Annotated in this window: 107 protein-coding genes and 2 tRNA genes; 64 read left to right on the top strand and 45 right to left on the bottom strand. The window is 46.7% G+C overall.

From position 1 onward, the window contains the following. Positions 1-26: 26 nt before the first annotated feature. Together MED92_RS12415 and MED92_RS12410 are read right to left on the bottom strand one after the other, a co-directional pair. A complete protein-coding gene (locus MED92_RS12415; protein ID WP_007021898.1) occupies positions 27-1,193 on the bottom strand; it encodes a PilT/PilU family type 4a pilus ATPase in 1,167 nt (388 codons plus the stop codon). 20 nt (positions 1,194-1,213) lie between these two features. Continuing rightward, positions 1,214-2,248 carry a type IV pilus twitching motility protein PilT gene (locus MED92_RS12410; protein WP_007021897.1) on the bottom strand — a complete coding sequence of 345 codons (1,035 nt, stop codon included), beginning with the start codon at positions 2,246-2,248 and terminating at the stop codon, positions 1,214-1,216. Between the two features lie 93 nt (positions 2,249-2,341). Here MED92_RS12410 and MED92_RS12405 point away from each other — a divergent pair, with 93 nt between their 5' ends. The 9 genes from MED92_RS12405 to MED92_RS12365 all read left to right on the top strand — a co-directional run bounded on the left by MED92_RS12405 (position 2,342) and on the right by MED92_RS12365 (position 10,872). Beyond that, positions 2,342-3,052, top strand: a complete 711-nt coding sequence (locus MED92_RS12405; RefSeq protein ID WP_007021896.1) for a YggS family pyridoxal phosphate-dependent enzyme — start codon at positions 2,342-2,344, stop codon at positions 3,050-3,052. A 10-nt stretch (positions 3,053-3,062) separates the two neighbouring features. Next, the gene (gene proC, locus MED92_RS12400) at positions 3,063-3,890 is read left to right on the top strand and encodes a pyrroline-5-carboxylate reductase (protein WP_007021895.1); all 828 of its coding nucleotides are present in this window, start codon (positions 3,063-3,065) and stop codon (positions 3,888-3,890) included. A gap of 99 nt (positions 3,891-3,989) precedes the next feature. Further along, a complete protein-coding gene (locus tag MED92_RS12395) occupies positions 3,990-4,535 on the top strand; it encodes a YggT family protein (protein WP_007021894.1) in 546 nt (181 codons plus the stop codon). A gap of 328 nt (positions 4,536-4,863) precedes the next feature. Continuing rightward, a complete protein-coding gene (gene metX, locus MED92_RS12390; protein ID WP_007021893.1) occupies positions 4,864-6,033 on the top strand; it encodes a homoserine O-succinyltransferase MetX in 1,170 nt (389 codons plus the stop codon). After that, positions 6,033-6,623, top strand: coding sequence for a methionine biosynthesis protein MetW (gene metW / locus MED92_RS12385; RefSeq protein ID WP_007021892.1), 591 nt, complete (start codon positions 6,033-6,035; stop codon positions 6,621-6,623). Before metX ends, metW begins: the two co-directional genes overlap by 1 nt. 12 nt (positions 6,624-6,635) lie before the next feature. Further along, positions 6,636-7,085: a DUF4426 domain-containing protein gene (locus MED92_RS12380; RefSeq protein ID WP_007021891.1), complete on the top strand. Its 450-nt coding sequence runs from the start codon at positions 6,636-6,638 to the stop codon at positions 7,083-7,085. A 62-nt stretch (positions 7,086-7,147) separates the two neighbouring features. After that, positions 7,148-7,750, top strand: a complete 603-nt coding sequence (gene rdgB / locus MED92_RS12375) for an RdgB/HAM1 family non-canonical purine NTP pyrophosphatase (RefSeq protein ID WP_007021890.1) — start codon at positions 7,148-7,150, stop codon at positions 7,748-7,750. Between the two features lie 4 nt (positions 7,751-7,754). Next, positions 7,755-8,897, top strand: a complete 1,143-nt coding sequence (gene hemW / locus MED92_RS12370) for a radical SAM family heme chaperone HemW (RefSeq protein ID WP_007021889.1) — start codon at positions 7,755-7,757, stop codon at positions 8,895-8,897. 109 nt (positions 8,898-9,006) lie between these two features. Next, entirely contained in the window at positions 9,007-10,872 is a 1,866-nt protein-coding gene (locus tag MED92_RS12365) for a methyl-accepting chemotaxis protein (protein ID WP_007021888.1), read from the top strand. 26 nt (positions 10,873-10,898) lie between these two features. On the opposite strand, the gene MED92_RS12360 is transcribed toward MED92_RS12365, so the two are convergent. From MED92_RS12360 to lptM, 6 genes are read right to left on the bottom strand one after another with little or no spacing between them, the layout of a single operon-like run. Then, complete coding sequence (locus tag MED92_RS12360; RefSeq protein WP_007021887.1) at positions 10,899-11,603, bottom strand: HAD family hydrolase; 705 nt, start codon at positions 11,601-11,603, stop codon at positions 10,899-10,901. Then, a complete protein-coding gene (gene xerC, locus MED92_RS12355) occupies positions 11,600-12,499 on the bottom strand; it encodes a tyrosine recombinase XerC (protein ID WP_007021886.1) in 900 nt (299 codons plus the stop codon). The genes MED92_RS12360 and xerC overlap by 4 nt, the downstream gene beginning before the upstream one ends. Before the next feature lie 15 nt (positions 12,500-12,514). Beyond that, a complete protein-coding gene (locus MED92_RS12350; protein ID WP_007021885.1) occupies positions 12,515-13,201 on the bottom strand; it encodes a DUF484 family protein in 687 nt (228 codons plus the stop codon). Beyond that, complete coding sequence (dapF, locus tag MED92_RS12345; protein ID WP_007021884.1) at positions 13,198-14,040, bottom strand: diaminopimelate epimerase; 843 nt, start codon at positions 14,038-14,040, stop codon at positions 13,198-13,200. Before dapF ends, MED92_RS12350 begins: the two co-directional genes overlap by 4 nt. Positions 14,041-14,049: 9 nt before the next feature. Then, on the bottom strand, positions 14,050-15,306 hold the full coding sequence (gene lysA / locus MED92_RS12340; RefSeq protein WP_007021883.1) for a diaminopimelate decarboxylase: 1,257 nt from the start codon (positions 15,304-15,306) through the stop codon (positions 14,050-14,052). A gap of 20 nt (positions 15,307-15,326) precedes the next feature. Further along, on the bottom strand, positions 15,327-15,455 hold the full coding sequence (gene lptM / locus MED92_RS18865) for an LPS translocon maturation chaperone LptM (protein WP_007021882.1): 129 nt from the start codon (positions 15,453-15,455) through the stop codon (positions 15,327-15,329). Positions 15,456-15,670: 215 nt separating this feature from the next. On the opposite strand from lptM, the gene cyaY reads away from it, so the two are divergent. Continuing rightward, positions 15,671-16,003 (top strand): iron donor protein CyaY, encoded by a 333-nt coding sequence (cyaY, locus tag MED92_RS12335; protein ID WP_007021881.1) that lies wholly within the window; start codon positions 15,671-15,673, stop codon positions 16,001-16,003. Between the two features lies 1 nt (position 16,004). Next, the gene (locus MED92_RS12330; protein ID WP_007021880.1) at positions 16,005-16,571 is read left to right on the top strand and encodes a D-sedoheptulose-7-phosphate isomerase; all 567 of its coding nucleotides are present in this window, start codon (positions 16,005-16,007) and stop codon (positions 16,569-16,571) included. Here the strand turns inward: MED92_RS12330 and waaA are convergent. Beyond that, positions 16,568-17,839 (bottom strand): lipid IV(A) 3-deoxy-D-manno-octulosonic acid transferase, encoded by a 1,272-nt coding sequence (gene waaA / locus MED92_RS12325; protein ID WP_007021879.1) that lies wholly within the window; start codon positions 17,837-17,839, stop codon positions 16,568-16,570. The two genes, MED92_RS12330 and waaA, sit on opposite strands and share 4 nt — an antisense overlap. Before the next feature lie 80 nt (positions 17,840-17,919). On the opposite strand from waaA, the gene MED92_RS12320 reads away from it, so the two are divergent. Together MED92_RS12320 and MED92_RS12315 are read left to right on the top strand one after the other, a co-directional pair. Further along, the gene (locus tag MED92_RS12320) at positions 17,920-19,098 is read left to right on the top strand and encodes an FAD-dependent oxidoreductase (protein WP_202899564.1); all 1,179 of its coding nucleotides are present in this window, start codon (positions 17,920-17,922) and stop codon (positions 19,096-19,098) included. Beyond that, entirely contained in the window at positions 19,091-19,888 is a 798-nt protein-coding gene (locus MED92_RS12315; protein WP_007021877.1) for an aldo/keto reductase, read from the top strand. Before MED92_RS12320 ends, MED92_RS12315 begins: the two co-directional genes overlap by 8 nt. Before the next feature lie 8 nt (positions 19,889-19,896). On the opposite strand, the gene MED92_RS12310 is transcribed toward MED92_RS12315, so the two are convergent. From MED92_RS12310 to msbA, 3 genes are read right to left on the bottom strand one after another with little or no spacing between them, the layout of a single operon-like run. Continuing rightward, positions 19,897-21,237: an MATE family efflux transporter gene (locus tag MED92_RS12310; RefSeq protein WP_007021876.1), complete on the bottom strand. Its 1,341-nt coding sequence runs from the start codon at positions 21,235-21,237 to the stop codon at positions 19,897-19,899. 57 nt (positions 21,238-21,294) lie between these two features. Further along, positions 21,295-22,725 (bottom strand): bifunctional D-glycero-beta-D-manno-heptose-7-phosphate kinase/D-glycero-beta-D-manno-heptose 1-phosphate adenylyltransferase HldE, encoded by a 1,431-nt coding sequence (gene hldE / locus MED92_RS12305; protein WP_007021875.1) that lies wholly within the window; start codon positions 22,723-22,725, stop codon positions 21,295-21,297. Further along, positions 22,722-24,515, bottom strand: coding sequence for a lipid A export permease/ATP-binding protein MsbA (msbA, locus tag MED92_RS12300; RefSeq protein ID WP_007021874.1), 1,794 nt, complete (start codon positions 24,513-24,515; stop codon positions 22,722-22,724). The genes hldE and msbA overlap by 4 nt, the downstream gene beginning before the upstream one ends. 137 nt (positions 24,516-24,652) lie before the next feature. Between msbA and lpxL the strand changes: the two genes are divergently transcribed. The 9 genes from lpxL (at position 24,653) to MED92_RS12250 (ending at position 34,130) form a co-directional block, all read left to right on the top strand. Next, positions 24,653-25,570: an LpxL/LpxP family Kdo(2)-lipid IV(A) lauroyl/palmitoleoyl acyltransferase gene (gene lpxL / locus MED92_RS12290; protein ID WP_007021873.1), complete on the top strand. Its 918-nt coding sequence runs from the start codon at positions 24,653-24,655 to the stop codon at positions 25,568-25,570. A 15-nt stretch (positions 25,571-25,585) separates the two neighbouring features. Beyond that, positions 25,586-26,470 carry a glycosyltransferase family protein gene (locus MED92_RS12285; protein ID WP_007021872.1) on the top strand — a complete coding sequence of 295 codons (885 nt, stop codon included), beginning with the start codon at positions 25,586-25,588 and terminating at the stop codon, positions 26,468-26,470. Further along, complete coding sequence (locus MED92_RS12280; protein ID WP_040662657.1) at positions 26,448-27,527, top strand: glycosyltransferase family 4 protein; 1,080 nt, start codon at positions 26,448-26,450, stop codon at positions 27,525-27,527. The genes MED92_RS12285 and MED92_RS12280 overlap by 23 nt, the downstream gene beginning before the upstream one ends. A 7-nt stretch (positions 27,528-27,534) precedes the next feature. Beyond that, positions 27,535-28,785 carry an O-antigen ligase family protein gene (locus MED92_RS12275; RefSeq protein WP_007021870.1) on the top strand — a complete coding sequence of 417 codons (1,251 nt, stop codon included), beginning with the start codon at positions 27,535-27,537 and terminating at the stop codon, positions 28,783-28,785. Then, positions 28,778-29,629, top strand: coding sequence for a hypothetical protein (locus tag MED92_RS12270; protein ID WP_007021869.1), 852 nt, complete (start codon positions 28,778-28,780; stop codon positions 29,627-29,629). The genes MED92_RS12275 and MED92_RS12270 overlap by 8 nt, the downstream gene beginning before the upstream one ends. After that, the gene (locus MED92_RS12265) at positions 29,626-30,351 is read left to right on the top strand and encodes a polysaccharide deacetylase family protein (protein WP_007021868.1); all 726 of its coding nucleotides are present in this window, start codon (positions 29,626-29,628) and stop codon (positions 30,349-30,351) included. The genes MED92_RS12270 and MED92_RS12265 overlap by 4 nt, the downstream gene beginning before the upstream one ends. A 17-nt stretch (positions 30,352-30,368) precedes the next feature. Next, the gene (locus tag MED92_RS12260) at positions 30,369-31,127 is read left to right on the top strand and encodes a glycosyltransferase family 2 protein (protein WP_007021867.1); all 759 of its coding nucleotides are present in this window, start codon (positions 30,369-30,371) and stop codon (positions 31,125-31,127) included. After that, positions 31,117-31,920 (top strand): glycosyltransferase family 2 protein, encoded by an 804-nt coding sequence (locus MED92_RS12255; RefSeq protein WP_007021866.1) that lies wholly within the window; start codon positions 31,117-31,119, stop codon positions 31,918-31,920. Before MED92_RS12260 ends, MED92_RS12255 begins: the two co-directional genes overlap by 11 nt. A gap of 71 nt (positions 31,921-31,991) precedes the next feature. Beyond that, entirely contained in the window at positions 31,992-34,130 is a 2,139-nt protein-coding gene (locus MED92_RS12250; RefSeq protein WP_007021865.1) for an FAD-dependent oxidoreductase, read from the top strand. On the opposite strand, the gene MED92_RS12245 is transcribed toward MED92_RS12250, so the two are convergent. The 4 genes from MED92_RS12245 to MED92_RS12230 are packed head-to-tail and all read right to left on the bottom strand — an operon-like array spanning position 34,121 to position 37,425. After that, positions 34,121-34,831: a glycosyltransferase gene (locus tag MED92_RS12245; protein ID WP_007021864.1), complete on the bottom strand. Its 711-nt coding sequence runs from the start codon at positions 34,829-34,831 to the stop codon at positions 34,121-34,123. The two genes, MED92_RS12250 and MED92_RS12245, sit on opposite strands and share 10 nt — an antisense overlap. Continuing rightward, entirely contained in the window at positions 34,824-35,675 is an 852-nt protein-coding gene (mtnP, locus tag MED92_RS12240) for an S-methyl-5'-thioadenosine phosphorylase (RefSeq protein WP_007021863.1), read from the bottom strand. The genes MED92_RS12245 and mtnP overlap by 8 nt, the downstream gene beginning before the upstream one ends. A gap of 47 nt (positions 35,676-35,722) precedes the next feature. Then, positions 35,723-36,634, bottom strand: coding sequence for a radical SAM protein (locus MED92_RS12235; RefSeq protein ID WP_007021862.1), 912 nt, complete (start codon positions 36,632-36,634; stop codon positions 35,723-35,725). Next, positions 36,634-37,425: a TIGR04282 family arsenosugar biosynthesis glycosyltransferase gene (locus tag MED92_RS12230; RefSeq protein WP_007021861.1), complete on the bottom strand. Its 792-nt coding sequence runs from the start codon at positions 37,423-37,425 to the stop codon at positions 36,634-36,636. The genes MED92_RS12235 and MED92_RS12230 overlap by 1 nt, the downstream gene beginning before the upstream one ends. Positions 37,426-37,518: 93 nt before the next feature. Here MED92_RS12230 and nfsA point away from each other — a divergent pair, with 93 nt between their 5' ends. The 3 genes from nfsA to MED92_RS19000 are packed head-to-tail and all read left to right on the top strand — an operon-like array spanning position 37,519 to position 40,266. After that, positions 37,519-38,256, top strand: coding sequence for an oxygen-insensitive NADPH nitroreductase (nfsA, locus tag MED92_RS12225; protein ID WP_007021860.1), 738 nt, complete (start codon positions 37,519-37,521; stop codon positions 38,254-38,256). A 33-nt stretch (positions 38,257-38,289) separates the two neighbouring features. Next, positions 38,290-39,519, top strand: coding sequence for an EAL and HDOD domain-containing protein (locus MED92_RS19005; RefSeq protein WP_007021859.1), 1,230 nt, complete (start codon positions 38,290-38,292; stop codon positions 39,517-39,519). Then, positions 39,520-40,266, top strand: coding sequence for a sulfite exporter TauE/SafE family protein (locus tag MED92_RS19000; protein WP_007021858.1), 747 nt, complete (start codon positions 39,520-39,522; stop codon positions 40,264-40,266). Between the two features lie 105 nt (positions 40,267-40,371). Here MED92_RS19000 and ilvD read toward each other — a convergent pair whose 3' ends face one another. Next, a complete protein-coding gene (ilvD, locus tag MED92_RS12210) occupies positions 40,372-42,213 on the bottom strand; it encodes a dihydroxy-acid dehydratase (protein WP_007021857.1) in 1,842 nt (613 codons plus the stop codon). 196 nt (positions 42,214-42,409) lie between these two features. Between ilvD and ald the strand changes: the two genes are divergently transcribed. The 7 genes from ald to MED92_RS12175 all read left to right on the top strand — a co-directional run bounded on the left by ald (position 42,410) and on the right by MED92_RS12175 (position 47,256). Beyond that, positions 42,410-43,519, top strand: coding sequence for an alanine dehydrogenase (gene ald, locus MED92_RS12205; RefSeq protein ID WP_007021856.1), 1,110 nt, complete (start codon positions 42,410-42,412; stop codon positions 43,517-43,519). A gap of 72 nt (positions 43,520-43,591) precedes the next feature. After that, positions 43,592-43,855, top strand: a complete 264-nt coding sequence (locus MED92_RS12200; protein ID WP_007021855.1) for a hypothetical protein — start codon at positions 43,592-43,594, stop codon at positions 43,853-43,855. Further along, positions 43,848-44,498 carry a Crp/Fnr family transcriptional regulator gene (locus MED92_RS12195; RefSeq protein ID WP_007021854.1) on the top strand — a complete coding sequence of 217 codons (651 nt, stop codon included), beginning with the start codon at positions 43,848-43,850 and terminating at the stop codon, positions 44,496-44,498. The genes MED92_RS12200 and MED92_RS12195 overlap by 8 nt, the downstream gene beginning before the upstream one ends. 64 nt (positions 44,499-44,562) lie before the next feature. Next, the gene (locus tag MED92_RS12190; protein ID WP_007021853.1) at positions 44,563-44,760 is read left to right on the top strand and encodes a YgaP family membrane protein; all 198 of its coding nucleotides are present in this window, start codon (positions 44,563-44,565) and stop codon (positions 44,758-44,760) included. Between the two features lie 154 nt (positions 44,761-44,914). Beyond that, on the top strand, positions 44,915-45,193 hold the full coding sequence (locus tag MED92_RS12185; RefSeq protein ID WP_007021852.1) for a PepSY domain-containing protein: 279 nt from the start codon (positions 44,915-44,917) through the stop codon (positions 45,191-45,193). 3 nt (positions 45,194-45,196) lie between these two features. Then, positions 45,197-45,886: a response regulator transcription factor gene (locus MED92_RS12180; RefSeq protein ID WP_007021851.1), complete on the top strand. Its 690-nt coding sequence runs from the start codon at positions 45,197-45,199 to the stop codon at positions 45,884-45,886. 8 nt (positions 45,887-45,894) lie between these two features. Further along, complete coding sequence (locus MED92_RS12175; RefSeq protein ID WP_007021850.1) at positions 45,895-47,256, top strand: ATP-binding protein; 1,362 nt, start codon at positions 45,895-45,897, stop codon at positions 47,254-47,256. Here MED92_RS12175 and argA read toward each other — a convergent pair. Further along, entirely contained in the window at positions 47,253-48,590 is a 1,338-nt protein-coding gene (gene argA / locus MED92_RS12170) for an amino-acid N-acetyltransferase (protein WP_040662656.1), read from the bottom strand. The two genes, MED92_RS12175 and argA, sit on opposite strands and share 4 nt — an antisense overlap. 341 nt (positions 48,591-48,931) lie before the next feature. Between argA and MED92_RS18650 the strand changes: the two genes are divergently transcribed. Both MED92_RS18650 and glnE read left to right on the top strand, forming a co-directional pair. After that, the gene (locus MED92_RS18650) at positions 48,932-50,050 is read left to right on the top strand and encodes a CYTH domain-containing protein (RefSeq protein ID WP_007021848.1); all 1,119 of its coding nucleotides are present in this window, start codon (positions 48,932-48,934) and stop codon (positions 50,048-50,050) included. 72 nt (positions 50,051-50,122) lie between these two features. Continuing rightward, complete coding sequence (gene glnE / locus MED92_RS12160) at positions 50,123-53,017, top strand: bifunctional [glutamate--ammonia ligase]-adenylyl-L-tyrosine phosphorylase/[glutamate--ammonia-ligase] adenylyltransferase (RefSeq protein ID WP_007021847.1); 2,895 nt, start codon at positions 50,123-50,125, stop codon at positions 53,015-53,017. A gap of 56 nt (positions 53,018-53,073) precedes the next feature. On the opposite strand, the gene MED92_RS12155 is transcribed toward glnE, so the two are convergent. Further along, positions 53,074-54,123 (bottom strand): branched-chain amino acid aminotransferase, encoded by a 1,050-nt coding sequence (locus tag MED92_RS12155; protein ID WP_272941716.1) that lies wholly within the window; start codon positions 54,121-54,123, stop codon positions 53,074-53,076. A 210-nt stretch (positions 54,124-54,333) separates the two neighbouring features. On the opposite strand from MED92_RS12155, the gene MED92_RS12150 reads away from it, so the two are divergent. From MED92_RS12150 to MED92_RS18635, 7 genes are all read left to right on the top strand, one after another. Next, a complete protein-coding gene (locus MED92_RS12150; RefSeq protein ID WP_007021845.1) occupies positions 54,334-56,127 on the top strand; it encodes a phosphoethanolamine transferase in 1,794 nt (597 codons plus the stop codon). Beyond that, positions 56,124-57,152 (top strand): lipopolysaccharide heptosyltransferase II, encoded by a 1,029-nt coding sequence (waaF, locus tag MED92_RS12145; protein ID WP_007021844.1) that lies wholly within the window; start codon positions 56,124-56,126, stop codon positions 57,150-57,152. Before MED92_RS12150 ends, waaF begins: the two co-directional genes overlap by 4 nt. Next, on the top strand, positions 57,145-58,155 hold the full coding sequence (gene rfaC / locus MED92_RS12140; RefSeq protein WP_007021843.1) for a lipopolysaccharide heptosyltransferase RfaC: 1,011 nt from the start codon (positions 57,145-57,147) through the stop codon (positions 58,153-58,155). Before waaF ends, rfaC begins: the two co-directional genes overlap by 8 nt. Positions 58,156-58,259: 104 nt before the next feature. Continuing rightward, entirely contained in the window at positions 58,260-59,252 is a 993-nt protein-coding gene (locus tag MED92_RS18645; protein ID WP_007021842.1) for a diguanylate cyclase, read from the top strand. 207 nt (positions 59,253-59,459) lie between these two features. Then, positions 59,460-62,438, top strand: coding sequence for a bifunctional diguanylate cyclase/phosphodiesterase (locus MED92_RS18640; protein WP_007021841.1), 2,979 nt, complete (start codon positions 59,460-59,462; stop codon positions 62,436-62,438). A gap of 173 nt (positions 62,439-62,611) precedes the next feature. Further along, positions 62,612-64,495, top strand: coding sequence for a methyl-accepting chemotaxis protein (locus tag MED92_RS12125; RefSeq protein WP_007021840.1), 1,884 nt, complete (start codon positions 62,612-62,614; stop codon positions 64,493-64,495). A 125-nt stretch (positions 64,496-64,620) separates the two neighbouring features. Then, a complete protein-coding gene (locus tag MED92_RS18635; RefSeq protein ID WP_007021839.1) occupies positions 64,621-65,031 on the top strand; it encodes an arsenate reductase/protein-tyrosine-phosphatase family protein in 411 nt (136 codons plus the stop codon). A 14-nt stretch (positions 65,032-65,045) separates the two neighbouring features. On the opposite strand, the gene MED92_RS12115 is transcribed toward MED92_RS18635, so the two are convergent. Further along, positions 65,046-65,121, bottom strand: a tRNA-Thr gene (locus MED92_RS12115). A 229-nt stretch (positions 65,122-65,350) separates the two neighbouring features. On the opposite strand from MED92_RS12115, the gene MED92_RS12110 reads away from it, so the two are divergent. Next, positions 65,351-67,558, top strand: coding sequence for a putative bifunctional diguanylate cyclase/phosphodiesterase (locus tag MED92_RS12110; protein WP_007021838.1), 2,208 nt, complete (start codon positions 65,351-65,353; stop codon positions 67,556-67,558). Positions 67,559-67,564: 6 nt separating this feature from the next. Here the strand turns inward: MED92_RS12110 and MED92_RS12105 are convergent, their stop codons facing one another. Together MED92_RS12105 and MED92_RS12100 are read right to left on the bottom strand one after the other, a co-directional pair. Further along, entirely contained in the window at positions 67,565-68,344 is a 780-nt protein-coding gene (locus MED92_RS12105) for an amidohydrolase (RefSeq protein WP_007021837.1), read from the bottom strand. Beyond that, positions 68,332-69,480, bottom strand: coding sequence for a methionine aminotransferase (locus tag MED92_RS12100; protein WP_007021836.1), 1,149 nt, complete (start codon positions 69,478-69,480; stop codon positions 68,332-68,334). Before MED92_RS12100 ends, MED92_RS12105 begins: the two co-directional genes overlap by 13 nt. 112 nt (positions 69,481-69,592) lie before the next feature. On the opposite strand from MED92_RS12100, the gene MED92_RS12095 reads away from it, so the two are divergent. Further along, a complete protein-coding gene (locus MED92_RS12095) occupies positions 69,593-69,961 on the top strand; it encodes a thiol-disulfide oxidoreductase DCC family protein (RefSeq protein ID WP_007021835.1) in 369 nt (122 codons plus the stop codon). A gap of 19 nt (positions 69,962-69,980) precedes the next feature. Here MED92_RS12095 and MED92_RS12090 read toward each other — a convergent pair whose 3' ends face one another. Continuing rightward, positions 69,981-70,703: an SDR family oxidoreductase gene (locus MED92_RS12090; protein ID WP_007021834.1), complete on the bottom strand. Its 723-nt coding sequence runs from the start codon at positions 70,701-70,703 to the stop codon at positions 69,981-69,983. A gap of 113 nt (positions 70,704-70,816) precedes the next feature. On the opposite strand from MED92_RS12090, the gene MED92_RS12085 reads away from it, so the two are divergent. From MED92_RS12085 to MED92_RS12070, 4 genes are all read left to right on the top strand, one after another. Next, positions 70,817-71,719: a LysR family transcriptional regulator gene (locus MED92_RS12085; RefSeq protein WP_007021833.1), complete on the top strand. Its 903-nt coding sequence runs from the start codon at positions 70,817-70,819 to the stop codon at positions 71,717-71,719. Positions 71,720-71,818: 99 nt separating this feature from the next. After that, positions 71,819-73,114, top strand: a complete 1,296-nt coding sequence (locus tag MED92_RS12080; protein WP_007021832.1) for an acetyl-CoA hydrolase/transferase family protein — start codon at positions 71,819-71,821, stop codon at positions 73,112-73,114. A gap of 80 nt (positions 73,115-73,194) precedes the next feature. After that, a complete protein-coding gene (locus MED92_RS12075; protein WP_007021831.1) occupies positions 73,195-73,692 on the top strand; it encodes an MOSC domain-containing protein in 498 nt (165 codons plus the stop codon). 87 nt (positions 73,693-73,779) lie between these two features. Then, positions 73,780-74,925 carry a PQQ-dependent sugar dehydrogenase gene (locus MED92_RS12070; RefSeq protein WP_007021830.1) on the top strand — a complete coding sequence of 382 codons (1,146 nt, stop codon included), beginning with the start codon at positions 73,780-73,782 and terminating at the stop codon, positions 74,923-74,925. Positions 74,926-74,995: 70 nt separating this feature from the next. Here the strand turns inward: MED92_RS12070 and MED92_RS12065 are convergent, their stop codons facing one another. Next, entirely contained in the window at positions 74,996-75,676 is a 681-nt protein-coding gene (locus MED92_RS12065; RefSeq protein WP_007021829.1) for a dienelactone hydrolase family protein, read from the bottom strand. A gap of 177 nt (positions 75,677-75,853) precedes the next feature. On the opposite strand from MED92_RS12065, the gene MED92_RS18995 reads away from it, so the two are divergent. After that, positions 75,854-76,018 carry a hypothetical protein gene (locus MED92_RS18995; RefSeq protein WP_154715217.1) on the top strand — a complete coding sequence of 55 codons (165 nt, stop codon included), beginning with the start codon at positions 75,854-75,856 and terminating at the stop codon, positions 76,016-76,018. A 125-nt stretch (positions 76,019-76,143) separates the two neighbouring features. Here the strand turns inward: MED92_RS18995 and MED92_RS12060 are convergent. Both MED92_RS12060 and MED92_RS12055 read right to left on the bottom strand, forming a co-directional pair. Then, positions 76,144-76,220, bottom strand: a tRNA-Arg gene (locus tag MED92_RS12060). Positions 76,221-76,286: 66 nt separating this feature from the next. Continuing rightward, a complete protein-coding gene (locus tag MED92_RS12055; protein ID WP_154715216.1) occupies positions 76,287-76,532 on the bottom strand; it encodes a hypothetical protein in 246 nt (81 codons plus the stop codon). A 327-nt stretch (positions 76,533-76,859) separates the two neighbouring features. Between MED92_RS12055 and MED92_RS12050 the strand changes: the two genes are divergently transcribed. After that, positions 76,860-77,279, top strand: coding sequence for a c-type cytochrome (locus MED92_RS12050; RefSeq protein ID WP_007021827.1), 420 nt, complete (start codon positions 76,860-76,862; stop codon positions 77,277-77,279). A gap of 60 nt (positions 77,280-77,339) precedes the next feature. On the opposite strand, the gene rep is transcribed toward MED92_RS12050, so the two are convergent. Further along, positions 77,340-79,349 carry a DNA helicase Rep gene (rep, locus tag MED92_RS12045; protein ID WP_007021826.1) on the bottom strand — a complete coding sequence of 670 codons (2,010 nt, stop codon included), beginning with the start codon at positions 79,347-79,349 and terminating at the stop codon, positions 77,340-77,342. 262 nt (positions 79,350-79,611) lie between these two features. On the opposite strand from rep, the gene MED92_RS12040 reads away from it, so the two are divergent. Then, on the top strand, positions 79,612-81,348 hold the full coding sequence (locus MED92_RS12040; RefSeq protein WP_007021825.1) for a GGDEF/EAL domain-containing response regulator: 1,737 nt from the start codon (positions 79,612-79,614) through the stop codon (positions 81,346-81,348). 12 nt (positions 81,349-81,360) lie between these two features. On the opposite strand, the gene MED92_RS12035 is transcribed toward MED92_RS12040, so the two are convergent. Further along, a complete protein-coding gene (locus MED92_RS12035; protein ID WP_083774938.1) occupies positions 81,361-82,245 on the bottom strand; it encodes a YifB family Mg chelatase-like AAA ATPase in 885 nt (294 codons plus the stop codon). A 46-nt stretch (positions 82,246-82,291) separates the two neighbouring features. Here MED92_RS12035 and MED92_RS18630 point away from each other — a divergent pair, with 46 nt between their 5' ends. Beyond that, positions 82,292-84,052: a recombinase family protein gene (locus MED92_RS18630; protein WP_162010866.1), complete on the top strand. Its 1,761-nt coding sequence runs from the start codon at positions 82,292-82,294 to the stop codon at positions 84,050-84,052. Between the two features lie 56 nt (positions 84,053-84,108). Here MED92_RS18630 and mobV read toward each other — a convergent pair whose 3' ends face one another. Continuing rightward, positions 84,109-85,185 carry a MobV family relaxase gene (gene mobV / locus MED92_RS12025; RefSeq protein WP_007021822.1) on the bottom strand — a complete coding sequence of 359 codons (1,077 nt, stop codon included), beginning with the start codon at positions 85,183-85,185 and terminating at the stop codon, positions 84,109-84,111. 131 nt (positions 85,186-85,316) lie between these two features. Beyond that, positions 85,317-85,499 carry a hypothetical protein gene (locus MED92_RS12020; RefSeq protein ID WP_007021821.1) on the bottom strand — a complete coding sequence of 61 codons (183 nt, stop codon included), beginning with the start codon at positions 85,497-85,499 and terminating at the stop codon, positions 85,317-85,319. A gap of 605 nt (positions 85,500-86,104) precedes the next feature. On the opposite strand from MED92_RS12020, the gene MED92_RS12015 reads away from it, so the two are divergent. Then, positions 86,105-87,373: a replication endonuclease gene (locus tag MED92_RS12015; RefSeq protein WP_162010865.1), complete on the top strand. Its 1,269-nt coding sequence runs from the start codon at positions 86,105-86,107 to the stop codon at positions 87,371-87,373. A 140-nt stretch (positions 87,374-87,513) separates the two neighbouring features. Here the strand turns inward: MED92_RS12015 and MED92_RS12010 are convergent, their stop codons facing one another. The 8 genes from MED92_RS12010 to MED92_RS11970 all read right to left on the bottom strand — a co-directional run bounded on the left by MED92_RS12010 (position 87,514) and on the right by MED92_RS11970 (position 94,802). Next, entirely contained in the window at positions 87,514-88,767 is a 1,254-nt protein-coding gene (locus MED92_RS12010; protein ID WP_007021819.1) for a hypothetical protein, read from the bottom strand. Between the two features lie 12 nt (positions 88,768-88,779). Beyond that, complete coding sequence (locus tag MED92_RS12005) at positions 88,780-89,757, bottom strand: DNA-processing protein DprA (protein ID WP_007021818.1); 978 nt, start codon at positions 89,755-89,757, stop codon at positions 88,780-88,782. A gap of 289 nt (positions 89,758-90,046) precedes the next feature. Further along, the gene (locus MED92_RS12000) at positions 90,047-90,853 is read right to left on the bottom strand and encodes a hypothetical protein (protein ID WP_007021817.1); all 807 of its coding nucleotides are present in this window, start codon (positions 90,851-90,853) and stop codon (positions 90,047-90,049) included. A 411-nt stretch (positions 90,854-91,264) separates the two neighbouring features. Beyond that, positions 91,265-91,837 carry a 2OG-Fe(II) oxygenase gene (locus MED92_RS18625; protein WP_007021816.1) on the bottom strand — a complete coding sequence of 191 codons (573 nt, stop codon included), beginning with the start codon at positions 91,835-91,837 and terminating at the stop codon, positions 91,265-91,267. Positions 91,838-91,840: 3 nt separating this feature from the next. Then, positions 91,841-92,035, bottom strand: coding sequence for a hypothetical protein (locus tag MED92_RS11985; RefSeq protein ID WP_007021815.1), 195 nt, complete (start codon positions 92,033-92,035; stop codon positions 91,841-91,843). Positions 92,036-92,164: 129 nt separating this feature from the next. Beyond that, on the bottom strand, positions 92,165-92,827 hold the full coding sequence (locus tag MED92_RS11980) for a magnesium chelatase domain-containing protein (RefSeq protein ID WP_007021814.1): 663 nt from the start codon (positions 92,825-92,827) through the stop codon (positions 92,165-92,167). 43 nt (positions 92,828-92,870) lie between these two features. Further along, complete coding sequence (locus tag MED92_RS11975) at positions 92,871-94,517, bottom strand: putative bifunctional diguanylate cyclase/phosphodiesterase (RefSeq protein WP_040662650.1); 1,647 nt, start codon at positions 94,515-94,517, stop codon at positions 92,871-92,873. A gap of 30 nt (positions 94,518-94,547) precedes the next feature. Next, on the bottom strand, positions 94,548-94,802 hold the full coding sequence (locus MED92_RS11970) for an accessory factor UbiK family protein (RefSeq protein ID WP_007021812.1): 255 nt from the start codon (positions 94,800-94,802) through the stop codon (positions 94,548-94,550). Positions 94,803-95,091: 289 nt separating this feature from the next. On the opposite strand from MED92_RS11970, the gene glnK (MED92_RS11965) reads away from it, so the two are divergent. The 12 genes from glnK (MED92_RS11965) (at position 95,092) to MED92_RS11910 (ending at position 108,854) form a co-directional block, all read left to right on the top strand. After that, the gene (gene glnK / locus MED92_RS11965; protein ID WP_007021811.1) at positions 95,092-95,430 is read left to right on the top strand and encodes a P-II family nitrogen regulator; all 339 of its coding nucleotides are present in this window, start codon (positions 95,092-95,094) and stop codon (positions 95,428-95,430) included. 37 nt (positions 95,431-95,467) lie between these two features. After that, a complete protein-coding gene (locus MED92_RS11960) occupies positions 95,468-96,724 on the top strand; it encodes an ammonium transporter (RefSeq protein WP_007021810.1) in 1,257 nt (418 codons plus the stop codon). A 188-nt stretch (positions 96,725-96,912) separates the two neighbouring features. Next, positions 96,913-97,251 carry a P-II family nitrogen regulator gene (gene glnK, locus MED92_RS11955; RefSeq protein ID WP_007021809.1) on the top strand — a complete coding sequence of 113 codons (339 nt, stop codon included), beginning with the start codon at positions 96,913-96,915 and terminating at the stop codon, positions 97,249-97,251. 161 nt (positions 97,252-97,412) lie between these two features. Next, complete coding sequence (locus tag MED92_RS11950; protein WP_007021808.1) at positions 97,413-98,489, top strand: alkene reductase; 1,077 nt, start codon at positions 97,413-97,415, stop codon at positions 98,487-98,489. Positions 98,490-98,498: 9 nt separating this feature from the next. Then, complete coding sequence (locus tag MED92_RS11945; RefSeq protein ID WP_007021807.1) at positions 98,499-99,221, top strand: glutathione S-transferase N-terminal domain-containing protein; 723 nt, start codon at positions 98,499-98,501, stop codon at positions 99,219-99,221. Between the two features lie 269 nt (positions 99,222-99,490). Next, positions 99,491-101,608 (top strand): putative bifunctional diguanylate cyclase/phosphodiesterase, encoded by a 2,118-nt coding sequence (locus MED92_RS11940; protein ID WP_083774937.1) that lies wholly within the window; start codon positions 99,491-99,493, stop codon positions 101,606-101,608. Positions 101,609-101,697: 89 nt separating this feature from the next. After that, a complete protein-coding gene (locus MED92_RS11935; RefSeq protein WP_007021805.1) occupies positions 101,698-102,912 on the top strand; it encodes an aspartate aminotransferase family protein in 1,215 nt (404 codons plus the stop codon). A 12-nt stretch (positions 102,913-102,924) separates the two neighbouring features. After that, positions 102,925-104,196, top strand: coding sequence for a hydrolase (locus MED92_RS11930; protein WP_007021804.1), 1,272 nt, complete (start codon positions 102,925-102,927; stop codon positions 104,194-104,196). Then, positions 104,190-104,996, top strand: coding sequence for a DUF1338 domain-containing protein (locus MED92_RS11925; RefSeq protein WP_007021803.1), 807 nt, complete (start codon positions 104,190-104,192; stop codon positions 104,994-104,996). Before MED92_RS11930 ends, MED92_RS11925 begins: the two co-directional genes overlap by 7 nt. 23 nt (positions 104,997-105,019) lie before the next feature. Next, on the top strand, positions 105,020-106,051 hold the full coding sequence (astA, locus tag MED92_RS11920) for an arginine N-succinyltransferase (RefSeq protein WP_007021802.1): 1,032 nt from the start codon (positions 105,020-105,022) through the stop codon (positions 106,049-106,051). 2 nt (positions 106,052-106,053) lie between these two features. After that, the gene (gene astD, locus MED92_RS11915) at positions 106,054-107,550 is read left to right on the top strand and encodes a succinylglutamate-semialdehyde dehydrogenase (protein WP_007021801.1); all 1,497 of its coding nucleotides are present in this window, start codon (positions 106,054-106,056) and stop codon (positions 107,548-107,550) included. Next, positions 107,547-108,854: an N-succinylarginine dihydrolase gene (locus MED92_RS11910; RefSeq protein ID WP_007021800.1), complete on the top strand. Its 1,308-nt coding sequence runs from the start codon at positions 107,547-107,549 to the stop codon at positions 108,852-108,854. Before astD ends, MED92_RS11910 begins: the two co-directional genes overlap by 4 nt. 15 nt (positions 108,855-108,869) lie before the next feature. On the opposite strand, the gene MED92_RS11905 is transcribed toward MED92_RS11910, so the two are convergent. The 7 genes from MED92_RS11905 to MED92_RS11875 all read right to left on the bottom strand — a co-directional run. Continuing rightward, positions 108,870-109,754, bottom strand: a complete 885-nt coding sequence (locus tag MED92_RS11905; protein WP_007021799.1) for a DMT family transporter — start codon at positions 109,752-109,754, stop codon at positions 108,870-108,872. Positions 109,755-109,814: 60 nt separating this feature from the next. After that, a complete protein-coding gene (locus MED92_RS11900) occupies positions 109,815-110,540 on the bottom strand; it encodes an amino acid ABC transporter ATP-binding protein (RefSeq protein WP_007021798.1) in 726 nt (241 codons plus the stop codon). Continuing rightward, positions 110,537-111,190: an amino acid ABC transporter permease gene (locus MED92_RS11895; protein ID WP_007021797.1), complete on the bottom strand. Its 654-nt coding sequence runs from the start codon at positions 111,188-111,190 to the stop codon at positions 110,537-110,539. Before MED92_RS11895 ends, MED92_RS11900 begins: the two co-directional genes overlap by 4 nt. Further along, entirely contained in the window at positions 111,190-111,855 is a 666-nt protein-coding gene (locus tag MED92_RS11890) for an amino acid ABC transporter permease (RefSeq protein WP_007021796.1), read from the bottom strand. The genes MED92_RS11895 and MED92_RS11890 overlap by 1 nt, the downstream gene beginning before the upstream one ends. 122 nt (positions 111,856-111,977) lie before the next feature. Continuing rightward, positions 111,978-112,805, bottom strand: coding sequence for a transporter substrate-binding domain-containing protein (locus MED92_RS11885; protein ID WP_007021795.1), 828 nt, complete (start codon positions 112,803-112,805; stop codon positions 111,978-111,980). Between the two features lie 452 nt (positions 112,806-113,257). After that, a complete protein-coding gene (locus tag MED92_RS18620) occupies positions 113,258-114,637 on the bottom strand; it encodes a sensor histidine kinase (protein ID WP_007021794.1) in 1,380 nt (459 codons plus the stop codon). Then, a partial coding sequence (locus MED92_RS11875) for a response regulator transcription factor (RefSeq protein WP_007021793.1) occupies positions 114,634-115,343 on the bottom strand: 710 nt, incomplete at its 5' end. The genes MED92_RS18620 and MED92_RS11875, both read right to left, overlap by 4 nt.

Here is a 115,343-nt window from a genome sequence, read left to right as displayed (position 1 = left end):
TTTTTTTATCTTCCAATAATCCAGACTTACATACCCGAAACGTTCGCATTCCCTTCGTTATGTAAATAGTCTTCTTCATCCTGCAGGTGGAATGACTGGGTATCCTCATCCATCGCTAACTCTGGGTTAGTATCAGCACTTAGCTTGATCATCAATCGCAGGTCATTCGGTGAATCCGCATGAGCCAGGGCCACATCATAAGTGATCACACCATCTTTATAGAGCCCGAACAGTGACTGGTCGAAGGTCTGCATTCCTAAGTTTGTCGATTTCTTGACCACGTCTTTAATCTCATGAACTTCACCTTTACGGATAAGATCCTGAATCAATGGAGTATTAATCAACACTTCAATCGCAGCACGACGCCCCTTACCATCTTTTGTCGGGAGTAACTGCTGGGCAATGATCGCTTTAAGGTTAAGCGAGAGATCCATCCATAGCTGATCATGGTGCTCAGGTGGGAAGAAACTAATAACACGATCCAACGCCTGGTTTGCGTTGTTTGCGTGCAAGGTCGCCAATGTAAGGTGTCCCGTTTCAGCAAACACGATACCGTGCTGCATAGTTTCACGGGTACGAATCTCACCCATTAGAATCACATCCGGCGCCTGACGCAGGGTGTTTTTCAATGCCACATCAAATGAATCAGTATCTAAACCCACTTCACGCTGGGTGATGATACTTTGCTTATGTTCGTGGATATACTCAATCGGGTCTTCAATCGTAATGATATGACCACGATGATTGCTGTTTCGGTAGTCGATCATCGACGCTAATGAAGTCGATTTACCTGTAGAGGTACCACCCACAAATAATATCAGCCCTCGTTTAGTCATCGACAGATCACGCAGGATCGGCGGAAGGTTCAGCTCTTCGAGGCTCGGAATATGGTTGTTAATCTTCCTCAACACCATACCCGCTGAGTTACGCTGAAAGAAAGCCGACACACGAAAACGACCTAAACCTGGCGCACTGATAGCAAAGTTACACTCATGGGTGCTTTCGAACTCTGCCAACTGTTTATCATTCATGGTGCTGTATACCAGAGCCCTAGCCTGGGATGGTTTCAGCGTATCTTTCGTCAACGGTTTTAAAGTACCGTCAACCTTAATTGTTGGTCGAGCACCAGCTGTTACGAACAGGTCTGATGCGTCCCTTTCAACCATAACTTTTAAAAGTTGCGTAAAATCCACGCTATTCTCCTAAACCCGGTTTAGAACTGCTGAGGGTTTGCAGCCCTTTCTCTTGCAGTTTCCCGAGAGATCAAGCCCTTATGAAGCAGTTCCTGGAGGGACTGATCCAACGTTTTCATACCAAATGAAGCACCTGTTTGAATCGCAGAATACATCTGTGCGACCTTATCTTCACGAATCAGGTTACGGATAGCCGGTGTACCTATCATGATTTCATGGGCTGCGACTCGACCACCTTTAGGTTTTTTCAAAAGTGTCTGAGAAATAACTCCCATGAGTGACTCGGATAGCATCGAACGGACCATATCCTTCTCAGCGGCTGGGAATACGTCTATAACACGGTCAATTGTTTTCGCGGCAGATGTGGTATGCAGAGTACCAAATACTAAGTGACCTGTTTCAGCGGCAGTCAGCGCCAGACGAATGGTTTCCAGATCTCGCATCTCGCCCACCAGAATAATATCCGGATCTTCACGAAGCGCTGAACGCAATGCATTCGCAAAGCTGTGGGTATCCCTGTGAACCTCACGCTGGTTCACCAGACACTTCTTACTTTCATGGACAAATTCGATTGGATCTTCAATGGTAAGGATATGATCAGAGCGGGTATCATTGATGTAATCGACCATCGCCGCAAGCGTGGTACTTTTACCTGAACCCGTAGGCCCCGTGACCAACACAAGACCTCGGGGCTTTTCAGAAAGGTCTCTGAATACTTTACCCATATCCAGATCATCAAGAGTCAGTACTTTACTCGGGATGGTACGAAAAACTGCACCAGCACCGCGGTTCTGATTGAATGCGTTAACACGAAAACGCGCGAGCCCCGGCACCTCAAATGAAAAGTCAGTTTCGAGCACATCCTCATACTCTTTACGCTGCTTGTCATTCATAATGTCATAAACAAGTGTGTGTACCTGTTTATGATCCAGTGACGGGAGTTTAATACGTCGTACGTCACCATCAACACGGATGATCGGCGGCATACCTGCAGAAATATGCAAATCAGACGCGCCTTGCTGTACGGTAAATGATAAAAGTTCGGTAATATCCATAGCGTTCCTGTAAACCGTCACTGCTTATATTAGAGTATAGGTAAGTTCTAGCAGAATACGGGTTACAATCCAATTGCTTAGGTCACAAAATATATGTCAAGCATAGCAAAGAATCTGGAAAAAGTGCGGCAGCAAATCGCAGACACCGCCGTTCAGAGCAATAGACAATCGAATGAGATAACCCTACTCGCGGTCAGCAAAACCCGACCTGCTGATGATCTTCGTAGCGCCTATGAAGAAGGCCAGCGCCATTTCGGTGAAAACTATCTTCAGGAAAGTCTTGAGAAGATTCAGTCACTTAGCGATCTAGATATATGCTGGCATTTTATCGGGCCTCTGCAATCCAACAAGACACGAACTGTCGCTGAGAACTTTGATTGGATGCATACAGTTGATCGGCTGAAAATAGCCCAACGTCTGTCTGCACAACGTCCTGAGCAACTGGCGCCGTTAAATATCTGCATTCAGGTAAATATCAGCAACGAAGACTCTAAGTCTGGTTGCTCCCCTGAGCAGGTAGCTGAACTTGCGGATCAGATCAGTCAACTTCCGAACATCAGCTTACGTGGTTTGATGGCGATCCCTAAAGCCAGCTCAGACCCAAAAGAGCAGGCCGAAGCATTTCAGAAAATGCGTTTACTGCAACTTGAATTACAGCAAAGCCACCCTCAGTTAGATACATTATCAATGGGAATGTCTGGTGATATGAATGAAGCCATTTCTGCCGGATCAACCATTGTTAGAGTGGGCACAGCCATATTTGGTCCTCGTCCCCCCAAAATAGCCTCTTCAGACAACCACTAAGGAATGACCTGTGGATAAACAACCTGTATTAGCATTTATCGGCGCGGGCAATATGGCTCGGGCAATCATTGGTGGTCTGATTAGCAACGGCTACCCTGCAAATAAGATCTGGGCCAGTGAACCCGATGCAGAACGTTTATCAGACTTAAAAGTTCAAGGTTTGCAGACCACAACGGATAATAACCAGGCAGTGATGGCCGCCGACGCGGTAATACTTGCGGTGAAACCGCAGGTTCTTAAACCGGTCACCGAAGCGATGAAAGATGCGGTCCAGGCAAAACAGCCCGTCATTATTTCAGTCGCTGCAGGCATTTTATCTACCAGTATCGATCGTTGGCTGGGAGGTAACACCGCTATCGTCCGCTGCATGCCAAATACACCGGCTCTGGTAGGCACAGGCGCGAGTGGTTTGTACGCAAACAGCCAGGTATCTGATGAACAACGTTCCGCTGCTGAAACTATCCTCAAGGCAACGGGAATTACCCTTTGGGTCGACGAGGAGTCACAACTAGACGCAGTGACTGCCGTATCCGGATCAGGCCCTGCTTACTATTTCCTGGTGATGGAATCTATGATCCAAGCGGGCAAAAAGCTGGGCTTATCCGAAGAGGTCGCCACTAAGCTAACATTGCAAACCGCTTTGGGGGCAGCTCAAATGGCATCATCCAGCGATGTTGACCCAGCAGAGTTGCGCCGTCGGGTAACCTCACCTAACGGAACAACAGAGCAGGCAATTAAGACATTTATGGATGAAGGTTTGCCAGCAACCTTTGAAAAAGCGCTGCAGGCTTGTAATGACCGCTCCGAAGAATTAGCAAAAGAACTAGGCGACGCTTAATCTCGTAACAGACTTAGGTTCAACTGCTTTGTTCAAGGCACTATACTGTTTTTAAAGTTGAACCTTTTTCACTATCAGTTCATTCACTTAGGAAATGTTATGGCACAGGATCCAATCATTCTGATTATCCGCACGTTGGGTGAGATGTACGCATTTATCGTTATTATGCGTTTCCTCCTGCAGATGGCCCATGCTGACTATTACAACCCTATATCTCAGGCAATTGCCAGAATCACTAACGTTCCGGTTGTTGCAATTAGCCGGGCGGTTCCCCGCATAGGGAAGTTGGATCTTTCAGCTTTGCTTTACGCTATCGTTATCAAGTTTGCAGTGATAATACTGCTCTTTCTCTTTGCCGGGCACGCGTTACCTAACTTACTAGCCGTTTTGCTCTACGCTGTCATTGGCGTTATCGATGCAATACTGACAATCTATTTTTGGGCAGTACTCGGCTCAGTGATTATCAGTTGGGTAGCCCCTGGCAGCTACCATCCTGGACCTCAGCTGATTCAGCAGATCACCGAACCGATTTTCGCTTTAGCCCGTAAGGTGATTCCACCGATTGGCGGACTAGACCTATCACCCATTCTTATCTTTATTGTGATACAAATCATCCAGTCACAATTGAAAGCCTTTGTAGTCTGACTCTTTCACTATCTGACAGCCAGAGCCTCTCTGAGCTGCCAGATAGTCATTCTCACTGGCTCGATTAGATAATTTTTCTCAGGAAACTATTTGGCGTAGCAGAAAATACGGTTACTATTGTCCTTTACAGGCTAACGGACCGAATGCCGTTGATATAGGCTGTGCGTTAATACATACCCTAAGCATTGATTATTGAGACCGCCCAACGTGACAGAACGTACATTACTCTCTCTTGGTTGCGTACTCATCTTTTACGAGATGTGAAGCTCGACTCTGTCTGCGCTTTGCGCACTTTATCTGTTTATTCTTTTTTGAGTCGAGACAAGCAATGCCTGATGTTATCCCTGACGATTCAGTCGGAATCGTAGAACCACAGAAAATAGAATTTTCCGAACCACTTAAGCTGCAGTGTGGGCGCACGCTTGAGCAATATCACCTGATGGTTGAAACCTATGGTGAGCTTAATGAGAACTGCTCTAACGCCGTACTGATCTGCCATGCATTATCTGGCAACCATCATGTTGCGGGCTACCACAGCATGGAAGACAAAAAGCCTGGCTGGTGGGATTCAGCAATTGGCCCGGGCAAAGCCATTGATACCAATAAATTCTTTGTTATTGGCCTGAACAACCTTGGTGGCTGTCATGGCTCTAGTGGTCCGAACCAGATAAATCCAGAAACGGGCAAACCCTACGGCCCCGATTTCCCTATTGTTACCGTTAATGACTGGGTAGAAAGCCAGGCACGCCTGGCAGATTATTTTGGCATTGAACAGTTCGCGGCGATCATTGGTGGCAGCTTAGGCGGCATGCAAGCCCTCCAGTGGTCAATTAACTACCCTGACCGCCTGCGTCATTGCATGGTTATCGCTGCGGCTCCGAAGCTTTCGGCGCAAAACATCGCCTTTAACGAGGTCGCCCGTCAGGCGATCAGCCAGGATTCCCAGTTCTACAATGGTCACTACTATGAAAAGGATGAAGTGCCCAAGGTAGGCCTGATGCTGGCCCGAATGCTGGGTCATATTACTTATCTATCAGATGATGGTATGCGCAACAAATTTGGCCGAGAGCTTCGTTCCGGACAGATCAGCTATGATTTTACGCCGCAATTCGAAATCGAATCTTATCTGCGCTACCAGGGTGAGCGTTTCTCCACTGCATTTGACGCAAACACCTATCTGCTGATGACCAAAGCTTTGGATTATTTTGATCCAGCTGCAGATGCCGATGGTAATCTGTCTGGCATATTGGAAAAAGCTAAAGCGAAATTCATGGTGATCTCTTTTACCACCGATTGGCGTTTTTCACCTGAACGATCACAAGAGATCGTCGATGCTTTGGTAGAAGCTGACCGACAGGTATCCTATGCAGAGATCGAAGCCGCTCACGGGCACGATGCATTCCTAATCCCCATTCCCCGCTACCTGGATGTATTTTCGGCGTATATGCAGCAAGTTGAAGCGGATACTAAAGCTGTATTCTTCGGAGGAAATGCATAATGCGTGCTGATCTGGAATTGATTAAAGACTGGGTAGAACCAGGAAAGCGTGTACTTGACCTCTGCTGTGGTGACGGCGAGCTGATGCATTACCTGCAAGCTGAGAAAAAAACCACCGGCTACGGACTGGAAATCGGCCCTGAGAATATCACTGAGTGTATCCGCAAAGGCGTCAATGTCATTGAGAAAGACATTGAAGAGGGCCTCGCATCGATAAAAGACAATACATTCGATACCGTCATCATGACCCAGGCCATCCAGATCATGATGCGCCCTGACGAAATTGTCGACGAGATGCTTAGAATAGGCAAAGAGTGCATCGTCACCTTCCCTAACTTCGGCCATTGGCGTGCCCGGGGTTATCTGGCGTTTCGCGGTAAGATGCCGGTATCCAAGTTCCTGCCCTATACTTGGTATAACACACCAAATACCCATTTCTGTACGTTTAAGGACTTTGAGCGACTTTGCGTAGAAAGGAATATCTACATTATGGAACGTACCGTTGTGGATAATGAGCACCAACACCGGTGGTGGATTCACCTGTGGCCCAACATGCTGGGTGAAATTGCTATCTACCGGATAACAAAATAAGTGAGGTTGACCATGAATAAAGTCTTCCGTTGGATGTCAGCCGCTGTTGTTTCATGCCTGGCTATGATCAGCCAGCCACTGCTTGCTGAGCAGTATGTGGCCTATGGCGATTACGAAATACACTACATCGCTTTTAACAGCACCTTTATCAAGCCCGATGTCGCCAAAAACGTTGGCGTTCAGCGCAGTAAGCGCCGTGCACTGGTGAATGTTTCCGTACTGAAAGTTGAAGGTGACACTAAAAAAGCGGTGACTGCGACAGTAAAAGGTAAAGCAACCAACCTGATCCAGCAATCTCAGGATATCAACTTCAAAAAGGTGGATGAGGGTACAGCGATCTACTATCTGGGCCAGTTTGGTTTTACAGATGATCAGGTGCTTCGCCTGGCACTGGATGTCCAGCCTGATCCTAATAAACCACCGTACACCATTAAGTTTGAGCAGAAGTTTTACGAAGAATAAAACTATTTCTCGACCACTAAGGCGCACTCGTGGTGCGCCTTTTTTGTTATTACGGAATAACGATGAGTAAAAAAATTGTTTTAGCCAGCGGTAATAAAGGCAAGCTTAAAGAGTTCAATGAAGTCTTAGCTGACCTAGGGGTGGAAGTATTACCTCAATCAGAGTTTCAGGTATCGGATGCCGATGAAACCGGCCTAAGTTTTGTCGAAAATGCAATTATTAAAGCGCGTCACGCAGCTGAAATAACAGGTCTTCCTGCATTGGCGGATGATTCTGGTCTTGAGGTTGACGCTCTCAAGGGCGCACCAGGCATCTACTCTGCCCGCTTTTCAGGTGAAGGAGCAACCGATGAGAAAAACAATACCCTGCTTCTTGAAAAGCTTAGCGGCCTGCCTGCTGAGCAACGTACAGCGCGATTCCGCTGTGTTCTTGTGTTTATGCGTCATGCCAATGATCCAACTCCGCTGATCTGTCAGGGGACCTGGGAAGGACGCATCGTTGAGGAAGCATCAGGGCAAAACGGCTTTGGTTACGACCCATTATTTTGGGTTCCGGAACTGAATATCACCTCTGCTGGATTATCACCTGAGCAGAAAAACCGTTTAAGTCACCGCGGCCAGGCCGTAGCTGAACTAAAACGTGCCATTGCCCCCTATTTAAAGTAAGACGATGAGCCTGCAACTACCGCCACTCTCACTCTACATTCATGTACCTTGGTGCATTCGTAAATGCCCATACTGTGATTTTAACTCCCATGCACAGCGTGGAGAGCTCCCAGAACAGGCCTACATTGAATGTCTGCTTGAAGATCTGCGAAGTGAACTTCACTTTGCTCAGGGCAGAACCATTCAGAGCATTTTTATCGGTGGCGGCACCCCCAGCCTGTTCCAGGCAGACAGTTTTAAAAGGCTCCTGCTGGGTATCAACGCAATCATTCCTATCGAGCGGGATGCAGAGATCACGCTTGAAGCCAACCCTGGGACCTTTGAGCAAGAAAAGTTCATAGGCTACAAAGATGCCGGGATTAACAGATTATCAATCGGTATTCAGAGCTTTAATAATAACCACCTACAAGCCCTGGGCCGTATTCATTCATCAGACGAGGCGGTTCGAGCAGCCACATTAGCTCGAGAGATTTTTCCCCGATTAAATCTCGATTTGATGCACGGGCTGCCTAGTCAGTCCGAAACCGACGCTATTGCTGACCTTCAACAAGCGATCGATTTAGACCCTGATCACCTCTCCTGGTATCAGCTGACGATCGAACCCAATACTGAGTTCTACTCTAAATCTCCGTCACTCCCTGTAGATGAAACCTTGTGGGGCATCCAGGAACAAGGTCAACAGCTCCTGGCGGACCACCTATTAGCGCAATATGAGATCTCCGCTTACGCTAAAGGCGAACAGTTTAAATCCCGCCACAATCTCAACTACTGGAGCTTCGGGGACTATATCGGCATCGGGGCGGGAGCACATGGCAAAATAACATTGCCCGATGAAGACCGTATCATCCGCCGCTGGAAGCAAAAACAACCCAAAGCCTATATGCAGTCAACCACGCGATTGACGGGCGATCAACCTATCACCAGGGAAGAGCGTGCATTTGAATTTATGATGAATGCCCTCAGACTTTATCACGGTGTTCCAGTTGAACTCTTCGCCGAGAGGACAGGCCTGCCGTTAACTGACGTTTCAGCATTACTTGATAATGCGCGCGGCAAAGGCTTACTTGAAAAAGGCACCGACAGACTGGCCCCCACTCAGCATGGAAGGCTTTTTTTAAACGACCTCCTATCACTTTTCCTACATTAACGTCAGATTCACTTTTAAGCTGCGATATTTGAACTAACTTATATAGAACAGGAAGTTAATTATCTAAGAACGGATGCTTAAAACCATATAGTTCAAAGGAAGCTTTCCAATGACGATAAAAGCGAAGCTGTCTGCGCTTATTCTGTTTATTCTGATTGCCATTGCCACTATGTATGGGCTTCTGCACTTTGCCCTGCAGAGTGTCAGCGCACTTAAAAACGCTGAAACAGAAGTCAGTAATCTTGAAAGTAGCATGTTACTTTTACGCCGCCATGAGAAGGACTTCCTAGCCAGAGATGATCTTAAATATCTACAAAAGTTTGATGCCACCGAAGCCAACTTTCAAAACCAGATAACCCGTTTAGAAGAGCTCCTTGCTGAAAGTAATATTCACAGCGAGAAAACCGCAGCTCTTCATGGCGTAATCAGTAATTATGCGGATAAATTTCACCAGTTAGTAAAACTCAAAGAAGAGATTGGTTTAACCCATGAAAAAGGCTTACGGGGCAATCTGCGAAAGGCTGTGCATGGAGCGGAATCAAAAGTAAAAGAACAGAAAAACTACCAATTACTCGCCGATATCCTGCAATTAAGACGCAACGAGAAAGACTTTCTGATTCGCAAAGATCTTAAATACCGGGAAAAATACGAAAAGAACTTCAGCAAACTGATTCAGGATGTCGATAACCTGATCTTTGATAGCTCAGTCGCGCAAGAAACCAAAGATCTCCTGAATGTATACCGGACTGGCTTCCTAACCTTGATCAGTAATTATGAAAAGCTTGGTTTGGATAGCAAAAAAGGCCTGCTAGGTGAGATGCGCAAGACTATTCATGAGTCAGAGACACTTTTGAAAGAGCAATCTGAAGAGATCGGTCAGATCCTGGATACGGAAATTACATCGATTTTACTCTTCGCTTCCATTAAAGCGCTCATTATTGCCGCGATCGTTTGTGCAATCGCTTTCTGGATTGCAAGAAATATCGTAACGCGCCTGAATAACCTAAAAAACGTTATGGGTGATGCAAAAGACAAGAAAGACCTGTCACTTCGCTATGAAGTCACCTCGAACGATGAGCTCAGTGCGATGGGGGACAGCTTTAACAGCATGATGGGTGAATTCCAGAAAATGTTGGACCAGGTTAATAAATCCTCTATCCAATTGAGCGCTGCTGCCGAACAGGTCTCTTCTATCGCAGTGGATACATCTCAGGGTCTAGAAGAGCAAAAAGCAGAGGTAATTCAGGTCTCCGCCGCAGTTCGTGAGATGGAAAGTGCCATGCACGAAATATCACACAACACTGACCTAACCGCACAAACAGCGAACAATTCACAATCCAGTGCAGGTGAAGGACAACGCATCATCGGTATGGCAATTAACAACATCAACAATCTGGCGAAAGATGCACAGGAAAGTGCCGGTGCAGTAAACCTTCTGGAAGAGAACAGCACCAAAATCGGCACCGTACTGGATGTGATTAAAGAGATCGCAGAACAAACTAACCTGCTGGCGTTGAATGCGTCGATAGAGGCTGCACGCGCCGGCGATCATGGCCGGGGGTTTTCAGTGGTAGCTGATGAAGTGCGAGGATTGGCTGGACGCAGCCAGGAGTCAGCCGCCGAAATTGAAGTAATGATCAACGACCTTCAGGATCAAACCGGCAAAGTCGCTCACCAGATGCATCGCAGCGTAGAACTGAGTAATAAAAGTGCTGAAGAAGCGTCCGGCAGTATTAGTGCACTAGATCAGATCATGCAGGATGCGACTCACATCGTGGATATGACCACGCAGGTAGCTGCTGCTGTAGAGGAACAAACAGCGGTTGCAGGTGAAATCAATCACAATGCTGAACGTATTCAGGGGATTGTTGAAACTGCGAGCGTACAGGTTGGGCAGAATGCTGAGGCCAGTGAAGAGGTCGCGAAACAAGCCGCTTACTTACAGCAGATTGTCAGCCAGTTCAAAGTGCACTGATGCACCAAAAGGTCAACTCAGGCCGGTTAGCCGGCCTGAGTATTTATCTCGGTTACAGCGTTTACTAACTGAGACAGACAAGTCACCGTTTTATCCGCAGGAACAACCTGATCATCTCCGTGGATGTTAACCCAGATTGTTCTAATCCCCAGAGCCGCGGCACCTTCGATATCATGTTCAGGGTTATCACCGACGTGTATCACTTGCTCTGGGGTCAGCCCTGTATGCTCCAGCATCTGCTGAAACATCAGTGGATGAGGTTTCATCTGGCCGACATCGTCTGCTTTAAACTGAAAATCTATCAAATCCGCCAAACCTACTTGGTGGATATCGGCATTTCCGTTGCTCAGCGCACCCAGTAGAAAACCTTTTTCTTTCAAGTCACTCAGCATCTCTCTGGCATGCTCGAAGAACACCACTTGTTGCCGGGCTCGAATAAAGACTTCGAATGCTTTTGCAGCCAATAACTCGGTATCTTCATCGGAGTACCCCACCTGCCTTAGCCCGTAAGTTAGCTGGGCCTGACGAATCAGGGTAACGCTATGGGAGATATCAGGAGCATCCTCAAGCACCTGTTTACGCAGGGTAACCAGATCACGTAGCTGGTAATTTTTGGTGAACGCAGGCGCATGCTCTGTTAACCAACTAAACATGGATTGGTTTGCATGACGAATCACAGGATCAACTGCCCAAAGCGTGTCATCAAGATCAAAGGTTATACAACGGATCATTTCTTACCTTTCTTATGTGCCCGGGGGTGCGCCCCTTCATAAACCTGCATCAGGTGCTGGAAGTCCAGATGTGTATAAATCTGGGTCGTGGAAATATCTTCATGACCCAACAACTCCTGAACCGCTCTAAGATCTCCGCTTGATTCAAGCATATGGCTCGCGAAGCTATGACGCAGGCGGTGTGGATGAACATGACCATTAACTTCCAGATATTTACCCCAATGGTACATCCGTTGCTGCACAGTACGAACAGAGATACGCTTACCTCTGCTACTGACAAACAAGGCATTTTCATCGAAGCTGGCCAGCTCATGGCGGTAATCCAACCAACGATCAATAGCCTGCAAAGCTTTTCGACCGATTGGCAGCTCGCGCTGTTTATTCCCTTTACCCAGCACTCTAAGGCTGTGATCTGCGAGATCCAGGCTATGTATATCGAGCCCAACCAGCTCAGAGATACGCAGCCCTGAAGAATATATCAGCTCCATGATCGCGGAATCCCTGGCCGAAACAGCGTCCTTTACCGGAATATCAAGCAAACGATCAATCTGGTCGACATCCAGCGTTTCCGGCAGCTTACGTTGAGATTTCGGGGCCTGAACGGCATCCGCTGGGTTCTGATCGACAACACCCTCACGGGAGAGAAAACGGAAGAAACTCCGTAACGCAGACAAGCTACGCTGGATACTTTTGCCAGCTAATCCCTGTCGATGGATCTGCGCTGCAAACTGACGAACCTGTTTAGCCGTAACCGAAGACCACGCGGGAATTCCTTGCTCTTCCGTAAAGTCAAAGAACCGATTGATATCGCGCGTGTAATTATCAAGCGTATGCGGGGAGAGCTGCCGCTCATTCGCCAAGTAGTGAATGAACTGCTCTAATTGAGCTTCTTTCAACTCTACCCCCGATTATTAGTGTTCCTGTTGACGAAGAATGCGGTAAGCCACGCGGCTTAAAACCTCACCCACATAGCTGAGCAGCACGGTTCCCTGACTACTGCTGAAGTAATTCGCATCAAAACTTCCGATCGCTAATAGCCCAAGCGTTTCACCCTGAACCAGGGGAATAACCGCTGCAGATTGAACCTTTACGGATTCATCCGCAAAAATGAACTGATTTTCCACTTCGCTTAGGCGACCACAGGTTGGCAGATTAGTACCAATAAGGTTGCTGATAGCCGTCGCATCATCACGCAACATTAAACGCAGGTTATTCACATCCAACGGTTTGCTGGTGAAGAGGATAAGCGCAGTGGAATCGCTGGCGAAGTCCTGGCAGAGGCTTTCATCAATCGCTACCGCAATATCATCCAAGGTCTCCGCTTCAAGTAACGCCAGCACCATGCGTTTGGTTTTTTCAAACTGCAGATCATTGTGTCTGGCAATATCAATCAGGTCCGACAGATGGGCAGTCAGATTCTGATTCTTCTCGCGCAAAACGGTCGTCTGACGTTCGATCAGAGATACAGCACGTCCCGTTTCATGAGGAACATGCAATTTCTCGAGCAATTTAACATTACGAGAAAAGAAGTCCGGATGTTGCGCCAGATATTCTGCTACCTGTGATTCGAGAATCTGCCCCTGATTGTTATCACTCATACAAAGATCTGCCCTTCATAAACTGTTGTCGCCGGTCCGGTCATAATAACCGGCTGCCCTTCACCGTGCCATTCGATCTCCAGATCACCACCCGGTAAATGAACCGTCACCGGCATATCCAGAACCCCACGCAGTTTGCCAGCTACCACTGCAGCACAAGCGCCTGTACCACACGCGATGGTTTCACCAACGCCGCGCTCAAATACCCTTAGATTAACTTCATTTCGCGAGATAACCTGCATAAAACCAATATTGGCTTTAGCCGGGAACCGCTCATGTGCTTCCAATGCGGGTCCCAGTGTTTCAACCGGTGCATTCTCTGTGCTGTCCACAATCAATACACCATGCGGATTACCCATGGAGATCGCACTCAGCTCTACCTGCTGATCACCTTGAGATAATGGAACATCGATGGCGTAGGTTGTCGCCTTCTGATCCGCCTGAAAAGGAACATCTACAGGCGCAAGGATAGGCGCTCCCATATTCACCTCGACTCGTTTGTCGGGATGAATCTTTAGCGTCATCTGCCCATTGGCGGTTTGCACTACGACTTCTGACTTACCCGTCAGACGCTTATCTCGAACAAACTTGGCAAAACAACGTGCGCCATTTCCGCAATTTTCTACTTCAGACCCATCCTGATTGAATATACGGTAACGGAAATCGATATCCGGCTCTGATGGTGGCTCAACAATCAGTAACTGATCAAAGCCCACCCCAAAGTTACGATCACCCAGTTTTTTAACCAGTTTAGGCGTCACTTTAACGCGCTGGGTCACCAGATCCAGCACCATAAAGTCATTCCCCAAACCATGCATTTTGGTAAAACGAACTAACATCAGTCCACCTTATCGATCTTTTGGCAGCAGCTGTTCGCCTTTAACCAGATCAGCCAAAGATTCGCGCTTACGAATCAGATAGGATTTATTGTCATCGATCATCACTTCAGCAGGACGGCCTCGGCTGTTGTAATTTGACGCCATCACAAAACCATATGCGCCTGCTGAGCAAACCGCCAACAGATCACCCGCTTCAAGATTCAAGCTACGATCTTTACCCAGGAAGTCACCGGTTTCACAAACAGGTCCTACCAGATCCCACTGCTGCTCTTCTCCCGTCTCACGCAACATCACTGGAACAATTTCCTGATACGCGCTGTAGAGAGAAGGACGGATTAGATCGTTCATTGCCCCATCAATAATGGCGAAATTCTTTTCGCCCGTGCATTTCAGGAATTCCACGCGTGTCAGCATGACACCAGCATTCGCAGCAATTGAGCGACCAGGCTCAAAGATCAGTTCAAGATCGCGACCTTCAACTTTCTTCAGGACCTCAGCGATGTACTCCTGAGGTGTTGGCGGTACTTCATCGGTATAGCAAACACCCAGTCCGCCACCCAGATCCAGATGCTTAATTTTGATGCCCTGTTCAGCGATTTTATCCACCAGCATCAGCACACGATCAAGCGCATCGAGGAACGGATCAACTTCCGTAAGCTGGCTACCGATATGGCAATCCATACCAACAACATCAACATGGTCCATGTCAGCTGCGCGGCTATAAATACGAACAGCATCATCGATATCAATACCGAATTTATTCTCTTTAAGACCGGTTGAAATGTAAGGATGTGTCCCCGCGTCAACATCTGGATTTACCCGGAACGAGATAGCAGCGACTTTACCTTCTGAACCCGCTACCTCATTTACTCTTTCCAACTCAGCTTCGGATTCGATGTTGAAACAACGGATGCCTACTTCTAGAGCACGTTGAATTTCATGAGGCTGTTTACCTACCCCTGAGAAAACTATTTTAGCGGCATCACCACCTGCGCGCAGTACACGCTCCAACTCACCCACAGATACGATATCAAAACCCGCACCCAATCGAGCCAGCACATTCAAAACTGCCAAATTAGAATTAGCTTTTACTGCATAACAAACCAGTGACTTATGCCCTTCCAACGCATCCGCATATGCAAGATAAGCACGCTCAAGCGCATCTCGGGAATAAACATAGGTTGGGGTGCCAAACTCTTCAGCCACACCCGCCAGAGCAACATCTTCACAGCAAAGCTGCCCATTACGGTACTCAAAATTATCCATTTACAATCTCTTAACTTGATTTACTTCTGCTGTGACTGCTTCTGATCCTTACCATCTGGCAGGTACAAAGGCCCTTTTTGACCGCAGCCTCCCAGCAATACCAGGCTAAAAATTACCGCTAGCCCTAAATATGTCGTTTGTTTTTTCACAGCATTTTCCCCGAATAACGGTCTAATGCGGTGATTATACCTGCAAGCGGGTATTTTGCTAAAAGCGTTTTTAATTTGTTGGGCCAAAGCATAGGTTATTGGGTATTTTTCTCATGGATGAAAAGCAATGAGAAGCATTCTTCGGCTTTTCACGATTGCTTGCTATAATCTAGCCCCTGTTAATTTAAGGATGAGGCGAAACGCCGGAGTAAGCCATGACTGAGACTGAATTTAATGATCTGGTTGATCTGACCCTTGATCAGATTGAAGAACGACTGGACGATGCAGAAACTGACATCGACGCTCAGTTAGGTGGGGGTATTCTTACGATCATCTGTGAGAACCGTACACAGTTGATCTTCACCCGCCAAACGCCGGTAAAGCAGCTTTGGCTCGCCACTAAAGGCGGTGGTTTTCATTTTAACTATGATCAAGCCGCGGAAAGCTGGGTATTAGATAGTGATGGCCAGCGCCTGGATCAGTTTCTCACTGCCGCATACCGTGAACAGGCTGGAGAAGAACTTACTTTTGATTTAACAGGTGCCTGAAATGTCATTTAATAACGCTCTGCAACGCCATTTTGAGACCTTTAATCAGTTACCTACAATAGAAACTGAAGTTATCAAGCTTGCTGAGCAGATCGATCAGTGTTTTGCCAATGGCGGCAAGCTGATCTTTATGGGGAACGGTGGAAGCGCAGCAGATAGCCAGCATTTAGCCGCAGAGTTTGTCGTACGCTACAAAGCGGAACGCAGCCCACTTGCAGCGATTGCTCTGACAGTTGACACATCCATTCTTACTGCCCACAGCAATGATTATAGCTTTGATACAGTATTCACCCGTCAGGTTGAGGCATTAGCTAAACCAGAGGATCTGATTATCGGTATATCTACCTCAGGGAACAGCAAAAATGTGATCGACGCGATCACTGCAGCAAAAAAGATCGGTTGTATTTGTTGGGCCTGGACTGGTTCCAGCGGCGGCCAGTTAAATGAGATTGCGGACCACCTGATCCGCGTACCTTCAGATGAAACCGCTCGCATTCAGGAAGCACACATCTTTATTGGACACTGGCTCTGCGAAGAGATGGATGCACGCAGTCAAAAAGAAACCTAAAGACAGGTTTTACTAATCAGGGTGTATAACTTTTCCAACGCACCCTGATTACTCTCAACAAAAAGCAGTCCTTTTTCTCCTTGAGATAAGGCCTCTTCATGGTTTGAAAGCAACCGAGCAAATTCAGCTTCCAGCTCTTTCTGGTTGTGTGCAACACTTAAACCGCCCGCCTCTGAAAGCGCATCACATATCTGCAGAAAATTGAAATAATGCGGTCCCATCACCACAGGCTTCTTCAATACAGCGGGCTCTAGCGGGTTATGTCCACCCCGCTCAATCAGACTCCCTCCGACAAAAGCAATATCGGCTGCTGCAATCAACTTCATCAGCTCACCCATTGTGTCACCCAGGTAAACATCCGTCTTGCCACTCGGCTGATCCCCTTTACTTCGCCGACTAAGATTCCAACCTTTGCCCTTAATCAGTTCCGCAACGTGATCAAACCGCTCAGGGTGTCTGGGAACAATAACGAGTAACAGCTCCGGGTGCGCTTCTCTTAAAACCTGAAAAGCCTCCAATAACTGAGCCTCTTCTCCCTCATGGGTACTGGCGGCAATCAACACGTTACGTTGGGTTCCCCACAACTCGCGCAGAGCATAGGCCAAGCGCTCCGCCCCTTCTGGAGCAGAAACATCAAACTTGATCGATCCTGTCACATTGAGTGCATCGCAGGGTAAGCCGAGATCTAAAAAGCGCTGACCATCGGTAGCGTTTTGCGCGGCGATCAGATTGATTTGTTGCAACATAGATCGAGACAGATTAGCAAAACGAGCATAACCTTTTGCAGAGCGTTCGGAGAGCCTGGCATTAGCTACAAGCACAGGAACCTTTCTGCTATGACAGGCGTTGACAAGGTTTGGCCACAGTTCAGTTTCAACGATAACACAGCCCCTAGGGTTAACCTTATTCAGAAAACGGTCCAAGGCATCGGGAAGATCATAAGGGCAGTAATAATGTGTCACTAAATCGCCGAAGCTGGCCTTAACCCTTTCGGCACCCGTAGGCGTCATCGTCGTCATCACAATCGGTAGTTCCGGATGGCGCGCCTGAATTAACTTAACCAAGGGCACGATAGCCAGGGTTTCACCCACAGATACCGCATGGATCCATAAAGGTTGCTGAGAACCTTTTTCTGACGGCTGCATAAAGCCCAGCCTTTCCAGCCAACGCTCTCTGTATGCAGGAGCTTTCTGCCCTCGCCACCACAAACGCAACAAAATGACAGGTAACGAAAGATAAAAGAATAAGGTGTAAAGCGTACGATTCATCGAGAATCCAGATCGATAGATAACAACGACCGCTAGTATAACACTGGTCGATATTCCCCCCCAGGCTTATAATGCCGACCATGAATATACTGAAAATTGATCTACTTATCGTTGGCGGCGGTGTCGCGGGCCTTTGGCTACTGAATAGAGCGGTTCAGGATGGCTACAACGCAATCCTGTTGGAGAAAACCACTTTAGGTGGAGGCCAGACTGTCCGAGCCCAAGGCATCATCCATGGCGGCACGAAATACGCTCTTAACGGCGTATTAACTCAAGCCTCAAATACGATTAAAGAGATGCCCCAACGCTGGAAGGACTGCCTGCAAGGTAATGGGGAACTCGACCTTCGAGAAGTAGAACAATTATCAGACGCTCACTACATGTGGTCCAAAGGCTCATTAGGCGCCAAGATGACCACGTTCTTCGCTAGAAAAGCGTTTCGGGGACGCGTTGAAGAGCTCACCAAAGAGGAAAGGCCCTCGGTATTCCAAAACCAAGCATTTAAGGGATCACTATACCGTCTAAACGAGATTGTGCTTAACGTCCCAAGCCTGATTGATGCTTTACGAAAGCCGGTAGAAGATCGAATCTGGCAAGCGGACATAACCCAGGCTGATATCGAATATGAAGGCTCGGACATCAGTTCCATTACTTTTGCCGAACAGTCTATCTGCTTCGAACCAAAGAAGTTAGTACTTACCTCTGGCGAAGGGTATGAACAGATCGTGTCACAACTCCAGATTGATCTCCCCGAAATGCAGCGCAGACCCTTGCATATGGTAATGGTTAAACACGATCATGATCTGCCTACCTTCGCCCATTGTATTGGTACCAGCAGCAAGCCTGTCGCAACGATTACCACCCATCCATGCAAGGATGGGAAGCAGGTTTGGTATCTGGGCGGAGACATTGCTGAAACGGGTGTTGAAAGGGACGAGAATAACCAGATAATTTTCGCTAAAAAAGCGATCAACGAGCTACTACCCTGGGTTGATCTTAGTAACGCCCAATGGAGTAGTTTCCGAGTCGACCGAGCAGAACCCAAGCAGTCATCACTCGTTCGCCCTGATTCTGCTTATGCGCAACAAACAGGCAATTGCATTGTTGCCTGGCCAACTAAGCTGGCTCTGTCCCCCGATCTAGCAGACCAGGTCTTACCGCTGTGCGAAAAGTCAGATGCTTCACCTGACCTTTCCCCTCTTAAGGCGTTTGCCAAACCCGCAACTGCCAGCCCTCTTTGGGAGACTCATTTTGATTAAACGTAAAGTCGCAGACACTGGATTGGAAATATCGGCACTTGGGCTTGGCACGGTTAAACTGGGACGGGATAAAGGGGTTAAATATCCACAAGGCTTCACTATCCCTGATGATAACGCCGCAACCAATCTTATCTCGCTGGCTAAAGACCTGGGGATTAATCTGATTGATACAGCCCCTGCCTATGGAATAAGCGAGCAACGCCTTGGCCCATTGCTACAGGGACAGCGCCATGATTGGGTGATCTGCTCTAAAGTAGGGGAAGAGTTCAACAACAAGACTGGCGATTCCAGTTATAACTTTACCCCTGAACATGTTCGATACAGCGTTGAACGCAGCCTAAAGCGTCTCGAAACAGACTATATCGATATGTTGCTGGTGCACTCCGATGGTAATGATGAAGCAATAATCAAAAAGTATGGCATTCTGGAACTGCTGACCGACCTAAAGGCTGAAGGTAAAATCCGCGCCAGTGGCATGTCGACCAAAACGGTATCCGGCGGTTTATTAGCCTTACAACAATCTGACTGTGCCATGGTGACTTATAACCTCAGCCACACTGAGGAGGAAGCTGTCATAGATTATGCAGCCGAGCACAACAAGTGCATTCTATTAAAAAAAGCGCTGGCTTCAGGGCATATTTGCCAACAAGATCAGAGTGATCCGGTACAACAGAGCTTCAATTTCATATTTAGCCACCCTGGCGTGACCTCTGCGATCATCGGCACAATTAACCCATCCCACTTGCAAGGGAATATCAGCGCCGCTAACAGGGCATTAAAGAACTGCTAACAAGTTAACTAAGCGATTATCACCGCGGCTGGCTTTTGTTCCCTGAAAAGTATGCATGCCAGAATGAATGTCAGTAGTTCAGTCACGGGGATAGCAATAAATACACCGGTATCACCCAGGAAGATGGGCAATGTCAGGAGGAGGATAACGGGAAGCACCAAACTTCGACTTATCGCCACCGCTGCTGAATGAAAGGGCTTATGCATAGCTGTAAAGTAAGCTGAGCAGACAATATTCAGGCCATTAAACAGAAATGCCGGCCAAAATAACGATATAAACAGGCGGGTAACTTCGATTGTTTTCCCATCTCCCTGATCAAGGAACAAGCCAATAATCCACTCTGGCTCAAATAACATCATCCAAATAATAGCTACAGCCAGAACAATTAAATGCAAAGTAGTTATAAGCAATATCTGCTCTATTCGTCGGCTCAGCTTTGCGCCAAGGTGAGTGCTAATAATAGGCTGCAATGCATCCCCTAACGCATAAGCCACCATCAAGCCAAAGAACACTATATAGTTAATAACCGCAAACGCAGCGACACCCTCACTTCCCAGGCGGCTAATCATTACCCAGTTGAACAGTAATGTCGTAAAGCCAACGGATAGTTCATTACTAAATTCAGAAACACCATTTAACGCGCAGCCTTTTAAATCAGACCAACGCTTCTGGAAAAGTTGATATTTAAAGAGCGGGGAATGCTTGATAAAAGCAGGAATTAAGGTAAAAAACATTAACGCATAAGAGATACCTGTCGCCCAGGCAGCCCCTTCAATTCCCCAGCCTAACTGCACAATGAACAACCAATCCAAAACAATATTGGCAATGGCACTGATCAGCAGAGATATCCCGGCGAGGTTCGGTTTGCCACCCACTCTAACAAAATATGACAGCGAAAATCCGGTCATAAAGAGAGGCTGAAAATATAGAAAAATACTAATATAAGTTTCAGTAAGTGGGTACAGCTCATCATTCGCGCCCAACAAACCGATCAGTGAGGGCAGGAACACTAAGAACAGTATTGTCAGGGACAAACTGATCCCGGCGATGGCTGTCATGGTTTTGCTAAAAATAGCATCTGCAGAAGCGTGATCCCCTGCACCCAGTGCTTTACCCGCTGTCACCATACCGCCCACTGAAAACATCAGTGTCAGCCCAAAAAACAGTGCATTAAGGGGCATGCTCAGATTAACTGCCGCCAACGCATGCGCACCGACATAATTACCTAAAAAAACACCATCAATAACACTGGCGGAGGCTACCGCCAGCATCCCGAGTACCGCCGGGATGCTAAAGCGATAAAACAGAGGGACGATACTATCAGTGAGTATTCGTTGGTTGTCGTTCATAACAGGCAACTGCCCGCGTCAAGATTGGAACAATCAGCATACAATGTGAGTCCGGCGTCACTCGGAATCACCCTGAATCTTTTCCACTATGGCTGTAGTTGAGCAATTATCCAGGAAGGAAAGCACTCTCACTTCTCCGCCATAGCTGCGAACAAATTCACCGCCAACAACACCTTCGATCCCATAGTCCCCCCCTTTAACCAAAACATCGGGGCGAACCTGTTCAAGCAGTCGCTCAGGCGTATCTTCTTTAAAATAGAGCACCCAATCCACAGCTTCCAGACCCGATAAAACAGCCATACGACGCTCTACTGGATTTATCGGTCGTCCAGGCCCTTTCAAGCGACTCACCGATTCATCACTGTTAATTGCCAGGACCAAGCGGTCACCTTGTGCTTTAGCCTGCTGAAGATAACCCACATGACCCGCATGTAAGATATCGAAACAACCATTGGTAAACACAATGCTTTCACCCGCCGCACGGGCATCTGCCAAGGCGATGAGCAGCTGTTCTTCAGTAACCACCCCCTGTTCAGCGCCTTGCTCTTTATTGACCTCTCGACGTAATTCCGGCGCACTGATTGCCGCAGTCCCGAGTTTACCCACGACAATACTGGCAGCGATATTGGACAGTGCGACGGCATTCGGCAGGCTTTCACCCGCAGCCAATGCAGATGCAAGGGTTGAGATCACAGTGTCACCTGCACCTGTGACATCAAAGACTTCTCGGGCTCGGGCTGGGAAATGCAATTCGTTCTGGGTCGCCTGAATAAGGGTCATTCCCTGCTCGCTACGGGTAACAAGCAACGCCTCTAGTTGAAGCTCTTCTAACAGGGCCTTCCCCTTACTAATCAACTCCTCTTCCGATCCACAAGGGCCTACCACCGCTTCGAATTCAGACAGATTAGGTGTGAGTAACGTAGCGCCTTGATAACGAGAGAAATCAGTTCCTTTAGGATCGACAAGCACAGGTACCTTATGTTCTTTAGCTTGTTCAATTAAAGCCTGGCAGTCAGATAATGTCCCTTTGCCATAATCGGAGAGCACCAACACACCAACATTGTCCAGTAAAGGCGTAACTGAAGCCGCGATCTGATCACCGTAATCGTTCGAAAACGGCTCTTCAAAATCCAATCGAATAAGCTGCTGATGACGACTGATAACCCTCAGTTTGGTGATCGTCGGCTCAGCTTTCGTCAATGAAAATTCGCAATTAACACGGGCAGAAGACAACTGCTTTTCTAAAGCCTGCCCCGCCTCATCATCACCCACAAGCCCGACTAAAGATACCCCGGAACCTAACGCAGTAATATTCAGCGCAACGTTTGCTGCACCTCCCGGGCGATCTTCATGCTGCTCGACTTTTACCACAGGAACAGGCGCTTCAGGAGAGATTCGCGACGTCGGACCATGCCAATAGCGATCCAGCATCAGGTCCCCAACAACTAAGACCTGTGCCTGATCAAATCGCGGCATATGAATTTTCATTCTGAAATCTCCTGTCTCTCTACAGCGCTGTTTGGCTGCTCTTTCTCTTCACTTAGTTGCATATTATGCAGGGCCGAATAAGCTCCATTGAGTGCCAACAACTGTGTATGGCTACCCTGTTCGACAATCTTACCCTGATCCATCACAACTATTTGATCGGCATTCTCAATAGTGGACAGCCTATGCGCAATAACCAGAGTCGTTCGGCCCTGCATGACATTTTCAAGCGCCGCCTGAATATGCCTTTCTGATTCGGTGTCCAATGCAGATGTTGCTTCATCTAAAATCAGGACTGGCGCATTTTTCAGGATTGCCCTGGCAATAGCAATACGCTGCCTCTGACCACCTGAAAGCTTGGTGCCTTTCTCGCCAATTTCAGTATCTAAACCTTGCGGAAGCCTGGATACAAACTCCATCACATGGGCTGCTTCAGCCGCCGCGATGACCTCTTCATCACTGGCTCCACTGGTAGCTCCGTACGCGATATTGTCACGAATCGATCCGGCAAAAAGCACCACATTCTGCGTAACAAGCGCAATTTTGTCCCTCAGATTCTTTAATTCGTACGCTGATAACGGCTTCCCATCAAGCAAAATGGCTCCGGAACTCGGTTCATAGAACCTGGGCAAAAGGTTTGCCATGGTCGACTTACCACTTCCTGACCGTCCGACCAGCGCCACTGTCTGGCCGGGCTCTACAACAAGATCCAGGCCTTTCAAAACCGGCTTATCCTGAATATAAGAGAAATGCAGGTCTTTCATTTCTATTCGGCCCTTACACTCCTGATTTTTAAAATCTCCGGCTTCAGGTTCAGACGTCTGATCGACCAATTCAAAAATACTTTGTGCCGCCGCTATGCCTCTCTGGATTGCCCCATTCACCTCAGTTAATGAGCGTAATGGTTTTGCAATCAGCCCCGCTGCAGTAATAAAAGCGATGAACTCCCCGGCACTCATTCCTGTATTCATAACAGGATGTAAGGCAAAGAAAATTAGTAATGCCAATGCTCCGGAAACTATTAACTGAACAACAGGAGTACTCAAGGCTTCGGTTACCGCCATTTTCATACTCTGTCGCAAATTTTGTTTACTCGCTGCAGAAAACCGGGATTTTTCGCTATCTGTGCCGCCAAAAACACGTACCACTTGGACAGCATCTACGTTTTCTGATGCTACGTGGGTCACATCACCCATTGAATCTTGTATTCGGTGACCTAAGCGCCGAAAACGCTTTGACGCAACGATAACAACGACAGCGATCACCGGTGAGACCGCTGCAAATATCAAAGTCAGTTTCCAATTGAGGAAAATCAAATAGCCCAAGAGGCCAATGACCGTCGCTCCTTCACGAATACTAATTTTTAATGAATCAGTTGCCGCTTCGGTAACCTGTTCAACGTTATAAGAAATCTTCGAAATAATGTGGCCAGAAGAATTATCATGAAAATACTGCATTGGAAGGACGAGTAACTTATCAAACATAACCAAACGCAATTGATGCACAACATTACGTGCCACATAAGAAGTAAAATAATTACCTGTAAAGGTTCCCACCCCTCGCGCTAAAGCGATTCCCATCAAGGCAAGTGGACCATAGATATAAGCATCTTTCTTCTCCTCGCCTATGGCATCGACGAGGTATTCCATCAACATGGCAAAACCTGTTTGGGTACTTGCATAAAGGATAAACCCTGCAATCCCAAGAAAAAAAGCGATTAGGTAGGGTCTTACATAGGTTAAGAGACGAAGATATATCTTCATGCCCGTTTCAGGTAATGTCGGTTCAGTCATTGACTAAATCTTCTTATGAAATCAAATAAAGTGGTTATTGTAACCTTCTATGCCCGCTCTCCCAACCTAATACCTAGCTGAGACTAACCAGCAACGGTATAATTCCCGGTTCGTATTCAATCCTGAAGATTCTGTTAGTGGATAAAACAAACTCATTTCTCTCACCGAAGTACTGGCCAACCTGGCTTGGCATCGGCTTATTGCGACTGATAGCACTATTGCCATTCAAGGCAGGCTTAGCCGTGGGCCGCATGATTGGCACTATCCTTTATTATCTTATCGCAAAGCGTCGCCGGGTAACTGAAGTTAATGCAGCCCTATGCTTCCCAGATCTATCAGATGAGCAACGAGAACATTTCGTTAAAGATGTATTCAAAAATAATGGCATAGGAATCATCGAAACCGCCTGGTCTTATTGGGGAAACCATAAATCTCTTGGCAAACGCACCCAGTTCATCGGTTTTGAAATACTTGAAGAAGCCTTAGCGAAAGGAAAAGGGGTGGTTCTATTAGGCGCACATTATTCACACCTTGATCTTGGAGGGATGCTTTTTTCTTTGTATGGAAAACCTCTGGTTAGTATGTACCGTCAGCATAATAACCCACTGATGGAAAAAGTAATCAGCCAAGGCAGAGCCCGCTTCAGTACCCCTGTAGAAAGAAAGAAATTACGAGAGATCGTTCGTTTACTAAGGAAAAATGAAATAGTGTGGTATGGCCCAGATCAGGACTTTGGCAGAAAGGGAGCAGTCTTCGTTCCTTTTTTCGGTCAAACCGCTGCAACTATTACCGCAACCAGTAAAATGGTTGGATTTAATGACTCTCCCATATTGTCGCTACAGCAACGCAGAGCAGAAGATGATAGTGGCTATATCATCGAAATAGCCCGAGTTGATGGTTTCCCAAGCGGTGATGAAACTGAAGATGCCCGGCTTATGAACCTGGCAATTGAAGAGGGCGTCAGAAAAGCCCCAAGCCAGTATATGTGGGTCCATAAACGATTCAAAACGCAGCCTGATGGCAACCAGGCACTTTACGAAGCAAACAATTGCTGACAACAGGAGCTAGACGTGAAAGTTAGTGGTTTTACTTTTATCAAAAATGGAGCAACGCTAGGTTACCCATTTGTGGAAAGCATTCGCTCTGCGCTTCCTATTTGCGATGAATTTATTATCGCGCTTGGCAACTGTGACGATAATACTGAAGAGCTCATTCAGCAGATTGATGACCCGAAAATCAGAGTTATCCACACTACCTGGAACGACAAAATGCAAGACCGAGGCTATGTATATGGCCAACAGAAAATGGTGGCTCATTTTAACTGTTCAGGCGATTGGGCTCTGTATATTGAAGGTGATGAAGTTCTACACGAGAACGAGCTTGAAACTATTAGAGGTAATATGGAACGTTACCTTGATGACCCAGAAGTTGAAGCATTCTACTTTGATTTCTTCCATTTTTATGGCCGTCCTGATCAGGTAGGTATTTCGGGCTATCGTCGAGCTCCACGGATTATTCGCAACTCAGTTCGTAGCATAGCTCCGGACGGGCTATTCTTTGTTGTTCTGGATAAGAATAAAGAGGGCCGCTACCCCAAAGCAGTACATGCAGGCGGCAATATTTACCACTATGGGCATGTCCGTAATGTGGAAAAAATGCAGGAAAAAATCAACCAGGTTTCACGCTACTGGGATCACAAACCAGAACCTTTTCCCGGCTACGGAAATATTGATCCGGCTGTACTACGACCTTTCGAAGGCTCCCACCCAGCAATCATGCAAGATTGGCTCGACAACGATGCAGAGTGGAATTTCGAACCTAATCCCGACTATAAACTGACTAAAAGGGATAAGAAGGTACGCCTTAAACTTAAAATTGAAGACATGTTTGATATTGAAATCAGTAAGAAACATTACAAAGACTTGAAAAAAAATGACAACGAACACAAGTCCTGATTATTCAGCTCAAACAACGGCCTCAATTCACATAGTTCGGCAATATGGTCGCACCGGCGGTATGGAACGCTACGTGTGGGAGCTTACCCATGCTCTGGCTAAAGCCAAACAACCTACAAAAATAATCTGTGAAAAAGCTCATGATGTTTTTTCAGCAGATTTAGACGTCATCGAACTGGGCACAATAAAGCCTAAACCTCGATGGCGATCTATGCAGAAATTTTCACAGAAAGTTAGTGATTACCTAGACAGCATCGATTCTTCCGGCTGGGTCGTGCATAGCCATGAACGCTGCGAAAAGCATCAGGTTACAACATTTCACGGCCCGTCAATTCTGGACCGAAAGAAACGGTTTTTTGACTGCTTATCGCCCCGAATTAAAGCCTGGGAATTCCTCGAGAAGCGCGAAATCCTATCACCGAATGTATCTGCGGTTCTGCCAAATTCAAAAATGGTCGCTGAAAACCTTATCCGCCTTTACCCACAGGTTAAAGAAAAAATCAGGCCCCCCGCTTACCCGGGGGTCAGTGAAGCCTTTTTCGCTCTCCCAAAGCTGAGTAGCGGAGCTTCGATTGGCTTCATTGGCAAAGAATGGCAGAGAAAAGGGCTGGAGTTTGCCTGCCAAGTTTTAAAGCCTCTAATCCTTGCTGATGAGGCATTAACTTTTTTCGTTGCAGGTCCACAGCCTGAAGAAGTGTTACACCTATTCAAAGACTGGCCTACGGAACAATACAAATTGCTCGGCTGGTCTTCAGCCGAGGAAGTTTTACCCCGTATTGATGTTCTGATCCATCCGGCAACCTCAGAACCTTTTGGGATGGTCGTTGCCGAAGCAAATGCAGCCGACAAACCCGTAATTGTCTCTGATCATTGTGGCATTGCTGAATTAATTGAGAACGAAGCGGGTTATGTTTTACCGCTCAAGAAATTAGACGCCTGGCAGAATGCTGTGCAAAAAACCCTGAAAATGGAACAGGTCGCGCCGCTAAATCTAACCTGGGAAACACTTGCAGATCAGCATAGCTGCCTGTATTACGAAATACTAAAGGGACAGTAAGACAACCATGACCACAATAAATCCAACTCTTGAAAAAGAACAGCCAGGTTTACTGTTTACCATTGGAGCCTGGATGACCGTGGCGGGGGCTTTTAGCATTCCCCTTCTGGGCAATGCGGCACACAATATCCTACTGGGCCTTCCAGTTATTTTCTTACTATTTACCAAGCAGATCCGTCAGTTTCCCACTTTACTAAGAGATAATAAAACAGCACTGATAGGCACACTGATTTTTCTTTTTATGGCGGTGAGCATCAGTTGGTCCGATGCAGAAGGAAAGTACAGTACCAAAATTCTCTCGAAATACAGAGAGTTCCTATTTATCCCTTTGTTCATGCTGTACTTTAGTTACGAAAAATATCGTAACTTTACCCTTGCAACACTTTACTCAGCACTCACTCTCTCATTGTTGTTCTCGTATCTAATTCACTACGACATCGTGAACTACTGGGAAAATAATCACAGCATAGGGAATCGTATTTTCCATGGTGTCACCATGTCATTTTATGGTTATATGTCACTTCAGGCTTCAGTCATTTTCAAAAAGTATAAATGGGTGTTTGCCACCCTATTTCTAATCACTCTTCATAACTTGTTCTTTATTGAAAATGGCAGAACAGGATATATTCTAATCATCTCTCTCAGCGCTCTATTCTTCTGGCAGAAACTGAACCTGAAGACACTTTGTATACTCTTAGCTCTATTCATCATAGCTTGTGGATTGATTTATTCTCTAGCGGATTTATCACACATTCGAATATTGGGAAACCTTAACGCACTTAGCAGCTCTGGACCTATATCGATGACCGCTATTCAACAAATAGATATACGTGCTGAGTACTATATTCTGTCCTTTCTGACATTTCTGCAGAATTGGTTTATCGGCTGTGGTCTTGGTTGCTTCCCAGAAGCTTATGCCGCAAAACATTCAGAAGTGGGAACGTTCTGGAGTCCCACCGTTAATGCACACAATGAGTTTCTCCAAATAGCGGTCCAAACAGGATTAATCGGTGCGACTTTATTTGTCGCATTTGTGCTTAGCATTCTACTAAAAAGTTCAGACTATCAATCAGAGCAAAAGCAGTTTTGCTCAGCGCTATTTTTATTAGTAACGATATCCTGCCTTTTTAACTCCTCATTCCTGGATCATGGTGACGGAATTTACTTTATGTTGCTCATCGCTTTGATAGCGGGGAAAAAATGGCAATCCCTTCCTTTCAGCGAAAGCTCGAGGGCTGAGGTAAAGCATCATGAGTGATCAACAGGTACTTCTGTATATCGTATATGGCGAAGATGAGGTTTATTACAACGGGGCGAAATTCAGCATCCTCTCGTTTCTGAATAGTTTAGCCTCTAGTGATACCCCACCTAAAATTATTGTTCTGACAGAAAAGCCTGATTTATTTGAGGGCTACCCTGTCGAGGCAGCACGCATAACAGAAGCGATGCAGAATGCCTGGTCAATGGATGGGAAGTACCACTTTCGCATCAAGAACCGAGGGATGCGTTACATTACAGAGAACTATGAGTTTGCTGAAAACAGCAAGCTACTGTTTATAGATGCCGATACCTATTTCACCCAAAATGCCAATCAACTCTTTGGGCTAATTAAGGACAATCAGGCACTGATGTTCTTAAATGAAGGTAACGTCAATAAGAAGAAAAAGTTTTCACTTCTGCAAGACGGCATGGCTAACAAAACGCTACAACTGCCAAATTTTGGCACCTACTCATTGTCCAGCACCTCCACGATGTGGGGGTCATTGATGATTGGTTTACGCCCATCAATGTTTAACATGCTGGACTATGCGGATGAGCTAATGCTGGCACTCATGCACGAGACCGACATACATACGATTGAGCAATTTGCTCTTGCCGAGGCATTACAAACTCAATACTCGCTGGTTGAGGGTAAAGAGTTTGTTTCGCACTACTCTACATCAGGGAAAAAGGCTCATGCTGAATCAGTTTTACGTTGTTTTTTCCGGGAAAATAGCGGCAAAACTTTTGCAGAACAACTCACCAATGCCTGCGCGGTCAAGCTGAAGCGGGGCCCTTTAACCATTATCAAACAGAAGCTAAACAAGCGGAAGAAAGCATGAGTCATAAAATTCCAATTTTGATGTACCACAGCATTACCAAGGTACCCAAAGATTCGGTCATGCGCTCTCTGCACGTGCCACCTAAACGCTTTGCTTTACAAATGAGAATGTTAAAGGTGCTTGGCTATAAAGGGCTAAGCATGAAGGATCTTCACCCATACCTTACTGGGGAAAAAGTAGGTAAGGTTGTAGGTCTCACCTTTGACGATGGCTATCGCAACAACCTAAACGATGCCCTTCCTGTTCTTACTAAGCTAGGTTTCTCCGCAACCTGCTACCTGATTAGTAATAAGCTCGGGCAGTATAATGATTGGGACGAAGATAAAGGGATTGCCCGAAATGAGCTGATGACTGAGAATGAAGTTTTCAGCTGGCTAAGTGCGGGTATGGATATCGGCGCTCATTCTGAACATCATGTTGACCTAACAACCTGCGCACCTGAAGAACTTACTCGCGAAATTATTGGCTCTAAGCAAACTCTGGAAACACTATTCGACTACCCTGTAGAGCATTTTTGCTATCCATATGGCAAATATAATAAAAGTGTTATTGAAGCCACTCGTGCAGCTGGGTTTACAACATCAACCACCATGAAACGTGGCAGGGTTATACCGATTGAAAGCCCATCACTTGAATTACCACGTATTCCCGTAGTTCATCACACATTACCACACCTTTTTCTATTGAAATGTTTATCTAATTATGAAGATAAGCGTGGCTAGCACCTGAGTCGAGAGATATGATTTCAGTCATCATTATTACCAAAAATGAAGCGAACAACATCCAGGACTGCCTCAATTCAGTTTCCTGGGCCGATGAAATCATCGTTGTAGACTCTGGAAGCAATGATGGTACGCAAGAGATCTGTCGAGGCTATGCTAACTGCAAACTGGTAGACACGGACTGGCCAGGCTTTGGCCCGCAGAAGAATCGTGCATTACAACAAGCATCGCATGACTGGGTATTTTCAATTGATGCGGATGAACGGGTTTCAGATGAATTGATGCGGGAAATTATAGAAACCGTCAAGAATGGTTCACATGATGGGTATTTGATCCCCAGACGATCCCAGTATTGTGGACGTTTCATTGACCATGCGGGTTGGTATCCAGACTATGTATTACGCCTGTTCAAAAAAGCTCAGAGCCGATTTACTGACGACAAAGTTCATGAAAAAGTAGTCGTAAAAGGCAGTGAGGGGAAGCTGTCTGAACCGCTTCTTCACTACTCTTTCAGCAATCTCGAACAAGTGCTTAGCAAAGTTGATCATTATTCCACGCTAGGTGCTCAGCAACTCTATGCTCGCGGCAAAAAAGCTACTGTCGGTAAAGCTATATACAAAGGGTTCTGGTCCTTCATTCGTACCTACCTTATTCGCAGAGGGTTTCTAGATGGCAAACATGGTTTAATGCTGGCAATCTCTAACGCTGAAGGAACCTATTATAAATACGCAAAGCTAGCTTTGTTATGCGAACAAGGGAAACAGAATGAACGCTGAAATATCCCTGATCATAACAACCTATAACTGGCCTGAAGCACTCGACGCTGTTTTACGCTCGGTTAGCAATCAGCAGCTTCTTCCATCTGAAGTTGTTATTGCCGATGATGGTTCACGCTCAGAAACTCGCGACCTTATCTCCAAATGGCAGCATAAAGCCCCCTTTGCTGTTAAGCACATATGGCAGGAAGATGATGGGTTTCAAGCGGCTCGTATCAGAAATAAAGCAGCCGCTGCAGCCAGTGGAGACTATCTGATCTTTCTGGATGGCGACTGCCTACTTCGTCCCGATTTCATCAAACGACACCAGAAACTAGCAACCCCTGGCTACTTTGTAGCAGGTAACAGGGCCTTATTGACCGAGTCATTTACCACAGAGTTACTTGCCGAACAAATTGAAGCTGAATGCTGGCCCGCAAAACGCTTCAAGGAAGATCAAATAAATAGAACATGGCCCCTTAGATACATTCCGCTAGGCCCACTTAGAAAAAGGAACAGTCAAAAATGGCAGGGAGTTAAGAGCTGCAACCTAGGGGTATGGAAAACTGACCTGATTAAAGCAAACGGGTTAGACGAAGCTTTCATTGGCTGGGGATATGAAGATTCTGATCTCGTCATAAGACTACTACGCAACAATGTTTGCAGGCTCAATGGGCGCCTGGCCACCACGGTTTTGCACTTGTGGCATAAAGAGCATGACCGCTCTCAGGAGCAGGAAAACTGGCAGAGATTACAGGATGTAATCAATAGCGATAAGAAAAAAGCTGTGCAGGGAATTGATCAGTATCTTTGAGAATAATTGAACTTAGTCGATACGCTTTGGACTAAGATCTCAACTCCGCTTTATCAACTGGCACTGATGGTATGAACAAAAAACTCGCTCTGATCTCCATTCTATTCCTTGCAGTCGTTTCTTTTTTTATGTTCGACCTGGGTCAGTTTTTTAGTCTGGAATATATTAAAGATAACCAGCAGGCTTTCGCGGATTATTACCAGGCTAATCCTGTATTAACCATTGCAATTTTCTTTGCCATTTATGTACTTGTGACAGGACTTTCACTGCCCGGCGCAACAATCATGACACTCGTGGGTGGCGCATTGTTTGGTCTATGGACCGGGTTAATCATTATTTCGTTTGCCAGCACCCTTGGAGCCACCTTAGCCTTCCTCTTTTCACGTTTCTTACTCAGAGATTCCATTCAACAGCGTTTTGGCAAACAACTTGAATCTATTAATGAAGGCGTAAAGCGCGAAGGTGCCTTCTATCTCTTCACGCTACGCCTGGTGCCCATTTTCCCATTCTTCGTTATCAACCTCGGCATGGGCTTAACCTCAATTAAGGTCTGGACATTCTACTGGGTGAGCCAGCTAGGCATGTTTGCCGGCACCATTGTTTACGTAAACGCCGGCACTCAACTTGGTCAACTCGAAAGCCTGTCAGGTATTTTATCTCCGGGAATTATATTGTCCTTTACCCTGCTGGGTATTTTCCCTCTGATAGCCAAGAAAGTGATCGAATTACTTAAAGCGCGAAAAGTCTATGCTGGCATAAAAAAGCCTGAAAAATTTGATACAAATATCGTTGTCATAGGCGCAGGTTCAGCCGGATTGGTTACCTCCTATATTGCCGCAGCTGTTAAAGCCAAAGTCAGCCTGATTGAAAAACACAAGATGGGGGGCGACTGTTTGAACACAGGATGCGTACCTTCCAAGGCGCTGATACGCTCTGCACGTTTTCTCGCCGAGAGCCGAAATAGCGAGAAGTACGGCATCGCTAAAAGCGAGGTCGAATTTAATTTTGCCGAGGTGATGGAGCGGGTTTCTAAGGTAGTTGAAACTGTTGAGCCACATGACTCTATCGAGCGTTATACAGGCTTAGGCGTTGACTGTGTTCAGGGCTCAGCTCAAATTCTTAACCCTTACGAGGTGGTGGTCAACGGCGAGATCATCACAACCAAGAACATCGTTATTGCCACTGGCGCCCGACCGCGAATTCCTGCGATTAAAAATATTGAAGCGATGTCCCCGCTGACTTCAGATAACCTCTGGAAGATACGCGAACGGCCAAAGCGTTTATTGGTACTGGGCGGTGGACCGATTGGCTGTGAGTTAAGTCAGAGTTTTGCCCGTTTCGGCTCTCAGGTATCCATCGTTCTTCGCGGCTCGCACATTATGCCTAAAGAGGACTCGGATGTATCTGAACTGGTCGCTGCTCGTTTCAAAGATGAAGGTATATCAATTTTACCTGAGAGAAAGATGCGGGAGTTTGTAGAACGTGACGGGGAAAAACTGCTGATATGCGAATATCAGGGGCAGACTGAAGAGATTGCTTTCGATGAACTGCTTATAGCGACAGGCCGGCAGGCTAATATTGAAGGTTTCGGTCTGGATAATCTGGGCATAACCAGCAAGGCTGACGGAACACTTGAAGTTAACGAGTACTTACAAACTAAATACCCAAATATATACGCCTGTGGTGATGTTGCAGGGCCTTATCAGTTTACCCATGCAGCAGCCCATCAGGCTTGGTATGCTGCGGTTAACGCCCTGTTTGGCAAGTTTAAGAAATTCAAAGTGGATTACTCCGTCATTCCAGCCGCCACCTTTACTGATCCAGAGGTCGCCCGAGTCGGACTAAATGAACTGGAAGCGAAAGAGCAAAACATTGCCTATGAGGTTACCCGGTTTGATCTGGAAGAACTCGATAGAGCGATAGCAGATAGTGACAACCATGGGTTTGTAAAAGTCCTCACGGTGCCAGGCAAAGACCGTATTCTAGGAGCCACGATTGTCGGACCACATTCGGGCGAACTAATCACAGAGTATGTTACTGCGATGAAGCATGGCCTGGGCTTGAATAAAATTCTTGGCACCATTCATATTTACCCAACTCTTAGTGAGGCAAACAAATACACAGCAGGCGAATGGAAACGCGCCAATGCGCCTCAAGGACTTCTAGGCTGGGTAGAAAAATACCATAACTGGATGAGAGGTCAGAAATAGCGCTTTTTTAACAGGCGAATAAATTCCGGCCAGGCCTGCTTTATCCATAATTTTTGGTACAAAAGCGTAAGCGGTAACCAACCTTTACGCTTATATTTGCGAGCACTGGTCAGTAGCCTGCTTCGGCAACATTTAAGCCTGATGCCATGCTGTCGAGCGTACCAGACGAACAGATGATCTTCACCATAGGGTGCGGTTTCCGGGTAACCTCCCACCTCAGCAAACAATTGCTTGCTAATAAGAAGCCCCTGATCACCAAATGGCACGCCCAGGCATAGAGAGCGTAAATTAGCACCTAAGCTATTCATCTCCATGCTAGAGGGACCATCATCCATAAATGCCAACAGGCAATAGTGCAAACGCTCAGGATAGCACCGTAAATTCCCCACAAGCGTATCGATCAGCTTTGGAGAGAAGCGGCTATCAATGTGCAGAAACCAAATGTACTGTCCAGCTGCCTGCTTAGCACCTGCATTCATCTGCTTTGCTCGCCCCGGCTCGGCATATGCCCATTGCACGGAATAAGCTTTAATTCGATCGGTGGTAGACCGCTTCAAACCCGCCTGAGACTTTTCGTCACAACCCACAAAGATAATTTCACTGTGCTGAGGCAGGAGGTGCAGATCATCGATCAAGCCCCGAGTAATTTCAGATTCCTCGGGGCCGACAGGGATAACTACAGATAGGAAGGGGTCAGGCACTTAGCAGTTCCAATAGTTCCAATTGCTCAGCATTCAGCACCTCTCTTGGTGTCAGCACCGCACTCGCCAAGCTCTTACGACAGCTGCAATCATCAGCACATGAATTCCCTTGTGTAATATAAGCCGTTAATACTTGCTTAGCTTTTTCCAGACTCGCGCCATAACGGGCGATAACCTGTTCAACGCTCACGTGCTGGGCGGGGTCATCCAGCCAGCAATCATAATCCGTAGCAATAGCTATAGTGCAGTAACAAAGCTGCGCTTCCCGTGCGAGGAATACTTCAGGAACGTTTGTCATACCAACCAGATCACAACCCGCAGCCCCGCGCAGGAAAAAACTCTCAGCACGGGTTCCAAGCCTCGGACCATCAACACAAGCATAGGTTTTGTTTCTATGAACTTTTTGCCCGACACTCTCAGCGGCCTTTTCTAGACCATCAGCCAGGCATTTGCTGGTAGGTTCCGCTGTAGAAACATGCGCTGCCAGCCCATTACCAAAAAACGTTTTCTCTCGATTACCTTTAACAAAATCAAAGTACTGATCCGGCAATGACAGATCTCCTGGGGCGATCTCTTCCTGCAGGCTTCCCACCGCAGATAGACCGATCACCTGCGTTGCACCGAGTTTCTTTAACGCCCAGATATTCGCCCGATAGTTAACCTCAGATGGCAACAACTCATGACGACGACCGTGGCGAGGTAGAAACAACAGGTCCTGATCAGCCATTTTACCCTGTGTAATAGCAGCCGATGGTGAACCGAAAGGTGTTTCAAGTTCATGCTCACCCATCACTTCAAGCCCCTCTAGCTGATAGATCCCGGTACCACCAATAATTGCTAACACAACTTTCTCCTTAAAATCTTTATCTCAAAACCCCGAGCCACCACAGCTTAACTTTCACTACAGGACGCACCGTAAGCGAAACAACTATAGCAGCGATGATGTTTCATACTAATCCTCTCTTCAAGGCTCTCTCTAAGACTCGCCCCCAGGTCATACTCTTCATCATCATCCACCAACGTACAGGCATAAACTCGCATACGGCCTTTATTCTTAACAACCATCTTACTGAAAGCGCACATGAAATCTTTCCGACTCTCTTCGGTCTGGTAGGTCGTCATACATGCCGTAGTGACCAGGGGAACCTGGGGCAAACTACCTGGGGTAGCAAAATCGGGGAAAGCGACAATATTAAGATCTGCAGGAAGGCCATGCTCGGTAAACAACGCCGAATATAAAGCATCGACTTCTGATCTGTTTTCATCTTTATCCATATGCCGAGCAACTGAGACATTAAACCCAGCATCATAAAGCATCTTCAGACCGGTTAACGCCTTGAGAAAGTTCCCTTCACCACGACCGGCATCATGCGCTTCGGCAGAAGGCTTATCGATGCTCACTCGAAAACTAATCTGATTGGGGCATTCCAAGAGGCTTTTTACCTCTTCCATTCTCTGCTGAAGCGCCTCTGTGCCATTGGTCAGTACCATGCATGGCTTATACTGTGCGGCATAAGCCAGTATTTTAACGAGCTGTTTAGCCAGAAAAGGCTCACCGCCGGTAAAAGAAAACTGTTCCACACCTAACTCAAGGGCTTCATCAATATAAGGTTTCACATCATCAAATTTGACCAGCTCAAGACGATTATCTCCGGGGCCTGACCCTTCCAGGCAAAATGGGCACTGTAAGTTACACGCCGTCCCCGTATGAAACCACAGTTCACGCAAAGAGAATGGATCAATATACCCACGACTTTCACCTTGTGGGGTGTTGTACCAGTTTTCTGTTCGTATCCTTTGCATTACTCAGCCCCTGCCTGCACTAGCTTTTGTCTATCATTTACTATCTCGAGCACACAATTAAGCAGTTTCTGCCTTGCCGGCCTTCGATCACTCTTAAGATCTGCCATTAACTTAACCAGATCGCCTTCAAGATCAATATCATAGCTAGGATCGATAAATTCCACGTTTAAACCTGCCTCAACACATAAATCGTTTAGAGACTGACCTAACCGGTCGGTGCTCCAGGGAAGATTTTTTATATCTGGCCAGGCCACGGACGAAGCCATCATAGTGACGCCTCCATCCTCAGCCGCACTAAGTACAATATCTGAATCTTTTAACCGGCTGAGCACTTGGGTATAAAAAAGGTTGTTAAGAATAGGCGCATCGGTACCAATCGTAACAATACCGTTATGTCCACGTTGTCGTAGCTCAAGGTCAATTGCATTAATCCGTTCACCCAGATTCCCCTCTGGCTGAGCAATAACAGTAACATCTGAATGTTTAAGTAAGCCTTGAGCCCATCCGATATCATCAACACTCGCTGGCGATAGTACGACTGGCCCAGGCCAATTCTGAGCATCTTCTAATGCACAAGCCAACAAGCGATCAGCAATATCATAAGCGGCCTTAGCCCCTAATGTTTCTGCGATACGTTGTTTTCCCTGATTCAGTTTTGGCCGCTTGCAAAAGATCAACAGTGCAACGTTCTCTGTTGCGGAGTCTGACATATTAGGCAAAGGAAATTTCTCATTAACCGATAACTCACTGATAGACCTAAGCTTATCCTGATAGTTCCCATCTGGACACATCTTAGTGCAAAGCCCATGACGAATTATTTATTCTTCAGCAATGCGTCAGGCTGTGTTACAACATCAGCAGAAACCCAAGTAAGCAGGAACTATATGAATCAGGTCATTGAGTTACTCAATTCTCATCGTTCGATACGCAAATTCACCGAACAGCCGGTCTCCCAGTCTCAAGTAAATAGTTTTGTTGCCGCAGGCCAGGCAGCTGCGACCTCAAGCTTTATTCAGGCCTGCACGGTTATTCAGGTCAATGACACCGGCAAACGCGAATCACTGTCAGAATGGGCCGGTAATCAGGCTTATGTAAAAGAAGCACCGGTTTTTCTGGTCTTCTGCGCTGATATGAACCGACATAAGATCAGTTGCGATATGCATGAAGCTGAGATGCTTTCCGGATTCACCGAGCAATTTATCACCGCCACTGTCGATTGCGGTCTGTTTGCGCAGAATGTTGCTATTGCAGCCGAGTCTGAAGGGCTTGGCTTGGTCTACATTGGCGGACTAAGGAATAAAATAGACCTAGTCGCAGAAGCACTTGAGCTTCCCGAACTTGTCTACCCTGTATTTGGTATGTGCCTGGGTTATCCTGATCAGAACCCAGAAGTAAAACCTCGCCTTCCGCTGGAAGTTGTTCTGAAACAGGACGCCTACGATGACAGTTCAGACAAAGACCTGATCGCTGAATATGACCATCAGGTAAGAGAATATTACGCAACACGCACCGGCGGACAGAAAGATATGAGCTGGAGTGAGCAGATCTCTGGCATGCTACAAAAAGAGGCTCGCCCACACATGCTTTCTTTCTTACAATCACGTGGATTCTTAAAGAAATAACCTAAGATACCTTCTGGAGGTTTGGAGAAAATAATGAGCGGCGAAATCGATACTGAAGATTCATTAGACCTGTTACTCGCGCGCCAGCCTGTCTTTAATAAAAGCCAGGATGTTATTGCTTACGCCTTACTTTACCGGGGTGATGAAGCAACTGAACGGAAATTCAGTGATCATCTGGCCACATCTTCGGTCATTCTGAACACTTACGCCAGCATCTGTCAGGAAGGGGAAGTTAGATCTTTACCCTGTTATATCAAGCTCACTGACAAAACAATCATGTCAGAACACTTTCCAGAGCTTCCAAAAGAACATTTTATTCTTGAAGTCTTAGGTCATTCAGATATCACCCCTGAGTTTATAGAAAGAGTCAAAGAACTCAATCAGTTAGGTTATAGGCTGGCTCTGTCAGACTACAAACCCGTTCCAAAATATGACCCACTTTTAAATCTGGTACATATTTTGAAAATGGATATTCAATCAATTCCTTTAGAATCGATTCCTGAATTGGTTAAAAAGCTTCGCCCATACCACCTTGAACTCCTGGCAGATAAAGTTGAAACACAGGAAGAGTTTAGAAAGTGTTACGAACTAGGCTTCTCCCTCTTCCAGGGTTATTTTTTAAGCAAGCCAGAACCAGTTAAAGGTAAAAAGCTGGGTAGCAGTAAAATGCTACTGTTACAGATGATGGTCGAACTGCAAAGCCCTACAGCGACAGCTCAGTCTGTAGAGCAACTTGTTATTAATGATCCGCTGCTAACCTACAGAATTTTAAGAGTAGTCAACTCAGCAGCTTTCAACCTGAATCGCGAAATTGAATCTCTGTCCCATGCCATTAGCCTCCTTGGATTCGAACAGATTCGTAAGTGGGTTAGTTTATTCCTGGTGACTGATACTCAAGACAAACCCGTAGAGCTAACTCGCAGCATGCTCATACGTGGGAGAATGTGTGAACTACTGGCTGAGATGCTTGGCCGGGATCAACCTATCAATAATTTTATAACCGGGTTGTTCTCTAAACTGGATGTCTTGTTGGATATGGAACTTCCAGAACTATTAGAACAAGTGCCTCTGCAAAATGACGTTAAAGCTGCGCTAATAAACTATGATGGGCAACTTGGCCAAATTTTAGAGCAAGTTAGTAAATACGAAGACGGTGACTTTGAGCAGATTGACCTGCTGTTGGATCAACAATTTTATGAGGTTGCATACCGACATAGTTTGAACTGGTCGCAACAAGTCATGAAATCGCTTAGCGACAAGTAGATGCCACTTCAAGATAATCTTGAGCTCGCTCTTTTTCTTATCTTCAGCGCTGCGGGAACCTCGTTTATAACCGCAGCGATGGGAATTGGCGGCGGAGTTCTGCTTTTGGCCATTCTTGCCTCGGTTTTACCACCAGCGGCCCTGATACCCGTGCACGGTCTGGTCCAGCTTGGTTCCAACGGTAATCGCGCCATTATGACCCGCCAACACATTGACTGGTGTATGGTAAAAAGCTTTACCGCTGGGGCTTTGATCGGCGCTTTTGTAGCGTCTTTCGTCGTTATTCAGCTTCCCCTTTATCTGATTCAGCTCTGTGTCGCTCTCTTTATTCTCTTTCTCGTCTGGGGACCAAAGCCGAAAAAGCATCAGATGAGCGAGAAAGGCCAGGTCGCCGCCGGAGCGGGCACAACATTTATATCGATGTTTGTCGGCGCTACAGGCCCGCTTGTCGCGGGTTTTGTCCATCGACAAAGTTATGAAAAGCTCACAACTACAGCAACCTTTGCCGCCTGCATGAGCTTCCAACACCTGCTAAAAATGCTGGTTTTTTCATTAGTCGGGTTTGCTTTCTGGCAATGGTTGCCACTGGTGATTTTGATGGTCTTAGGTGGGATGGCTGGCACCTGGCTGGGCCTTCGCATGCTCAACAAAATTCCCACGCAGCACTTCAGGATTATTTTCAAAACTGTCATCACCCTTATGGCTGTCCGCCTGTTATGGCAGGCTTCACAAGTTTTCTTTGCCTAAAAACGACTATGCAAAGTTAAGGTAACCTTAGCTAATTTCTATTGATACTTTAAACGCAAAAAGGCAGCCGAAGCTGCCTTTCAAAATCGAATTTACTCTAAATATTTAGAATAATTCTTCCAGTTTGGATAGGTCACGTACTGCACCTTTATCCGCAGAGGTTGCCAACATGCCAAATGCTTTCAGAGCTGCAGATACTTTACGTGGACGCTCTTCCACTGGTTTCCAGCCCAACTTATCCTGCTCTGCACGGCGTTCAGCAAGTTCCTCATCGGATAGCAGAACATCGATTGTACGGTTAGGAATATCGATACGAATAATATCGCCATTACGTACCAGACCGATTGCACCGCCCGCCGCTGCTTCAGGGGAAACGTGGCCAATTGAAAGACCAGAAGTACCACCAGAGAAACGACCATCAGTCAGCAAGGCACAAGCTTTACCCAGTCCTTTAGACTTAATGTAAGAGGTTGGGTACAACATCTCTTGCATACCCGGACCACCTTTAGGGCCTTCGTAACGAACGATAACAACTTCGCCCGCTACCACTTTGTCATCCAGAATATTTTGAACCGCTTCATCTTGTGACTCTGTGATATGTGCAGGGCCTTCGAAGACAAGAATAGATTCATCTACGCCAGCAGACTTAACCACGCAACCATCTAGCGCAATGTTACCTTTCAATACAGCCAAACCACCTTCTAAAGAGAACGCATTCTCTAATGAACGGATACAGCCGTTTTCACGGTCACCGTCCAGCGTTGGCCAACGCGTAGATTGGCTAAACGCGGTCTGAGTTGGAATACCTGCAGGACCTGCGCGATAAAACTCTAGCACCTCAGGCGAAGGGTTACGCATGATATCCCACTTATCCAATGCTTCCTTCATTGTCGGCGCATGTACGGTTGGAACATCAGTATGCAGTTTACCGGCGCGATCCAACTCACCAAGGATGCCCATGATGCCACCTGCGCGGTGTACATCTTCAATATGATATTCAGGTGTATTAGGTGCAACTTTACATAACTGCGGTACTACACGGGATAGGCGATCAATATCATCCATTGTGAAGTCAATTTCTGCTTCCTGAGCAATAGCCAACAAGTGCAGGATAGTGTTGGTAGAACCACCCATTGCGATATCAAGCGTTATGCAGTTTTCGAACGCTTTGAAACCTACGGAACGAGGCAGAACAGATTCATCATCCTGCTCGTAATAACGTTTCGCCAAATCAACAATGGTACGACCCGCTTCCAGGAACAAGTTTTCACGGTCAGCGTGAGTCGCAACGACAGTACCATTTCCAGGTAGAGCCAGGCCCAACGCTTCTGCCAAGCAGTTCATCGAGTTGGCTGTGAACATCCCCGAACAAGAACCACAAGTCGGGCAAGCAGAGCGCTCAACCGCATCAACTTCTTCATCAGAAGCAGTTGGGTCTGCTGCCAGTACCATCGCGTCAACCAGATCCAGCTTGTGCTCAGCCAGCTTGGTTTTACCCGCTTCCATTGGCCCGCCTGTAACAAAGATTACAGGGATGTTCAGTCGCATGGACGCCATCAGCATGCCCGGTGTAATCTTGTCACAGTTCGAGATACATACAATGGCATCTGCACAGTGTGCATTAACCATGTATTCAACGGAGTCGGCAATGATGTCACGAGAGGGCAGTGAGTAAAGCATGCCATCATGGCCCATTGCGATACCATCATCTACCGCGATCGTATTGAATTCTTTTGCTACACCACCTGCTTTTTCAATCTCACGCGCGACCAGCTGCCCCATATCTTTCAGGTGAACGTGACCTGGAACAAACTGCGTAAAAGAGTTAGCTACAGCGATAATTGGCTTGTGGAAATCTTCATCTTTCATTCCCGTTGCACGCCAAAGCGCACGTGCACCCGCCATATTACGACCCGCAGTCGATGTTTTAGAGCGATATTGCGGCATGATGTTGACCCTTGGAGTAATAGTTTTATTAGCGATCTCCGAGTATACCAGAACCCTAACCAATGGGTGCCCCACGGCATGTTGATTTGTTCGCAACAAAATATGCCATGAACTGGATCACTGAAAACTTGTCTACACTATCTAAGTAACCTCTTGAAAACAGTAGATTAGCGGCTGGCTGGTAAGGAGATCTGTTATGTTGATTGGCGTACCCACCGAGATAAAAACCAGAGAATACCGGGTAGGATTAACCCCTTCAGGGGTAAAAGAACTTTGCTCTCAGGGTCATGACGTCATCATCCAAAAAGGGGCAGGAGAAAAAATAGGTTTCTTCGATGCTGAGTATCAAACCTCAGGTGCTGAGATTGTCGAAACGGCGGGTGAGCTATGGTCCAGAGCGCAGATGATCATTAAGGTTAAGGAGCCGCAACCTGAAGAAACCGCCAGGCTTAAACCTGAACACCTCCTCTTCACATATCTGCACCTGGCTGCGGAGCGCCACTTAACCGAATCTCTGCAGAACTCTGGTTGTACCGCCATTGCTTATGAAACGATTACCGATCATCTCGGCCACCTCCCTCTGCTCGCACCAATGAGCGAAGTCGCTGGCAGAATGTCGGTGCAAGCCGGCGCGCATTGTCTTGAGATAGCCCAACAAGGTCGAGGGGTATTGCTAGGAGGTGTTCCTGGCGTTGCACCAGGCAAAGTGATTATTCTGGGTGGCGGTGTAGTTGGAACAAACGCAGCACAGATGGCGACGGGCCTGGGCGCTGAGGTCACTATCTTTGATAAATCCCCACAGAGACTGCGCGAACTGGATAGCCAATTTCATGGTCGTATAAAGACCTGTTACTCCACTACCGATAATGTTCAACAGGCGATTGCAGAGGCTGATTTGATTATTGGAGCTGTCTTAATCCCAGGTGCAGCCGCACCCAAGCTGGTCACCAAAGCTGATCTAGGTTCAATGCAGAAAGGTTCTGTCATTGTCGATGTCGCTATCGATCAGGGGGGCTGTTTCGAGACCAGTAGGCCAACGACTCATGACGATCCAACATTTATTGAGCAGGGGATTGTGCATTATTGTGTAGCGAATATGCCGGGGGCTGTGGCGCGGACTTCAACTCTGGCACTCACTAATGCCACACTTCCTTACATTTGCCGGCTGGCCAACGCCCCCTGGCAAACGATGCTGAAGCAGGACCCGCTCTTTGCCAAAGGATTGAACGTTCACAGGGGTGATATCTTCTGTGAAGGAGTCGCCAAAGCTTTCGACCTCGATTTCAGACCAATTGACAGTCTGTAATTACCGCTGGGCTCTTGATCAATCAGATGCAGCACTCTACTCTGTGCTGCAACAATCAGATTGAGTATTTTTATGTCCAGCATCGATAAGAAAGAGATTCGCTCAGATAAGTGGATGAGCCTGCTGATCAAAACAGGAATTCCAATTGCCATCATCAGTGTTATCGCTCTGTGGGTGGGGTGGTTCTTTAAAATCCCGGCTCTGGGCAACCTGTTCATTATCACTGCAGCAGTGGCCTTAGCCCTGGGCCTGATCTATAACGTGCGCTTTGTTATTTTGTCAGTGCGCCAGTTAAAACAGAAAGAGAAAAAAGCAGAAGACAACAGCGATGCCTGAAGCTTTACTGCAGCGTTATCCTGAGCTTTCGCAACTGGACCCTCAGGGACAACAGTTAATAGCTCAAGCACAACAGCTGCGAATCCCGGCTAACGCTGTCATTTTCCGCCAAGGCGATCTCTGTAATAACTTCATTTTGGTCACCTCAGGTACCGTCAAAGTTCTGGCCCGAGGTGCAAATGGTCGCGAGCTGGTACTCTACCGCATTGAAGATAAAGGCAGCTGCGTACTGACCACCTCTTGCCTCCTAGGCAGACAAATTTATCCTGCGGAAGGCATTGCTGAGACCGATGTTGAAGCATTTCTTTTGCCTGCAGACGCTTTTGAAAAAGCACTCGCTCAATCACCAATTCTTCGTCAATTTATTTTCTCCTCCTATGCACACCCCCTGTCAGACATGATCGAACTGGTACAGAGCATCGCCTTCGAGAGCATAGAAAGCCGATTGGTGGAATATCTGCTGGCACATACCGATGAGCGCATGGAAATCAACTGTTCTCACCAAACCATTGCTGATGAGCTAGGCACCGCACGCGAAGTGATCTCACGACAACTCAAAAAGCTTGAACAGCAACAACTGGTTCAACTCGAACGCGGGCGCATCCGCATTTGTGACCTGGAACAACTTAATTCTGTGACTTAATCACAGACCCGATAATTGCCAGATTCTACACTAGCCCCATAAGTTATTTATCGAGGACAGAATCATGGAAAAGAATATTGGTAATCTGGATAAGATGCTCCGTATCGTTATTGGACTCGTGCTAATCGCACTGGTGTTCGTAGGCCCGCAAACCATCTGGGGCTGGCTGGGCGTACCGGTCATTTTGATTGCGCTATTTGGCTGGTGCCCTTTATATAAAGTTCTGGGAATCAGCACCTGCGCTAAATGCTCTGAATCGTAACCTCCCTCTGGGTGGGTTACGCCCACCCAGCCGTTCACCCTTCATACAGTTTCCAACGCTTAAACTTCTTTCTACGTTCATTTCTATTTACTCTTTATCCTATGTTACGGATACTTATCTCTAGTAATAACGGGTCATCGTGAGGTTTAAGTACATGTTAAAACGGCAGTTACTCAATGCTGTGCTGACACTGAGTTTATCGACAGGCCTTGCGGCTCCGGTTGCTGCCGCTGCTGATCCCTCCCCTTTGTCTTTGAAACAAGCAATGCAGCTTGCTATTGAGACAACAGGCGGAGAAGTCATAAAAACGGAAACCGCTGAATTTAAGGGCCGTGCGGTCTATAAGATTCGTTTGGTAAATGAAGGCAGGGTCAAAGAAATTATGATCGATAGCCAAAACGGTCAAGTCATTACCCCTGACACGGAGAGATAAAGAATGAAATTATTGGTAGTTGAGGACGATCCGGATCTACGTCGCCAATTGGTCACTGCTCTGGAAAATAAAAACTACACCGTTGAAGAAACCGCTGACGGCGAAGAAGCACTCTATCTGGGGCAGGAGTACCCGTACGATCTAGCCATTGTTGATCTTGGGCTACCTAAGCTATCCGGTATTGAGGTGATCCGCCAATGGCGCGATGACGGCAAAGAGTTCCCGATCATCATCTTAACTGCCCGGGGCGACTGGCAGGATAAGGTAGAGGGCTTAGAAGCCGGCGCAGATGACTATCTTGTCAAACCTTTCCATATGGAAGAGCTTCAGGCTCGCCTGAATGCGCTGTTGCGACGCGCTGCAGGTCACTCTAAACCGGTGTTAGAGTTTGGTCCGATAAAAATGGATACCACAGGCCGGGTGGTTTATCGCCATAATGAGCCAGTGAAATTAACCAGCTATGAGTATCGAACCTTTGAATATCTGGTTCTGAATGCTGGCAAAACCATCTCTAAAAGCGAACTCACTGAGCACCTCTACCATCAGGACTTTGATCGCGACAGTAACGTATTGGAAGTCTTTATCCGTCGCCTTCGCCAAAAACTCGACCCTGATCAGGATCTCCAGCCGATCACAACTGTCCGAGGGCTCGGCTATCGTTTTGCCCTGACAGCTGATTCCAGTAGTGAGTAAACGTACGCGTGAATATTAAATCCCCCCTGCACTCCCTGCAGGGGCGACTTCTGATCGCCTCCACTGTCATTCTGCCCATTGTTTTACTGATCGCAGGCTTTGCCCTGAGCAATGCTTATCAGTACAGTCTGGAAAATTCAGTGAAAGATCGCCTGCAATTGCAGGTCTTCTTACTGCTCGGCGCAGTTGAATTAAAAGAAGACCATATCCAGTTTTCTGAACGGCTCCCGGAACCACGCTACGAAAAAATTGACTCTGGTCTATACGGAGCCATACATGACAATCAGGGCAATATTGTCTGGCGTTCCTTATCTTCGGTCCTGCTCGACGATCCTAAATTATCTGAAGCAATTAACTTAAGCGGCCTCAATACGGGCGAGCCCAAATTTGAGCATTTAACTGAGAATCAGTTGTTTAGCTTCCAGCTTCGTATCATCTGGGAAGCCCAGGGTCAGGAGAAGTCTTATCTGTTCACGGTGATGGAATCTGATGCTCTAGTCATCCGTGACATGAAGGCCTACAACAACCAACTCATTTTATGGATGGGGATCATTTTTCTGGTCGCCCTGCTCGCGCAAACCCTGATAATGCATTGGGGGCTCTTCCCATTACGCCGTTTGGCAAAAGATCTAAAAGCGATCGAGTCTGGCAAATCCGAAAAGCTACTCGGCAATTACCCCGATGAGGTCGAACCAGTTACCCACAACCTCAACGGACTAATTGAGAGCGAGCGAAAACAACAAGAACGTTATCGCAACACGCTGGGTGATCTGGCCCACAGTCTAAAAACACCACTTGCTGTGATGCGAGGTGCCGAGCTTGAAGAACACGAGCTACACACTTATCAATCGCTGGTCAGTGAGCAGGTCGAGCGAATGGATCAGATTGTCCAGTATCAATTGAGCCGGGCAGTGAAAAGCCAGAACAAACCATTAGGCAAAGCCGTACCTGTTACGCCGATTATCGAGCGTATGCTGGCAGCGTTAAGCAAGGTTTACCGCAATAAAGAAGTGCAATCAGAGGTAGAACTTGACCAGGACCTGACCTTCTTTGGTGACGAACGAGATCTGATGGAAGTGCTCGGAAACATCATGGAAAACGCTTTCAAATATGGAAACTGTCAGGTAAAAGTCACCGGCAAACAGCAAGGCGGTGAGCTTAAACTGACCATCTGTGATGATGGACCTGGTGTCACGCCAGAGATGCGTCAAGTGATTCTTCAGAGGGGCGCGAGGCTGGACACTTCAATACAGGGACAAGGTATCGGTCTATCAGTGGCAACCGATATTGTTAGCAGTTATCAGGGCCAGATCGAAGTAAAAGACTCCCCTCTAGGGGGAGCCTGTTTTGTATTGCACTTCCCTGACTAAAGGGACTTTACGAATACCTTTGAATTTCGTTGTAGGTTGAAAATCGCTTTCTTCTCGCTCGGCAATTGTTCCACCTTGTGTTCAGAGAACCCTCTCTCAACAAACCAATGAGCAGTTTTGGTGGTCAGGACAAACAACTGCTCTAGCCCTGCATCCGTTGCTTGTTTCTCAATCGCAGTCAGCAGTTTGTCGCCTCTGGAGCCACCCTTGTATTCCGCAGATACAACTACACAAGCCAGCTCGCCCATATTCTCTTCCGGGAAGGGATAAAGCGCAGCACATCCGATCACCACGCCATCTCGCTCAATCAGAGTAAAGCGTTCGATCTCATTTTCCAGCACTTCACGGGATCGACGAACCAGCGTACCATCCTGTTCAAGTGGTTGAATCAACTCCATTACCGCGCCAACATCTTCAATGCTAGCCTGGCGGAGCTTTTCATAGGACTCCTGCAAGACCATGGTGCCTTCACCATCACGGGTGAACAGTTCACCCAGCAGCGCGCCGTCCTCTTTATAACTGATCAGATGACAACGATTAACACCACTCCGGCATGCATTCACAGCGGCCTCAAGATGACGGGATAGTTCCGTGTGCGGCTTATCACTATCTTGTAATGATGACAGATACTGAGCCACCAGCCTTTCCGCCTTTCGGGTAAGCAGCTCACTGCGTAACTGACCGGAACTGTCCTTCACCCCCTGATCAGCGCCAAACAAAATGAGCTTTTCCGCCTGAACGGCCGCAGCAGTGCAGGTCGCAACATCTTCCGCTGCGATATTGAATAGCTCACCAGTCGGTGAATAACCCAGATTAGAGAGCAGAACAATATTGCCATCATCCAACTGCTGACGGATCGCATCACTGTCAAGTCGGCGTACCTGGCCAGTATGCGCCATATCGACACCATCCAGAACCCCAACAGGCTTGGCGGTCACAAAGTTTCCGGAAACGACTTTAATTCGCGATCCTGCCATGGGCGTATTAGGTAACCCAAGCGATAAGCGCGCCTCGACCTCAGCCCTGACAATAGCTGAAGCCTCAATAACACAGGTCAGGGTATCCTGATCAGTAACACGAAGGTGATGATGCAGACGAGTACCGATCTGCTTCTGCTGCAGGCGTTCTTCAATCTGTGGACGAGACCCATGCACAAGTACTAAGCGCACCCCCAGACTATTAAGCAGAGCAATATCGTGCACAATGTTAGCAAAATTCGGATCGGCAACCGCTTCTCCACTCAGCATCAGGACAAAAGTATGGCCCCGGTGCGCATTAATATAAGGGGAAGAGTGGCGGAACCAGTTGACGTATTGTTTGGTGTCGTCGTTCACAGCAGGTCTACAAGCAGTTCTGTTTAATCATTTTTGATATGGCTACTGTAGGCTTTATCTGCTCAAAAGCCAAATACTGATCTCGTTGCTTTAACTGATTAATAAAGGAAACCTTGTCAAGTGAGTAAAACAACGCAGAAGCAAAGTGTCAGGAGTAATAAAAATAGGCTGAGTAACTATCCGAGTAAAATTATCTAACTCAGTCACCCGTTTATGATTCCAGCTCCATTTTACCCAGGTGTAGTCTGATATAGACTAAGACAGATACAGAACAACCCTGGAAGCCATAAAGACCACTTAAAAGAGTCTGAGCTTCAAGCTAGAGTAGAGACAAGAAATAAATGGCATTGGAAGTCGAGCTTAAACTAACCCTCAGCCCTCATCATGTAGGCTCTTTAAAACAACAGCCCCTGTTCCGCTCTGAACAGATCCGGGAATTAGGGCAACAACAGTTAGGTAATACCTACTTCGACACGCCTGACCAGAAACTCACCGAACATCGCGTTGCCCTGCGTATCCGCCAAAAAGGTGATCAGCTGATTCAGACATTAAAAACCAGCGGTTCTAGTGAAGCGGGCATGCACAGCCGAAAAGAGTGGGAATGGCTACTCGATTCAGAAGAGCTGAATTATAACCTGCTATCAGAGGCTGAATGGCCAAAGGCGCTTGAAGACAGTGAACTACAAAAAAGGATTGCCCCTGTTTTCAGCACCAATTTTAACCGTACCCTTTGGATACTGGATACTCTGGATAGCCAGGGGAACCCTCTAAAGGCTGAGATCGCCCTTGATGAAGGCACAGTGACAGCAGCGGGGCTCGAAGATCCTCTTTGTGAACTGGAGCTTGAGTTACTGGAAGGGGAAGCCAGCGAGTTAGTAAAAGTTGCTTTGCAGCTCGCGCGACATGTTCCTCTCTATATCAGTGATATCAGCAAAGCCGAACGCGGTTACCGACTTCTTTCAACTGAGAAATATCAGGTTAAGCGCCCCGAAGCAGTTTTTGATGAAGAAACCACTTTAGAGCAAGCGTTTTGCCAGCTACTGGTCACTGAGTTGACGCTATGGCCACGTTACTTTGAAGCCTGGCGCTTCACAAAAAACTGGGACTATATTCCTCTGGCCCTGGATTCATTGCGAAATACAGGTGCGCTTTTTGAAACCTTCAGTGATGTGATTCCTGCTGAGCCCGATGGTGAGATAGAGCAACTTCTGACAAAGCTCATCCGCCAAATTCGCGATATTAATGCCTGGACCCGGGTTAAGACCCTCTCAGGCATTGAAGACAGCGAATGGCTGAAAAAGCATGAAAGTAAAGCTGCTGCAAGAATGGAAGTTCTGCTACAAACCGCTGAACCGGGGATTCTTGCATTGCTCATCTCTGATCAGTTAATCGAACAACCCTGGCGCGACCGCTGGAACGAGCAACACCAGGAAATTGCACTAAGCCCTATAAAGGAATAATGACAAGCATCAGGGTTCGCCCTGATCTCCATTGTTAAACTAGAAGGATTCGTTTCAGGAGAAGCCTCAACTATGCTGCAAGCCAACTTAAACAACCTGCCATCAGCGCTGCATCCAATACTAAAACATAACTGGGAACAAGTTAGCTCTGTACTGGAAACCTTAGACAATATCCCGGAACAGTTTGCTGAGGACCTAAGCCGCGTACTCACCGGTAGTAATTTTGTTGCAGAACAGTTTGGTCGCTCCCCTGAAATACTCCCTTCACTACTGAACAGTGGCGATCTCTACTCCAGTTACCATGACAATCAGTATCAGGAAAGCCTGAACAACCTTCTCTCCGTTGTTGAAACCGAAGAGCAGCTGCACCAGGCGGTACGTAAATTTCGCCAAAGGGAACAAACCCGCCTGATCTTTCGTGATCTGACCCGTGCCAGTGACATGCGCAACACAACGCGTGAATTATCTTGGCTTGCCGATGCCTGTGTAGAACAGACCATGAACTGGCTCTACGATCAGGCATGTGAACGCTGGGGCACACCTACCGGCCGCCACTCTCGCAAGCCGCAACGTATGGTTGTCCTGGGGATGGGTAAACTAGGCGCGAATGAGCTCAATCTATCGTCTGATATTGATCTGATCTTTGTTTATCCGGAAAACGGTGAAACAGAGGGCAGTAAAAAATGCCTGGATAACCAGGATTTCTTTATCCGCCTGGGTAAGAAACTCATCCAGGCACTGGATAACACCACCATCGACGGGTTTGTGTTCCGTGTCGATATGCGCCTGCGCCCCTTCGGCTCGGCTGGACCGCTGGTCATCAGTTTTGATGCAATGGAGGGTTACTACCAGGAGCATGGTCGCGAGTGGGAACGCTATGCCATGATCAAAGCTCGAGTCATGGCAGGTGATCAGGAAGCCGGCGCCGAGCTCATGCAGATCCTGCGCCCTTTCGTTTACCGTAAATATATCGACTTCAGCGCTTTTGACTCTCTTCGTGAGATGAAAGAGATGATCAACCGCGAAGTCCGTCGCAAGGGTTTAAACAATAACGTTAAGCTTGGCTCCGGCGGCATTCGGGAAGTCGAGTTTATCGCACAGGTTTTCCAGTTATTACGAGGTGGCCGTGACGCACGCTTGCAACAAAGAGAACTATGCAAAGTACTCCCTGTTCTACCTGAGGCCGTAGGGATGCCTCAACAGGCATCCGATGAACTAATGGAAGCTTATGAATTCTTGCGCAATGCAGAGCATGCTATCCAGGCGGTGGCTGATAAGCAGACTCAGGAGCTCCCGATAGACGAACAGGAACAACTTCGCCTTGCCTACAGTATGGGCTTTGATAGCTGGGAAGGCTTTACCGAGAGCCTGGAAAACTATCGTAATAATGTCCGTATCCATTTTGCTGACCTGATCGCACCTAGTGAGGAAAGCGAGCAAGATGAACAAGGCTGCGAAGATCAAACCTGGTTGTCGCTATGGAATGATGATCTGGAAGAAGAGCACGCGGTTGAGATTCTTAATGAACAGGGCTTTGACGATGCAGCTAAAGCATGGGAGCTCATCGATTCTTTACGTCAGTCCCGCACGGTTAAGATGTTGCAGCAAATCGCTCAGGAAAGACTTCTTGCGGTTCTGCCTATTCTATTGCGCGAGACATCTCAGGTTGAAAATTCGACGGAGACCCTTGGACGGGTCCTTCAGTTAATTCAAGCGATCCTGCGCCGTTCAGCCTATTTAGTGCTGCTGGCCGAGAACCCCGTTGCATCGCAACAGTTAGTGAAACTTTGCTCCGCTTCAAACTGGTTCTCGGAAAAGCTCACTAAGCAACCGATCTTGCTGGATGAACTGATTGATCCGAACTCGCTGTACTCACCACCCAATAAAGAGCAGTTAAATAGTGAACTCCGACAGCAGTTGCTGCGTATCCCGGAAGAAGATACCGAACAGTTGATGGACTGCTTGCGTTACTTTAAAAACGCCCATTCGCTAAAAGTTGCAGCCTCTGAAATAACAGGCGCTCTTCCTTTGATGAAAGTCAGCGATTACCTCACCTGGACAGCTGAGGTTATTCTCGAAGCAGTTGTGGATATCGCCTGGAAGATCATGACTGAGAAGCATGGATCTCCGCAGAAATCAGCAGGTGTGCCGTGCAATCCTGACTTTATCGTGTTGGGTTATGGCAAGATGGGGGGGATTGAGCTCTCTTATGGATCCGATTTAGATCTGGTATTTATCCATGATTCCGATCCTAACCTGTTTACCGATGGCGACAAGCAGATAGCTAATTCGGTTTTCTTTACCCGTCTTGGACAGAAGATCATCCATATCCTCAATACCTTCACAACCTCCGGGCAACTCTATGAAGTGGATATGCGCCTGCGCCCTTCCGGCAACTCCGGACTATTGGTAAGTTCATTGAAATCCTTCTCTGATTACCAGAACAAAGAGGCCTGGACATGGGAACACCAGGCATTGGTTCGTGCCCGCATGGTTGCTGGCGATACCCAACTGCAGCAACGCTTCGAAGAGGTACGCGCGCAGATCCTTTCTCTGCCGAGGGAAAAAGGAAAGCTACTGGAAGAAGTGGCAGAGATGCGCGAGAAGATGCGCTCGCATCTGGGCAGTAAAAACAGTAGTAACGAAGAGAATCCGGTTTTCCATCTCAAGCATGATCGCGGTGGAATTGTGGATATCGAGTTCCTGGTACAGTACTTAACGCTACTAAATGCTCAGCAGTACCCTGAGCTCTATGAGTTTACCGACAACATTCGAATTCTCGATGCGGCTGAACGAACTGAGCTCATTAGTTCTGAAGAAGCTGAAACACTGCGCGAAGCCTATAAAGCCTACCGGGCGGTAGGACACAGGCAAACCTTGCAGGAACGTTCAAATACAATTTCAGATTCTGAGATGAAAGATATGCGTCAGGCTGTTGCCTGCATCTGGGAAAAGACGATGCAGTAATATCCCAGGCATAAAAAAAGCAGGCCTAGGCCTGCTTTTTTTAAGGTTAAAGCCGATTAAACGTCAGTCAGCCAACCGTGCTTATCTTCCGCTTTACCCCACTGAATGTCATTCAGGGCTTTACGCAGCTTCAGGGTAGTTTCACCAATACCACCATCGCCAACGGTATACTCTTTATCGCCGTAAACCAATGTTCCTACAGGTGCCAGAACGGCCGCAGTACCGGACAGAGCCGCTTCACAACCAGGTTTTGCAGCACGTTCCAGAAGCTCTTCAACAGTCAGACGGCGCTCTGATACTTTCAACCCGTTGTCACGGGCAATCTGCAGAACAGAATCACGAGTCACACCGTGCAGGAAGCTTTCATCCAGATCGCGAGTGATTACTTCATCACCGTCAATAAGCAGGAAGTTTGCCGCACCTGTCTCCTGAACATCACCGTTCGGGCAGAACAGAACCTGATCTACGTTATATTTCTCTTTCGCACGCATCGTTGGCAGCAGCGCACTTGCATAGTTACCACCGCTTTTGATCATACCGTTGTGGGGTGCGCAACGCAGGCCCTGATCATCGACCAGCAAACGTAATGCACGATCACCACCAGCAAAATAGTCACCTACCGGGGATAGCAGTACATAGAAGCAAGCGGTTTCAGAAGGAGCCGCCGCTTTACCAATCGCCGGTTCAGTACCAAACAGTGTTGGACGAATATACATAGAACCCGGAGGCGCTGGAACGTCCGACTTAAAACGCGTCACCGTATCCAGAATCATTTTCGTCATGAACTCTTCATCCAGCTCTGGCAGTGCTAGCAAGCGAGCACTCTGTGCCATACGCGAAACGTTACGATCAATACGGAAAATCTTTACCGAACCATCTTCATGACGGAATGCTTTCAAACCTTCAAAGCAGGTGCTGGAATAGTGCAACACATGGGCACCCGGGTGCATACTAATGCTGTCACTAGGGACCATTTCGACCGCACTCCAGCTAGAACCGTCAAACCAGGTGATTGACATTTCAGGCATAAAAACGGAGCCGAATGCAGTAGCCATGATACCTTCCTTCTTCTGTGTGCCGACAAACCCAGAACCGGGCGTGGGCAAAAATGAATTGATTGAAAAAATACAAAGGCTGATATTCTAATCGCCACGCAGAAAAATTGGAATTCCCATTATACGAAGAACCGAGTTAATTGAGGCGAATCTGGCCCTTTTATAGTATGATTCCACCCTTTGCCTAAGCCCAGACAGACTTCTCCAGCTTCAGCAATTCATCGATGAGAAGTTAAGGGATAAGAGATTCATTCGGACGCAATGGAAAAAGTATTTGCTACCATGGTGCAGAAAGGAAAAGCTGCCCCAAAACTCACGTTTATTTTTATCTTTATCTGCCTGGCCCTGCTGGATCTGGTGCTGGTGAGGGATATTAGTTGGCTACTCGAGAATCTAGAGGGTAAGCGCTTTTGGGTGAATTATAGTTTCAGCCTGGGAGCACTGTTCCTGCTAATGCTGATTCTTGCTCCAACGAAGAGCGCGGTCATACGTTCCGTCTTTCTCTTTTTTATTCTTGGAACTCAGATTGCCCAGCAATCATACTTTGCCGTTTACGGCGGTTTTGTCTCTGTTTTCGATCTGCGCTTTGTCGCAGCTGACCCTTTGCTAACTCTGGAGCTTTGGCTGGACAATGCCATCATTCTCAAGCCCCTGATTTTATTGGCCATTGAGCTCCCCCTACTACTGTTGCTATTCCGTCTTGATCTCAAACCACGCTGGTGGCTCCGGCTCGGCAGTGGCATCCTGGCGACGTTGTTATTTTTACTCGTCACCTTCAGTTGGTACGGTATAAACAAATTCCAATTTAGTTCAGTCGCTTACGCCGGTGTTTTTCCCGGGCTGATCGAACGACATGCCTTTGAAGACAAACTGACTGAAAAACCCCAGGTTCCAGCACAAAAGCCTGCCCCTGATGCGCCAAATATTGTCTTTGTGGTGGGCGAATCACTGAATGTACAGAATCTCGGTATCTATGGTTACGAGCGCCAAACCACCCCGCGTCTACAGAAAATGCTGGACCGTGAAGAGATGCTGCTCTATCGCAACGCAGTGAGCATTGGCACCCGTACACTGAGCTCAGTCCCTTATATGCTCACAGGCCTTCAGGGTATTGACCCATATGGGGTTATCTATAGCAGCCCTACCATATTCAATTACGCAAAGGCAGCGGGCTATCAAACCGCCTTCATCACAGCCCAGGACTTCCAGTGGCGCAATATCGATCAGATGTTCGTCGATCAGGATCTGGATTTTTACCGAAGCGGACCAGACTTTAGCGCTTCAGTATCTGTTTCAGAGGGTGCTGATGACATGAAGGTATTAGAGAAAGGTATTTTCCCATATCTTGATCAAGCGTTAAGCCAGCCTCAATCCGCACCTATGATGCTCGTCGCGCAAATGAACGGGAGTCATTACCCGTATAACACCCACTCTCCGGATTACATCAAACAATTCCTACCGGAAACAGAGCCGAACGGAATCAATGCCTACGACAATACCGTACTCTATACCGACCTCTATCTTGAAGGGTTGGTGAACCATGTCAGAAACTTAGATCCCGAGGCCTGGATCTTTTATTCATCTGACCATGGTCAGGATATCTCGCAAACCAAAACCCACTTCAACCGTGGATATGGTTCAGGGGTTATCCATAACTCATTAATGGTTTTCCCACCTAAATCAGCACTAAACCGGTTAAAGGCAAACCTGCAAAGCCCGGTTAGTCAGGCGGATATCTTTGCCACCATTCTTGAACTGATGCAGATAAGCCCCGTATCTGAGATCAATGGCGCCAACCTTTTAGAACCCATTGAACAGGACCGATTACGCGTTGTATCGGCTTATATGAAAACACTGCACAATGAACCTAATGCTGTACTGATGTTCCCAGATATGAGTTATATCCACGTCGACTTTGATCGTCAGAGTGTTACCTTTCAGGACGGTAAAACCATCAAGCCCTATGCAGAGCTGCAACCCGAATACAGAGCTTTCTTTGAACGGCGGTTAAATCCGGATTCAGCGCAGTTGAAGTCTGAGGAGCATAGCCAATGAAGACGTTAATTATTGGCCCCTCATGGGTAGGCGATATGCTGATGAGCCAATCACTCTATCGGCATCTGAAACAAGCTCAACCTGAACGAGAGATTGATGTCCTGGCGCCGGACTGGTGTCGCCCGGTTTTAGCCCGGATGCCAGAGATCAATAACTCCATAGCGATGCCCGTTGGGCATGGAAGCTTGCAATGGGGTGTACGAAAAGAGATCGGTAGGGAGCTCTCCCAACAGAGCTATGAGCAAGCATTTGTCCTGCCCAACTCATTGAAGTCGGCACTGATTCCCTGGTTTGCAAAAATTCCGATGCGTACAGGGTGGCGGGGTGAGATGCGCTATGGTTTGTTAAATGACATACGCCCTCTGGATAAAGAAGCGTTTCCACTCATGGTGCAGCGCTATGTAGCCCTGGCTTATCCACCTGAGCAAGCAGCCCTGCAAAAAGAACAGATTCTGTTCCCTCAGCTTGAAGTAAAAGCAGAAGAACAAGCAAAAGCCATTGATCAGTTCTCTTTGCAGAACCAGAAAAGCATCGCTTTCTGCCCAGGTGCCGAATTTGGTCCGGCAAAGCGCTGGCCCGACTACCACTACGCCAAGCTTGCGCAAATGCTAATCGCCGATGGCTATTCGATCTGGTTATTTGGTTCACAAAAAGACCGCGCTGCCTGCGCACAGATTATCGACCAGCTTTCAGATCATGAAAAAGATCAGTGCTATAATCTTGCGGGCGAAACTTCACTTCCACAGGCAATCGATCTGATTGCTGCGTGTAAACTAGCCGTGAGCAATGATTCTGGATTAATGCATATAGCTGCAGCCGTAGGAACACCCCTGGTTGCCCTTTATGGTCCAACCAGTCCTGGCTTTACGCCACCTCTGTCAGCAAAAGCCGAGATTATCAGGCTTATTGAAGGTTTTCATAAAATCCGCAAAGGGGACGCTGACCAGGGCTATCATCAAAGTCTGATCGATATCTCACCAGAGATGGCCTATAGCACAGCCGAAAAGTGGTTAGGGGATGAGTAAGCAGGCAATGAAAGTACTGATTGTTAAAACCTCATCTCTAGGCGATGTGATCCATACCCTTCCCGCGCTGACCGATGCCATGCATGCCATACCCGGCATTCGTTTTGATTGGGTTGTTGAAGAGGGCTTTAAAGAGATTCCTGCCTGGCACCCGGCTGTGGATAAAGTCATACCAGTCGCTATCCGGCGCTGGAGAAAGTCACTGCTTAGCAGCCAGACCCGAGCTGAGTGGAAAGCCTACAAAGCTGCACTTCAATCAACCAAATATGATGCCGTGATTGATGCACAAGGGCTGATTAAAAGTGCCTTTTTAGTGACTCGCCTGGCTAAAGGTCCTAGCTACGGACAGGACAAAAACTCAGCCCGTGAACCGCTGGCTGCAAAGTTCTTTGACCATCCGGTTCCTGTTGCGAAACAGCAGCATGCTGTAGAGCGAACCCGCCAGCTATTTGCCAAGGCACTTGGCTATGCCTTACCAGATGCAAAAGGGGACTTTGCCGTACAGGCTCACTTCCAGGATACAAACCCGTCTGAGCAGCCATATCTGGTTTTTCAACACAGTACCACTCGCTTTGATAAACACTGGCCTGAAGTCTATTGGCAGGAACTTATCAAAAAAGCGAGCGAGTCTGGATGGCAGATTAAGCTCCCCTGGGGTAACCCTGCAGAGAGAGAACGCGCCGAGCGACTCGCTAAAGTTCACGAAAATGCACAAGTACTTCCAAAGCTGACCCTTGCAGAGGTTGCTCAAATACTCTCATCTGCTAGTGGCTGTGTTTCAGTTGATACCGGGTTATCTCACCTTGCAGCTGCGCTTGATCGCCCTAATGTCATCTTGTTTGGCCCAACAGATCCGGGCCTGGTTGGCGGCTATGGCAAAGATCAACTCTGCCTGGAAGCAAAAGGCTACCCCCCCGTTTCTGGGCAGATAGAACCGGCTATTTTTGCACCTCTGACACCTGAGATTGTCTTTACCAATCTTGAAAAGTTACTAAAAAATTAATATAGGTCAAAAGAAGACGGTGAATTCTTTACCCCCCTACATTAGCGATCTAGGATGTAACTAGGAGATTCCTCAGGGCCGAGGGCAGATGAGAAGTCGCAGTTATGCTCGAATCGCTTTTGGAGCGGATAGATCATGAGGAATTTATACTCCTCTCAGAAGATATCAAAAGCTCCCTAGCCGAACACCATATATGGTTGCAACGTATTAACCTTGCGATAGCAACGCGTACACCTATTAAAGAGCATTCCTTTATCGCTGAAGATGGGCACAGACATTGTCATTTTGGTTTGTGGCTGGCAAACATCATGGCCGAGGAGGAGTTTGATTCACCCATCTTCGATCAGATTAATCAACTCCATGTTAAGTTACACCTGAAGGGAAGTGAGCTGATCTATTCGCTGGATCTGGGGCATCCTCTGGATGAGTCGCTCTATGCCTCGTTTCTCGATACTCAACGTCAGTTTTTCAATGCTGTACTAGAGCTATTGGAGTTTTCTGTCATCTCGACCCACCAGTTTGACCCAACAACCAAACTGATGAACCGACGCAGCATCCATTCCATACTCGCCCACGAGAAGCAGCGTATGGAGAAAACAAAAGACACAGTTTGCGCGATAGCAATGGCAGACATTGATCGCTTTAAAGCATTCAATGACCGATACGGACATGATCTCGGAGATAAAGTACTGGAACACGTTGCTTCAGTATTTAACAGCGCGATCCGTCGTTACGATTCAGTGGCAAGGTTTGGCGGTGAAGAATTTCTCTTCGTGCTACCAGATATGACCATTAAAGATGCAACAAACACTATAGAAAGGGTTAGAAAAAAACTAAGCACCTCCCCGATTGAGAGCGAATTCGGTCCTTTAGCAGTAACCGCATCTTTCGGTATTACTCAACTATGCCCTCATTGCAACACCGAAGGTTCTCTAAAGCGGGCAGATGTCGCGCTCTACGAAGCCAAAGCCAGAGGGCGTAATCTCTGTGTCAGTGTTGATGCCAGCAAGCTATTGCAGCACCGTGAACTATGCTCTGTTGATCCTAGTGAAGAACAATTACAAGAGATAATCCAAAAGTACTGCGAAGTTATTTAATTCTCTTTAACGGGCAGTCAATAAACTATCTTATTGATTAGCCAATACTTATTTCGCACAGCGATAGAAGATTTTGTCTGCTATACATATCTATAAACGCTGCAGTAAATTAAAATATAAACATTCAATAATTTAGACGGGTTCGCCTTGTTGAAAAACACACCGCCTTCATCAACTAACACACCTAGCACTTACCGTGGGCTATTGATGCTTGTTATCTTGCCTCTATTATTAGTGGCTTTAGGTGGCGGTGCGATCTACCTTAACCTGTTGTCCGAGAGCGAGGCTGAAGCCCGCATCCACGGCAGCAATATAACCAGCCTTCTCTCAACTCATACCAATGAGTTTATTAGTAACCGGGTGGATGCCGTTGAGCTGTTAGCCGGGGAGACTCTGTTAAGAAATTCCCCCTTACTAATCGGAAATGACGAACCGAAAGACCTTTTCGAAGCGCGTTTACTTCTCAACCGTTACTGCAAAACGCTCAATGCTTCTCTCTGCTACATAATGAATGTCAAAGGTGACGCGGTTGCTGATAGCCGTCCTCCGGAAACATCAATCGTTGGCAATAACTACGGCTTCCGGCCTTACTTTAAACAAGCGATCTGGGGAGAATCGAGCATCCATCTCGCATTGGGAGTGACAACAAAAAAACGAGGCATCTATTTCAGCAGCCCTATTATTTCAGCACATAATAAAATTGTCGGCGTTGCTGTTATTAAGTTTCTGCCTGCCCCTATAGAACAACGTTTCGCTGAAGTCACTGGCTTCGCATCACTGGTAGATCCTAACGGTATTGTATTTGCTTCAAACCAACCGGATTGGCTCTATAAGTCTCTGTTCAAACTCAGCCCCCAGCGCCTCAAGAAAATTGCCGAGTCTCGTCAATTCGGTGACCAGGCACCCGAATCCCTGGGCTTTACCGTCGATAGTGATAACAACGTCTCTGGGCCAAGCGCTCAAAACCACCTGCTCGAACAAGTTTCAGTCTCTCAGCTTCCCGGCTGGAGTATCACTTACCTTTACCGGACTGAACATATAACAAGTATGGAGCACCCTAATCAGGGAATCGCGGCGCTTTCAATTATCATCATTCTTTTCCTGCTGACCCTGTTCGCTGTAAAGCAACTTTATAGCAGGCTGGTTGAAACGCTGCGTTCCAATGCGCAGCAACAAAAAGATCTGGAACGCAGCGAACACCGCTTGCAGAACTTCGACAAAGTAAGCTCAGAAGCTATCTTTATCCATAACAGTGAAGGGATAGTGGATGTTAATAAGCAAGCAGAGAAGATGTTTGGCTATACCCATACTGAGCTACTCCAACTCAAGCCGGATGACTTCTTTTCTGCTGAAAGCCTTCCTGTTGCAATGGAGAAGGTACGTACTCAATCAGAAACACCTTATCAGGCAACCGTGATAACCCGGGATGGTACGGCTATCCCTGTAACTGTGAACGGTAAAGCTGTTTTATGGAACGGACAGAAAGCCCGTGCCGCTTCATTCAGGGATATTACCCGCAGGATCGAATATCAAAAAAGATTAATGGCCAGCGAGGATCGTTTCCGACAACTATCCGATCTGGTAGCGGAAGGGCTCCTGATCTACAGCGAAAACAAAATAATCGATGTTAACCAGTCACTCTGTGAACTGTTTGGTCAACGTCGTGAGGATCTGTTGGAATCTGATCTTTCAGAGCTTTTTTCCGAGCAATCACTTACTGCCATAAACAACCACCCAGATACCGCGGCGGCTCTGGAGTTATCACTTGAACGGGCTGACGGCACCCTATTTCCCGCAGAGATAACAACCGCCAGCATGCAGTTTGATGATGGCTTGTTTATTGTCCTGTCGATAAGAGATATCAGCCGCTATAAAGAGCAAGAAGAACATATTCTTTATCAGGCCCAGTTTGACCTGCTCACTCATATTCCAAACCGCTTTCTGGCAAAAGACCGGGCGGAGCAAGCCATACGAAACGCTGACAAACATGATGGTAAATTAGCCCTGATGTTTATCGACCTGGATGGTTTCAAAAAGGTCAATGACAGCATGGGTCATGAAGTTGGCGATCAACTTTTACAGCAAGCTACCCGCCGTTTTGTTAGCTGTATTGAGAAACAGCACACGCTCGCTCGCCATGGCGGCGATGAGTTCATTATTATCCAGGAAGATATTGCTGACCCGACCGATTCTGAGATCGTAGCTGAAAAAATTCTTCAGCAATTTTCAAACCCTTTCAGCATTGAGAACAAGCAGCTGATTGTAACCGCCAGTATCGGGATCTCTATCTACCCTGATGATGCTAATAACTACAGCGATCTGCTACGCGCTGCAGATATCGGCATGTATAAAGCAAAACATGACGGTAGAAATCGCTTCCATTACTACACCCAGGAGATGAATGACATCGCCACCCGCAAGCTGGCACTCGACAACAGTCTCAGGGAAGCACTACAAAACAGAGAGTTCAATCTGGTTTTCCAGCCTCTCATCTGCAACGTCAAAGGCCAGCCCAAGGTGCAGGGAGCTGAAGCGCTGATCCGTTGGACCTCTCCGGTCTTGGGCCAGGTTTCTCCTGTTGAGTTTATTCCACATACTGAGCAGTCAGGGCTTATCATCCCGATCGGTCGCTGGGTGCTGGAACAAGCCTGCCAGCAGGCTAAACGGTGGGTAGATGACGGACAGGAAGATGTATTTATTTCGGTCAATGTCTCGCCAAGACAGTTCAAAGGCAATGATCTGTTACGTGACCTTACATCAGCCTTAGAAAGCAGCGGACTTCACCCACACCATCTTAATATTGAAGTGACCGAAGGTCTGCTAATTGAAGCCAGCCCCGAGCTAAACAACACACTTCAGCTGATTACTGACATGGGTATTAACCTGTCTATGGATGACTTTGGTACAGGGTACTCTTCATTAAACTATCTGAAAAAGTTCCCCTTTAATAACCTGAAAATAGACCGCTCATTTATCAAAGAGCTGCCGGACAACTCTGATTCCGCCATACTGGTTACAGCGACAATCGCTATGGCTCACCAACTGGGGTTAAGCGTAACCGCCGAGGGTATTGAAACCGCTGAGCAGTATAACTACCTGCGTGGTTTGAGATGTGATCGGTTACAAGGTTTCTATATGGGCAAGCCTGTTCCAGCCAATGAATTTAGCTTTGAGCTTGCTCCGTAATCCCCCCCTATTTCCGAAAAATACCGATCTTCAAGCTGTACAAAATATTGACAACACTTGCCACCAAAGTATAAGTTTATACATTGCTTATACTAATTGGTCTTACCAATATACCATATTGTCGCTATAAGCTATCCTAGAACCAATAACAAAAATAAAAAGCGAGTCCATCAATGTTGCAAGTAACCTTCAAGCAGAAGCTGATCTTTGTGGTCCTGCTCACGCTGGTCAGTATTGCCTATCTCGGCTTTGTATCATTAAGCAACCTAAGCGAACAAAATAATTCCGCCAAGCGCGTTTCCAACCTGACCGAAACCAGCGACCTTTTATCCACTCTTCAGCTGGAGCTTTTGACTGCGGAAAGCGCCCTGTCCCAGATGACTGAAACGAATGCCAGTGCATTTGATAAAGAATTAAAAACGATGTCCGCATCGTTTAAGCAGGGACTATCCGAAAAATCAGTGCTGACTACTGATCCTAAGCTTGCAGAAATGCTGGAGCAGAGTTCAAGCTTCTTTACTCAGTATATAAACGCACTCAGTGCTCAACTCTCCGCTCAGCGGGCTCTCGGCTTTAATGGTGAATCCGGGGTACTAAAACCCCTCAATGAAGCCGCCGCCGATCTTGAAGATAAACTGTCCGTTTTCAGTATGTTGCTTCAGCCATTCATTGTTACCCGCCAATTGGAAAAGGAATACCTGATATCTCCCAGCCAGGAAGCCGCTGATAAGCTGAGTAAGCAATTGGAAACGGTGATTTATGAAGTTAAAGATGCAGAATTTTATGACACCTTTGGCCCTTCAATAGAAACCTATCAGGCCCAAACTCAGAAGCTGATTGTCGCTGCAGAAAACAGAGCATCCAGTTATCTCGCACTGAATAAAGCCCGTACAACATTCAAAGCTCATATCACCAATACACAGCGTTACCTGAAAACTGAGCTTTTAAGCAAAGCTCGCGATCAAGCCGAAGCGGCTACTGCGGATACTCGCTGGACAATTATCTTAGTGAGCGTCATTTTGGCGCTGGCCATTAGTGCAATCCTAGCCAAAATTGGCGTATCAGCTGGCCTGACATTGAAAAGCATCGTTCAACAGGTCAATAAGATTGCTTCAGGCGACCTAACCACCAGTCTCAAGATCTCTGAAAATAAAGCAGACGAGTTCGATCAGGTTTCCAAAGCGGTTAATACAATGACGGACGACCTGCGCCAGGTGATCCGTCAGGTCGCACAAAGTCAGTCCGAACTGCAATTGCAAAGTGAAGAGCTTTCTCAAGCGATCCAGACAATTGCGTCGAATAACAGTCAGGTATCGGATCAATCTAATCACCTGGCTAGCGCTACCGAGCAGATCAGTGCAACCACTGAGCAGGTGGCACACAGGGTACAGAGCCTCCAAACGGACAGCCAGAATGCCCATCAGGCCGCCGTCGATGGCGGCACCATTATCAGCTATGCAATGACTGCCCTGAGCGAAACGGCAAGAGTTGTAGAAGCGTCATCCATGCAACTACAACAGCTACAGCAGCACTCAGAAGAGATCGACAAGGTACTCCTGATCATCAATGATCTGGCCGATCAGACCAACTTACTTGCACTGAATGCAGCAATCGAAGCGGCCCGCGCAGGTGAAGCGGGACGTGGATTTTCTGTCGTGGCAGATGAAGTCCGCACCCTGGCCGAAAGCACGGTCAAAGCCACAGGAGATATCACAGATACTGTCAGGGCAATCCAGCAGCAAACCCGCTCGGTAATAGACGTGATGAACCAAAGCACCAAAAGCATCGATGAAGTAAAGCAGCAGGGTGGTGAAGCTCAGCGCGCGGTAGAACGAATAGAGCAACAAACACAACAGGCGCTAAGTACCAGTACCGAGATCACCGGCGCCATTGATGAGGTCGCGACAACGACCCGCGAGATGGCTTCAAGCATGGATCAGATAGCTCAAGGTATTGAGCAAAATAGCTGTGCATCGAATGCGATTGTGACCTCTGCTGACAACCTCAAAGGCAGTGCGGAAAATATGGGAGAAATGACTCGTAAGTTCAGCTACTAACACTCTGCTAACCTTTTCTTCCGGGCCCATATGGGCCCTTTTTCTTTCTGTACTTGATCTATGTAAGCTCACTCACCTTCGTCATGCTCTATACTCAGGGCTGATCTGAATCATGAAGAAACCGTATGTCGAATTTACAACCTATGAAACTGCTATTTGTTTGCCGCCACAATGCGGTTCGTTCCCAAGTCGCTGAAGTACTAGCCAATTCCATTAGCCATGGAAAAGTTCAGGCGCTGAGTGCTGGAGTTGAGCCTCAACCTGTACCTGATTTTATTCAAGAATGGGCAGGAGGATATTCCACCCAATCCAGTGCGTTAAGCACAACATCGTTGCAGGAGATGGAAGGCCATGACTTTGACCTGATTATTACTCTCTGTGACAAGACCCACCAGGCCTTACCAGAATTATCCACAGATACTGCGCATATACGCTGGGACTTCCAACATCCAGATAATATGGAATCGTTAAAGCATCTGGAAATTGAACTATCAGAGCGACTTAGGCTAATGTTTTTAGCTAAGAATCTGATTTAGATAAAAGGAGAAAGTGGTGCCGGCACCAAGAGTCGAACTCGGGACCTACTGATTACAAGTCAGTTGCTCTACCAACTGAGCTATACCGGCACATCTCAGAAGAGGACGCGAATAATAGGCAGTTTGATTCGTTTAATCAAGATTTTTTTACCCTTATCTGCCTATTATTTTCGAGCTGTATATTATTTCTACAACAACGTGCTCCGAACTACCTCTTAATCCAGATAAAGCTGATTATTCGCAAGTCCTCGACCTGTCACCTATATTCATTAGACAATGAAAAGATTCTCTAATCTGTTTACTGAGGTGCCCACTCCAGGTGTCCATACAAGAGAGCTTAACGTTCAGTGCGGATGAACTCAGCGAGCTTTGTGGTGAAGGATATTTCAATGTATTGGTCAAAAAACTCCTGGAGTTGATCAATGCTGATTATACCTATGTAGCCAGAATTCTGGATGGCGCACATGAAGCCGAAACTGTCGCTTTCTATGGTAAAGGCGAGTTTTACCCCGCGATCAGGTACAACCTGTCAGGCACACCCTGTGAAGATCTTCGCTGCTCTGAAGAGGCTTGCATCCTAAGCGGTGTTGCCGATATCTATTCGGAAGATGAATTCCTTAAAGACCTCTCAATTGAAGGTTATTTAGGCATTGTCCTCAAAGACGATAATAATGAGGTTATCGGCATCCTAACTGCACTGTTCACCGTCCCTATTCCAGAGCAGGATGCCAGGGAGATTAAACGGTATTTCTTAAACTTCTCGACCCGAGCTTCACGAGAACTGGAACGCATCAAATACGAACACCTGTTAAAAAACGAGATATCTCTCCTTCAGGAAAAAAACGACCGGCTACAGATCGCACAAAAGGTCTACGATTTTTCGAAGGACGGCATCATCATCACCAACGCCGACAATGAAATACTTTATGTTAATAAAGCTTTGGAAGAGATGTCCGGCTTCTCGCTCAACGAACTCAAAGGCAGTAACCCAAGAAGGCTTAGTGCAGGCCAGCAAGAAAAACGGCTCGCTGATAAATTATGGCATTCGTTGGTTAAAGAAGGTTTCTGGCGAGGTGAGCTGTGGAACCAGCACAAGGATGGAACCACCTACCCGGTTTCCACTTCAATCACCACGATTCCTGATGAACTGAATGTAGCAAAGCATTATGTTGCTATTCATCGTGATATCACAGCAGAGAAACAAGCGGAAAAGCTGATCAGGTTCCAGGCCACTCATGACTCACTTACCGGTTTGCTAAACCGGTATGAATTTAATCTGAGGCTGGAATCCCTGCTTACTAGTGTTCAATCCCGCAACAACTCCGCTGCTTTCATCATGCTGGATATGGATGATTTCAAAAGTATCAATGATATTCAGGGCCACAGCACAGGTGACGCATTATTGATGTTGATGGCAAAAAGGATTGATGACCTTTTACCGGACAGCTACCTGCTAGCAAGGTTAGGCGGAGATGAGTTTGCTATATTCGCCGAGTATGCGGACAAAAGTGTTATTCACACGTTGACCCAATCTCTGGTCGGAGCCTTCAATCAGGTCTTTGAACTACAAGGCCTGCGCTTACGCTGCTCAACCTCAATCGGACTCAGTTTATTTCCCCATGATGCGGATAATAGTCAGGAGCTCTTTAAGTGTGCAGACCAGGCATTATATGAAGCGAAGAAAAACGGTGGTGCATGCTATGCGGTATTTACCCCCAGGCTTCGTACCGCAGCAGAACGGCATCAGAAAATCCGCCTTAAACTGGCCGATGCCATCGAACAAGAACGGATTGAACTGCATTATCAGCCCATTGTTGATATCGCCACAGGTCGCGTCAGCCGTTGCGAAGCCCTTGCCCGCTGGACGGATGATGAACTAGGCCCAATAACACCTTGTGAGTTTATTAAGGTCGCTGAACATTCCGGGCTGATCCATCCGTTAAGCTATTTGATCGTTAAACGTGCACTGTCTGAGTTACGCGAGATCAACTCTGCACTCATCGAACCGATTGAAATCTCTATCAATCGATCCCCGGTTGAGTATCTGGAACAAACAGCCCAGCAAGATTTTATTCTGAACCTGTCCAAAGAAATGGGGATACCAGCCGAGCTCATTACTATCGAACTCACTGAAAGCTTTATGCTCAAAGACCCAGAGCTCGCCATAAGGCTCCTGACTTCGCTGAAAGATTTCGGTTTCAATCTAGCGCTGGATGACTTTGGTACCGGCTATTCTTCTTTATCCTATCTGAAAAAATTTCCTTTCGACTTCCTGAAGATAGATCGCTCCTTCATTACTGATATCACCTCGACAGCGGACGACTATCAGTTAGTTAAAACGATTATTGAGATGGCTCGCATACTAGGTATGAAGTGCATTGCCGAAGGGGTTGAGGATGAAAAGCAACTGCAGATTATTGAGTCATTGGGTTGCCGTCATATTCAGGGTTATTATTTTTCTCGCCCCTTGAATGCAAGCGACTTTATCCTTTACCTGAAGCAGGCCTTCCCTGCCCAGGTAAAGTAAAACCACTTAGGGACTGATCTGAAATTGATCGGCATCTCGCCAGGCGGGGAACTTTTCACGAAAAGCGTTAAGCGCCTCTCCATTTAGCTGAGCCGTTTCTACAAATACTTTATCGATAGCATGGTCAATAACCGGTTCACCCAGATAATCCACCAGCAAACTGTCACCAGAGTAATCGAGTCCGTTGCCGTCTGAACCAACGCGATTCACACCAACACAGTAACACTGGTTTTCTATTGCCCGGGCATGCAGCAAGGTTCGCCAGGCTTTTCGCCTTGGTGCAGGCCAGTTAGCTACATAGACGACCAGATCATAATCGTTGCGATTACGGCTCCAAACCGGGAAGCGCAGGTCGTAACAGATCTGCGGCAGAATACGCCAGCCCTTGTACTCAAAGACTAACCGCTCATGCCCCTGCGTATAATGCTCATGTTCGCTACCCATACGAAACAAGTGGCGTTTATCATAAAACCTTTGCTGGCCATCCGGAGTAACAAACATAAAGCGGTTTGCAAACCCTTGCTCAGTCTCAATAGCGAGGCTTCCGCAGATTGCAGCATCTGAAGCCGCTGCCTGATCCAGAAGCCACTGACAAGTTATCCCCCCCTCTTTTTCAGCCACTCGCTCAGGTTGCATACTAAACCCGGAATTAAACATTTCGGGTAAAACAATAAGATCGGTCGTTCCCTTTAAAGACGCTATCTTCTCGCCTAAATGTTCAAGATTCTTTTCAGCATCCTGCCATTCCAGATCAGATTGGATCAGAGATACTCTTAAATTCTGCATAACTGCTCCGCTGCTTTTTCCAGGGTATCGCTACTCTTAGCAAAACACAGACGAACCATCCCCGTTTGGGTGCCATCTTTATAAAAGGGCGACAGAGGTATGGTGGCAACCCCAGCTTCTTTTAATAACCACAGGACAAATTCCTGATCTGAAAGGTCACTGATTGCTGTGTAATCTAACAACTGAAAATAGGTTCCAGGTGATGGCATGATGCCAAAGCGGCTCGATGAGAGCCGTTCGTTCATCAGATCACGTTTTTGCTGATAAAAGACCGGTAGGTTCTGATCATGTTCTGCATCCGATTGCATGTACTCGGCGATTGCTGCCTGCATCGGTGTCGAGGTACTAAACGTCAGATATTGATGTACCTTACGAAACTCTTTCATCAGCGCTTCAGGCGCTACGCAATACCCCACTTTCCAACCCGTGACATGATAAGTTTTCCCGAATGAAGATACGATAAAACTTCGCTCGGCCAACATAGGGCTTCGATTAAAACTCTGATGAACCTGGTTATCAAAAATAATGTGTTCATAGACTTCGTCGGACAACAGCAGGATATTGGTGCCTTCCAGCAACTGTTCCAGCTGAAGAAGGTCCTCACTACTCATCACACTCCCGGTTGGGTTGTGCGGTGAATTAAAAATAATCATCCGCGTACGGAGCGTGATCGCATCCTGCAACCGCTGGAAATCAATCGCAAATTGTGGGGGTAATAGTGGTATGTGAACGGTTGTTCCGCCGTTCAGTGTCACTGCAGGCTCATAACTATCATAGGCGGGATCAAATACGATCACCTCATCCCCAGCATTCACTGTGGCACTAATCGCTGCAAAAATGGCTTCGGTTGCGCCGGAAGTGATCGTGACTTCAGATTCGGCTTCCAGCTTTCGCCCGTAACAACGAAACACTTTATCAGAGACAGCCTGACAGAGTTCAGGTAAACCCGCCATCGGTGCATACTGATTCTTACCCTCAGCAATAAAACGGCCTACCGCATCTAAAAGCGGCTTAGGCCCATCAAAGTCAGGAAAGCCTTGCGACAGGTTGATCGCTTTTTGCTGGTTAGCCAATGCGGTCATCTGCGAAAAGATAGTCAGGCCAACCGAGGGAAGTTTGCTAGAGGGGTAGTCCATTTTATCTCCATGGAACATGGGCATTTAAAGACCATTATCTATTTTTTTCTACAACCTGACACCCACGAGCTAATCTAAACTTTAGAAAACCATTCTCGTCAGGATAAAAGCCGTGCCTACGTCTGAACACAAAATTACTGTTTTCTACGATGGCGCCTGCCCTCGCTGTGTAGATGACCGCTTGAACTATGAGCGATTAGACTCAAACGAAGGAGACGTTATTTGGTTTGATATCACGGGTAAAGAAGAAGAGCTAAAAGCCTTGGGAGTCGATCCTAAAGCAGCACTATTAGAACTGCATATCCGCGATCATAACGGCGAAATACGCTCAGAACTGGATGCCTATCAGGTATTGATGGCGCGAATTCCTCAATACAGGCTCATTGGTTGGTTGATTGGCCTACCTGCTATTAAACCTGTCGCTGCTGCCCTATACCACTGGATGGTGAAACGGCGCCTAAAAAAGGAGGGCAGGCTATAACCCACCCACCTTTTAAAAATCAGGGTTCCTGTCGGGTTGCTGCAATCACAATCTCGCGGATACATACATTTTGAGGCTGCTGATAGGCGTATAAAATAGCGGCAGCTACATCGTCGGCCTGAATCGCGCCACCCATCTCCTCTTTCCACTCGCTATAGCCCTGCTTAATCTCATCACAAGTGGTATGTGATAGCAGCTCTGTTTCAACCGCTCCTGGTGCAATGGTCACGACCCGCACACCATCATTTGCGACCTCTTCACGAAGATTTTCACTCATGGCATGAACTGCGAATTTAGTACCACAATAAGCCGCATGGTTAGGGAAGGTTTTTCGCCCAGCGATCGAGCTAATATTGATAATCGTGCCCGCTTTACGCTGTTTCATTGCAGGAAGAACCGCGCCGATGCCATGCAAGACCCCCTGAACATTAACGGCAAACATCTGCTGCCATTCACTCGGGGCCTGGTCATGCAGCTGTCCGAGCAACATACAACCTGCATTATTGATAATCGCATCGGTCGCACCATAAATGGCTTCCGCTTCAGTAATCGCAGCCTGTAGTGCCTCGGGGTTAGTCACGTCTACCTGACGGCACAAAGTGTTTTCCAGATTCATCCCTTCCAGCTGTTCAATACGTCTAGCCAACAGTAACAGAGGGAAACCTGCATTATTAAAATGCTTTGCCGTTGCCGCGCCAATACCGGAACTGGCACCGGTTATCACTACCAGAGGTTTATTCATCTTCAATATCTCCCGATCAATTCATTAGTCATTAGCTGCAGCCAGTGGAGATATTTTCGTGAAAAGAACTATTATGATAAATACACACAATCCAAAAACATTGTTTGAAAATAATGAACGATCATTACTGGAGCGGAATCCGCTCATTTCTTGCCGTTGCCAAATGTGGAAGCTTCACCTTAGCCGCCGAGGAAACCGGCACCTCAAAAGCCAGTTTAAGCCAACAGGTCTCCCAATTAGAAAAAACCTTGAACCTTCAGTTGCTCTATCGAACGACGCGTTCTATCCGTCTCACGGAAGTGGGTGAAGGCTATTTGCAACGCTGTGAAGCAGCCGTTGCTCAGTTAGATGCCGCACAGGAATGGGCAGTGGCTCACAAACAGATCATCAGCGGCACAATTAAGATGAACAGTGTGGGCGGGCTAATCGGCGAATCGGTGATCGCTCCTTTGCTTATTGAATTTCAAAAACACTATCCTGACATCTGTGTTGAGCTGGATTTCTCCAGCCGTAGGGTCGATCTGTTAAAAGATGATTACGACTTGGTGCTGCGCATGGGCGACCTCCCCGACTCCAGCCTGATCGCACGCAGACTGCATCAGATTAAAACCTGCTATGTGGCCAGTCCGGAATTTATTCAGCGACAAAAGCCAATCAGACATCCACTGGATATCTCAGGCATACCAATGATCTGCGGTAGCGTTACTGACTGGACCTTTAACAAAGACCAAGAACAGTGTCAGATCAGCTTTAAACAAGGCTTTAAGATCCCCAATGGTCGGGTCATGCTGGATGCTGCTAAGTCAGGTTTAGGCGTTGCCCGGCTCGCTGATATCTACGTGCAGCCGGCTATACGTAGCGGCGCACTTGAAGAGATCCTGGAAGAATGGAGCATCACGACCCCTTTATCTCTGGTTTGCCCACCAGCACGTCATCAACTGGACAGAGTTAAACTTCTGATGGACTGGCTTGTGGATAACTTTCCAGAGAGATATCAGCATCTCTTAGCGGAATAAGTGTTTCTGTCAGTTGATCTGAACCCTTCCTCCCTGTCTTTTTAATCGGTAAAAGGCTATAACCCCCTAACGATGTATTTATTCTAAGGATCAGACCCTATGTCCCCACGCATTGCCCATAGCCCTGAAGATGCGGTTTCCTCTATTAAGGATAATGAAGCGATCTGGACACATAACATGGCGGCCACGCCGGATCTTTTACTCAAAGGCCTGGCTAAACATGCGTTAACACGTCGCAATCTAACCTTGTTACAACTACATACCGAAGGCGAAGGTGCTGCGATGATGGTCGCACCCGAACTTCAAGGACACTTACGCTGTCGCTGCTATTTCGTAAGCGCGGTCACCCGTAAGGCTGTACAGCGTGGCGATGCAGATTATGTACCCATGCTTCTGGCTGAAGTGCCTAAACTTATTCGCAGTGGCGCCCAAGCGGTCGATACTGCCATTATTCAGGTGAGCCCACCTGACAGGCACGGAAACTGTTCTTTAGGTATCTCTGTTGAAGCAACCAATGCTGCGCTAGAAAAAGCGGGCAAGATCATTGCCCATATCAATCCTAAAATGCCACGTACCCATGGTGATGGAGTGATTGCCTATAACCGTTTCCATACGGTTTATGAAGAAGCTGCCGAATTGAGTTTGCATGCACCCGCTGAACAAAATGATGTCTACCAAGCCATTGGCGAAAATGTTGCTGCACTGGTTGAAGATCGCGACTGTATTCAGACAGGTATAGGCGCGATTCCCGATGCCGTTCTGGCTTGCTTAGGGGATCGAAAAGACCTTGGAGTCCACACGGAAATGTTCTCCGACGGGCTGCTTCCTTTGGTGGAAAAAGGCGTGATCACGGGCGCTTACAAGAAAAACCACCCGGGTAAAATCGTCACCAGCTTTGTCATTGGTAGCCAGGCACTGTATGACTTTGTCGATGATAATCCGGCGGTCCGTTTTTTGGATACCGAATATGTAAACGATATGCGCAGTATCCGCCGCAACCCCCAAGCCATGTCTATTAACAGCGCTCTACAGATCGATCTGAGCGGCCAGGTTTCAGCTGACTCCATGGGTACTAAAATCTACTCCGGTTTTGGCGGGCAAGTCGACTTTGTACGTGGAGCTTCACTTTCCGAAGGTGGGCGAGGCGTCATTGCCCTGCCATCCACTGCAGCTAAAGGAAAAGTTTCCCGTATTACAACGACGCTTTCAGATGGCGCGGGGGTCGTCACCTCACGTGCTCATGTGCATTATATTGCCACTGAATATGGGGTCGTCGATCTGCGCGGAAGCAGCCTGCGTGAGCGGGCCAAAAACCTAATCGAAATCGCCCACCCTGATTTCCGCGAAGCATTGAACCAGGAAGCATTTGAGAAACTGCATTTGCGCTTTAACTAAGGAACCTCAATCAGCTATGCAACATTCGCTTAAAAAGATTGTCTGTAAAAGAACAAGTCTTTTTAAGGTAGCTAGCCCGTATGACACAAAAGCAATTATTTGCCCGATATCTTAAAGACCTGCCGGATGGCCGATTACAATGGATCGGCCTCAGGCCCGGTCATAAACAGGAGATGGTTCGTGTAGAAACAGCACAAGCGATTGCCCGGTTGGGTTTAGAGGGTGATCACCGCTGCTACAAAACGCCTGACTCTGGCAGGCAGGTGACGCTGATCTCCACTGAATTTATCCACATAATCGAAACTTACACTGGACTCACCCAGATAGATCCCGCTTTGTTACGCAGAAACCTGGTAGTGAGTGGGATCAATCTAAACGCCTTGCGCCACCAGCAGTTTCGCATTGGTCATGCACTATTTGAAGCCACCGCCCTGTGCCACCCCTGTGTACGAATGGATCAAACCCTCGGCAGCGGAGGGGCGGCAGCTATGCTCGGGTATGGAGGCTTATGCGCCAGAGTTCTGGAATCGGGCGAGATTCGTTTAGGGGATTTGCTTAAACCGGTAGCAACTGGCTAAAAATTTGCCGCATTAAATATAGATACTAAGCAGTTTAGCGCTACATTTATTACATCAACGATCATATTGCTGAATGAGACCTTCCCAATGAAATGGCTATACCCGACCCAACAGCGGACAGGATCGATTCTCTTTACCTATCTAGCGGGATTGTTACTCTCGTTGACTGCTTATGCCGATACCTCTCCTCCATTAAAAACCCATATTATCAGCCAGGGTATCTCATCTCCGTGGGGCATGGATTGGATAAGCGACCATCACCTTTTGATTACCGAAAAGTTTGTCGGGGGGTGGATTGTAGATATAAGGGATGGACAGAAGAAACCGGTGACCGGCTGGCCCACAAGCATCAATACACAGGGGCAGGGCGGATTATTGGATGTGTTGAGCGACCCAGAATTTGCAAATAACAGAACGCTTTATTTCAGCTACAGTCATCAGAATCAGGACAACAGATTCACCACCCAGATTGCGTCTGCACAATTAGCTGAAAATGGCGCTTTGACAGACTGGCAGATGTTGTTCACCGCACTACCTTACAGCAAGAAAGTCCATCACTACGGTTCGAGGCTCGCTATAAAAGATGACCAGTTGTATATCAGTGTAGGTGACAGAGGTAACCGTCATCGGGCTCAAGACCTGTCCGATCATGCGGGGAAAATACACCGTATCAACACAGATGGAACAGCCCCTAAAGACAATCCATTCATCGGCATAACATCCGCTTCGGGCCAACCTGTACCAGAAACGATCTATAGCTACGGACACAGAAACCCACAAGGCATGTATATCGACTCAGAAGGAACACTCTGGATTCATGAACATGGCCCCAGAGGTGGCGATGAACTTAATCGTGTTCTCAAAGGGCAGAATTACGGCTGGCCGGTTATCACCTATGGGCGTGAATACTGGGGCCCCTCCATTGGCGAGGGCACTCACAAAGAGGGCATGCAACAACCACTGTATTACTACGTGCCCTCCATCGCCCCCTCAGGGCTGATTCGATATGAATCTGGCTTATTTGAGAGCTGGCAAGGAGACTTTCTGATGGGTGCATTGAAAGAACGTCACCTTAATCGGCTCTCTGGTAAAAGCCAGTCAGGTGAACTCCAGGAATCGCGATACCTTGAAGATCTGGATTTGAGGATCAGAGATATCGCGGTAGATCAGCAAGGCGCCATTTATCTCATTACAGATGAGAGCAATGGCAAGCTGATTCAGGTAACGCCTTGAATGGACCAGGTAGCTTTCACAGCAAAGAGAACCTGGGATCACTGTGAAAGCAGAGTGAGCTGGGAAGCGCTTACTTCCCTAGGGTATCTTTTAGGAAGTCAGAGAACGCATCCCATGATTGTTCATCGGCAACTTGCTGATAACGCTTAGAGCCAATAACCGTAAAGGCATGCGGCGCACCGGAATATACCTGAATCTCATAGGGTGTTTTCGACGCTTCAAGTTCGACTGATAACTGCGCAACGTCTGACATCGGTATCGCCGCATCAGCACCACCATGAGCGACAAAGATTGGTGCGGTGACGCCACTGTAACTCTGGCCCTCTGGCGTTTTTAGGCCGCCATGGAAAGTACTGAAACCCGCAATATTGTCTGCTTTTCCTGAACGAGCAAGCTCCAGAGTTGCAGCACCACCAAAACAGTAACCCATTACAACCGTGGGCTGAGTGCCTGATTTACGGGCTTCGTTCAAACCACCCAAAATAAGCGAACGCATCCGCTCTCTATTTTTATAGAGCTTTCCTGTTTCGGCTTTTTTAGCACCGGTTTCCACCGGACGATTACCCTTACCGTATAGATCGACGGCAAAAACATCGTACCCCATTGAGGCAAGCATCTCTGAGCGTTTAACCTCATAGTCGGTCAAGCCATCCCAGTCATGTATAACCAACACCAGGCCTTTTGAAGCGCCTGATGCTTTGGCCGCATAGCCTTCAAAAGCCTCACCCCCCGACCGTGTAATTAACCACATTGCCTGCTTGGGAGAAAAATGGAACCAAAGAGAAAAGCCCTGCGGCTATTATAGATTTGCGCATTATTCTTATCCTTCTGAAGCCGTTTATTGCAAATTCCTAATCGCGAATCGCCGCTCATGTTTCAGTTATGAGAGGGTGAGACACTTGCCTTTAATTAGGAGCATTTCTTACTCGTGATCGAACTTAAACATAGGATCGATACGGATAATTGGCAAAAGTGGTTTAGTTTTGTGTGGGGAGGGGAAGAGTGGGATGAAAATGGCGCGTTTGGGATTATTCGCTGCGCTCCGTTGTCTCGCTTCGCTCGGCTCGAACCCAATCGGGGTGTTATTCGCTAAAGCTCACCCTACGGGCCATCGTCGCAAGCTCCGATGTTATCTTGCTTCGCTCGGTTCACCCTCCAGTTCGGTACTCTAAATGCCGAATGGGAATAAACTGAAAGATGTGAAGAAATATAAAAAAGTGGCGCGCCTGGAGGGATTCGAACCCCCGACCAACAGGATCGGAACCTGCTACTCTATCCAGCTGAGCTACAGGCGCACTCAAGAAGTGTTTGCGGGGCGTATTCTACCCATGCGGTTGGGATTCGCCAAGTATTATTAGCGATTAGGTTGCAGCGCGTTGAATCACTTCTGGTTCGTAGAGGGTTTTGATCTCAGTTTCCAGATCTGCCTGAAGGAGAACTTCCCATTCACGGACGTCTTCGGTGTAGGCAAGAAAAGAGTGGCAATAACCACAGCGATAAATTCTTTGATTGGGGATCTGACTTAACAGATTGAGGTCCAGAGATTTGTCTGGCTCTCCATGCAATGACTGGCAAACACACTCAGCTAACATTCCATTGCTGCTCATTTTGACGCACCACTAATTATTTAGACCTTAGTATAAAAACGTTGTACTCCTTTCAAAACTGAAAAGCTAATGTTTTTCTGAGAAAACGATCAAAAATGTAAATTTTTATAGCAAATCACAGAAATAATGCGCTAAATCACTCTGATAACCTCCATCACTGCCAAAGCCCCATTTCAGTTGTGATTATTTATCGCTATAATCCGCAGCCGGTGAAACTTTGAGCAGTCGTGTCTGAATATCCGCCCCTGAGCACCTCTTGAGGCTGGGCATCCTGACAGGCCGAGCTGCCCTTATTAAATATTTATGGTTGATTGAGAGGTCGTGACTGTGAAAAAAATCACTTCAGCACTGGTTGCTCTAGGTCTGGGTGTTGCATTGAGCGCATCTGTTCAGGCTACATCTAATGATGAAGCTGTAGCTGAGCGTATCAAGGCAGTAGGTTCTGTTTGTATCGAAGGTGATGACACCTGTGGTGGCGCGGCTGCGGCTCCAGCTGCTGCAAGCGGCCCACGTTCTGGCGCAGACGTTTACACTGCTAAATGTGCAAGCTGCCACGCTGTAGGCGTTGCAGGTGCTCCTAAGTTCGGTACGTCCGAGTGGACTGACCGTGCAGGTAAAGGCATGGAAACACTGCTGGCTAACGCGATCAACGGTATCAACGCTATGCCGCCAAAAGGTCTGTGTGCTGACTGTTCTGACGAAGAACTTCAGGCTTCGATCCAGCACATGATCGATAGTGCTCAGTAAGCGTTACGCTTTATAAAAAAGGCCGCATTAACGGCCTTTTTTAATGTCTGAATTAAGCGGTTAATCAAATAGCCCTTTTAAGCTGCTTAGGGTCGCCTGACCTTTCTTCTGATTTTGCACCTGACATTTTTCCCCTGAACCCTCGACTTCCAGATCTTCCGGCGGGAGTTCATCTAAGAAACGACTCGGCATACAATCCATCACTTCACCATACTGCTTACGCTGTTTTGCCAGCGTGATGGTCAGACACTGTTTGGCCCGGGTAATCCCAACGTAAGCCAGGCGCCGTTCCTCTTCGATATTGTCCGTTTCTATGCTGTTGCGATGGGGCAGAAGCTCTTCCTCCATTCCCATCAGGAACACATGCGGAAACTCCAGACCTTTTGATGCATGAAGGGTCATCAGCTGAACGCGGTTAGAGTCATCCTCTTCTTCCTGGCGATCCAGCATATCGATCAGCATCAGACGGTTGATCGCTTCCTGAATACCCGCATCCGGATCATCTTCCTGTAAACGCTCCAACGTTGCTTTAAGCGAGTCCATCAGGAACCAAACGTTCTGCATCCGTTTTTCGGCCATCGCTTCGCTGGAGCTGTTCTGAGCGATCCAGCCCTCATAATCGATATCCCGGATCATCTCATTGATCGCAGCGATAGGATCACCGCTATGGCACTGCCGGTAGATATGCTGCATCCAGTCACAGAAACGTCTCAGCCGTTCGACAGCATTGGCCGGCATTGCCTGCTCCAGACCCAGTTCGCTGCACGCGTTGAACATACTGATCTGACGATCAACCGAATACTGCCCTAACTTCTGAAGCGTACTTGGGCCGATCTCACGGCGCGGTAAGTTAATGATTCGCAAGAAGGCGTTATCATCATCCGGGTTAACCAGAACCTTCAGATATCCCATCAGGTCTTTGATCTCAGCCCGAGCGAAGAAGGATGTTCCACCGTTGAGTTTATAAGGCACCTGGAAATGCTGTAGTTTCATTTCCAGTAGTCGAGCCTGGAAGTTACCGCGATAGAGAATTGCCATATCCCTGAACTGGACCCCGTTACGCAGATGCAGATCGGTGATCTCCATAGCAATACGTTCACATTCACCGTCTTCATTTTTGGTGTGGATAACCCGGATCGGATCACCCATCCCCATCTCACTCCATAAGGTTTTCTCATAGACGTGGGGGTTATTCGCGATCAGCGTGTTGGCGGCTTTCAGGATACGGCTGGTCGAACGGTAGTTCTGCTCAAGCTTGACCACCTTTAGGCTCGGATAATCCTGTTCCAACTGGTTAAGGTTTTCCGGGCGCGCGCCTCGCCAGGCATAGATCGACTGGTCATCATCACCTACCACCGTCAGCGCACCACGATGGCCTACCAGTAGTTTCACCAATCGATACTGAGATAAGTTGGTATCCTGATACTCATCCACCAGCAGATAACGTAATCTGTTTTGCCAACGCTCCAGCACATTAGGATGTTCAGTAAACAGACGAACCGGCACCAGAATGAGGTCGTCAAAATCCACCGCATTATAGGCCCTAAGGTGCTGTTCATAGACTTCATAAGCCCGCGCGGCCAGAATATCCTGCGGTAGTTGCGCCTGAACTAACGCCTCCTCGGGCGTTAACATCTCGTTTTTCCAGTTAGAGATCTGATTTTGCACAAAGTCCACCTGATCAGTGTCTTCATTGTGGTGCAGCATCAGATCCTTGAGGAGTGCTTTGGTGTCCTGATCATCAAAGATAGAGAAACCGGGTTTAAAGCCAAGGGTTTTATATTCACGCTTTATAATTGTTAGCCCAAGGTTATGAAAAGTCGCGACCGTTAAGCCCTTAGCATTTTTCCCTTCGAGCAAAGAGGTAACACGCTCTTTCATCTCGCGAGAGGCTTTGTTGGTAAAAGTTACCGCCGCAATATTACGTGCCTCGATTCCGCACTGATTAATCAGATAAGCAATTTTGCGCGTGATCACACTGGTTTTACCGGAACCTGCACCCGCAAGTACCAATAAAGGCCCACTTATGTATTCCACTGCTTCTTTCTGACGTGGATTCAATCGAGACATTAATTAAAAAACCTTCAAAAATAACTAAAGCTTTGCCCAAGCCCGCCGAAAAAGCTTAGACGATTAGCGAAAAACCGATTTAAAAAACAGAGCTAACTTGTTGATATAAATAGTTTAAAACAGTTGTTTAAATCCATTTCCCAGAGTGTTAATCTGCTTGTAATACGGCGGCACAATTATGACATGAAACCGTTTCCAGGGAGAGCCTTCCCCGGAAAAATATCCATGTTTTGTCTAACGTATCAGACTGGGGTAGTAGAAGATGCGCTCGGCGCAGAGTCAGCTTATTGATCAAACCAAAGTCGTTCTGTTGATAGATGATAGTCAGCGGAACTTTGACAAAATCCACCCTGTACTGGCACAACATACCCAGTACAGTGTAGAGAGTTGTCACAGCCATGTGGAAGCCTTTTCGCGACTGCAGGCTGGCGATGTTGATCTCATCCTGTTCAGCTGCAGTTGCAGCCCTCTTCCTTGTCCGAGCATTATTGCAGACCTGCATCGCAGTTACCCATCTATCCCGATCATCGCACTGAGTGAACATATCGATGATGAACAAGGGCAACAGTTACTTGATGGATACGCTGCGGATTATTTGTCGACCGATACCCTGAATGCAGAGATTCTACTTCGCTCTCTTCGCTACGCACTGAATACCTCAAAACAGCATCATGAAATACAAGTGCTTCGTGACTCAGACATGCTGACGATGGTCAGCAACCGCCAGTCTTTCTATCTTCAGTTGAAAAACAAGCTAGCGCAGCAAAACGCCAATAAGCGCCAGTTGGTATTGATTACCGTTGATCTGGATGAATTTCGTAAATTCAATTCTCACTATGGGTTCAGTACTGGGGATCGTGTTGTTCTGGAGATGGGCAGCCGTATTCAATCAACCATTCGCGCAGACGAAATTGTCGCCCGACTTGGCAGTGACGAGTTCGCCATGCTGCTGGACCTTCCCCCAGAGGCAGATTTAAAACGAACAACCAAAGATTACCTTAATAAACTTCTTACCTGCCTGGATCAACCCTACTGCCATGGCAATATAGAGACCCGTATTCATTGCAGTATCGGTGTCACCTTTGCACCAGAGCATAGCTCAGAGATCGATAAACTCACCCGTTTTGCTACCCACGCTAGGATGAATGCTAAGCAAGTTCATGGATGTAGTTACGCATACTACCGCCCTGGCATGGAAGAAAATGCGGATAACCGCACTGAACTGGGTGCGGATATGACCCGCGCCCTGCACCTGAACCAGTTTGAACTCTACTACCAGCCACGTATCGACCTCGGTAGTGGAGAGATTACCGGAGCAGAAGCTTTGATTCGCTGGAACCACCCAGTCCATGGTTTAGTTATGCCTAGCGACTTCATTCCATTGAGTGAACGCAATGGCATGATTGTATCCATTGGTTACTGGGTGCTTTACCAGGCAGGAAAGCACCTAAAAGCGCTCAGAGAAGAAGGCCTCTCTATCAACCGCCTGGGGATCAACCTCTCGTTCCGCCAGTTCAAAGATGATCGTCTGGTCGAGACAATCAAACGCATCATCAAGCAGGAGGAGATTGACACCTCCGTTCTGGAATTCGAACTGACTGAATCCGCCATTTTCAGCGACGAAGAGCATGTGCGAAGCTGCCTGACCTCTCTCGCTGAAGAGGGAATCACATTCTCGCTGGATGATTTCGGCACGGGCTACTCTTCCTTCTCTCTGCTGCATAAGCTACCGATCAGCGCCCTGAAGATCGACCGCTCTTTTGTCAGCCAGGTTAACGAGTCATCTGAGGCTGCAGAGATTGTCCGCTCGATCATTAGCCTGACCCAAAACATGTCGATCAAGGTGATTGCGGAAGGTGTTGAAACCCGCCAACAACTAGAGTTCCTGATCAAACATGACTGTGATGAGATCCAGGGCTTTTTCTTCAGCCCACCGGTGCCTTTTGCTGATTTTAAGCGCATGCTCAGCAAACCCGGCAAAAAGGCCAGCGGCGAATAAATTCACCACAATCTAGCCTATAGAATTACGCGCAGAGACACGATAGCTCAGCGCTTCAAACAGATGCTTACGTTCGACATGCTCAGCGCCATCCAAATCAGCAATCGTTCGCGCAACTCTTAAAATTCGATGATATGCCCGGGCTGACAGTTGCAACTTATCCAGTGCCGCTGCCAACATCTCTTTATCGTCTTCGGCAACTTTACATACTGTCTCCAACTGCTCACCCGCCAAGTGCTGATTTGGGCACTGCTGCCTCGCTTGCTGCCGAGCCCGGCTCTCTACAACCCTCTGCCTCACATCTGCACTGCTTTCTGCGCCTACCGGTGCGTCCATCAGCTCTTTTTGCGATATAGCCTGGACACTCAGCTGTATATCAATTCGATCCAATAAGGGCCCTGAGACTTTACCCTGATAACGACGCACCTGATCGGGGCTACACCGGCAACGATCCGTACCGTCGGCAAAATAGCCACAAGGGCAGGGGTTCATTGCACTCACCATTTGAAACTGAGCAGGAAACACAGTTTGTCTGGCTGCGCGGGAGATAAGAATTTCTCCGGATTCTAAAGGCTCACGCAGAACCTCCAATACCGCCCGGCTGAACTCAGGCAACTCATCAAGAAACAGCACCCCTTGGTGCGCCAAAGAGATTTCACCCGGTTTGGGGTTGCCTCCTCCACCGACTAAAGCGACAGATGAAGCCGTATGGTGAGGGGTACGAAAAGGGCGGCTTCGCGGCAGCCCTTGCCCCTGAGGTGTTTGAAGTACCGAATAGATAGCAGCCACAGACAGGGCCTCAGCCTCGGTCATTTCAGGGAGCAGTCCGGGTAACCGATTAGCCAGCATGCTTTTACCACTCCCTGGCGGTCCGACTAACAGGATATTGACTACCATTGAACCCCATAATAAATTTATTACTTACGTTATGTATGAGGGATATATGAGAGAGCCAATAGCTGTTTACTACATTCGTTACAGTTCAATGCAGCAAGAGGATGGCGACTCTGAAAGACGCCAATTACACCTCATTGAGATGTACGCAAAAGCTAATAATCTCCGCATAGATGAAAGCTTAAGCGCGAAAGATCGTTCTGTATCCGCTTATCATGGGGCGAACATGAAGAGTGGAATGGGTGATATTTTAAATCATATCAAAGAAGGGAGGCTGCAAGATGGGGACTACTTGCTCTTAGAAAACCTTGATCGCTTTTCCAGAGACCACATTTTGCAATCTGCACCAACACTGTTTCAGATTATTAGCAACGGCATCAATGTTGTAACTGTATCTGATGGTCAGCTCTTTTCAAAAGATGGCACAGCCCTTATGACAATGATGCAGTCCATAATGCAGCTAAGCCGTGCGCATGATGAAAGCAAAGCAAAGTCTGATAGAGGCAAAGCGGTTTGGGACGCTAAAAGAGAAGCCATTAAAGTAGGTAATAGCAACAAAATAATGACATCAGTGTCCCCTAATTGGCTGAAACCCAACAAGGATAAGACCGAGTTTGTAATTCATGAAGAACGAGCAAATATCGTAAAGCGTATTTTTGATTTATCAGATCAAGGAATCGGCTCTGTTTCCATTACAAAGATTCTTAATGGAGAGAATATCCCCACTTTCGGAAGAGCAGAATTCTGGCAAAAGTCAGCAATTGATAAGATTCTAAACTCTCGAGCAGTATTAGGAGAGTGCGAGTTTTATACTGGCCAAGTTCTGGAGAATGGTAAGAAAAGGCGAGTATCAACAGGAATAGTAGTTAAAGACTACTACCCAAAAGTAATCAGCGAAGCTCTATTTGATAGAGTGCAAATGAAGCGAAAATCCAGAGTCACTGGAGGAGGAGGCAGAAAAGGCAGCCTTTTTTCAAACCTGTTTACAGGAATTGTTAAGTGTGGTGAATGCAATTCTACAATGCAATTCATCAATAAAGGAAAAAGACCGAAAGGAAGGACATATCTGAAATGTCGAGGCCATGAACATGGGACTCGTTGTAAAGGTGTGAACTGGAGATACGACAAAGTAGAAAGTCATATTATCAATTTAATGCAGCACCTTCCGATCCAAGACTTACTTCCTCAAGAAGCACAAGAAACACAGCTCATGCAGCAAGAGAAGGAAGTCCAAGCTATGGAAAACTCTGTCATGGAAATCAATAGTAAAATATCCAAACTCCTCGATATTTTAGATGATTGTGATAATAGCGCTATAAAGAGCATTACAGAGCGAGTCTCCACCTATCAAAATAAATTAGACGCAGAACAGCATAAACTGAGTGCTCTAAAATCTAACTACCTACTAGAGCGAGAGAAGATAGAGCACGCAGAAGATAAAATCAGAACGCTGAGAGGATTATTGGACTTTAAGGCAAGCTCTGAAGAAAGTTTGTGTGTGACAAGAGCAACTATCAATGCTCGACTCAAGGGAGTAATTTCTCAAATCAGGTTCTGTTCGACCAAAGGTGAGCACAACCGCTGGGGGGGAAAAGTCTTCTATATCCACATGAAAAATGAAGAAACCTATATCTGTCGTATAGATCCTCCTAGCTATTTGAAAGTAGGCCTAGATTCAGAAATAGCAGCTGAGAACATGACTAAACTCATCACAGGCCATCTTGAAATAGAGCCTCTGAAAGTTCCTGATGCTTCCCCTGAACTACAAGAGGCATATTTAAACAAATTTGAGAACACTGTTTCTAAATAGGGGACTATGAGTCCCCCACATTTTATATGCGGTAATTTTGAAGCAGATTGCTGTGTTTAAAAGCTAAGGTCTTGAGACAGCTCGGAGGTACGTACTTTAGGACTTTTCTTGATATCAGTCTCAGAATCAGTAATGGGTTTTAATCCCATTCTTTGAGCTGGTGTTAACCCATCGAATTCTTCCATATGTTTCCTATATGCAGATTCCTGTGCTGCAAGCTCTCTAGCTCGAAGCTTTGAAGCTTCTATAGCAGCGTCCTTAACGATGGCGTGTGCCTGATTAGGACTTTTCATACCTGTTATTTCATAAAGCTCAGCCAATCTACTTCTATCTGATTGCAGAGTAGCTATCTGCTTTTTCATGGAAGTAACTTTCTTCGAAAATTTATGATTTAAAGCAGCATTTAGCTTCTCTATCTCAGCTAATCTTTGAGCAAGCTGGGTAAGAATCGTAAAAGCGTTGTTTAGCACAGTTTTGTAGTTTAAAAAACCTACTGGTTGCTCCCTTATAGCTTTGACAGATTGCATCGTATTCTGAACTTCCTGTGATGCTTCTCTAAGCTCCTGCTCTAACTCTCCATAGAACTTGCGAATATCTTGATGCCTAGACCTGGAGTTCTCTATTCCACGGCAAAGTCCATAACCTGACATGCTCTTAGCATAATCAGTCTGTAATTTTTTTAGTTTAGGCTTATCAAAATAGTGTTTTGCAGAGAGTTTCATTCCTCCAGAATTAGATTGATAGATTGGAGTAACTATTGCATGAATGTGAGGTGTGCTTTCATCAAGATGAAGATCGAAACTAACCAAACTTTCACCATGTTTTTTCTTTAAATATTCGAAATTAGATTTAGCCCAACTCTTGATTTCTTCATCGCTCTTCATATGAAAAAATTCAGGACTTGCCGAGAGCAAATATTCATTTGCAATAACTGCATTTTTTCGTGGTTTTATGCCATGCTTTCTGTGAATCTCTTTGATTCTTTCTACTGGATCTCTTGCTCCCCAATGAATATTATTAGATTTGCTTTTAGGATTAGAGTTTGCAGGCTCTACTAACCTTCTATTATGAGTGTTAGCTCCCCTAACATTTGCAAACGACTTTAGTTTTTCTACTCTTATAATTGTAAACATAACATCACCTTCTTATTATTATTGTAATGATGATTAACCTTATTTTAAAAATAAGGCTCACCAGGCTAGGCCTGACTTTTATTAAAAGTGTAGTGAGTACACTTTTATAAAACCATTTCTAAATAGATATCTTAAAGCACCTTCTGACGCTCCCTGCCAAGCGATTCCATCTCATCGTTCAGAACTCTTAACTTAGGAGTCAAACTCCATAGAATCGACTCACAGGGCGCCTCAGCCATCTTTTCTCTCAGGCAGTCAATCTGATCTTGAAGCCTATCCATTTTATGATTTATTTCGTAAAGCTCAAAATTCATCGCATCTCCATTTCTATCTAAAAAAGAAAAGATTATTAACAATTTCAAAGCAACAATCAATCACAAAAAAATTAAGTATAAAAACTACAAAAAATAAAATTTCGGATATTTAAAAATAAAGATAATACTGCTTTTTGATAACAACCTACATTCTCGGATAACTATCACTAAGTGCCACCAATAATATTTTAGTAGAATATTTACCGTCATTTATTTTTAGAAATTTTTGTTGACAACAAATGCTTTACATATAGAATCACTATCGCTACCAACCCTTAAAATCAACCAAAATGAAGAGACAAATATTAGACATATGCTATAGAAGGATTAACCAGATACCGCTAGAAAAACTCTGCAATGAAATAGACAGTAAATATAATACTGACGAATTACCCAACCTTCTATTCTCAACACCTGATTTCGAAACAACCGAATTTTACAAAGAAAACTTTCATAATTTCTCTAATATCGAGAGGAATATTTCGTACTTCGAAGATCTCTCAATCAAGGATATCGCTTTAAGAGCTAGAGAGTTATCAGGAAAGATAATTTCCACTTATGGCGACATATCCTCAAACAGAAACCACGTCACTCTATATGATGTTATGAAGTTCTATGAACCTTTCCTGTGTATAAAGGTTCCAACAGGGCTTACTCATTCTGGATATCTAAACTTCCTTGAAAACCTTCCAAGAAAGTGGAAACGGCTTGTAACAAAAGAGTCATTACACAGTGCACATCTTTTAGAACTTATAGGTTCGAGAGAGGAACAATCAGAGATAATTGATGAAAATACTGCTCGCCTTGTCCAAGAACGTGACGAAGCCAATGAGGAGTATCTAAAGCAAAGAGCTTTACTGATTAACAACAGGGAAATCCCTATAACTTGCGGTGCCGAGCGATTACGGAATAAATTCAATGAAACTTACTCTGTAATTAAAGGACTTGAAGCTAAAGCTGTTGACGAAGGAAAGAGCTATATTTTTGTCACAATGACGGCCTCTCCCGAGTTCCACCCTTCCCCCAAAACAGGAGACTCTAGTTGGAATCTCTCAAAAGTAAGCTCTGCACACCAAGATATTCTAAAAAGGTGGCAGAATGTCAAAAAACGTTTAGCTAAGCGTAATATCAGCTTTTCAGGCTCAGATAATAGTTTTCATATATTTGGTATACGGGTAGTAGAACCTCACCTAGATGGCTGCCCACACCATCATGCCCTTTTATTTTTGGACTCTGAAATAATTTCGACTGTACAGGAAGTATTTACCGACGTCTTTGACTTCTCGAATAAAGCCGTAGATATAAAAGTTCAAGATGAAAGCCTTGAAGACTCAGCGACCGCAGCAAGTTACTGTACTAAATATCTGCTTAAGACATATAACCTCACTAACGATTACTTAGAGGATGATGAAAATCACAAAATCAAAGTATCCGACGAAAATAGTAATAAGGTAAAAGTATCCAAGAGTGATGCTGTTTTACTTTGGCGAAAAGCTCTTGGGATAAGGGCTTACGCCTTAATTGGTATTAAAGCAAAAATTGCCAAGTACAGAAGCTTACGATATTTAAAAGACCTAACTAAAAAAGGCAATAACCAAGTTTCTAGCAAACTTTCCAAAGCTATAAAGTCTATTTTAAATCCTAAAAAGAAAGACGGACAATTTTATAGATATATGAATTTGGAAAGCACTATAGACTATAGGGAAGATATCAGAAGCAACGGTTCTAAAGTGAAGTATATTCTTGATACTATCAACTGTGGCAAACAAACATCTAATGTGTGTTGGCTACCAGATGTATGTTGGTTATGTAGTGGGCTTTATCAGATGATACCAGCCTCTAAGAAAGAGAAAAGTGATGTTGATACAACATAACTGGGTAAGTGCCAGCATTTAAAAAATTATCTCAAAAAGGCTAGATGGATCTAGTATGCATTCTTTGGGCTAGAGCCAGAGGTATGGCTAGAATTTGCCATACCTTCTTCAGCCTTTCCTTTAACGGGGCATATTCACTTTCAATCTGGCCATTTCCAGTTTATAAAATCTGAAAATTTTTGGTTCAACTCACCTGGGGCAAAGTGATCGATCAAGTGATCATTATAATCATACACTTCACCTGTATTCTGTTTCTCAAAAGTATTCTCAATAAAGGGATCAAACTTTGTTTCCAGATCTAACGCAGTGTAATCGGTGTTTACGGTTTTTAGCCAAGTGACCATAATTACATCAGCCTCAGATTGCTTTAAGTATGCTCTAGCTGCTTCTAAGGAATGCCCTCTTGTACAAAAATCATCAATCAGGAGTACTGTTTTTCCTTTCTTTACTGGGCAGTTTTTATACTGAGTTCCGTTCGAGTTTGAGGGGTTCTTATTCAAGTGAATAGTATTCAGTTGGTTTTTGTAGTCAGCTACTAATCCCAGCTGTTTTGCGGTCTGACTCTTTACTGCGTCTTTATGACGTATGATTAGGTCTGGTAGATATGCTTTTCTAAAACACTTACCAAAAATCGTCATAGCTTCAGCCATAAGGCTATCATTGGAACCAGCCTTATGGCCTGGATACGTAGTTATGTAATCAATGCGTTTATGCAACCCTGTAAAATAAATACTTGTGAATAGCGCTCTTAACCAAAACTCTGGGTGGCCTTGTCCGTCCTTTGCAGCAGCTCGAGCATCTTTCGAATACATAGTGTATTCGGGTTTATAAGTGCTGAATGGTGCAAGCGCATAGTATTCGAAACCATCACTTTTGATTTCATGGCACCAGAAATGCTCTCGAAGACAAAAAACGTCGATAAATCGGGCTATATCCCATGGTGAATCAAACTCAAATCCATAATCAGTTTTGTTGTCATACCACGTTGCTCTTAAGAACAGCAGACCACCATTTACAGCTGTCCTCATGTCATTAACTGAACAGCCTATATACACAACTTCGGTACTATCCCAGCCCATTTTATTAAGCACATACTCTGTAGCTGCACTTTTTGGCTTATAGGGAACATTTTGATCATCTGCGCTGCACAAGTAGGTGAAGTCGCCCCAAAGCTCTTTTAACCTATCGTATAGTGGGACTGAACCTTTAGTCCCATCTTCTTTTGTGAAGCTAGAAGTCCATGATCTGTTAGTAAAAACTACTGGGGTGATCCCTTTAGCCTTCACAAAATTAATAAGCTTATGAACCTCTCCAAATACTTCTTCATTTATCTGACCTTCATTTACAAGAACATCTTCAACACTGAAGATAATCCCTTTTAAGACTCCCGCCATTATAATGTCCTTTTAAAGTTCCAGTTCTGTTTGATGCCCACCAGATAACAGTTTTTGTGAGGATGCGTGATCCCCCTGAAGCAAGTCCTTTAGTACTGCATGCTCTTTTGGGATTTCCACTGATATGGCGTTGTATTTCGACTCAGAGAAAGATAATTCCTCTCTCAATCCATAGGTCGAAGGGAGAAAAATATTAATAATTTTCCTCTGATATCTATTAGCAAACTCAACTGTATGAGCTGTACCACTTTTTATCTTCCATTCAACAGGTACAACAAATGTCGAAAGAGCGGCTTGAATTCTATTTCTTCGAACAAAGTTTTCACCGCTATAACTTTGATTAGGCAAGTATTCAGACACGATAGTCCCACCTTCTGAGACAATACGAAGCCTGATCTCTTCGGAACCTTTAGGATAGTTTTGTAGAATCCCTGTGCCTAAAACAGCAACTGTTGGTATTCCATAACGTAAAGACTCTAAGTGTGTTATTTGATCTATTCCATAAGCCAAGCCACTTACCGTAAGTAACGAATGTTCACTCAAAGCGGCAACAAAGTACTTTGTAAGAAAAACTCCATCATCTGTTGGCTTTCTTGTACCAACAACAGCAACAGACTTTTTACTTAAATTCTCTAGTTTGCCTTGAACAAACAGCCATCGTGGCCCATCAGCGAGATCCTTTAAGCTCTCAGGAAAAGAGTCCTGATCATGAAAGATCATAAGTACTTTCTGAGCATGCAAAGATCTTAGTGCTTCAATACCACTTTCCCAAAGAGCTATACAAAATTCGTCCCAGCCCGTGTCAGATGGTAGTTTAATCTTGATTCCCAGAAGAGATTCAAGCTCTTCTTTCGTATACTCTTTCAGGATTTTTTTGAAGCTAATGTTTTTACATGACAGCTTATACAGCGTCCAATAACCAACTCCTTTCAGTTCAGACAAGGCAAGAAAAGCTACTGTTTCATTGCGCCAATAATCCTGATTCGTCATATCTATAATCTACTGACCAAACCTATTCAAAGGCCCTTTACCACAAGAGAAAAGGGCCTTTCGTTTATTTAGACGTTTTCTTACCGCCACCGTTATCTTTAATTACTCTTGTTGGCGGAGGCTGTGGCGCTGCTGGAGGCTTAGGCGCACTAGGTTTATTAGAACTCATACTTTCTCCCTAGTCTTTTTGTCTTTATCACCATTCTGTACGGTATTCGGAATCATCCTCGATGGTGGAGGTGGTGGCGGCGGAGGTGGTTCCCGCCGCTTATTCTTGTCATCAGCCATACTATGAGTCCCTATCAAGTGAAACTGGCGGCTGATCACTTTCAATTATATTTCTAGGCTCAGGCGGCTCAGGAGCAGGAGGTGGTGTAGGCTGACTAGTCCCTTGACCATGACCTTGCCCCTGATTCTGTTCATTATCTATCATACAGCTCTCCTTTATCTCATGTAGGATGCTTTCAACTCCTCCTAAGCTGGTTTCAACTTTTAAAGGAGCCGAATGCTTTATCAGAACTTCCTTTCGTGGCGATGACCCGTCCATATCTCCAACGACGAAAACACCACTACCTATGACTAATGGGACAGCTGTGATTAGCAAATACTTTATTGCTTTGTGTAACCACACTCCACGATTAAAATTAACCTCTATATTATGTGAAGTACATTTAGCATATTCATCATATAAATAATCCGAAAGCGCATCATCAGCACTATATGCGACCCTATCTTTATCTCCTAATTCGCTGTTGTACTTCTTGATTTTTTCCTCATGCTCCAGAGCACTTTTTCTGAACGATTCGATCTTATTAGGTGAAGCTACGGCTGTGTAGGTATTTCCCCAAAAGGCTTGCACTGTAAAGAAAATGGAACGCGCCAGGATGGCAACTGTGAGGATCATTGCTCCATAGAAAACAAGAACAAGATTGCTAGAAGCCTCTGTATCCAAAGTCTTCATCATATAAGCAATTATCGTAAGAACTGTTGCATGAAAGGCAAAAGTCAGCTGTAACCTGTTAGTTACTTTTTCCCTAACATCGAGTTCATGAAAATAAAATTCCTTATACAGATCATTTAAATCTGCCTTTTTCATCTTGATCCCTCAAGCTTCTATCACCCCATAGTATCAATGGATATTAGAGAACTGAAGAGCTTAGGTTTTGATAGATCTACTAATTTTCAACTAGGGGTTCAAAGGTTGCTAATTATAATATTATGGAACCACCTGACTGAAGATCCTTCTCTGCCCAACAATAGTAAAGAAAATCTCGACCAGCCTCAGCAGTTTATCTCAGCAACGCAAGTACTGGATTTTCTCTTGGTTCGGTTTTTATCAAGCATTAAAGTTTAAGAATCCAATGCTAGCACAATATAAAAAGCTGATATGTCAACATATCAGCTTCTTATTATCCCAAAACAATCAATTCCGAAGAGCTATATGGGGCATTTATAGAATAAAAATTTCTTAATTAAATAAATGTGAGTTCCCCTATTGCTAAAGTTTCTAAGTTAAACTTGGATAAAATCGAAGAGAAAATGTGTATCTCGTGCTATAACACTGTCTACTGGGGATACCAGCTTTATGTATTACATCGCCAGCAAAGCAAACCAAGCGTCCTGGTTTTACACCAACACAACTTAATGGTTCTAACTGATCATCATACAGCATTAGCTCTCCCCCCCATTTTGTATCCCACTCATGATTTCCGAAATACAAAAAAGTAAGGTCACCTTCTGCATCATCGGACTGACCCGAATCGGTATGGGGGAATGCGATACTTCCATAGGAAAAAGCGTTCGCAAATGCAGTACCACAGTAATAATCCGAGCCACGTAAGTCAGAGGTTACTTTACTACAGAAACGAAATAACCAGTGATCTTCCATGTCTGATATATCAAAACCTGCAACCCATTCTTTATGCTCTTTGGTACTAATATCGTTCGCTTGGATACACGAGTAGTTAGCAATCTCTAGTGAGTGCGAAAACCTTCTGATTTGATCTTTATCTGCTATATCGTCAAAGATATAAATCTTCTTATTATCTATTTCAATGACTCTTGTAGGAGCAGTACTCATTGCTTAATTTTTGTCAGAATGAAAGCATACAGACGTACCATCTATCCCACCAGCAACCGTATACTTCAATGTCAAGTCTGACTGATCCAAATCTTCTACTGAACCTGATAGCTCTTCTAGCTCAGATAACTTATTTTGCTTACTGATAAGAAAAGACTTATGAGCATCTTGTTCGTAGTTTCGAGTAGTTGTTTGCATGCCAATTTCCTTGTCGTTTAATTCTGATGAATACTTATAATTGCCTATTTTTTATACTCTTTCAACAGCTATCTCTATTCTTAAAAAATGACGTTGAAGATCATGATAGCTGACAACAACTTCAAGGGTTCAATGGTTGCTAACTATAAGTACATTGTGCTGCCCTGCTGCAGCAATCTCTAATACCCGCTTGGCTTGTTGCTGACCCCTAACATCACGCAGATCCGGATAGTCTGGCAGCACACCAGGCTCATCACTGCGCACGGCCTCTGAGATAAGCGTTTCCCCTTTTAGATGAGCGCAGACCTCCAACAGGTGTTTTGCAGGGAACACTTTAAGCTGACTGGTCAGCAAAGCATCGGCCTGATTTCCTTCCGGTAACAGTAAAGAGCGCCCGGCTTTGCGGCAGGCCATCGCTGCAGGCAAAATACCGTTAATCTGACGTAATTCACCGGACAGCGCTAACTCACCCAACAGCTCCATATGAGATAGATGCTTACAGGGCAACTGACCACTCGCGCCAAGGATCCCCACCGCAATCGCCAAATCATAGCGACCTCCCTCTTTAGGCAGATCGGCTGGAGCAAGATTTACAGTTATACGTCGCTGAGGAAAATCGTAACCGGAATTGATTAACGCACTACGAACGCGTTCGCGACTCTCTTTTACCGCCGCTTCAGGCAAGCCAACAATAGAGAAACTGGGTAAACCACCAGAAAGGTGGACTTCGACCGTGACCTGAGGGGCATCAATGCCCACCAGCGCCCGGGTTAAGACAACGGCTAATGACATAAGCTTCCGTCCCTGGAAGATTTATAAATAGGTTTTCGTTCTGTTAATGCTCTACGGCAAGATGGTCCAGTAGCTGCTGCAGTGTCAATGGCATGCCAAAATAGCGCCCTTGCATCAGCATACAACCCTGACTCATTAGTTGACCTCGCGCGCCTGCCGAACTAACACCATCAGCCAACACTTCAATCTCAAGCTTATCTGCCATATTCAGAACACTATCAACGATTTTCTGACGCCCCTCATCGGTGCGCATGGTCGAGATCAGGTCTGAATCCAGCTTAATCATATCCGGCTGAATCTCTTTTAAGTGCTCTAAAGAGGGGCTGTGACAAACAAAACCACTCACTGATAGCAGCGCATCGCTGGTAAGCAGGTCAAACAATTCACCCTCACGCTCCATCGCGGTTTTCAGATCGACATCGATCATCATCTGCCCAGAGCGCTGATAACGATTCAGCTGTGACAACCAACGCTGGATATTCTCTTTCCCCTGAAGCTGCTGAGATTCCAGGCGGAAAGACACGAAACGCAGCCCTGGAAATTTTTCCCAGATAACATCAAGCCCGGAAAGCTCGCTATCCAGCCAAAACTCGTACTGAGACATCGATTCAGGGTTCTGCAATAGTGCCGAGAAGTCCTGAAACGGTATCTGACCTAATTCAGGGTGGGTCCAGCTTGGACGCGCATGGACTGCTACGACCTGATGACTGTAGATACTATAAACAGGCATAAAGCCCATCTGTATGTCACCACTCACCAAGGCTTTTGTCAGGTCCTCTTCACGAAGAATCTGCGGCCCTTTGCTGCGCTCCATTAGCTCACTGTAGACACGAAACGTGTTGCGCCCACCCTGCTTGGCAGCGTACATCGCCACATCGGCTTTCTTAACCAGATCTTTGCCGCGACCGGAATGCTGCGGGAACACCGAGATCCCTACGCTACCACTAATAAATATCTCTCGGTGATCGACAAAGATACCGTGTGTAAGCTGATCAACAACCCGTTGCGCGACCTTTATTGCAGCCTCAACACCGTCCACACAAGGCAACATCATGACAAATTCATCGCTGCTCAAACGGGCCAGGGCATCTTCACCACGAACCACTGAGCCCAGGCGACGGGCAACTTCTTGCAAAAGGCTGTCACCTACTGCTCGGCCCAGATTGTCATTGATCCATTTAAAACGATCCAGATCCACTAGCATCACCGCTAGCTGTTCATCATTCGCTTTACACTTTTCCAGACGTGCTGAGAGCAAACCTTCGAACATCTCCCAATTAGGCAGATGGGTTAACTCATCATATTGAGCGGCCTGAGCTAGAGACTGTCCAGAGGATTTAAGGGCACTGCAATCAAAGAATTGAGTGATGTAACCAGACACATTCCCGCTCTGGTCCTGAAGGGTCACAATGCTATACCAACAAGGATAGACTGATCCGTCTTTATGCTTATTCCAGATCTCTCCCTGCCAGCTCCCCTCATTACTCAGGGTAAGCCATACCGTTTCATAGAAGCCTTCGTTGAGATGACCTGCCCCCAGCTTACTGAGGTTTTCACCTGCAACTTCAGCAAAGGTATATCCAGTTATCTTTTCAAAAGCAGGATTCGTCTGGATAATACAATTATCCAGATCAGTGACCATGATCGCTTGAGGCGATCCCCGAAACAACTGCTGTTCAATTTCGCTCATCAAAACCTCAATCCAGATCCTAAGGCCCACTTATTGGTCGCGGATACTCTTTTCCAGCTCAATCAATTGAGCTTCCAACTGCTCTACTTTCTCACGGGTACGAAGCAAGACCGCTTTTTGTGCATCAAACTCTTCACGTGACACCAGATCAAGACGATCAAATGTCCCTTGTAACATGACCCGGATCTGATCCTTAACAGAGTCCTGGCCTGGAAGTTTGGTTTCACCTGAAACGAGCTGCGTAAACTGCTCTGTCAGTCCTTCAATCAACTGCGGATTGATCATTTTTTTACCTAAAAAAATAACAATTTATTACCCACAACTATAACAACAATCCAAGATCGTTCAATAGAGCACCAAATTGGTGCATTTTCAAAAACCAGCCAGTTTCACGCGCCCCATTTTATTGCACAAAAAATAATCAGCATCGCCATAGTATTTTTAACCCATTGTTTTTAAATGATTTTTAAAACATGGCACAGCCTTCGCTATACCCTGAGCAGAATTCGTTCATAACAGAACACGCAACGATTCAAGATTAAGCAAAGAATTTGTATCTATGGGGGATAACAAAATGAAGATGGTCTCCGCAGTCATCAAACCATTCAAACTGGATGATGTACGTGAAGCACTTTCTGAGATCGGTGTACAGGGTATCACCGTGACTGAAGTGAAAGGTTTTGGTCGTCAGAAAGGTCATACGGAACTTTACCGTGGCGCAGAATACGTAGTCGATTTTCTACCTAAAGTACGTGTCGATGCAGCCGTTGCAAGCGACATCGTAGATCAGGTTGTTGAAGCAATCAGCTCAGCAGCTCAAACAGGCAAAATCGGCGACGGTAAAATCTTCGTCTCTGAGATCGAACAAGTTGTGCGTATCCGTACCGGTGAAACCGGCACTGAAGCACTTTAATTTCTGACTTACTGATAGCTTCTGGAGGAACTACCCAATGGAAGAACTTCTGAATTCAACAGCAGCTGATGTAACTCAGCTGAAATACGCACTAGACACATTCTACTTCCTAGTGTGTGGCGCACTGGTAATGTGGATGGCAGCAGGCTTTGCCATGCTGGAAGCAGGTCTGGTACGTGCTAAAAATACTACTGAGATCCTGACTAAGAACATCGCTCTGTATGCGATCTCTTGTATCATGTACCTGGTTTGCGGTTACGCGATCATGTACGGCGGTGACTACTTGCTGTCTGGCATCACTGGTGACGGTTTCACCGGTGCTGAAGAACCAGCAACTTACGCACCTTCTGCAGACTTCTTCTTCCAGGTTGTATTCGTAGCAACAGCTATGTCTATCGTATCTGGTGCTGTAGCTGAGCGTATGAAGCTTTGGGCATTCCTGGCTTTCGCAGTGGTAATGACAGGTATCATCTACCCAATGGAAGGTTCTTGGACTTGGGGCGGTAACTCTGTATTCGGCATGTACACACTTGGCGATCTGGGTTTCTCTGACTTCGCAGGTTCAGGCATCGTACACATGGCGGGTGCTGCAGCTGCTCTGGCTGGCGTTCTGGTTCTGGGTGCTCGTAAAGGCAAATACTCTAAAGATGGCGCAGTAAACGCGATCCCTGGTGCAAACCTGCCACTAGCAACTCTGGGTACATTTGTACTGTGGTTGGGCTGGTTTGGTTTCAACGGTGGTTCCGTACTGGCAACATCTGACGTTGAAAACTCTAACGCTGTAGCAGTGGTATTCATGAACACTAACGCAGCGGCTGCGGGTGGTGTTGTAGCAGCGCTGATTGTTGCTCGCATGCTGTTCGGTAAAGCTGACCTGACAATGGCACTTAACGGTGCACTGGCTGGTCTGGTTGCGATCACTGCAGAACCATCTACACCATCTGCTTTGCAGGCGACTCTGTTCGGTGCAATGGGTGGCGCGCTGGTAGTATTCAGCATCCTGACTCTGGATAAACTGAAAATTGACGATCCTGTTGGTGCGATCTCTGTACACGGTGTTGTAGGTCTTCTGGGTCTGCTACTGGTACCTGTTACTAACGATGGCTCTAGCTTCTCTGGTCAGATCATCGGTGCATTGACTATCTTCGTATGGGTATTCGGTACAAGCCTGGTTGTTTGGTTAGCGCTGAAAGCTGTAATGGGCATCCGCGTATCCGAAGAAGAAGAGTACGAAGGTGTGGATATCTCTGAATGTGGTATGGAAGCTTACCCTGAGTTTACTTCAGCTAAGTAATTTCCAACCAATAAGTTAAAGGGCGCTCTGCGCCCTTTTTTGCGTTTCCAGGCAAATGACTCCAGATAACGCTATCCCAATGTACTCTGAGGGGTCTTTCTGGGTATACTAGGGCGCAAAATTCACTATAGTTAATACCGTAGTCAGTCACATGACTGATCTGGCGGGTCAAACTGAGGAATAGCATTATGAAACTGGTCACTGCGGTGATTAAACCGTTTAAACTGGATGATGTCCGCGAAGCTCTGTCTGAAATTGGTATCCAGGGTGTTACCGTAACAGAAGTTAAAGGCTTCGGTCGTCAAAAGGGTCACACTGAACTGTACCGTGGTGCAGAATACGTGGTGGACTTTCTTCCTAAAGTGAAGATTGAAATTGCAGTAGACGACGACATGATTGACCAGGTTATCGAAGCGATCAGCAAAACAGCGAACACAGGCAAAATTGGTGACGGTAAGATTTTCGTTACCCCACTTGAGCAGGTTATCCGTATTCGTACTGGCGAAAGCGGTCCAGACGCGCTGTAAGCAACTCGCTTGATCAAAATACAAAAAACGACCTATGGGTCGTTTTTTTGGCTATTCAATACGCAAAATTTGCAACAATCTTTTGCAAAACCAAAGATTGTTCCATTTATCACTCTCTAATACAGTTGTTATCGTCTAAACAAATATTTTACGAGCAACTGATGTCTTCAGAATCAAATCTATTCAGCCCGGCAACTCTGGGCAGCGTTGAACTTAAAAACCGTATTCTAATGGCTCCCCTAACCAGAGCCCGTTCCGAAGCGGAGCATGTGCCCGGCGAACTTATCGCGCAACACTATGCTGATCGCGCCAGCGCTGGATTGATCATCGCAGAAGCCACCATGGCGATGGAAAACTGCTGTGCATTCATCAACGAGCCTGGCATCTATTCTCAGGCTCAGATCGAAGGCTGGAAAAAAGTGACGGATGCAGTGCATCAAGCGGGTGGAAAAATATTCTTACAGCTTTGGCATGGAGGGCGTGCGTGCCACCCTGATCTGAATAATAGCATTCAGCCGATTGCCCCGAGCGCGATCGCCATTGAAGATGAAGTTTATACCCGTGAAGGTAAAAAACCTTATACCGTTCCCAGAGCAATGACACTTGAAGATATCAGCGATGTTATTGCCGGTTTTAAACAGGCCGCAATCAACGCGAAAGAGGCGGCTTTCGACGGTGTAGAAGTACATGGCGCTAACGGCTATCTGCTGGATAGTTTTCTTCGCGATAGCAGTAACAAACGCCAAGATAACTATGGCGGAAATGTGGAAAACCGTGCCCGACTGCTGCTTGAGGTACTCGATGTTGTTTGTGATGTTTGGGGCAGTGACAAAGTGGGGATTCGCACCTCACCACTGAATGGCTTTAACAGCATGAGCGACAGTGACCCTGAAGGACACACACGTTGGTTAGCTAAGCAGCTTAACGGCCGCAACCTTGCCTACTGGCACCTGATGCGAAGCGACTTCCTGGGCCAGCAAACAGGAGATGTCATTGCCGCAGCGAACGAGTTCTACAAAGGCAATCTGATTGGCAATATGGGTTACAACTTAGAGGAAGCTAACCGATCAGTGAGTGCTGGCGACTTAACAGCTGTAGCTTTCGGCGTACCTTTTATCGCCAACCCCGATCTGGTTGAACGTTTTCAAAACGGTGCCGCACTCAATGAAGCGAACCCTACTACTTTTTACACACGCGGCCCAGAAGGCTATAACGATTATCCAACACTCTCAGCGTGAGCATTTGATATGAGCAACCCAATTGACTATCCAAGCGTTGAGCAATACCCCATTGCTCAGCGCTGGCCAGCAAAGCACCCTGAACGGATTCAGCTTTACTCACTGGGCACGCCTAACGGCGTCAAAGTGTCTATTGCCCTAGAAGAACTTCAATTGCCTTATGAAGCTCACAGAGTGACCCTGGCCGACAGTGATGTAAAAAGCCCGGAGTTTCTCTCTCTGAACCCTAACAACAAGATCCCAGCAATCATCGATCCTAACGGCCCTGATGGGAAACCCATTGGCCTTTTCGAAAGCGGAGCCATACTGATCTACTTTGCTGAGAAAACCGGCAAGCTCATCGGTAATACGCCGAGAGAAAAAGCCAAAATCATTCAGTGGCTGATGTTTCAAATGGGCGGCGCTGGCCCTATGTTCGGGCAATTGGGCTTCTTCCACGCCTACGCTGGCAAGGAGATAGAAGATCCGCGGCCTAAACAGCGTTATGTGGATGAGGTTAAAAGGCTGCTCAATGTGGTCGAACAACAACTCTCTGGTCAGGACTGGATAGCAGGCGAGTTTTCTATCGCAGATATTGCCCTTGCTCCATGGATAGACACGCTGGATCGTTTTTATGCGGCGGGAGAGATCCTGGAATTAAGTAAATTCAAACAAACACAGCAGTATATAGAGCGCTTTAAACAGAAAGATTCCGTACAAACAGGCTGGAAGATTCCGGCCCAAAACTCTTAAGCCAGCCCCTCTAGTGACCCTGCCATAAAAAGCGGGGTCTTTTTTTGATGACTAGCCATCCCCCTTCACCCTTTACGCCCTTATCACTAACCCCAAGAATATGAACACTTTTTATTCATTTTCATAAAACATTCATTAACAATCAGGTTCAAGCCAATAGAAGTTTGACTCAGGTCAACTAGGCTACAGTTTTATGTAACATCTAAACAATTCAAACAAAAAATATCGCAGAATGGCTTATCTAAAGCTTAATAATTCAAACAAGATTAATGTCCATTCAAGATACCCAAAATAGTGCAAGCAACAGCATTTCGATGGATTGGTTCAGCCACTCCTCTATTGGTGTGCTTGTTCTGGACAGAAACCTCAATTGTTTGGATTGCAATCCATTTGCTTCCGAGTTGATCTGGGGAAGTTTTAATAAAACTCCAAACCAGGATCTCCCCAAACATTTCGCCCAAGCGATCCAACCCCATATCGATAGCCTTCTCAAAGGTGAGGGAGACGCTTATGCAACACACCTGGTTATTGATTTAGCGGGCGAGCATCTACTGCTACGATCAGAGTTCACGCTGGTAGATAAAGGTACAGCCAACCCCAGATTATTTATCACCCTGCGTAACTCTAGTAAAAGTGCCCAACAGGCCCGCGAGCTAAAAGTGTTTCGCAATGCAGTAGAAAACACAGGTAGCGCCGTTGTTATCACCGACCCCAAAGGCCAGATCGAGTATGCTAACCAGCGCTTCACTGAGATAACGGGGTGGAATCTGGAAGAGATAAAAGGCAAGCGCCCAAACTTTCTTCGCTCAGAAAAAACAACGCTTGAAACCTATAAAGAGTTATGGGGAACCGTGCTGAACCACCAGCAGTGGCGAGGCACTCTGCTTAATAAGCGCAAGAATGGCTCAACCTATTGGTCACTACAAAATATCTCTCCGATTCACGATGAACTGGGAAATATCATCAATTTTGTGTCTGTTAGTGAAGATATTTCACAGATTAAAGAGCACGACGCTCAGATGGAGAAGATGGCCTACTATGATCCGCTTACCAATCTGGGTAATCGACGCAGTTTTCGCAGAACCCTCGATCAGTACCTTGACTCACCACAGGAGCAAGGACTCAATGCATTACTGCTTCTGGATCTTGACCACTTTAAACAGATCAATGACACGATGGGCCATGAAGCTGGGGATGCACTGCTAACAACTATCGCCAGCCGACTCAACTTTTGCACACGACAACGTACCTCTGTATTCCGTCTGGGTGGAGACGAGTTCACCATTATTTTCCGTAACTGTAATGACCGAACTCATGTTATTGAACGTACCAATGAAGTGCTAAGTCTGCTTGCTCAACCCATTCATATTGGCCCTCATGAGATCAGTATTACGGTGAGTATCGGGATCACCTTAATCGGCCTTGATAGCCCTGACGCCAGCGACCTGCTAAGAAATGCTGATCTCGCCATGTACTACGCCAAAAAGAGCGGGCGTAATACCTTTGCCTTTTACGAACAGCATATGGATGAAGAGGCACAGCGCACCCTGAGTATTGAGCATGATCTGCGCAGTGCATTAGACGGTAACCAGCTGCGTTTAGTTTATCAGCCGCAGATCAGCGCTGATAATGGCAAGATCACCGCAATAGAAGCGCTTTTACGCTGGGACCATCCATTAGACGGTCCAATTCCGCCGGATGAGTTTATTCCACACGCCGAAGAGACAGGACTGATCATTCCGATCGGTCGCTGGGTGATGGCGGAAGCCTGTAAAGCAGCGAAAGCCATTCAAGATTTGGGGCTACCGCCGATCAAGGTTTGCGTTAACTTATCCACAAGGCAATTCGATGATCCCGCGCTGATCAGCCATATAGAGGAAGCAATTGAGACATCGGGCCTTGATCCGCGCTGGCTAGAGCTTGAGATCACTGAAAGCATGCTGATGCGTGACATGTCGACGGCTATTGATATCCTCAACAGCATCAAGCAAAAGGGCATCAGCCTGGCAATTGATGATTTCGGTACCGGCTATTCATCACTCAGTTACCTGAAAAAAATGCCGGTTGATCTACTGAAAATTGATCGCTCTTTTCTTCAGGACATCCCCTCTGACCGTGATAATATGGCGATCACCTCGACCATTATTGCGATGACCAAACAGCTGGGCTTAAGCGTTGTTGCTGAAGGTGTCGAGAACCAGGCCCAGATGGCCTTCCTCAATCGAAACCAATGTACTTTGATGCAAGGGTACCTAATTAGCCAACCGGTGAGCCTCACCCAGTTCACCTCTAACTATACCGATTGCCAGCACTTCTGTGGTGCCTGCAACTTAGACAAAACCTGCGATAAACGGTCCATAGACCCCCGGGTAGATCTGTTTAATTAAACATCCCTGCCTGGCTTAACAGCCTGAAAAACCACTTTTTCCTATTCAGACTAAACTTATAGCTATATGTGCTGTATAGGAGAGCTTGTATGTCTTCCAACATCAACAGGGACACATTCAACCAGGTCATGGTGCCAAATTACTCACCCATGGCCTCAATTCCTGTGCGAGGATTAGGCTCCAGAGTATGGGATCAACAAGGCCGGGAGTATATCGATTTTGCGGGCGGCATTGCTGTCAACGCCTTAGGCCATAGCCATCCCGAGCTTGTACAAGCGCTCAAAGAACAAGCTGAAAAGCTTTGGCATCTGAGCAACGTCTGGACCAACGAGCCGGCAATTCAGTTAGCGCAATCACTCTGTACAAAAACCTTTGCTGGACGTGTCTATTTTGCCAATTCTGGCGCGGAGGCCAATGAAGCCGCCTTTAAGCTCGCTCGCAAATACGCCTATGACCACTTCAGCGCTGATAAACACGAAATAATTAGCTGCGTTAACAGCTTCCACGGTCGTACGCTGTTTACGGTATCGGTGGGTGGTCAGGACAAATATCGCGAGGGATTTGAACCTGTGCCTGCCGGTATTAGCCACGTACCTTTTAATGACCTTGACGCACTTGAAGCCGCTATTTCCGACAAAACCTGCGCAGTAGTTATTGAACCCATCCAGGGAGAAGGCGGGATTATGCCTGCCAGCAAAGCCTACCTTATGAAGGCGCGTGAGCTATGCGATAAACACAATGCTCTGCTTATCTTTGATGAGATACAAACCGGGGTCGGAAGAACAGGTCAGCTATATGCTTATCAGGCGTACGGCGTCACTCCTGACATATTAACGACGGCCAAAGCTCTAGGCGGCGGTTTCCCCGTGGGGGCCATGTTAACCACGGAGCCGATAGCCACTGCATTAAATATAGGCAGCCATGGCAGCACTTACGGCGGTAATCCACTGGCATGCGCCGTAGCAAACAAAGTGTTATCGCTGATCGATTCAGAAGAAGTGCTCAACGGTGTAGAAAAACGCCATCAGATCTTTATCGAGCAACTACGGCAGCTAAATAAAACAGCCCCCGTTTTTAGTGAGTTCCGCGGCATGGGACTACTGCTTGGCTGCGAGCTTCAACCTGCATTTAAAGGTAAAGCCAGAGACCTGCTACAACTTGCGCTGGAACATGGATTGATGCTGCTCATTGCCGGACCTGATGTTATACGCATGACGCCTTCACTGATCATACCTGAAGAGGATATCCACCAAGGCATGCAACGCTTCACCCAGGCTGCTGAACAGTTCCTCCAGCAGCAATAGGGGGGCACAAGTATGGGCAACTTTAAACCATTCGTGATAGATACTACCTGCCAGGATCTGTTGCAGTTTATCGACAGTAAGCAGCAGATCCGTGAAGAACAGTTATTATCGCTGGTAGAGATCAACAGCAGCTCACTGAACCCTGTCGGGGTGAACCGTACTGGGGAGTTTTTCAGTACACTTTTTACACCGCTAGCTGACTCAGCGGAGAGAATAGAGGTTCATCCCTGGGAACGGATGAATTTTTCAGGTCAGATCAGTTCACAACCTCTGGGCGACCTATGGCACTTTAACAAGCGTCCCAACGCGCCTGTACAGATCCTTATGTGTGGGCATACCGACACAGTTTTTCCTCCAGACTGTAATTTCCAACATGCAACAAGGATTGATCGAAACCGGTTAAATGCTCCCGGTGCCGCCGATATGAAAGGCGGGATTCTGGTGATGCTTTCAGCATTAGAAGCACTTGAACAGCATCCCCTTCGCGAGAACATTGGCTGGACTGTTCTCCTGAATCCCGACGAAGAGATCGGTTCCCCCGGCTCTGCGCCCATTCTTGAGAAAGAAGCAGCAAAACATCATCTTGGGCTTATCTATGAACCCGCCCTGCCGGATGGCAGTCTGGCGGGAGAGCGCAAAGGCAGCGGGAACTTCACTATTAAAGTAGAGGGACGTGCTGCCCATGCCGGTCGTGAACCCGAAAAAGGCCGTAATGCGATCAACAAAGCCGCATTAATCATGCTGGAGTTGGATAAATTGAATCATACCCGCCCGGGACTCACCTTAAATACTGGAATGATCCAGGCGGGAGAGACCACCAATAAAGTCCCTGACCTGGCGGTGTTTAAATTTAATATACGTATCAACGCTGCTGAGGATGCCGCCTGGTGTGTGCAGACTCTGGAAGATATCTGTACCACCCATAGCCGCGACGAAGGCTATCAGGTATCTCTACACGGCCAGTTCGGCCGCATGCCGAAACGATTTGATAGTGAACACCAAAGTCTTTTCAACCTACTACAGCGATGCTCATCACAACTGGGAGTTCCCATCCATTGGCAAGCCACGGGGGGTTGCTGCGATGGCAACAACCTTAGTGCTGCCGGATTACCCAATATCGACACCCTGGGCGTGAAAGGGAACTTTATCCACAGTGATCAGGAATACATCGAACTTCCCAGCCTCAGCCACCGGGCTCAGCTGAGTGCGCTACTCTTAATGCATATAGCCACTGAAGGCCTGCCTTTCCTGAAGCAGTCAGAAACAGGGGAAAAAATATGTTGAAGCCATACCTGAATAAATTACTGGAAGCGATGTGGCAGGACTATTTAGAAATAACACCGGAAGCGCTTCGTATCTATAAACTGTTTAGCGAGCTGAACTACCAGATAATTAATGATCATATCGCCCTGCGTACTTTTGACCTGGAAGATGTCAACATCGAAAAGATCGCTCGGCCATTCTTAGAGTCTGGGTACCAACCTTCAGGTGAATATCACTTCCCTGCAAAACAACTCTACGCGCAACATTTTCAACACGAAGACCCGGCTCTTCCGAAGATTTTCATTAGCCAGCTTTTGACCGAGTCATTGAGCAATGAAAACCAGCTTCTGGTACACAATTTGATCGCCGAATTAGAACCTGACAGTTACATGGCTGATAACTTCTGCTACTCAGGAAGACCCTGGAACCTGAGCTATAAAGACTACCAACAACTCCTTGAACAGAGCGAATATGCAGCATGGCTAGCAGCGTTTGGCTTCAGGCCCAACCATTTCACCATTTTCATCAACGCCCTGACTTCCCACAACAACATCACTGAAGTGAACCAGTTCCTCAAAGACAATGGCGTCCTTCTCAATAGCGCTGGAGGTGAAGTCAAAGGCAGCCCTGACGAATATCTGGAACAGTCATCCACGCTTGCCAAAAAAGTCCTTGTGAATTTTTCCGATTGTTCCGCTGAAATCCCAGGATGCTACTACGAGTTTGCCAAACGTTACCCACTGGACGACGGATCGTTGTATCAGGGCTTTGTAGCAGCCTCAGCGGACAAGATTTTCGAGAGCACTGACACTCAGTCATAAGCGGAAACAGATGGAGATCGCCTATGTACTACATTCGCCCGATAGCCATTGAAGATCTGGATACCTTACATCAGATCGCTGTTGAATCTGGACCCGGCTTTACGTCATTGCCGGAAAATACAGAACTGCTGCAAAAAAAGATTGAACGCAGTACACAAGCCCTGGCTCGAGATCTGGATCGCCCTGGCGCACAAAGCTATCTCTTTGTGCTTGTGGACAGCGAGACCGATCAGGTCGTGGGGACCACTGGCATTGAAGCCTCAGTCGGGCTCGATGCTCCCTGGTATCACTACCGACTAGGCACCGTGGTACATGCATCGCGAGAACTGGATATCCACAATCGCTTCAATACGCTATACCTGTGTAATGATTACACCGGCTGTAGTGAAGTCTGCACACTTTACCTGAAACCCGATCATCGTCATTCACAAAATGGCAGCCTGCTCTCTAAAAGCCGTTTTCTATTTATGGCTGAACACCCGCAACGGTTTTCTGAACGCGTTATCGCGGAGATGCGAGGCTACTCTGACGAACACGGGCGTTCTCCCTTCTGGGAAGGTCTGGGGAGAAAGTTCTTTGCGATGGATTATTCCGAAGCGGATTATCTGACCGGTTCAGGGAACAAGGTCTTTATCGCCGAATTAATGCCCAAATACACAATCTACCTCCATCTCCTGCCGGAGGAGGCTCAGCAGGTCATCGGCAGGGTTCATACCAATACGGAACCCGCCAAGAGAATGCTGGAAAATGAAGGTTTCCGCTTCGAGAACTATGTGGATATCTTTGATGCCGGACCTACGATTACCGCGCCTTTAGAGAAAATCAGAGCCATACGCGAAAGCCGCTATGCAAAAGTCAGGCTGATCGACAAGGCGGAAGAAACACCTGACCACATCCATTTTCTGCTAAGTAATACTCAGGCTAACGGGTTCAGATGTTGTTTGAGCTCCCTTTATGAACGCCAGGGAATTGCCGAACTCAGCCGGGAATACGCGGACCTGTTACAGGTCAAAAATAATGACACCATCAGGCTCGTTGAGCTGAAAGGACGTTGATTATGAAACCGCTCACATCGTTGTTTATTGATGGGCAATGGATTCAAGGGGAAGGCGAAAGCTTTGAGTCTCTTAATCCAGGTAATGGTGAATCAATTTGGGAAGGAAACGCCGCAAATGCTGATCAGGTCGATGATGCTGTTGCCGCATCCCGTAAAGCTTTCCCTCACTGGGCTGAACTCACGCTAAAACAAAGGGCGGCCTATTTTCAGCGTTTTAATACCCTATTAGAAGAGCATAAAACCCTTCTGGCAGATACCATCGGTCAGGAGACAGGTAAGCCTCTTTGGGAAGCACAAACCGAAATAACCGCCATGCTTGGCAAGGCTTCTATTACCGTTAAAGCCTATCAGGAACGCTGCTCAAGTGAAGACAACAGCAACCAGAATATTCGCTCCTCTCTCAGCTACCGCCCCCATGGGGTCGTCGCTATTTTCGGTCCCTATAATTTCCCTGGCCATCTGCCCAATGGGCACATCATGCCTGCATTACTGGCGGGAAACACGGTGGTATTTAAACCCAGTGAACTAACCCCTCGCACGGCAGAGCTTATGGTACACCTGTGGCAGAAAGCGGAACTGCCGGATGGTGTTCTCAATCTGGTTCAGGGTGGTAAGGACACCGGCGTGGCCTTAGCATCGCACCAGAATATTGATGGGCTGTTTTTTACCGGTAGTGCAGAAACAGGCTGTTATCTACATGAGCAGTTTGGCGGTCATCCGGAAAAGATTCTCGCATTAGAGATGGGGGGTAATAACCCTTTATTGGTGACTGAAACGGATAACATCCCTGCCGCGGTGTATAACACCATTCAATCCGCTTATATCACCTCAGGGCAGCGCTGTACTTGCGCGCGACGCCTACTGGTACCAGAAGGTTACCCTGGCGATCGCTTTATCCTCGCCCTCAAAGAGGCTGTTTCCAATATTGGTATTGGCGCATACAACCGTGAACCTCAGCCTTTTATGGGGCCTCTCATTAGTCAAAACGCTGTTTCCAATCTACTCAACGCTCAGCAGACATTGCTGGAAGGAGGCGCTGAAGCATTACTGGAAATGCAGCGCTTTACGGATAAAGGGGCTTTTCTCACCCCAGGCCTGCTGGAATGCTCGAATATGGAAGACCCACCTGACCAGGAGCTGTTCGGGCCCCTGCTCCAGATCTATCGCTTTAAAGAGCTGAGTGATGCTGTTGATCTAGCCAATCATACCCGCTACGGGCTCTCTGCCGGTGTACTGAGCGATAACCCAGCGATCTTCGAATACTTCCAAAGACATGTTAGAGCCGGCCTGATTAACTGGAACCGACCTTTAACCGGTGCTTCCAGCGCTCGGCCTTTTGGCGGAACTGGATTAAGTGGCAACCACCGCCCCAGCGCCTCTGCCGCTGCTGATTATTGCGCCTACCCGGTTGCGTCACTTCAGTCTGAAGCGATGGAACTTCCAGACAGCCTGCCTCCGGGTTTACATATCGACGATCATATCTGGAGCAATACATGAGTAAGGTGCTCAACCTTGATGGTTTAGTCGGCCCCAGTCACAACTATGGCGGCTTAGCCATTGGCAATCTGGCCTCGGCAAGCCATAAAGGAGCCGCGTCCTCCCCAAAGCAGGCCGCTCTCCAGGGACTAGAAAAAATGTGGGCGTTAGCCAAGCTGGGGCTACCCCAGGGATTTATCCCACCTCAGCCCCGCCCTAATCTTGATCTACTTCGGGCCGCAGGTTTTCGCGGGAGTGACAGCCAACTGATCGATCAGGCTTATCTGCGTGCCCCCGAGTTGCTTGAGATCTGTTACTCTGCCTCAGCCATGTGGGCGGCCAACAGTGCCACGATTACCGCCGCAGAAGACAGTGATGACAGGCGATTACAGATAACCCCGGCCAACCTGATTAGTGCCCTGCATCGTTCCCAGGAAGCAGACAGCGGCAGTCGGTTTTTTTCCAAATTTTTCGCCAATGAGCACTTGTTCATAGTCCATCAACCGCTGCCGGCACAAGATGCTTTTGCCGATGAAGGGGCGGCCAACCATATTCGTTTATCTGATCCGGATAGCACCCGGGCACTCAACCTGTTCGTCTTTGGCCGAGACAATGATCAGTCCCGAACAACAAGATTCCCCGCTCGGCAAAGTAAGCTGGCCAGCGAAAGCATTATCCGCAAACATCAAGTGAGGGAAACAGCCTGGTTACTGCTTCGCCAGAATCCGGAAGCGATCGACGGCGGTGCCTTTCATAACGATGTGGTCGCCGTTGGTCTGGATAACTTTCTACTCATTCATGAGCAAGCTTTTCATGACCAAGCTGCCGTTCTGGACGAGATACGTAAGCGCTGTCAGCTATGGAGAAAGCCCCTGATTATTTTCGAGGTAAGCCAGCGTGAACTGTCACTGGGCGATGCAGTAAAGAGCTACCTGTTTAACAGTCAGCTTGTGGCTTTAAAGGATGGAGGAATGCTATTACTCGCCCCACAGGAGAGTGCCGATAACCCGAATAGCGCCAAAATATGCAGACAGATACTTGAAGCGGATAATCCAGTCTCTGCGATTGAATTTTTCGACCTTAAACAAAGCATGAGAAACGGCGGTGGCCCCGCCTGCCTTCGGCTAAGCATCCCTATCGACCAGCAGGCATTAGATCAGATTAACCCCGCCATTATGCTTTCTGAAGCAAACTATACAAAACTTAAGCGGTTCATAAACCAGCATTACCGCGATCGCCTAAGCCCCGATGACTTGCGTGACCCCTTGCTGATAGAGGAGATGCATACAGCACTGAGCGCCATGAACAAGTTGATTGGCCGCTAATCCTCTGGGACACCGTTACGCTGATTTAGTTTTGGCATTTTGGAAGATAATACTCGCGACGATTAGCACTAAGCCCAGCAGGGTTGCCACTTCGATCGTCTCTCCCAAAAAGTAGCTGATAAGGATCAGTGACATAAACGGTGAAAGGAATATCAACGTACTAATCTGGGCGGTACTATTGGTCAGCTTCATCGCCTTCAGCCAGATCACAAAACAGATCCCCATCTCAAAGGCCCCAATATAAGCCGCACCCAATATCCCTTCTATAGGTAAAGCTCTGAAATCGGTTACCCAAATAAAGTAGCAAAAGATAAAAGGCAGGCTAAAGACAAAGTTCACAAACAGCCCGACAACAGGATCGCGGCTTTCACGGGTATTAAATATCCAGTAAAGCGCCCAGATCACCGTACTGAGTAGTGCCAGAAACACACCAAACGGTTCGGTAAATTCCAGTTGCATCAAGTCCCCTTTTGTCGCGATAACAACGACGCCCAGGTACCCACCAATTAAGGAAACAACCTGTCTGCCAGTGAGTTTCTGTTTAAGCAAAGGCACCGACAAGACAGCCAACATAATCGCCCAGGTGTAATTTATAGGCTGCGCTTGCTGGGCGGGTAGCAATTCGTATGCTTCAAATAGGATCAGGTAATAGAGAAACGGATTTAAAAAGCCCAATAGCAGCGACAAACGATATTCCTGATAGGAACACTGAAAAACCTGCTTAAATTTACCCTGAGCAATCAGAATGGCACCGATAACCAAGGTAGAAAACAGCGTAGACAAGAGAAGCAGTTCAATTACCGCTAAATGCCTTAGTGATAATTTAAAGGCAACCGCAACTGTGGACCAGAAACAGACTGCTGTTAATGCCAATAGAACCGCGCGACGTTGATCCGTCATCCATGATATTCCTTGGGGAGGGAAAGCGCTGTACCGAGAAAGTACAGCGCCTTCAGATAGTTATGAGAGAACCTTGCTAAGGAAAGCCTGAGTAGTTTCCTTCTGAGGGTTTGAAATCACCTGTTCCGGGGGCCCCATCTCTTCAATAACCCCTTTGTGGAAAAATGCCACCTGATCAGAAACCTCACGAGCAAAAGCAATCTCATGAGTTACACAAATCATGGTCATGCCCTCTTCACGCAAAATACGCAAAGTATCCAGTACTTCGCCCACCAGCTCTGGGTCAAGGGCTGAGGTCACCTCATCAAACAGCATATAATCCGGACGCATCGCCAAAGCACGTGCAATTGCCAGGCGCTGTTGCTGGCCGCCTGACATTTTCGTCGGATACATATCAAACTTATCACCCAACCCAACGTGCTTTAGCTCTTTTTGAGCGATCTCAATCGCCTCCTCTTTTGACATCTTCTTAACGATCTGCGGTGCAAGCGCCACATTTTCGAGTACTGTCAAATGAGGAAAAGAGTTCCACTGCTGGAAGACCATGCCAAGCTTTTGTCTCAGTTGGTCTTTATTGGTCGCTTTGTTGTGAACATCAATTCCATCCACAAAAATCTTGCCGCCCTGAATATTTTCAATGGCATTGATGCAATATAGCAGCGTGGATTTACCGCTACCTGAACCACCAATGATACTCAGTACCTCGCCCTGTTCGACATCCAGATTAATGCCTTTCAGGACTTCAAGTTCGCCAAAGGATTTGCGTACATTTTCAATTTTAATCATAGTGCGTGTTTCCTTTCGATACGACGACCATATACAGATAGAGGGTAAGAGATTAGGAAATAGAACAGCCCCACACCGATGAGTATTTCCAGTGGCTGCTGTGTCCGCGAGATTAACTGATCAGATGTACGCAGAAGTTCTACATACCCAATCACTGATACAAGTGCCGAATCTTTGATCACACTTAAAGCTACACCCAACCACGCAGGAAAGACTGAGCGTAAACCGATAGGAAAGCGAACATGTCGGATCGTTTGCCAATAGGTCATTCCCAGTGAACGACCGGCAATAATCATTGAGTTGTTAACGCTTTCAAAGCCACCACGAAATACTTCAGCCATAAAGGCCATCGTATACAGGGACAAAATAATCGTGCCCGCGACAAATGGAGGCAGCGGTGAACCCATCACCCCCATAAAAGTCGAAAACAGCACCAATTGAATAATAAGCGGTACGCTTCGAAGTACATCAAGCACACTGCCAAACAGGAAGTTCACATATTTATTACTTTCTGCACGGGCGAAGCCAACAATAACGCCTAGAACACTACCGACAAAAATCGATAGGCCAGAAATCAAAATAGTGTTCCACACACCGGTCAGAATAAAGCCAGTGTCGCTCCAGGATAAAGGAGTAAATAAGCTACCCATTATATCTCTCCCTTAAACAGTCGCTTGGAAAGTAACGATGCGCATATCAGTACAAACTTGGTAATGATGTAGTACAGCACAGCCGTAACAATAAAGAACTCGAGCGTTCTGAACGACAGCGATTGCAAACGCTGCGTTTCACCAGACAGTTCACTCATGCCTACGAGAATGCCAAGTGAGCTCATCAGAATGGACCAGACAAACTGGTTCGTCATCGGATGATAGATACGGCGAAACATCTGCGGAAGAATGATGTAGCGGTATGTCTGAAAGCTGGTCATCCCCAAAGACTTAGATGCATTGTATTGAGCATCAGGAATGGATTGGAAACCACCACGGAAGGTTTCAGCCAGATATCCAGCATTGATGAATACAAGCGCGCTGAGTACCGCCATATAAGGGCTTAAATGAATACCAAAGGCCCCTAAACCAAAATAAGCCATGTAGATCTGAAATAGCGCCGGCGTATTTCGGGCAATTTCAATCCAACCGACCGCAACATAGTTAAATGGTTTAGTGTTGTTCATTTTTGCGATAGCTAGAAAAACCGCAATCGCAATACCCAGAACCATGGATAAAACAGAAACATGTAAGGTTACAAATGCCCCTTGAAGTAATTCGGGCATTTTCTGGAAAACAATATTCCAGTGAAATTCGTAGTCCATCCCTACCCTTCCAGTAATGATGCGTCATTCCCCATCGATTCAAGATGGGAAAATCCAAGTAGTTATTGTTTTAGGCCGGACAAGGCAGACGGTGGTGATTGCTCACCACCGTCAGAGCGTGATTACTTATTGTCACGAAGAGATTGGATCAGGTCAGCAGGCGCATCTGAACCAAAATGTTTGTTGTAGTGCTTGTTCATGTTTCCATCACGGATCTGATGAATCAGGAACAAGTTAAGGTAGTTAATCCAAGCAACTTCACTTCGTTTAGCAATCAAACCAACCACATCGTCATAGTTTGGCACATATGGACCTGCCACATAGTCCGCAAACTCTTTTGTCTGCAGTTTAGTCGCAATGTTGGTGTTTGTTGAGATAATCGCATCAACCTTACCCTGATACAGGCCTAGGTATGCATCATTTTCAGATTTGAAAGCAGTGTAGTTATCTTTGCCCCAACCCATCTTCTCAGCGTAAGCCAGGTATTCTGTCTCGTAAGTTGTACCCAGAGCAGCACCCACCTTCACATTTTTCAGATCAGCAAATGAGTTGATTGGTGTGCCTTTTTTGGAGATTGTCTGGAATTTGAAAACAAAGTATGGGTATGTGAAGCCAACAGACTTCGCACGCTCCAGTGTGTCGGAAGTAGAACCGATAACGACATCAGTTTTACCTGATACCAGGGAAGGAATACGATCACCCCAGGTCAGGTTCAGAACGTTAGACTTTACGCCCAGCGCTGCTGCCAGATCGTTACAGTAATCGACATCAAAACCGGCAGGTTTATTGTCTTTATCAAAGTATCCCATTGGAGGGAAATCAAGAACAACACCACAATTCAAGGTGCCACGCTTTATAACTTCATCAAGCTGATCCGCCTGAGCTGTAACGGAAGAAGCCATCACAGCAATCGCACTGGCTGCAATGCCTGCCAATTTTAACAATTTCATAGTCGGTCCTCTGTAGGATATCTTTGTTTTATATTTATTGTTTCTTCTTGCTCAGGCCTTTGGCATCTGTATCTACTGCTAATTAGCAATAGTCGCCAGGCCGTCGATCTAAAGAAGCATACTCTTTCATCATCAATCAGAGCAATTCGTTCCAGGCTGAATATACACCCTTAAACTCAGACATCGCATGCTTTTATAGACTTATAAAATGGTTAGTACTAATCGTAAAAAATTTAGCATAGTTTTTTGGCCTATAAACACATCAAACGCAGCATAAATAAACCAAAAAAATACCAAAAACAGATCAAAAGAACCAAATACGCCTAATGTATATGAGGGAACTACCTTATTAAGCACTTTAGAAGCGGGCGACGACCAAGTGAACACCGGTTAACCCGCCCGCGTGTGAAAGGTTCCGAGAGAGTTACGAACCTTTACTATTGTTAGGAGCCTCAGTCGGCACAACTCAGAGAAATTTTAACCTCCAACCCACCTTCTGGATGATTACGTAAACTCAGCTCACCCCCTAAGCGCTGCACGGCCCGCTGGGCGATACTCAGCCCTAACCCATAGCCTTCTGACTGGCTGTCACCGCGGAAAAACGGATTACACAGTTGGCCTAACTGCTCTTCAGTTACCCCTGAACCATGATCGCGCACCTTTATCTCGCAGCATTCTGCCTTAGCAAGACTCACATCGATCTCCACATCAGCAGAGGTATGTTTGCACGCATTACCCAGAACATTATTCAGCGCACGTTCCAGTAGTTTGGTATTCAGCGTGACTTCACAATCGGAATCTATTTGCAGATTAAACTTCCGCTGGCTATGGCTGAAACGAGCATCTTCGACTAACTCATTGATCAAAGTACTTAGCTTAACCTTCTCACCACCACTCTCCATCTGCTCAAGGCGAGATAACGAGAGGATTTCTCCAATTAGCTGATCCAGGCGCTGGCATTCACGGATGATTCTGGCAACCGTTTTATCATCTTCACCCAAACGCTGCTCCGCAATACCTGCTGCGGCTTGCAATCGCGCCAGAGGCGCACGGAGTTCATGAGAGACATCCTGCATCAACCGTTGGTGAGAAGTGATAGTCTGCTGAACATAGTCGGCCATGCGATCAAACTCTCTTGCCAACTCACCCAGCTCATCTCCGCGTTTCTTTAATTTATCGTCGGTACGTGCATCTAACTCACCCCGGTAAATTGCCTGAGTGTGTTCGCGCAAAAGGTTTAGCGGACGAACAATAATTGCCGAAACTAACAAAGCACCGAGTGAAGAAACCAATAAGATCAACACCATCTGAGCTGACAAGATGCGACTCATGAGGTGTGCATAAGGTGAGCTGTCCCATTTCAGATCAACCGTGATCTGATAAAGCCGACCTCGCTCAGAACTCATAGTGAAACGGTATTGATGCTCCGGATCGACTACCGGCGTCTTGATGGCGACTACTTTACGTTTTAACTCCACATCACTAATAAAGACCCGCTCACTGATATCCAGCCAGATACTCCGCTTCCATACCGGATGACGTCGGTCCTTATATTTACGGTCACGATCATCATCCTTATCGTGCCAGCGATCATGGTCATAATCTCTTTTCGGCGGGCGGGGCGCGATGGGTAATAGGGTACGGAAACCTTTTCGCTCATAGCGCTCAATCATCAATTCCGCATAGCCCTCGGCCTTAGCCGTGATAACTTCTTTGAATCTATCTTGCTCGGTGATGGCCCCTACCACACAGATCGTTGCTAGCAGAACTAAAAAACTTACACTCCAAATAGAGAGAAAGATTTTCCAGAATAAACGCTTATACCACCTCATAGAGCATCCTTCACAAACTGATAGCCCACTCCACGGATGGTTTTAATCAACTCAGCATCGCTCAGATGCTTCGCCAATTTTTGCCTTACCCGACTTACATGCACATCAATCGCACGGTCATAGGCGGCCAGCTTTCGGTGCAGTACAAGCTCTGTAAGCTGCTCTTTCTCCAACACGCTGCCTGCATTGGCAATCAGGTAGGCCAGCACATTGAATTCTGTACCTGTAAGCTCCAGTAACTCACCATTAATGCGAACCTCCCTGAGACCTGGGTCCAAAGTAACGCCTGCATGCTCAACTAGACTATCGGGGAAAAGAGTGGTCCGCTGCTGCGGTTCAGCGCGTCGCAGAACAGCACGAATGCGAGCCAGCAACTCTCTGGGGTTACAAGGCTTGCTCAGATAATCGTCAGCGCCCATCTCAAGCCCAAGGATACGGTCAATATCTTCGCCACGCCCCGTCAGCATAATCACTGGAATTTGTACTTTTGGCCGGATCTGCTGCAATAACTCGAGCCCCGTACGGCCCGGCATCATCACATCCAGAATCATAAGCGCAAAACGTTCAGAACGCTTTAGCTGCTCGCAGGCTTCATCCGCATTATGAGCAAATTCAATAAGGTAGCCTTCGTGACGAAGGTAATCACCAATCAGTTCACAAAGCTCTACGTCATCATCAACCATTAACAGTCGTTGTTTATCGCTCA

Source organism: Neptuniibacter caesariensis (assembly GCF_000153345.1).
Classification (GTDB): Bacteria; Pseudomonadota; Gammaproteobacteria; order Pseudomonadales; family Balneatricaceae; genus Neptuniibacter; species Neptuniibacter caesariensis.
The sequence above is the reverse complement of the archived record's forward strand: the minus strand, read 5'-3'. Positions and strand labels throughout refer to the sequence as shown.

Excerpts from the sequence above, each read along its gene's own strand:
- MED92_RS12320 (WP_202899564.1), top strand. The coding sequence starts at position 17,920 with ATGAATATACTGAAAATTGATCTACTTATCGTTGGCGGCGGTGTCGCG.
- MED92_RS12005 (WP_007021818.1), bottom strand. The coding sequence starts at position 89,757 with ATGACGAATCAGGATTATTGGCGCAATGAAACAGTAGCTTTTCTTGCC.
- MED92_RS12150 (WP_007021845.1), top strand. The coding sequence starts at position 54,334 with ATGGAAAAAGTATTTGCTACCATGGTGCAGAAAGGAAAAGCTGCCCCA.
- metX (WP_007021893.1), top strand. The coding sequence starts at position 4,864 with ATGCCTGATGTTATCCCTGACGATTCAGTCGGAATCGTAGAACCACAG.
- astD (WP_007021801.1), top strand. The coding sequence starts at position 106,054 with ATGAAACCGCTCACATCGTTGTTTATTGATGGGCAATGGATTCAAGGG.
- MED92_RS11980 (WP_007021814.1), bottom strand. The coding sequence starts at position 92,827 with ATGTCATTAGCCGTTGTCTTAACCCGGGCGCTGGTGGGCATTGATGCC.
- waaF (WP_007021844.1), top strand. The coding sequence starts at position 56,124 with ATGAAGACGTTAATTATTGGCCCCTCATGGGTAGGCGATATGCTGATG.
- MED92_RS12235 (WP_007021862.1), bottom strand. The coding sequence starts at position 36,634 with ATGCAAAGGATACGAACAGAAAACTGGTACAACACCCCACAAGGTGAA.
- MED92_RS11910 (WP_007021800.1), top strand. The coding sequence starts at position 107,547 with ATGAGTAAGGTGCTCAACCTTGATGGTTTAGTCGGCCCCAGTCACAAC.
- MED92_RS11950 (WP_007021808.1), top strand. The coding sequence starts at position 97,413 with ATGTCTTCAGAATCAAATCTATTCAGCCCGGCAACTCTGGGCAGCGTT.
- rdgB (WP_007021890.1), top strand. The coding sequence starts at position 7,148 with ATGAGTAAAAAAATTGTTTTAGCCAGCGGTAATAAAGGCAAGCTTAAA.
- MED92_RS12200 (WP_007021855.1), top strand. The coding sequence starts at position 43,592 with ATGTCCAGCATCGATAAGAAAGAGATTCGCTCAGATAAGTGGATGAGC.
- MED92_RS12090 (WP_007021834.1), bottom strand. The coding sequence starts at position 70,703 with ATGAATAAACCTCTGGTAGTGATAACCGGTGCCAGTTCCGGTATTGGC.
- MED92_RS12250 (WP_007021865.1), top strand. The coding sequence starts at position 31,992 with ATGAACAAAAAACTCGCTCTGATCTCCATTCTATTCCTTGCAGTCGTT.
- MED92_RS12065 (WP_007021829.1), bottom strand. The coding sequence starts at position 75,676 with ATGTGGTTAATTACACGGTCGGGGGGTGAGGCTTTTGAAGGCTATGCG.
- MED92_RS11975 (WP_040662650.1), bottom strand. The coding sequence starts at position 94,517 with ATGAGCGAAATTGAACAGCAGTTGTTTCGGGGATCGCCTCAAGCGATC.
- astA (WP_007021802.1), top strand. The coding sequence starts at position 105,020 with ATGTACTACATTCGCCCGATAGCCATTGAAGATCTGGATACCTTACAT.
- MED92_RS12255 (WP_007021866.1), top strand. The coding sequence starts at position 31,117 with ATGAACGCTGAAATATCCCTGATCATAACAACCTATAACTGGCCTGAA.
- rfaC (WP_007021843.1), top strand. The coding sequence starts at position 57,145 with ATGAGTAAGCAGGCAATGAAAGTACTGATTGTTAAAACCTCATCTCTA.
- MED92_RS11895 (WP_007021797.1), bottom strand. The coding sequence starts at position 111,190 with ATGGGTAGCTTATTTACTCCTTTATCCTGGAGCGACACTGGCTTTATT.
- MED92_RS12195 (WP_007021854.1), top strand. The coding sequence starts at position 43,848 with ATGCCTGAAGCTTTACTGCAGCGTTATCCTGAGCTTTCGCAACTGGAC.
- MED92_RS12010 (WP_007021819.1), bottom strand. The coding sequence starts at position 88,767 with ATGGCGGGAGTCTTAAAAGGGATTATCTTCAGTGTTGAAGATGTTCTT.
- MED92_RS11985 (WP_007021815.1), bottom strand. The coding sequence starts at position 92,035 with ATGCAAACAACTACTCGAAACTACGAACAAGATGCTCATAAGTCTTTT.
- glnE (WP_007021847.1), top strand. The coding sequence starts at position 50,123 with ATGCTGCAAGCCAACTTAAACAACCTGCCATCAGCGCTGCATCCAATA.
- MED92_RS12185 (WP_007021852.1), top strand. The coding sequence starts at position 44,915 with ATGTTAAAACGGCAGTTACTCAATGCTGTGCTGACACTGAGTTTATCG.
- MED92_RS11890 (WP_007021796.1), bottom strand. The coding sequence starts at position 111,855 with ATGGACTACGAATTTCACTGGAATATTGTTTTCCAGAAAATGCCCGAA.
- ilvD (WP_007021857.1), bottom strand. The coding sequence starts at position 42,213 with ATGCCGCAATATCGCTCTAAAACATCGACTGCGGGTCGTAATATGGCG.
- MED92_RS12230 (WP_007021861.1), bottom strand. The coding sequence starts at position 37,425 with ATGTGTCCAGATGGGAACTATCAGGATAAGCTTAGGTCTATCAGTGAG.
- metW (WP_007021892.1), top strand. The coding sequence starts at position 6,033 with ATGCGTGCTGATCTGGAATTGATTAAAGACTGGGTAGAACCAGGAAAG.
- MED92_RS18635 (WP_007021839.1), top strand. The coding sequence starts at position 64,621 with ATGTCGAATTTACAACCTATGAAACTGCTATTTGTTTGCCGCCACAAT.
- MED92_RS18640 (WP_007021841.1), top strand. The coding sequence starts at position 59,460 with ATGCTTGTTATCTTGCCTCTATTATTAGTGGCTTTAGGTGGCGGTGCG.
- MED92_RS12085 (WP_007021833.1), top strand. The coding sequence starts at position 70,817 with ATGAACGATCATTACTGGAGCGGAATCCGCTCATTTCTTGCCGTTGCC.
- MED92_RS12260 (WP_007021867.1), top strand. The coding sequence starts at position 30,369 with ATGATTTCAGTCATCATTATTACCAAAAATGAAGCGAACAACATCCAG.
- MED92_RS18625 (WP_007021816.1), bottom strand. The coding sequence starts at position 91,837 with ATGAGTACTGCTCCTACAAGAGTCATTGAAATAGATAATAAGAAGATT.
- MED92_RS12055 (WP_154715216.1), bottom strand. The coding sequence starts at position 76,532 with ATGAGCAGCAATGGAATGTTAGCTGAGTGTGTTTGCCAGTCATTGCAT.
- MED92_RS12100 (WP_007021836.1), bottom strand. The coding sequence starts at position 69,480 with ATGGACTACCCCTCTAGCAAACTTCCCTCGGTTGGCCTGACTATCTTT.
- MED92_RS12105 (WP_007021837.1), bottom strand. The coding sequence starts at position 68,344 with ATGCAGAATTTAAGAGTATCTCTGATCCAATCTGATCTGGAATGGCAG.
- MED92_RS12365 (WP_007021888.1), top strand. The coding sequence starts at position 9,007 with ATGACGATAAAAGCGAAGCTGTCTGCGCTTATTCTGTTTATTCTGATT.
- MED92_RS11930 (WP_007021804.1), top strand. The coding sequence starts at position 102,925 with ATGGGCAACTTTAAACCATTCGTGATAGATACTACCTGCCAGGATCTG.
- MED92_RS12310 (WP_007021876.1), bottom strand. The coding sequence starts at position 21,237 with ATGAACGACAACCAACGAATACTCACTGATAGTATCGTCCCTCTGTTT.
- MED92_RS12350 (WP_007021885.1), bottom strand. The coding sequence starts at position 13,201 with ATGAGTGATAACAATCAGGGGCAGATTCTCGAATCACAGGTAGCAGAA.
- MED92_RS19000 (WP_007021858.1), top strand. The coding sequence starts at position 39,520 with ATGCCACTTCAAGATAATCTTGAGCTCGCTCTTTTTCTTATCTTCAGC.
- MED92_RS12015 (WP_162010865.1), top strand. The coding sequence starts at position 86,105 with ATGAAGTTCTATGAACCTTTCCTGTGTATAAAGGTTCCAACAGGGCTT.
- MED92_RS12380 (WP_007021891.1), top strand. The coding sequence starts at position 6,636 with ATGAATAAAGTCTTCCGTTGGATGTCAGCCGCTGTTGTTTCATGCCTG.
- MED92_RS11905 (WP_007021799.1), bottom strand. The coding sequence starts at position 109,754 with ATGACGGATCAACGTCGCGCGGTTCTATTGGCATTAACAGCAGTCTGT.
- ald (WP_007021856.1), top strand. The coding sequence starts at position 42,410 with ATGTTGATTGGCGTACCCACCGAGATAAAAACCAGAGAATACCGGGTA.
- MED92_RS12410 (WP_007021897.1), bottom strand. The coding sequence starts at position 2,248 with ATGGATATTACCGAACTTTTATCATTTACCGTACAGCAAGGCGCGTCT.
- MED92_RS12330 (WP_007021880.1), top strand. The coding sequence starts at position 16,005 with ATGTCATTTAATAACGCTCTGCAACGCCATTTTGAGACCTTTAATCAG.
- MED92_RS12395 (WP_007021894.1), top strand. The coding sequence starts at position 3,990 with ATGGCACAGGATCCAATCATTCTGATTATCCGCACGTTGGGTGAGATG.
- MED92_RS11925 (WP_007021803.1), top strand. The coding sequence starts at position 104,190 with ATGTTGAAGCCATACCTGAATAAATTACTGGAAGCGATGTGGCAGGAC.
- hldE (WP_007021875.1), bottom strand. The coding sequence starts at position 22,725 with ATGAAAATTCATATGCCGCGATTTGATCAGGCACAGGTCTTAGTTGTT.
- MED92_RS12190 (WP_007021853.1), top strand. The coding sequence starts at position 44,563 with ATGGAAAAGAATATTGGTAATCTGGATAAGATGCTCCGTATCGTTATT.
- MED92_RS19005 (WP_007021859.1), top strand. The coding sequence starts at position 38,290 with ATGAGCGGCGAAATCGATACTGAAGATTCATTAGACCTGTTACTCGCG.
- MED92_RS12125 (WP_007021840.1), top strand. The coding sequence starts at position 62,612 with ATGTTGCAAGTAACCTTCAAGCAGAAGCTGATCTTTGTGGTCCTGCTC.
- MED92_RS11885 (WP_007021795.1), bottom strand. The coding sequence starts at position 112,805 with ATGAAATTGTTAAAATTGGCAGGCATTGCAGCCAGTGCGATTGCTGTG.
- MED92_RS12405 (WP_007021896.1), top strand. The coding sequence starts at position 2,342 with ATGTCAAGCATAGCAAAGAATCTGGAAAAAGTGCGGCAGCAAATCGCA.
- cyaY (WP_007021881.1), top strand. The coding sequence starts at position 15,671 with ATGACTGAGACTGAATTTAATGATCTGGTTGATCTGACCCTTGATCAG.
- glnK (WP_007021809.1), top strand. The coding sequence starts at position 96,913 with ATGAAACTGGTCACTGCGGTGATTAAACCGTTTAAACTGGATGATGTC.
- MED92_RS12040 (WP_007021825.1), top strand. The coding sequence starts at position 79,612 with ATGCGCTCGGCGCAGAGTCAGCTTATTGATCAAACCAAAGTCGTTCTG.
- rep (WP_007021826.1), bottom strand. The coding sequence starts at position 79,349 with ATGTCTCGATTGAATCCACGTCAGAAAGAAGCAGTGGAATACATAAGT.
- hemW (WP_007021889.1), top strand. The coding sequence starts at position 7,755 with ATGAGCCTGCAACTACCGCCACTCTCACTCTACATTCATGTACCTTGG.
- MED92_RS12035 (WP_083774938.1), bottom strand. The coding sequence starts at position 82,245 with ATGGTAGTCAATATCCTGTTAGTCGGACCGCCAGGGAGTGGTAAAAGC.
- waaA (WP_007021879.1), bottom strand. The coding sequence starts at position 17,839 with ATGAATCGTACGCTTTACACCTTATTCTTTTATCTTTCGTTACCTGTC.
- msbA (WP_007021874.1), bottom strand. The coding sequence starts at position 24,515 with ATGACTGAACCGACATTACCTGAAACGGGCATGAAGATATATCTTCGT.
- MED92_RS12080 (WP_007021832.1), top strand. The coding sequence starts at position 71,819 with ATGTCCCCACGCATTGCCCATAGCCCTGAAGATGCGGTTTCCTCTATT.
- MED92_RS12265 (WP_007021868.1), top strand. The coding sequence starts at position 29,626 with ATGAGTCATAAAATTCCAATTTTGATGTACCACAGCATTACCAAGGTA.
- MED92_RS11960 (WP_007021810.1), top strand. The coding sequence starts at position 95,468 with ATGGAAGAACTTCTGAATTCAACAGCAGCTGATGTAACTCAGCTGAAA.
- MED92_RS18620 (WP_007021794.1), bottom strand. The coding sequence starts at position 114,637 with ATGAGGTGGTATAAGCGTTTATTCTGGAAAATCTTTCTCTCTATTTGG.
- MED92_RS12180 (WP_007021851.1), top strand. The coding sequence starts at position 45,197 with ATGAAATTATTGGTAGTTGAGGACGATCCGGATCTACGTCGCCAATTG.
- MED92_RS12075 (WP_007021831.1), top strand. The coding sequence starts at position 73,195 with ATGACACAAAAGCAATTATTTGCCCGATATCTTAAAGACCTGCCGGAT.
- MED92_RS12270 (WP_007021869.1), top strand. The coding sequence starts at position 28,778 with ATGAGTGATCAACAGGTACTTCTGTATATCGTATATGGCGAAGATGAG.
- MED92_RS12020 (WP_007021821.1), bottom strand. The coding sequence starts at position 85,499 with ATGAATTTTGAGCTTTACGAAATAAATCATAAAATGGATAGGCTTCAA.
- MED92_RS11900 (WP_007021798.1), bottom strand. The coding sequence starts at position 110,540 with ATGATTAAAATTGAAAATGTACGCAAATCCTTTGGCGAACTTGAAGTC.
- MED92_RS18630 (WP_162010866.1), top strand. The coding sequence starts at position 82,292 with ATGAGAGAGCCAATAGCTGTTTACTACATTCGTTACAGTTCAATGCAG.
- MED92_RS12360 (WP_007021887.1), bottom strand. The coding sequence starts at position 11,603 with ATGATCCGTTGTATAACCTTTGATCTTGATGACACGCTTTGGGCAGTT.
- MED92_RS11945 (WP_007021807.1), top strand. The coding sequence starts at position 98,499 with ATGAGCAACCCAATTGACTATCCAAGCGTTGAGCAATACCCCATTGCT.
- lysA (WP_007021883.1), bottom strand. The coding sequence starts at position 15,306 with ATGGATAATTTTGAGTACCGTAATGGGCAGCTTTGCTGTGAAGATGTT.
- MED92_RS18645 (WP_007021842.1), top strand. The coding sequence starts at position 58,260 with ATGCTCGAATCGCTTTTGGAGCGGATAGATCATGAGGAATTTATACTC.
- MED92_RS12275 (WP_007021870.1), top strand. The coding sequence starts at position 27,535 with ATGACCACAATAAATCCAACTCTTGAAAAAGAACAGCCAGGTTTACTG.
- MED92_RS18650 (WP_007021848.1), top strand. The coding sequence starts at position 48,932 with ATGGCATTGGAAGTCGAGCTTAAACTAACCCTCAGCCCTCATCATGTA.
- MED92_RS12070 (WP_007021830.1), top strand. The coding sequence starts at position 73,780 with ATGAAATGGCTATACCCGACCCAACAGCGGACAGGATCGATTCTCTTT.
- MED92_RS12280 (WP_040662657.1), top strand. The coding sequence starts at position 26,448 with ATGACAACGAACACAAGTCCTGATTATTCAGCTCAAACAACGGCCTCA.
- MED92_RS11940 (WP_083774937.1), top strand. The coding sequence starts at position 99,491 with ATGTCCATTCAAGATACCCAAAATAGTGCAAGCAACAGCATTTCGATG.
- nfsA (WP_007021860.1), top strand. The coding sequence starts at position 37,519 with ATGAATCAGGTCATTGAGTTACTCAATTCTCATCGTTCGATACGCAAA.
- MED92_RS11970 (WP_007021812.1), bottom strand. The coding sequence starts at position 94,802 with ATGATCAATCCGCAGTTGATTGAAGGACTGACAGAGCAGTTTACGCAG.
- MED92_RS12000 (WP_007021817.1), bottom strand. The coding sequence starts at position 90,853 with ATGAAAAAGGCAGATTTAAATGATCTGTATAAGGAATTTTATTTTCAT.
- mobV (WP_007021822.1), bottom strand. The coding sequence starts at position 85,185 with ATGTTTACAATTATAAGAGTAGAAAAACTAAAGTCGTTTGCAAATGTT.
- dapF (WP_007021884.1), bottom strand. The coding sequence starts at position 14,040 with ATGTTAGTTCGTTTTACCAAAATGCATGGTTTGGGGAATGACTTTATG.
- glnK (WP_007021811.1), top strand. The coding sequence starts at position 95,092 with ATGAAGATGGTCTCCGCAGTCATCAAACCATTCAAACTGGATGATGTA.
- MED92_RS11935 (WP_007021805.1), top strand. The coding sequence starts at position 101,698 with ATGTCTTCCAACATCAACAGGGACACATTCAACCAGGTCATGGTGCCA.